This window comes from Pseudoalteromonas sp. MTN2-4, assembly GCF_042848605.1.
In the GTDB taxonomy this organism is placed as follows: domain Bacteria; phylum Pseudomonadota; class Gammaproteobacteria; order Enterobacterales; family Alteromonadaceae; genus Pseudoalteromonas.
In genome coordinates this window covers 57,672-173,014 of record NZ_BTGK01000007.1, presented here as the reverse complement: position 1 = coordinate 173,014, position 115,343 = coordinate 57,672, and the positions used below count along the sequence as shown (strand labels likewise).

The following is a 115,343-nucleotide window of genomic DNA, read 5'->3' as shown; positions in this document are numbered from 1 at the left end:
ATGTTCCCGTTTGTCGTTTACCGTTTGCTTTTAGGTCTAGGACTATTTGCTTTCTTAATATGGTAAAGGTTATTTAAGTTTTTTAGCATGACTATAATGACAGCGCTTCGGCGCTGTTTTTTATGTTGTCATAACCTTTGTATTGAAATAAAAGATATGAGGATATTTTCAATTGTAACTTTATTGAAAGTTCGACTGGTTTTTTCAGGTTATGGCTGGTATTTCATTGATTGTAAATTATAAAAAAGCGCCATTGAAATTAGACAATGGCGCTTACGGATTAACTTCGCTTAGAAGTTAAAATTAAAGCCCGCATGTAAGACGCGGCCTTGAATGCTGTATAAGCCAGCTTGGTAACGAGATTGAGTTTGTGGATCTTCAAATTCAGGCTTCTCGTCTGTGATATTACGTACACCGAAAGAAAGTGATAAATCTTGGCTGTATGTATAGTTGTAAGAGATATTGAACTCTGTATGAGAGTCAATATAGGTCGCAACGTTATCTGTATTGACAGCATCAGGATTGATTACGTAACACTTACAGTTTTTGTCATATTCATAGTCATTTAACTGTGAATCGATATATTGTGCTGTTAATGTTACTGAATGATCTTGAATTGCATAACCTAGGTTACTTGTCCAACGAGTTTGCGGACGACCTTTCAAGCCAATTAAATCAACAAGGTTGTTAATATCACCATTGTACGGTGTATTATATTCGAATATATGATTGTAAGATAATTGAGCTGTTAGTTTACCGTCAAGTACGTCAAATGTACCTTTCACAGTTAAATCAGCACCTGTTTGCTCCGTTTTACCATCATTAATATAGCTAACGAAGAAGCGCTCAGGTGAACCAGCAGCATTAAACTCTACACGATTTGGTGCAGGAGATTCTATGCCATCTTTCACATCATCCATAATACGGTAACGGCTATATAGAGATACTTCATTTTCAAGCTCGATTGAGTAGTAATCTAATGTGAATGACACACTATCAGTTACTTGACCAATGAAACCAATATTGAAAGTCTCAGATTCCTCAGCTTGAAGACCTGTGTAACCCGTTAAGTTTTGTTCGATCTGTGCCCAACCTTCACCATCAACGTAAGTCCATGGGAAGCCTTGAGACTTGGTGAATAGAGCATCAAAAGTTGGTGCTGCAAAGCCCTTACCCCAGCTAGAACGTACCGCATAACCGTCAGCAAAGTCATATTTAACACCGATTTGAGGAGATACCTTTGAACCAAAATCTGAATAGTGGTCATAGCGAGCTGCAACAGTTAATTCAATATCGTCGTGCACAGGTATGATAGATTCAACAGCTAATGCTTTTGTTGAGCGCTCACCAAAAGTAGAGCCGCCTGCAGAGCCGATAACAGCATTGGCATCGCTTAGAGGATCAGCAGAGCGTTTGAAATCCGTCTTAGAGTATTCAGAGTGAATATAAAGGCCAACATCACCAGCAGGTAGCTCAGCTATGCTATCAAAACCAATACCAGCATGAAAATTCGTATAATCAGATTTATTATCATTGATAATAGTATGCTGCATTAAAGCAATTGAAACAGGGTCTGTTAGCGTGCCTTCTTTAGCAAATTGCTCTGCAAACTTTCTATTTACATAACCCGAACCATGTTGATTAATTCGGTTTAAGTTTCTTTGGAAACCAACAGTCCAAGTTCCCCATTCAGTAATTGAATTAAGGCCAAGTTTAAAGTCAAGCATTAACTCTTCTGTGCGGCCATCACGGTTTCCATTATCAATGAAACGCCAGTTTGCATTTGCTGCAACAATTTCCTCACCATCGGCTAATTCAATACTCTCATTAGCCATCTGGGTATCTAATACGTTGAATTTACCTACAGTAGGAGCATAACGACCAAATGATGCTTTGCGTGTAGCCATAGCTGACATGCTTAATTCAATTTCATCATTTAATGAATAACGGGCGAACGTGTACATATTAGTACGTTCAACTTTTGCTGTTACACCAGAGAATTGAGTGTGATCAAAAGGGCAGACTGTTGAATTAGCATATTTCTCTCTACCGTCAGGCATGATGCCTACGAAACGGTCGTCACATAAGCTTTGGCCGTTTAGTTGAGCAGGACGGATTTCAGATCTGAATTTGCCATCAGCTTGCTTCACAGTGTACTCGATATTGCGACCACCTTGACTGATGCCTGTCGAATCTTGAAAATTATCTTTGATATTTGAAGCTAGATAATCTCTGTCGCGAGTATAGATAACATCTTTAAGATCATGCTCAACAGTCATGATGATATTACCTTTGTCTGTAGCTGCACCATAAGTGAAAGAAATAGATTCTTGATCACCACCCTCATTCGTTGGGCGTTGTAGTTGTCCAGTTACATTGAAACCTTCAAAGTCTTTGCGCAAGATAATATTAATTACGCCGCCAACAGCGTCAGATCCGTAAATAGCAGAAGCGCCATCAGTAAGAATATCCATGCGTTCAACTGCTGCAAAAGGGATAGTATTCAAATCCACAGTTGAGCCGCCTGAACCAGGAGAAGGTGCTAAACGCTTACCATCAATAAGAACTAAAGTACGTCCAGAACCCATACCACGAAGAGATACTGTAGCTGTACCTTGAGAGCCACCGCCAAAGCCAGATGACTCAGAAAAAGAACCAAACGAGTTAAAGTTGGTATCGCGAAGTACATCAGCAACAGATAACTCACCTGATGCATCGATATCAGCTCTAGAAAAAGATACAACAGGACTTGCACCTTCAATGTCTGTTCGCTTAATACGAGAGCCTGTTACTTGAATACGTTCAACTTGAGTTGCCTCAGTTTCAGTATTTGCCATTGCAGCTGTGCCAACGGCAGTACCAGCTAGTACAGCAGCCTGAATGCTTGCTGTTAATAGGTTTAACTTCTTCAACATATAACCTTTCTCTATTTGTTTTGAATCTCACATGCGTTGCATGTGCCATAGGTCAGGTGTTGTTTTTAGCATAAGTAATTGTTACTTAACTCTTTGGTTTGTTTGTGTTACTTGTTCTCTTTTTGTAAATTGTGTTTTTATTTTGGGGTTTAAATGTTTTTGTTATTTAATTACAGTGGTTTAGGGCTTATTTTTTTGTAATCTTAAATTTACAGTTGGAGGTGTTTGTTTGGTTTGTTAATGCTTGTTTTAACTCTTTGTTAGTGTGTGCAAACTTTCGTTAAAGCCATTGCTTTTTTTGTGTTCTTAAATGTAACTTTGTTGTTCTTTTTATTGTTAATTTAGCTGTTTTAATAGTGAGCAGTTGAAAAGTTAAATATAAAATATCAGGAACTCTAGAGGTGTTGAATAAAAAATCACCTCTAAATGTATGTAAAAAGAGCGAGCTGTTAACTGAGTGTTTTTTCTATTGCAGCAATTCGCGATGTTTGTAATCCAAGTTTAATCGCTGCACCTTGATATCCCAATGCAATGACTTGTTGTGCAGTAACCGCTTGAGATGCAATCGCACAATTTTGTAGCGTTTGTGTAATATCCTGCTGACACTGTGTATATTTTAGTATCTCTAGTAACAAGTTAAAGCGTTCAGGGCGACGCCAAAGATCTATGAGGTTAAAAAACGCTAAAATATTTTCAGGGCTAAAGTTTCTTTCATTTAAAAAGTTATTTAATAACTTAAAGTCTCTCAAGCTGTTTGCGAAGGTGCTGGGGATCTTTAACGTTTGTTCTATATGTTTAAGGTCATCTGGTGAGCAGGCTTCTAGACATAAACAAAAGTGACAAACTTGCAGTATGTCTGGTTCAACAGCTACTTCTTGTGTGGTCACACATTGATCAGCTCTTGTTACTTTTTGGGTTTCTAGATTGGACCAGCTTGGCAAAATAGGAAGGACATCAGGTAAAGCATTAATGCTATTTATTACTTCTAAGAATAAATGAAGGGTGTTGGTTTTTAGGCATTTTTCTATTTCTAACCAGATCCGCTCTTTGGTTAATGTTTTAAGTTCACCACTGGCAACCATATTTTTCATAAGTAAAAGCGTCTCTGGCGCAATGGTAAAATCTAAATGCTGATAACGAGCTGCAAACCTCGCAACACGTAAAACTCGAAGTGGGTCTTCACTAAAAGCAGGGCCGATATGCCTAAGTAAGCGGCTTTTTATATCTGCTTGGCCGTGGTAAGGGTCAACCCGCTGTCCATTTTCATCTTGTGCAATAGCGTTGATGGTTAAATCACGGCGATATAAGTCTTCTTCTAAGGTGACTGTCGGGTCGAAGTCACATATAAAGCCTGTATAACCCTGTCCGTTTTTGCGCTCTTTGCGCGCTAGGGCATATTCGTCTTTACTTTTTGGGTGTAAAAATACAGGGAAGTCTTTCCCGACTTGTTTATACCCCAAAGACTGCATTTCTTCAGGGGTGCTACCGACGACGACATAATCGTGTTCTACAACTGGGTAATTTAAAAGCGCGTCACGAACAGCGCCTCCAACTAAATAAACTTTCATATGTATTCCAATGTTTCAACGGGTGCACTTGGTTTCAAGGTTTTATCTTGCGCACTTTTTTGCCATTATAGGGCCTATCATAACAATAAAGAGTTTTATCGTGTATTTAAGCTATTTTGGGTTGAAAGAGAAGCCGTTCTCAATTGCACCTAATCCTGAGTATTTATATATGAGTGAGCGTCATAAAGAGGCGCTGTTACACTTAAATTATGGACTGGGTGACACAGGTGGGTTTGTATTATTGACGGGTGAAGTAGGAACAGGTAAAACCACCATAACGCGCTCAATGCTGAAATCATTGCCTGAAAATACCGAAGTGGCTTTTGTATTAAACCCAGCGCTTTCTGAGCTAGAACTACTCGCAAGTATCTGTGATGAATTATCAATATCGTATAATCCAGAAACCGCGACACTTAAAAGCTTAACCGACGCCTTAAAAGCACGCTTTACAGAGAATTACAAAGTGGGTGGGCACACTTTACTTGTGATTGATGAAGCTCAACATTTATCACCGAGTGTGCTTGAGCAACTGCGTTTATTGACCAACCTTGAAACAGACGATAAAAAGTTGGTGCAAATAGCGCTGATTGGTCAGCCAGAATTGCAAACCCTATTACAGCGCAATGAGCTTAGGCAATTAGCTCAGCGTATTACTTCTCGATATCACTTATTGGCACTGACAGAATCTCAAGTGTTTGCGTATATTCAGCATCGCTTGCAAACCGCGGGTTGTGATGCTGCTATATTCAGTCATGAGGCAGTTGCTCACATTTATAAACGAACTCAAGGTATACCGCGTTTAATCAATCTGCTGGCAGATAGATGTTTGCTTGGTGCTTTTTCTGCGCAGAAAAGAGTCATAGATAAAGCTGTGGTTGAACAGGCTGCAAAAGAAGCCCTACCTATGGTCAGCGTAAATAGTGAACCAGCCTCTGAAAGTAAGCTTAAGCAGTTTGCGCCTGTCATGTCTCTTATTGTAGCAAGCTATATTGTTGGCTTTGCTGCTGCTTATATTTTTTAAGAAGTTCAATTATGTCTATTATTGATGCCGCATTTAAACAATCACAAACTGCAAACAATACTGAGCAAGTGCACTTAGCCTATCAACAAACAAAACAGCTGGCTTTCTATAGAAAGCTATCGTTTGGTCTTGCGGGTGTTGGTTTGAGTGTCACTTTTGCATTGGCTGGTTTTTACAGCGCCCAATATCTTCAGAGTCAATCTCAATCAATTGAGACCTTACAAAATCAGCAAGTGCAAGTTGAAGAAGTAACTGAAACAGTAACGCCGCAAGAAATAAAGCAACAATACAATGTAGCGCGCTTGCAGCCAGCTCAGGCTAAGCCGACTTCAGAAACTTCTAATAATCAAGGGGCTGTACAATCCGGTGAGCAATATCAATGGATGTCAGTGCAAGTTGGGGTAAACGAGCAAGGGGCACCTATTTTCAAACAGCAATTGGTACCGCTTTCGGCTGTTGCTCAGGTCAATACTGTGCCAGCTGAGTCTTCTGTTGTCAGCAATAACGCTTTGCCAGCACAACCGGAAGAAGACCTAAGCCAGTATCGTGTATTAGGTAAACCACTGGATGAGACGCAGTTGAGTAGCCAAGTGGGTGTTTCTTCACAAACAGCATCACCGCAAGAAGATCTTAGTCAGTATCGCGTATTAGGAAAACCACTAGAATCAGAGCCTAAGACACAAACAGGGTTGTTAAATAACTACAACTCACAGAGCAATACAGATAATCAAAGACCAGAAAACACAGCTGATGAGGCAGCGGCAAGGTTGAAAGCGGCATTTGAGCTTGCGGTTGCAGAAACGGCAGATAAAGACTTCACTGAGGCAGAGCCTGCTGAAACTACGCCAGAAAAAGAGCGTTTATCTATTGAATTTCTACCAGCAAAAACACAGGCTGCAATAGGAAAGTTGACGTATCAAGCTCATATTTATGCCACCTCAGAGCACAAACGTTGGATAAAAATCAATGGCGTTGAACTGTATGAGGGTGACAAAATTAATGGTATGCGGTTACTGGAAATCGCGCCAGAGGCGAGTGTTTTTAGATTCCAAGGGTATGACTTTGCTGTGAAAGCTATGCAAGACTGGCAACCTTATTAATAACACTTGACCGTAATTTAGATATAAATTGAAGCCTAAACCACTTAAGTTGTTTAGGCTTTTTTATGTCAGCACCTATTAAGGCATGCGGAGGCGAATTTAATGAAAGCACCTTATGGTAAAACAGAGTGCTTGAAAAACTTAATCAAATCTAAGCCAAACTCTTCAGGTTTTATTGCTGCTTCTAATTCATCTGTACAGCGTTTTTCTGCCAAATCTATGTCTTCGACGGCGATGTGATACATTGATTTAGCACTGTAAAATACTTTAACAATGGGCTTTAAGGGCTGCTTTGGGTTTGAGCTTGCAACCATGCCTATTCTTTGAGACTTCAACTTTACCAAAGAGCCAACAGGGTATACCCCAATACAATTTATGAACTCATTCAGCAGTTTTTCATCAAAGTGCTGTGGACTGCTTTCTCTGAGCATTTTAAAAGCTTGAATTGGCATAAGTGCTTTTTTATAAACTCGTTCAGCAGTTAATGCATCAAATACATCAACAATAGAGGCCATTCTGACATAGTCTGATATTTCACCATTACTTAAACCTTGCGGGTAACCCGAGCCATCAAGTCGTTCATGGTGAAAGCCTGCAACTTCGCAGCTTATTTTAGATAAGCCAGCTTCAGTGACTATTTCATAACTGAATTGAGCATGTTGTTTCATTTGCTCGAATTCGCTGTCACTTAGTTTACCAGGCTTATTGAGGACCGCATCATCGACTTTTATTTTACCGATATCATGGAGTAGAGCGCCGGTAGCAAGTTCTTCGATAACCTCTCTGTCTAAACGTAAATGCTTAGCAAAAATAGTAATGAGTGTGGCAACATTAATAGAATGCTCAAGTAGATAAGCGTCTTTTTGTTTGATCATGGCGATGCAAGATAGGGCATCTTGATTACGGAAAATTGAATCTATAAAGCTCGTTGCTACCTCTTTAAAAGCCTCGACATCAATAGGGTTACCCGCTTTCAAATCTGCAAAGGCTTTGGCTTGAAGTGACTTGGCTTCTTCAACAAGTTTCACTGCCTGGTTTATTTCAGCGCTTATCGAAGTAGATTTATGCCAAGGGTCTTGTTCTTGCTCATGCGCATTTTGATTATCAGAGTCAGGCGCAGTAATACCGTGCTTGTTATTGTTTAAGTCGAGCATTTTATCTGGGTCAACTTCAACTCTTAAAATACCCGCAGAAGCGAGTTTGTCGATACTAGTTTGCGTCTTAACCCAGCCTTGTGTCTTGACTTGCACACTGCCAGTTTGTTCTAACACGCTTACAACAAACATGCCGGGTTGTAACTCTTCGATGCTTATGCTCTTCACAGTACTTTCTTTTTTAGTGCCAGTCATTTAAGCCTAGCAAAAGATAGGTAAAAAAACAGTTGAGAATTACCAATTTTATTAATTAATTGAACATTCTAGCTAGCTAAATAGTCCACTAACTTCTTCAAAAATTTCTCATATAGAATAACTATATACCGTAATTTTTTCCTCGTTATTTGACCATTTCCGGTAATCATTTATCTATACCAATAATTGGTCATCAATTTAATGCAATTGGTATAATTCATAAAAACAAAAAAAGCCTGTACTCGATTAAAAGTACAGGCTTTTTAAAATTAAAGAGTTGAGTCGATTATTCGTCGTCTTCAACCAATGTCATTAGCGATGTATTACCACCAGACGCCGTTGTATCGATACTGATGGTTTTTTCTGTCACGAGACGATTAAGTAGCGTGTCGTAGTACTCAGCACTGATCACTGGCAGGATAGCACCCTTACGTGCCGCTAGTTGCGTGCTGAAGTAACCTTTACGCGCACAGCCACTACCTACAACTGCTGCTGCTAGGTGATCATGAGCCAGTACCGCAGGAAGTTGGTTTAGCTTAGCAACCTGCATAACGCCTTCGGCTACGCCGCAGCTGATTAACTTATCTCTGAACGCTAATGCTTCTTCGTGGAATAAGTCAGAAACCACAGTGATCACTGTGTTACCTGCAGCTAGAGAAGTAATGATAGACATTACCCAGAAGTTGAATGAGGTGTCTTTATCAGCAAAACACACAACACAACCACGTGGCTCGTAACGAATCGTATTTGACTCACCTGTAGGACCAGGCAACTGTACAACCTTACTTAGACGCTTTTCAACACGAATGATCTGCTCACGTGCATCAGCTAAAGTGTGCGCTAGGTCATCCGCAAGCTGATCCATAATCTCAACCTTAGCAAGTTTTGCTAATAGCTGACGTACCACAGATACGCGGTTATTTAGCGGCATTGCACGCCAAACCTTTTCATCGCGCATTGAGTTTTGCATTAGCTGGCTAACTTGCTCTTGCGCACCCTGGAATGCCTGAAGCGCTTCAGCATCAACTTGTACGTTAGTAACTTGACGGTTATCCGGTGTCTTATTCTCTTTTACTAGGCGAGTTAAGTAGTTAGGTCCACCTGCTTTAGGGCCAGTACCAGAAAGACCACGACCACCGAACGGCTGAACACCTACTACCGCACCGATCATGTTACGGTTGATGTAGATGTTACCTGCGCGAGATTGTTTAGCTAGGTAGTTAGCACGCTCTTCAATACGCGAGTGAATACCCATAGTTAAGCCAAAGCCTGTGCTGTTTACTTGGTCGATTACCTTATCGATTTCAGTGCCTTTGAAGCGGATCACGTGTACACACGGACCGAATACTTCTTTCTTAAGCACAGATAAGTCTTTGATCTCATATAAACGAGGCGCGAAGAAGAAGTGGCCTGTGTCACCCATATCAGGAAGCGGACATTCAAAATGCAGTGTTGCATTGCCTTTTAAGTATTCTACGTGCTCAGTAAGGGCGCTATGTGCTTTTTGGTCGATTACCGGGCCAACATCTGTTGAAAGGTAAGCAGGGTCACCAACATGTAGCTCTTTCATTGCACCTTTGATCATGCTGATCACTTTGTCTGCAATTTCTTCTTGTACAAAAAGAACACGAAGTGCAGAACAACGTTGACCCGCTGACTGGAAACCTGAAGAGATCACATCGTCAACAACTTGCTCAGGAAGCGCCGTTGAGTCAACGATCATACAGTTTTGACCACCGGTTTCAGCAATCAGAGGTACTTGGTCGCCACCACGCTCAGCGAGGGTTTGTGAAATACGTGTACCTGTCTCAGTTGAACCTGTGAACATCACGGCTTGAATACGCTCATCAGGTACGATCACCTGACCAACTTTGCTACCGCGTGCAATAACAGGCTGAACCACGTTCTCTGGTAAACCAACTTGTTTCATTAGGTCGATAGTGCGAAGTGCAACCAGTGATGTTTGCTCAGCTGGTTTTGCAATAACTGTGTTACCAGTCACGATTGCCGCTGCCACTTGGCCTAAGAAAATCGCCAGTGGGAAGTTCCAAGGGCTGATACATAAAATCACACCACGTGGAGAGAAACGCTCGTCTAGCGCAAGCTCTTCTGCTTTTGCTGCGTAGTAACGACAGAAATCAACTGCTTCGCGTACTTCGTCGATACCATCTTGTGCAATTTTACCAGCTTCTTTGATACACAGTGCGATTAGCTCATCACGGTGATCTTCTAAGATATCACCAGTGCGACGAAGAATGTCAGCGCGCTCGTTGATTGGGACTTTTGACCAAACTTCGAATGCTTGTTCAGCATTAGTTACTAGCTGCTTCATTTCAGCTTCGTCTTGGTGACGAATTGAACCAAGCACTTCATCGTGGTTTGCAGGGTTAATTACCGCTTCATGACCTTCAGGTACATCGTTGTGCGTAATTAAGTTTTTCTCTACCCAAGCATTCAAATTGTCACGCATTGGCGTGATGTGATTAATATTGGTTAAGTCTAAACCTTTAGAGTTATTACGCTCTGCACCGAACATGTCGATAGGCATGGTGATTTGCGTATTACGCTTGTTGCGTAAGCGCTGAATCTTTTCTACAGGATCTTCTAATAGGCTTTCAACCGGCTTACTCTCATCAACAATCGCGTTAACGAATGAAGAGTTGGCGCCGTTTTCTAATAGGCGACGAACTAGGTAAGCTAGTAGGTCTTCGTGCTGTCCAACTGGCGCGTATACACGACACTGAACTTTGTCTTCAGTCACAACTTGGTTGTATAACGAATCACCCATGCCATGTAGACACTGGAATTCGAAGTTATTGTATTCGCCGTTTGCTAGCTCAAGAATTGTCGCAGCAGAGTAGGCGTTGTGCGTTGCGAACTGAGGGAAGATCACATCACGCGCGTTCATTAGTTTAATCGCACAGGCTTTGTAAGATACGTCAGTGCTTGCTTTTCGTGTGAATACCGGGAAGCCTTCAAGGCCATCAGCTTGAGTTAGTTTTACTTCAGTATCCCAGTAAGCGCCTTTAACAAGACGAACCATCATTTTACGGCCAACGCGACGACATAGGGCTTCTAACCAGTCAACAACCCAGATAGCGCGCTTTTGGTATGCTTGCATTGCAAGACCGAAACCGTTCCAGTCACCTAATGCTTCATCAGAGAATACCGCTTCGATGATGTCTAAAGAAATATCTAAACGGTCAGCTTCTTCTGCATCTACAGTGAAGTTGATGTCATATTGTTTAGCAGCAAGTGCAAGTTCTTTTAGTTTAGGAACCAGCTCTTCCATTACGCGTTCACGGTGAGTGAATTCATAGCGAGGGTGGATCGCAGATAGTTTAACTGAAATACCTGGGCTCTTAATTGGACCACGTCCATTTGCTGCTTTACCAATGACATGAATTGCAGTCATGTAGCTGTTGAAGTAACGCTCAGCATCGGCCATGGTGCGTGCACCTTCACCTAGCATGTCATAAGAATAGGCGTAGCCTTGTGCTTCTTTTTCTTTTGCTCGTTCAAGGGCTGCTTCAATGGTAGTGCCCATTACGAACTGCTGACCCATAATCTTCATTGCATATTGCACAGATTTACGGATAGCGGGCTCGCCAATGCGACCCATAGTACGTTTTAGCAGACCAAACTGTTCTTCTTTTGATTTGTCTGCATAGTCAACCATCTTGCCAGTTAGCAATAAGCCCCAGCTTGATGCATTAACAAATAGAGAGTCACTGTTACCTAAGTGAGAGCTCCAGTCACCTTGACTTAGCTTGTCACGAATTAGTTCGTCTTGTGTTTCTTTGTCTGGCACACGAAGCAAAGCTTCAGCTAAACACATTAACACCACGCCTTCTTCAGAAGATAAAGAATATTCTTCTAATAGCGCATCAACACCGCCTTTACCTTTTTGGTCTTTACGAATGTTTAATACCATTTGACGCGCGCGCTCCCAAGCACGGCTTCGAGCAGAAACACCAACTTCTGCTAAAGGCAAAATCTGATCGATGACTTGTTCTTCATCGATGCGATAAAAGTCTCTGATCTTTTGACGGATCGGACACTGGGTCGTTAAGTCGCCTTTAAATAGCATAATGTGAACCCTCTAAAATTATTAGGTGATAGAATTTTTGTGCATTGTATACAAATCGCAGCAGAATATGCTGGTTTAATTTGGCGATTTACGATAATTTACGGCTCAAATTCTAAATAATTCAGCATAAAATTCTGTATGACAACTTCAATCAAAACACGTGTGCTTGATCGCATTGATTTAGCTATTTTAGACGCTTTACACAAAAACGGCAGAATTTCGAACGTAAACCTCGCCAAGGCAGTAAATTTAAGCCCTAGCCCGTGTTTAGACAGGGTAAAAAAACTTGAAAGTGAAGGTTATATAGAAGGGTACAGTGCCAGATTAAACCCCGAAAAATTAGGGCAGCATTTGGTTGCCCATGTCGAAATACGATTAAAAAGTTCTACTGAATCGGTATTTGAAACCTTCAAACAGCATATTATTCGGATCCCTCATGTAGTGAGTTGTGACATGGTGGCCGGTGGGTTTGATTATTTAGTGAAAATTCGAGTACCTGATATGACGGTTTATCGTGAAGTGCTAGGGCAAATTGTAGAGATTCCAGGCGTTGGTACAAATCATACTTATATGGTGATTGAGCATGTAAAACCAGATTTAGGGGTGGGGGTGCTTTAGCACAAAGGTGTAGTCAATTAGATTTATCAAAAGCTTGTAATACATTCATGTACCTATAAGCTTTTACTCGCTTACTCGCTTACTCGCTTACTCGCTTACTCGCTTACTCGCTTACTCGCTTACTCGCTTACTCGCTTACTCGCTTACTCGCTTACTCGCTTACTCGCTTACTCGCTTACTCGCTTACTCGACAAATAAAAAAAGCCGTGCATAGCACGGCTTTAAGTTCAGTTTACTTTATAAATTAAGAACCACCAGTACCAGTTACTGGTACTGTGTTAACTTCACACTCTACAGGCAGGTTAACAACTTGTTCTGTTGTACTTGCAGCAAACTCAGCTGAGTCTACTAGAGCATTTGTATTTGGATCTAATGCCCTAACAGTATAGTTACCAGCAACAACATTTGTGAATGTTGTTGTACCGTCATTGTTAGTATAACGACGGCCTTGGTAAACGTTATCTGAATTGTACAGGTATACAAACGTAGATGTTGGAACTGGTGCAGGAGCTACGTCAAAGTCATCTGTATTGCTACATACAAACTGTGTCTTAACAGGTTGATCTACTGGCGGCTCTGGTGCATCAATAGTTAGTACTACAGTTTTACCATTCAATTCACATAGGTCATCAAGTTTAAGACGAGAAGCTTGCTCATCAACAGGGTTGTCAGTGAAAACTTTGTCAGTAGAGTTATCTGTGTTTAATACACCGTCAACAATGTTCGCTTTGTTTTGAAGAAGCTGCATGAATACAGAGAACGCTGGTGGGTAGTAGATACGAGATTCATTGAAGAATGTGCTCTCATAACCACGTTTTAGTTTACGGTAACCACCTGACTGTGATTCAACTAGAAGGTCAAACGCAGAAACGTTGTCAGTTGTGCCGTCAGCATAAACGATGTCAAAGCGTACGTTGTTTGAAGTGCCGCAGTTACCATTGTTAGCTTGACGCCAGTTGAAGAAATCAAGGTTCCAGTAAGATAAGTGAGTTACATTTACAACTACGTCGAATACATCAGCGTTGCTTTCATTTACTTGTGCAACACCATAGCTCTCGAATGACCACTCAGCTACGTCAGCATCATAGCTCCACACTGGAACAATATCACCAGCCTTAATTGTACGAGACTCGATTGCTGTTCCATCAGGAGAAATACATGCGCCTTTGCGGAAGTAAGCGCCATCAGTTTGCTTCGCTGAATCAGTAGCAAAACCTTCAACATCTTTTTGCTTCAATAAAGCAGCAATTTCGTCGTCTGTTAGGTCATCAGCTAAAACTGGTGTGTAGCTCATAGGACAGGTGTTTGCAGTTTTAACATCTACCTGCATTTTTACTTCGATGCTGTTTTTAATAGGGTTGCCATCTTCATCAACCTCACCTGAGTCACCAAATTCTTTTACTTTGTTACCATCTTCGTCAGTAAGTTCGATAGCAACAAAACCAGCTGTTGTGAATGAACCGTTTTGTGCAGTTTCTTCCGCATTATCAGTATCAGCAGCAGGCACTGAAACAGCTAGGTCTAAACCACCAGGGAAGAAGTCAAGAGAAGAAGTGTCACGAGTTTGCTCTTCAGCAGTAGCATCGTCAGCGTTAGCTGCAGCTGTTGTACTTGCTTCGTTGTTGAAGTAAGCAACAGCTAGTTTAGGCTTGCTTGTTAATGGAACTAACTCACCAGCTTCGTTTTTAGTGAGCATTTTAGAGCCGCTAGGGATAGTGATTGTTGCACCACCTTTGTCATCTTCTTCAGTAGCGTCTTCTTTTGTTACTTCTTGAGTTAAAGTAATTGGCTCATCACTAGTTAGCGTACCGTCTTCAGCCATGGTCACAGTTTCACCAAGCTCAACTTCTTCCGCCGCAATTGCAACGCCTTCAACTTCTGCGCGTGGTGTTAAGATTACAGTTGATGCTGCTTCAGTAATTTCACTAGAAAGAGTCACTACAGTACTGTTGTTGAAATAACCGTCTGCACTGAAGTTCACAGTGATGTTAGTACCTTCTTCAGTCACTTCACTAATTGACGCAGTAAATAAACCAAGCCCATTATTTAAGGTTAATTCAGTAGATGTAAGTGCTTCACCTTTAGGTGATACTACGTTATCCCCATTTTTTGTAATACGAACAGTTACAGGAGCCTCTGATGTACCAAGGTTTTCACCTGCAACATTTTTAACCGCGATAGTAAAAAAGCCTGCTTGCTTTTCAGTCGCTGTACCATCTGGGATCTCACCAACATCTACAGTATCTACAGGTGGTTTGACTTCAATGTTGTTGTCATTGTCACTGAAACAGCCTGAAAGACTTAGTGTAACACCCATTGCTAGGGCAAGCTTGGTTAAATTAAACTTTTTGTTTCCCATGATTTTTACCTTTTCCTTTAATTTCAAGTAAACTGAGAGTGCACTAATAATGTTGCAGATATAAGATAACCTTGCCCCGCAATGCAAATTAGTAAGTAGAGAATAATAGCTCATTATTTATTCGTCAAGCTGCTGAATGATACTTTATTAAAAGTTCATATACAAATTTAGACGCTTAATTTTTTTATTAAAATCAGTCCCTTTTTTTAGGGCTAGCATAAAGCGGTATAACAATTAATTTACTAAGTAAATTTGACGCTCTTAACTATTTTTTAGCAAGCAAAACTGTCGACAAAGTCGTCTAAGGCATCAATGTCTACTGGCTTTAATCCATCAGGGGTTCTGATTATCAGACCTTTATCGACTAATTCTGTTACAACTCGGCGATAAGCGCGCTCTGTGGTAGCGAATCGTTCTGCTTCAGCGTTTACTGTGTTGTAAGCTCTTAGAAGGGTTGGGTTGCTGTTTTCTGCGCGCATTAAGCAGTCTTTAGCAATGTTGTAGCTAAGCGGAAGTAACAGCTTATCTAAGTTCACTTTTTGGTTTTCAATGAACTTTGCCGCGATGGTTTGTGCGGTGTATAAGCTGAGCTCTGGTTGGTCGAGTAATAGTTGTCGCCAATGTTTAAGTTCAATAAGGTTGTATTGCACTTCATTTAAGCAGGTAACCGTGTATGTACAAGGGTGATTGTTGAGCGCTTCAATTTCGCCAATTAAGGTATTATTACAGTCAAGCTGACCGAGTAATAATCGTCTACCATTACCTACATCGTAACTAAAAGACACGGTGCCGCTTCTGACCAGAATTAATTTGCTTAATGGTTCATCTTGGTGAATCAGTACATCTTTCTTTGTGTGTACAAAAGTATTACCCGCAAATTGCAGTAATTGTTCAACGAGATTGGCAGAAAAGTGGTATTGGAACATCTAAAAGGCTCTTAGGACAATTGTCCTAGTTAATCACATGTTGCGAAGATAGCATGACTTATGCCTTATGCTAAGTGGTTATTGAGTTTTTACCTTAATTTTTGCAGCCGAGGCATTTCAATAAAATTTGATGTGGCACTTTTTGATTAAGAATGAAATTTGTTGGAGTGAACGATGAGTTGGGAATATTTAGGGTATTTGGCGTCGGTTTTTTTAGTTTTATCTTTAATGATGACCAACGTAACTAAATTACGTTGGTTAAATTTAACAGGGTGTATTTGCTTCACCATTTATGGAGTGATGATCCAAGCTTGGCCCGTGGCATTTACCAATGCTTTGTTAGCGATAGTGAATATTTATCATTTAATTAAGCTCCTTAGAGAGAGTAAGCAATAACTCCTATTGCAATACAGAGAAGCCTTAGCATCAACAAAGCATGCTAAGGCTATTAGAAGGATTATTAAAATACAGCGCTAATTACTTTTTCTCAAAACGCTTTTCACCTGCTATCCAAGTCTGTTCAACGGCTATCTTAAAAATTTCATTTTCAGGCACCGTAAAATAATCTCTGTCGATTAAAATAAAGTCTGCCCATTTGCCTTTTTCTAAACTCCCAAGCTTATATTCTTGAAATGCAGCATAAGCAGCATCCAGCGTGAACGAGGTTAATGCTTGCTCTCGTGATAGTTTTTCATCATTGCGCCAGCCATTTTCAGGTGTTTGTTGCTTCGACATCCGAGTTACAGCGGAATAAAGTCCGTCGAACGGGTTTGCAAGTTCAACTGGGAAGTCAGAACCTGAGGCAACTTTACTACCTTGCTTGAGGAAAGTTTGCCAAGCGTAAGCACCTTGTAATTGCTCGGAGCTTAGGCGCTTTTCTGCCATATGCATATCAGAGGTGGCATGCACAGGCTGCATAGATGGAATAATATCGAGTTGCTTAAAGCGAGGAATATCATCAGGGTGTACAATTTGTGCATGCTCAATACGGTTACGTAGCAACTTACCGCCGACAGTCTTAAACTGGCTTTCATAGCTGTCTAAAACAATGCGGTTTGCTCTGTCACCAATGGCATGGGTGTGCGCGCTATAACCATGTTTAAAGGTTTTGCTCATTAAGGCTTCGAGTTCAGGTTTATTTTCAAGCATAAGGCCTTTGTGGTTTTTTCTGTCTTTATAGTCTTTGATGAGTGCAGCACCGCGACTACCTAGAGCGCCATCCGCGTAAATTTTTACGCTACGAATACTTAAAAAATCATTTTGCTTTTTGATGACACCCGCATCTAGCATGTCATCAAGTTTTGGGCTGCTTGCCGAAAGCATGGCATAAATACGAAATGGCAGTTTGTTTTGCTCAGCTAAATCTTGATACAAGCGCCAAGTGTCGTAATCAATACCTGCATCGTGTGCTGAGGTAATACCTAAACTAAGTAGATGCTTTGATGCGGCAAATAAGGCGCGCTGTTTTTGTTCAATTGATTGTTTTGGAATATGTTTTAAAACTAAGTTTTCTGCTTTATCGATAAAAATACCTGAAGGCTTGCCTGCGATTTGAATTATTTCACCGCCTTCTGGTGATTGCGTAGCTTGGGTAATACCAGCAAGTTGCATTGCTTTACTGTTGACCCAAATAGCATGGCCATCAACGCGAGTGAGCACAACCGGTCTGTCGCTTACGAACTTGTCTAAATCGGCAGCAGTTGGAAAGGCTTTGTTATCCCATAAAGTTTGATCCCAGCCTCGGCCAACTAACCACTTATCTGGATTGTTTGTAGCATAAGCTTGCAGCTTTTTACCAGCCGCTTCTGCAGAAGGAATGCCTCTTAAATCTAGCCTTTGCAAGTTATTACCCAGACCTATTATATGACCATGAGCGTCAATCAATCCTGGTAGTAAGGTTTTGCCTTCTCCATCAATGGCCTTAGCTTGGGGAAATTGCTTGATTGTGTCTTTGTCACCATATTTAACGACTTTGCCATCTTTAAATACTAGGGTAGAAAAGCGTTCAATTTTACCATCAAGTGTTGGCGTGTAGCCGTTAACGTTATGAATTAAGGTTGTATGTGCTGTGCTGACAGCACTAAAGCACATACCAATGATGAGCGTGAGAGGTTTTATCATTATCTTTCTTCTTATTTGTTGATTTCTGTTTTTGAGTTATGGCAAGAATATTTAATTCCATCGTGTTCTTTATATCAAGAGTATTAAAGTCTTGCCTCATTATTGCGGTGAGCGGTTTCTCTTGTCACTATACCTATATATACATAGTTTTTAAGGAACGTAATGCATCTATTTATGGTTTATTTGGGGGGCCGAATAGCGGGCTGTCATATTGAAATGCACGATATACGCTTTGTGATAGGTGAAAATATAGAAGCGTGTTTTGATAAGTTAAAAGCACAGTGGGTTGGTGACAAAAGCAAAGTGCATATGGACAGTTATGTGGCTGTAAAATATGTCGATGGCTACGAAATTACGCTCAGTGAAACGCCGTCATTGCAAAGAGAAAAACTATTCTTTGTGAATATGGGCGCGTATCGAGTAGATAGTTTAGCTGAGCAACATGAGTTTATGCTGTGTGTGGCTGTAAGCCCAGAAGAGGCAAAGCAAAAAGCGAAGTCTAAGTTGTTGCAGGGCATGTCGCACCGACATAAGGATGACTTGTACGATGTTGATGATTGCTTTGCAGTTGATTTATTCGATACGGGTTACGATATTCATCTTACCCCAAGCGAGAAAACCCAACAGCTTGTACCTGATTGGTTTGGTTATCACGTTTTATAGCTCATGTTTTATAGATAACGAAAGAAGAGCAAGTAAACTCTACTTTATTGGTCTTGCTCTTTTTCCTCTGCTTTAAAAGCCATTTTGATGGCAACTATCACAACCGCAAACATCACAAAGGGCAGTGCCGCTAAACTGTATTCAATGATGTGGCTATCTTGATAGTTGGGTTGCAAAATAAAATGACCGCCAACACAAAGCAAAATGCTGATAAAAAGCAGTGGCAGCATCATTAGTTCTTTTTTATTTGAATGTTTCTTCATATCTACTCTTTCATTTGTATTCTATCGCTTTGCGCTATTTGGCTATTGTGCAAGTACTTAAAAAAGCCGCTTTGATCTTAAACATAAAGATTAAATAACCTGAGCTCTGGATAATAAATCTATCTCCAGCGGCTACTTTCAACGTTAACTGCGTTGAATTTACTTGTAATAGGCCTGCTATTGACGCTTAAATTCGCCTTGCCTATATGGATGTAGGTACCTTGGCGATAGCAGAACGCGTGAGCAGTGTTATCGCTAAAAGTCTCCGGCTGCAGATTTGAAAAAATGCTTATCATTGCAGCATCAATGCGTTAGCAAATCTCTTAACCAAAGCTCAGGTTAAATAAAAAGCGGTAAAAATCTACAGTATTTAAGCTGTGCGCATATTAACATTGACTCTGAAATGAATAAATTTAACTTGTGCAAAAAACTGGCTCTGATATAACCAAAAAGGTATTCATTGGGGGAGTTATGAACAAAAAACTGGTTGTGGTAAAGCTGGGAACAAGTGTGTTGACAGCAGGCAAGTTGCATTTAAATAAACCAAGAATGGTTGATATTGTGCGACAGTGTATTGAGCTAAGAGAAAACGGCTATAAAGTGGTTATCGTATCGAGCGGTGCCGTTGCCGCTGGGCGAAGCCAACTTCCCACACCCATAGGCAGCTCAGTCAGTGAAAAGCAAATGCTCGCTGCAATTGGTCAAGGTCAACTTATTAATCAGTGGCAGTCGCTGTTTGCTCTATATGATGTGCCCGTTGCACAAATGCTATTAACGCGCGCCGATGTTGAACACAGAGAACGATACCTGACCGCGAAAGATACCTTAACGCAGATTTTAAAGCATGCTGTCGTTCCTATTTTTAATGAGAACGATGCAGTGGCAACGGCAGAAATTAAAGTTGGCGATAACGATAATTTATCAGCGTTGGTGGCGATTTTAGCCAATGCCGACAAGCTTATTTTACTCACCGACCAAGTTGGGTTATTTACCGCAGATCCGCGCTCTAACCCAGACGCCGAGTTGATCACACAAATCAGTGAAATTGACGATAACGTCAAATCTTTAGCGGGTGACTCTGGTACCTCACTCGGTACTGGCGGTATGGCGACAAAGTTACAAGCCGCGCAAATTGCGCAGCGTGCAGGTATTGAGACCATTATTGCAAAAGGCTCGGAGACGAATATCTTAGTCGATGTGTTAAATGGCGAAGCGCCAAGCACGCGAGTATTAAAGTTCGATGCACCACTTGAAGGTCGTAAAAAATGGCTGCTCAGTGGTCCAAAGTCCACAGGTACGATTATTTGTGATTTAGGTGCGGTAGAGGCATTAACGTGCCAAGGGGCAAGTTTATTAGCCAAGGGAATTACTTCAATAAAAGGTGATTTTACTCGAGGTGATTTAGTCTCTCTAAGCGATGAGCATGGCAAGGTGTTTGCAAAAGGGTTATGTGCGTTCGATAACCAAGAGCTTGAGAAGATTAAAGGGCTGCACAGTCAAGATATTGCAGAGCAATTGGGTTTTGCACTGTCTAATGTTGTGATCCACAGAGATGACCTAGTGATTTTATAAATTTTTTTGGGTGTTTCTAGCTATGCAATCTACACTCTAAAAAAGCACCCAAATTCAATCTTTTCATGCAAACATCAAACTGCGGATATGGATTAGTAAAACAGCTAGTCTCTCAAAAAAATGAATCTGACTTAAACCTTTGCTTTAGTTTGCTCTTGCAAGAGTTGCTTAGCGATAGATTTGATGCTTATTTTTTTAGTAAAAAGTGTTGTCATGTTAAGGCGCAAATTGAATTTCAATTTACTGTCCATGCTTCAGGTGTGATCCGACAAGAAGAGTGCAACACACTACTAAATTTATTTAAGAGTGCGCTGCAAGATTTACCCGAGCACATCAAGTTATTAAAGCAGCCTTCAAGAACTTTCTTCTTCGCGAAAACTGACATTCAACCTTTAGGTGGGTTGATTGTTACCAATAAAGTCAATAATCCCGGTAGTGTTATTCTCTCTGATAAAGAGGAAGGGTTGATACTCCATTTGTTAGATGTGTACTTTTTGCAACTGAAGTTGCTTCATAATAGTGCGATAGATCCATTATCTCAATTACTTAACAGGCAGAGTTTTGAACAACAACTTACTGACATTATGCACAGTGAGAACTGTATGCAAACCAAGAAAACTGATCCTGAGAATAGTTGGTTTTTAGCCATGTCAGATATTGACCACTTTAAAAAGGTCAATGATACCTATGGGCATGTAATTGGAGATGAAGTGATTGTGTTGGTATCGCAATTACTCAAATCGCATTTTCGGTTTGATGATCTACTTTTCCGTTATGGCGGCGAAGAGTTCGCAATTTTATTTTCAACAGAACATGCCGAGTTAGCATGGAAAGTACTAGATAGAGCAAGAGAGCTAGTGGCAAATACTCGCTTTCCACAAGTGAGCCATGTCACCATGAGTGTTGGCTTTATTCAGGTAGGGGATGATTTTCAGTTATCTGAATTAGTGAATAAGGCCGACAAAGCACTTTATTATTCAAAAGAAAATGGTCGAAACCAAGTAACTGATTATCAACAGCTCAATTTGGAACCACAAGTGATTACTGACTGCGATATTGAATTGTTTTAATTTGTGATACACTCAGCGGAATTTTTAAGCGTTGGAGTTATTATGAAATTTGTCCGTTGGTTTTTAGGCTGTATCATTCTTCTTTTAAACTTTATTTTCACGCCTAGAAGTAAAAAACGTGAAGCACAGGTGCAGAAACAGCTTGATGCAAAAACGGAGAGCTTTAAGCTTTATCAATTTGAAGCATGTCCTTTCTGTGTAAAAGTACGCCGTGCTATCAAACGAGAAGGCTTAAAAGTGGAAACTCGCGATGCAAAAAATAACGAAACTTATCGTCAAGAGCTAGCTGAGCAGGGTGGTAAAGTTAAAGTGCCATGTTTGCGTATCGAAGAGCAAGGTAAGGTGACTTGGATGTATGAATCAAGTGACATAGTTGCGTTTTTGCAAGGCTTAGATAAAGCCGCTTAAAAAACTCAAAATACTAGGTAATTTTTTGTCGAATAATGGCGGGTGTGCTAGCATACCCGCCATTATTTTATTGTCTGATCAATTAAGAGAAATCACATGACTATCCGTACTCGTGTAGCTCCATCACCAACAGGTGATCCGCACTTAGGCACAGCTTATATTGCCCTTTTCAATTACTGTTTTGCTAAGCAACAAGGCGGTGAGTTTGTTCTTCGTATTGAAGATACAGACCAAGTGCGTAGCACGCCTGAATCAGAGCAAGCGATCATGGATAGCCTGCGTTGGTTAGGTCTTAACTGGGATCATGGCCCAGATGTGGGCGGTGAGTTTGGTCCATACCGCCAGTCAGAGCGCAGCGATTTATACAAGCAATTTGCACAGCAGTTAGTGGACGAAGGTAAAGCGTTTTACTGTTTCGCAACAGCCGAAGAGCTAGACGAAATGCGCGAGCAGCAAATGGCTGAAGGTCTTCGTCCTAAGTACGACGGTCGTGGTCTGTTGTTAAGCGAAGACGAAATCAAAGCAAACCTTGAAGCGGGTAAACCTTACGTTATCCGTATGAAGATCCCAACAGAAGGTAGCTTCAAGTTTAACGATTACCTACGTGGTGAGATTGAGATCCCGTGGGAAAACGTAGACATGCAAGTGCTTTTAAAAGCAGATGGTTTCCCAACGTATTTCTTAGCGAACGTTGTTGATGATCACCACATGCAGATCAGTCATATCTTCCGTGGCGAAGAGTGGATCAACTCAGCACCTAAGCTATTAAAGCTGTATGAAGATTTTGGTTGGGAAGCGCCTGTACTTGGTCACCTACCACTACTCCGTAACCCAGATAAATCTAAGCTATCTAAGCGTAAGAATCCGACGTCGATTAACTACTATAAAGAGATGGGTTTCTTGCCAGAAGCACTACTTAACTATTTAGGTCGTATGGGTTGGTCAATGCCTGATGAACGTGAAAAGTTCACCCTTGCTGAAATGATCGAACACTTCGACATGAAGCGTGTATCACTTGGTGGCCCAATTTTCGACATCGATAAACTAAATTGGTTAAACGGCCTTTGGATCCGCGAAAACCTATCTGATGAAGAACTGATTCAGCGCTTTGTTGATTGGAAGTTCAACGGCGATACATTATCTCGCATTTTACCTCAAGCTAAAACGCGTATTAACAAGCTGTCAGACTTAGTTGACTTAGCAGGTCACTTTGTGGGTGGTATTCCTGAATACGACCCTGCGCTATTAACTGCGGGTAAAGCAGACGAAGACGTTGTGCGTCAGGCATTACAGTTCTTTATCTGGGAACTTGAAACGCTACGTAGCTGGACAAAAGATGAGATCTTCGCGATTGCAAAAGCAGTAGCAACGCATCACGAATTAAAAATCAAAGATTTCTTAGAGCCAATCTTTGTTGCTATCACGGGTAAAACGTCTTCAACGTCGGTTGTAGATGCAATGGAAATTTTAGGTTCAGATCTGTCTCGTGCACGTTTACGTGTGGCACTTGAGCACATTGGTGTATCTAAGAAGCAAGCTAAGAAGTTAGAAAAAGCATATCGCGACTATCCAAAAGCGTAAGTGAGGGCGTGTTGACCTTTGCTGTGTGTTTTTGCAGCAGTGAGTTGGATGTTTAGGCAAGGCAAGAGGCTACGAAGCATAGTTGTTCTATGTAAGTTAGCCGATAACGCTGAATAAATGTCCAACTCGCGCTGCTCGAAGAGTTCAACCAAAGGCTTCCACTACTTTGTCACTCGCCACTTACATAACTAGTTATGCTGCGCAGCTCATTTCGCGTATTGAAAGCCTTTGATTTGAACAAAATTCATACCTCAAAGATAAACATGCCCTAGTATTCTGATTCATATCTACTTAAAGGCCACTTTATTTCAAAGTGGCTTTTTTATTGGTGCTTTTTTATCAATTTCACAACAGATACGACCTCTCTAACATTTTATTCTGCTACTATAGCCCGTCCTTAAAGTTGTGGAACTAGATGTATGTTAACGCCTTACTACCAACAAGATGCTGAATTTGTCACGATCACACGTGAGCAGGGTAGCCAATTCGCTAAAAAAGTAGCAGATGACTTTAACCCATTACATGATGCTGATGCGAAGAAGTTTTGTGTGCCAGGTGATCTATTATTTTCATTGGTATTATCGCGCTATGGTGTAAGTGAGAACATGTACTTCAAATTTGAAGGCATGGTTGACGAAACGTCACAACTTCAATTTCCTGAAGCGGCAGATGAGTTTGCTGTAACATCAAGCGAGAAAGTGATGTTATCGGTTAAACGTGATGGTGAAACACGCCAATGCCCAACTTTAATTGAAAGCTTAACGAAAAATTACGTGGCTTTTTCAGGCACAACTTTCCCGCATATGATAGTGCCTGTGATGGGTGAAAAAGAGGTGATGATTAACCCAGCTCGCCCTATGGTTATTTACGAGTCAATGGCGATCCATTTTGATGATATCAATGTAAAGTCGGTTGAATTAGAAACGGATACACCTGAGTTCGAATACGAAGGCAAGCGCGGCAAAATCATTCTTAAATTTAACTTCATCAGTGAAGGTAAAAAAGTCGGTCGTGGTGAAAAGCATATGCTAGTGTCGGGTATTAAAGCCTATGACCAACAGGCAATCGACGACTTGATTGCTTATTACAATGAGCGCAAAGCAACTCTCTAAGATAATAATATAATAAGATAATAAACAATATCACCATAAAGCGCGCCTCAGGCGCGTTTTTGTTATACTGCACACAGTTTATTTATTCGCAGTGTTACTTATGTCTTTCTCCTCCTTTTCTTTGGCACCGGCCATTCATTCTGCTCTTGAAACACTCGGGTTCGAAAAACCAACTGATATTCAATCGCAGACTATTCCACTTGCACTCACAGGCAAAGACATCATCGCGACTGCGCAGACTGGTACGGGTAAAACTGCGGCGTTTATGTTACCGATCCTGAATAACCTATTAAGTGATGAAAAAAAACAAGGCCAAGTTAGGGCGCTAGTACTTGCGCCAACGCGAGAGCTAGCGCAACAAGTTGCTGAGAATACTCAGCAATATGCAGCTAATACTGAATTGAAAGTGGTATGTCTTTATGGTGGTGCAAATATTGGCCCTCAAGAGAAACGTTTGAAGGCAGGCATTGATATTGTCATCGCAACGCCAGGGCGTTTACTCGATCATTTAATCAAAGGCACTTTGTCACTCAGTCAACTTGAACATTTGGTTTTTGATGAAGCAGATAGAATGTTAGATATGGGCTTTATTGGTGAGATAAAACGCATTATGCGTCATGTACCTGACTCACCACAAACCATGCTGTTTTCAGCAACTTTAGATGAAAGTGTTGAGAAGCTGGCTAGCCGTTGGTTATCCGATCCTAAGCGTGTAGGTATAGAGCAGCAAAACACCACCGTTGAGGCGATTGAGCAAACTTTCTATGCCATTGATGAAGAGAAGAAAGCTGCTGTCATTGCTTATTTAATTGGTAAAAACAACTGGCAGCAAGTATTGGTGTTTACTCGCACTAAAGCACAGGCTGATAGCCTTGTGAAAGAGCTAATCAAAGATGGTTTGCCGAGCAGTGCAATTCATGGCGATAAATCACAAGGCGCTCGAGATAAGGGGTTAACACAGTTTAAAGAAGGCAAAGTACGTGTGCTTGTTGCCACTGACGTTGCGGCGCGTGGTATAGACATCAGTACATTAGATCACGTGATTAACGCTCAGCTACCTTATGTGGCAGAAGACTATATTCACCGAATTGGTCGTACAGGTCGAGCAGGGCGCTCGGGTAAGGCTATTAGCTTAGTCAGCCAAGATGAGCAGTGGCTACTTGAAGAGCTTGAAGTGTTATTAGATGAGCGATTAACCCCACAGTGGCTAAGTGGTTTTGAACCTGACTTGACCCGAGAGGTCAAAGATAACCGTAAGAATACCAATAAAGCACGAAAAGACAGAGATAAAAAACGTGTACTGGGGCAGCGTCAACGCAGAAGAAGATAGCCTAGCTTTCAGGCTTGGTAAAACAGGAGTTTTTATGAATGTAGTGATTATAATTGGTAGTTTAGTTATCAGCTTATTGATTTTGATCCCACTGTTGGAGCGTTATCAGGAGAGCTTGGGGCTACACAAAATGCAAAAATATAGTAAGTATATTTTGCCTTTAGTGATGGTGTCTTTGGTGATTAAACTGCTTTATATGCTTTGGCATGGTAGTTAATCTGAACTTTGCTTAGTTAAAGCTAATCACAATAAAACAGCTACAAAAAAGCCCGCAGTTTAGAACTAGCGGGCTTTTTATATTCTGCAGGCTTACTCTGAGCGTTGCTTGATGAAGTCTTGCATGAACATCATCGCATCGGTGTAGTAATCGTCTAACCTGTCTCTAAAACTAATTAGCTCATCAATGTTTAATTCGCGGTCTTTACATGCCTGCTCGAATTGAATCGCGATTTCGGCCACTTGCATAGCACCCACGGTCTTTGAAATCGATTTGAGCTGGTGGCAGTCTGAGATGATCTTGTCTTGTTCGCGCGTCATGACATTGGCAAAAATATCACGGATCAACTCACTACTTTGTTCGAGGTACATTCTAAAGAAGCGCAGCTTTTTTGCTTCATCGTGATTGACGTATTTATCAAACATATCAATATCGACTACAGAGAGTGTTGATATATCGACTTGCGGCTCTTCAATACTTTCTTCAGCAGGTAAATCACTTTCGGTAGAAGCCTCAACTTCACTAAATTCTGGCTCTATAGGTTTTACTTCACTAGGAGTATCAATTTCTACTATATCTTCAACAAGCACTTTAATTTCAGGTGCAGTGTCTACTTGAGTGCTTGCTGGGTTAAGCGCATCTTGCGAAGTCCCCTCCGGTGCTAAACCAAAGCTTGGTGTTGGAATAGTATTATCTGAAGCCTGGGCTGCAGGTGTTGCTTCCCAAGTAGATTCTAAAGAAATAGCACTTAGAGAGCCGGTTAAAGCGCTTGCCTGAGAAGGAGCGAGAGGTCCAACCTGTCCATTTTCTTCAGTCTCTTCAGTTTCTTCAGTTAAAGTATCTGTTATCGCAGTTTCTGTTTTATCTTCAGAAGAGGCTGAATCAGTTTCATCAATATCATTAAGGTTTTGCCAATCAATATTGTCTTGACTGTCTACTTCAATATTATCGATATTTATTTCGTGTTCAAACTCATCTGCTTGTGCATTGCTGGCATCGTCTTTCCACTCTAAATCACTGTCACTCTCAGCAAATTGGCTAAGGTCTAAAGTCTCTTCAGAAGGAGTGTGTGAAGAAGGTGTAGATGATGTTTCGTCTTGCCATTCTAGATTATCGGCTTCGTGAGCCTGTAATGATAAATCAAAATCATAGCTATCTTCATAAGTAGTTGTCGATTTTGTCTCTTCTGTCTCAGGCTCTTGCCATGCTAAATGAGCGTTATCTGTTTCTGTTAAAGCATCGATATCTATAGTATGAACATCATCTTCTATTGCAGCTTGCGATAGTTTAGGTTGTTCTTCAGACCTGTTTAAATCAGAATCAAAAGCTGTACTTACATCAGGTGTATTTGTTTTAGATGTCTCAGCTTTTGGCTCATGATCAACTACGTTTTCAAATTGCGTGCTTTCACTCTTTGCTTGTTGAGCGCTAGAAATAGAAAGTTCGTCAGATGTTCCTGTATTTTCATCAGATAAAGTTGAGTCATCCGCGCTACTTTCTTGAGAAGCTGACATTTGAATATGTTTTTCAGGCTGCCATTTTGCAAGTGTTGCCTCTAAAACATTTAATTCAATCGGCTTGGTAATGTAGTCATTCATACCCGTTGCAATACAACGCTCTTTCTCACCCTTCAAAGCGTTGGCCGTTACCGCAATAATATAGGGTTGAGCTTTGATATCGTGGCTCTTTTCTGCTTCATCACGAATGGCTTTAACCATGTCATAACCTGACATTTTCGGCATATGTAAATCGGTCAGAATGATCGGATAGTGGTTTTTCTTCCACATTGCCAGCCCTTCTTCCCCATTTTCAGCGACTTCAACGCCATAGCCAAGTAAGTGAAGTTGGTCAGTCAATACTTGTTGGTTTAAGACATTATCTTCCGCTAATAGTACAAGCTTGTTCTCTGCGCGTGCTTTATCGACATTTAAGAAGTTATTAAAAGAGGTCGCTTTCTTTAATTGCTTAGGTTTGTGTAATCCAGCAGCAACCATTACTGATGTCATAAAGCTGCTCTTACATAATGGTGCCGCATTCAAATAGAAAATGTTAGCATGATTAAGTGCAGACTCGTCCATGGTGCTTAATACAATTACTTGCTGTTTATTTTGTTCTAGTGAATAAAGCAGAGAGCGTAACTGATCATTCACTGGGGCCATGCCATCTAAGCCATCAAGCACCCAAATTAAATTTGGTGTGTGCTGGAATTCTTCAGCTTCATCAATTGATTCAATGGCGTAAGTATTAGCACCCATAAATGAAAGGTAACGACACAGAATTGCTTTACGCGCTGGGTTATCAGTGAGCACAACAACTGGTTTTTGCGCTAGCACGGCTTTGTTAGCATATTCAACTTTGCCGTGGGTACTAAATGGTAATTCGACCACGAATTCACTGCCCATCCCCAAATCACTGGTGACATTAATTGAGCCCAGCATAAGCTCAATTAGGCTTTTACAAATGGAAAGGCCTAATCCGGTTCCACCATATTCACGGGTGATCGAGTTTTCAGCTTGAATAAACGGATTAAAAATCTCACGCAATTGCAGTTGCGTCATGCCTTTACCGTTATCTGTCACAGAAAACCGTAATGTGTAATGCTCAGAGGTATTTTGTGCAACTTCTACTGCGACTTTTACAAAGCCTTGTCGGTTTTCGTCTGTGGTTGTGAACTTTATGGCATTACTACACAGGTTATATAAAACCTGACGAACACGAATATTGTCGCCAATTAGGTTTTTAGGAATATCTGGGGCGATTGCCAGTTGTAAGTCGAGTTTACGTTTTTTAGCCACAGAAGATAAAACGCGTGCCACTTCTTCAATGGTATCAGTAACAGAAAAAGCGGTGTTATCTATTTGTAGCTTGCCGGCTTCAATTTTAGAGAAGTCTAGAATATCGTCCAAAATACCCAGCAAAGAGAAAGCTGAATCACGAATGATGGTACTGAGGCGATGTTGTGCGCCATCTAAATCTGTTTGGCGTAACAAATCAATTGTACCAATAACACCATTCATCGGTGTTCTGATCTCATGACTCATAGTCGCTAAGAAAGTCGTTTTGGCTTCATTGGCACGTTCGGCGTTCATAGTCGCCTTTTCAAGTGCCAGTGTTCTAGCTTGTACTTCTGTTTCTAAGCTAGTTTGAAGCTGCTTGAGCTCTTTTTCAGAAGTTTGATTATTGTCTATCGAAGTCTGCACTTGTTGTAGTACATCATTAATAGATTGAGCTACTTCGTCAAAACCAAATCCTAAGTTGCTATCAATTAACCTTTTATAATCTTGCTCTTCTGTCACCTTTTTAAGCTCTGATTTTAGCTTTTGCTTGTCAGTCGCAAGCTGTTGAGCGAGGCGGCGCTGTGCAAAAAGTGCGAAACCAAATGCCATCAATAAAGCCAGTGCAAATAAACCATATGCGATATTGCTTGTGTTACTGCTGGTTTTTACTTTGTGCTGTATAACCAATTCGCCAACATATTGTCCATCAAGTTTTAAAGGTTGATGAACAGTGAGCGTGTTGCCAACTTTAAATTGCTTCACTTGTGAAATTGGTGCAATTGCTGTTTCGTTACTTTGGAAGATGAGAGCGGGCTCTGCCATACCCGTCATACTATATAAATAATATTGGGTATTAGGATCGGCCTCTGAAATACCAGCCAGTAACTTCTTAACCTGACTGAACCCTTGTTTCATCATAGTATTTGCAAGTGGCTCAGAAAGCTGTTGTGCTTGATTGGCAAAATCAATTTGTGGTGCTTGTTGTGATTTAGGAAGAAAGTAAGCGGCTGCAGCACAAATAGAGCCAACAGTTAATATACTTGTTAGCACCAGAGGTAAAAAGCCTGATAGTTTTATATTCTCAGAGTTTGGCATTGATAAGGTCCGATTTAACTGCTCTAGAATGTCATTATTATTGGTCTATTAAGTATTCAATCGTAACACTCTCTGTTTATTAAAGCTCGACGTTTTTAGTTATTAAATCACTATATTTTGTAAATCAACATCTTCTATACTGTTGTTATTTTAAGCAAATAAGTTCTGTGCTGTTTAATGTTTAATTCGAATGGTTGAAAACTAGGCAAGTGAACGTGGCTTTTAAAAAAAGGGTTGACTTGCTGGGGTAAAACTCGTTTAATACGCCGCACGCCAAGATGGTTAGCAAGTTTAATTGTTTTGGTAACGTGTTTGCCCAGATAGCTCAGTCGGTAGAGCAGAGGATTGAAAATCCTCGTGTCGGTGGTTCGATTCCGCCTCTGGGCACCACTTATTTTTGGTGTTGCCGACTTAGCTCAGTTGGTAGAGCAACTGACTTGTAATCAGTAGGTCATCCGTTCGACTCGGATAGTCGGCACCATTTCTTTTGCTAGGAATTAAAATTAAGCAAATTGCCCAGATAGCTCAGTCGGTAGAGCAGAGGATTGAAAATCCTCGTGTCGGTGGTTCGATTCCGCCTCTGGGCACCACTTATTTTCGGTGTTGCCGACTTAGCTCAGTTGGTAGAGCAACTGACTTGTAATCAGTAGGTCATCCGTTCGACTCGGATAGTCGGCACCATTTCTTATGCTAGGAATTAAAACTAAGCAAATTGCCCAGATAGCTCAGTAAGTAGAGCTTTCGGGAATTGTATTGAAAATCCGTTAGGTTGTTAATACAAAAAATTTTTGCCCAGATAGCTCAGTCGGTAGAGCAGAGGATTGAAAATCCTCGTGTCGGTGGTTCGATTCCGCCTCTGGGCACCACTTATTTTTGGTGTTGCCGACTTAGCTCAGTTGGTAGAGCAACTGACTTGTAATCAGTAGGTCATCCGTTCGACTCGGATAGTCGGCACCATTTTCTCGCTAAGAAGTAAAACTAAGCCTAAATTCAATTAGAATTTTTTCCAGATAGCTCTTTAGGTTGAGCTTTCGGGAATAGAATTGAAAATTCCATAAAATTTTTAATACAAAACAAGATTTGCCCAGATAGCTCAGTCGGTAGAGCAGAGGATTGAAAATCCTCGTGTCGGTGGTTCGATTCCGCCTCTGGGCACCATCATTGAAAAGCCTCGCAATAGCGAGGCTTTTTCATTTCTAGCAAGATAAACCTCAGTCAACTCAAAACCATAGAAAGATGTTTTCTTTTTAGGCACTTGCAATGTGGCGCTGATCTGAATCAAATGGCATTCTTATTAAAATAAAATTTCTATTTTTTTGCTTGTGAAATCCAATTTTGCCCTCAATACTGTAGTTGAGGTAAACAAAAAAAGGATACCCTATGAAAATAAATCTTTCTGGTCATCACGTAGATGTAACCGACGCAGTAAAACAGCATGTCCAAGAAAAGTTTGCCAAAATCGCAACGCATTTTCCTTCATTGATAGCCTTAGACATCATCATTAGCAAAGAGCACAACCAGTTTTATACTGAAATTAGCACTAACTATGAAGGCGCACGCGTAGCGGTAAAAGGAGAAGGTGAAGTTATGTATCCGGCAATTGCAAATGCCGCAAAAAAACTAGATGCAGCCCTTAAGCATAGAAAAGGTCAGTTAAAAGCAGATAGGCATGAAAAACCAGTGAGTACCACACCACCTATCGCCCACGAAATTATTCAAGAGATGAACCTAAGTCAATAAGTTTATTGCAAATACAACGAAACAAGCCCGAATTACCGGGTTTGTTTCGTTTATAACTAATACCTTTTCTCAAAATTGACCACTTAATCAAGAAAGCTGGTAGAGAAATCAGTTTTTTGTATTGAATTAATATTGTTAGTTAAGAATATCGACTGGTGTTTTGGCGCTTTAACTTCGGCTATATTGTGAAAAAAATTATGGTCTTTATTTAGTGCTTGATTATCAAACTTTATTAGAAAAAACATGCCAGCATGTTGAGTCTTTTTCTCACCAGGGAGAAGTTGCGACCTATATTCCTGCGCTTGCCGAGCAAAAGAAAGGCCAGTTTGCTATTGCGCTGCAAACCACTGATGGCAAAGTATACTCGGCTGGAGATGTCAGTAATAAATTTACAGTGCAATCAGTGTCAAAGGCACTAACCTTAACCATGGCATTACAGCGTTATGGGGATGAGTTGTGGCAGCGTGTTGGCAAAGAGCCATCAGGAACAGCTTTTAACTCATTGACTCAGCTTGAGTTCGAGCAAGGTAAACCAAGAAACCCTTTTATTAATGCCGGTGCTATCGTTACAGCAGACGCACTTTATTCTCGTTTGAGTGCACCAATTCATGCTGTACTAGAGAAGTTTAGAGCTCAGTCGGGTAACAGTAATGTTGTGATAAATCGTACTGTGGCTAACTCTGAATATCAGCATAGGTATCGCAATGCTGCTATGGCTTATTTAATGAAGTCCTTTGGTAACTTTGATAATGACGTCGAAAAAGTGCTTTGGAGTTACTTTAATTACTGCGCCATAGAGGTGAACGTGGTTGAACTTGCTAAGACGTTTTCTTATTTGAGTAATAAAGGTGTTTGTTTGCAAAGTGGTGAGCAAGTGTTATCGGCAAAGCAAACGAAACAACTCAATTCTTTATTATTTACCAGTGGTCTTTATGACGCAGCCGGCGACTTTGCTTATCGTGTTGGTATGCCGGGGAAGTCAGGCGTGTCAGGTACTATTATCGCAGTGTTGCCGGGGCAGTTTACAGCCGCTGTGTGGTCTCCAGGTTTAGACAGTTATGGCAATTCGGTCGCGGGAATAGCCGCATTAGAATATCTTGCTGAACATATAAATCATTAAAACTTACTTAATCATAAATATGCAATCATAAATACAATAAAGCCGACTGATTAGTCGGCTTCATAAGTTTAATTTGTTTTAGTACAAATCTGCTTATTGTTCCCAATACGCTTGTTCTAATGAATCTTCACGTTCTGGTAAACCTCTCGATAAACGAGGAGAGTGCTGTACTAAAACTTCATAGCTTGCACGGTTTGCATACTTACTGATCTGAGCTAATGATGAGTAAGTAATAGCAGTGTGCTCGTGCTTTGCTGAATTTGGCACATTCATTTTATGGTATTCGTTGGCTGATAAGTCATGCAATACCGCAGCTAACGCACAGTCGCCCGCACCATTGGTATTTTTAATTGAATCAGGACCACCCATATAAGGCGCTGTATGTGCGTAAACTTTAATCGGGTTAACACATGCACCTTTACGCATAGATCGTGAAAATTCATACTGGTTGAATTCAGCAATGGCACCAGGCAGTAACGGGTATTCTGTTTCACGTTTGAATTCATCATCAACATAACCTGCCATAACGAGGCCTTTCGGGCCTGCGGTACAAATAACAAGGTCAACCCAATCGAGCGCTTTGTCAGCAGCCAATAACGGATCGCTGAAGCCTGTGATTGCTTCACCTTCTTCTTCGTTCATCGCTAAGATGTCGACATGTTTTTCGACAAACTCAGCCCACCACTTAGGATCTTGCTCGATTAAAAATTTGGTACCGAGTGATAAAACAACCGGAACGTTGGCTTCATTCGCGTATTTAACTGCTTGAAGTGTTGCCTCTGTCATCGTCTCATCACCAGATGTGCGCATTAGGTAGGCGCTAATCACCAGTGCTGAAGCATTTGCAATAAGTTGCTCTGGAATTGACTCAGGCTTTAAGTGATTCATTAAGCCAGGGCTGATCGCAAATGTACGTTCCCCTGTATCGTCAATTAATGTGAAGCAGCGACCAATAGGGCCGTCAACTGGTTGCAAATAATCCAGATCGACTCGGCTAGAGGTATTGCATAAAAACTTGTATGCGTAACTACCAATCTTTATGTTTTCACTCATTACACCAAGCAGTACTGAGCGATCGTCGGCTAACACCGAGTAATTGTGCATGGTATTACCTATGGTGCCACCTGCAAATTCATAATCGATCATATTTTCGCGTTTAAGACGGTCATATAACGCGTTCGTCACCTCACTTTCGATGACTTGTGACATACCTCGTTGTAGGCCAAATTCATCAAGAAATGCTTGATCAACTTTAGCTTCGATATCGACAACTATTTGGTCTATGCCGCAAATATAACTGCGCTTAAGCCCATCTTCACTACTGATCTGGTCTAGTAGTGGGTCTTTATCTTCCACCGGAAAATAATGTTTATGCCTGCGGCGTCCCGGAAATTTCATGTGTTACCCGTGTGTGTGTATACCCAAACTTACTCAAGCTCGCCTTCAGCCATATTTCTTCATCAAAGAACTTGAAAAGGACCAGTCATTACAAAGCGTCCTTTTCTTTGAACTGAAAATAGAACGCCATGCTCTGAGTCATTTATCTTGAGATTGTTCGGGTATAATAGCTCAAGAAATAAAAAAAGCGGCGAATTATAGCCTAAATGCGGGAGCTTGAGCCATGGCAAATCGACAAATATTGCAATTAAATGTGGTATATTTGCGCTTAAACTTCCTAAATAGTAGCAGTAACAGACACTAATGACAGAAATCGAGCAAGATCAATACTGGATGCAAAAGGCGCTAGAGTATGCTGATAAAGCTGAGCAACAGAATGAAATTCCTGTTGGGGCCGTGTTAGTGAAAGATGGTGAGCTCGTAGGCGCGGGTTGGAATCAGTCAATTTGTAACCATGATCCATCAGCCCATGCTGAGATGATGGCAGTGCGAGAAGCCGGTAAGAAAATCGAGAATTATCGCCTGATTGATTGCACTTTATATGTCACCCTTGAACCTTGTCCTATGTGCGCTGGTTTACTTGTTCACAGTCGAATTAAGCGCTTAGTATATGGCGCAGCTGATGCAAAAACGGGTTCTGCGGGTTCCATTATGAATATCGTTAGAGAGCCTAAGTTAAATCATCAGTTAGAGGTGACTTCGGGTGTGATGGCTGATCAGTGTGCAGAAAAATTATCAGCTTTTTTTCGTCGCCGCAGAAAAGAAATTAAAGAAGCGAAAAGGTTGGCAAAACAAGCAGCTCAAGAAGGTTGAGCTGCTGCTTCATTTTTTTCTGCCATTTCATCCATTTGCATGATGGCGAACGCTTTTCTTCGATTAAGCACCTTCTTGTGCGAATTTTTAGTCAAAACACGTCTACGATTTGGTGACGTATGAGAAGTGTTTCGTTTAAATTGGTGAGTACGACGTCTGTTAAGCATCGACACCTCCTAATTGTGAGAGATTAAACCATACCAATATCTTTGGTACATATATCAAACAACATAACTAGTTATTTAAGAAAATTGATTGATACTACGATTGGCAGAATTACAGGGAATGATTGCAAATATGTGACAACGCGACCGAAAGCGTCACTTTTGTCCGTTTTCTGAATTGAGCGCACCGTTTTCGTCTAACCAAACCAGCGCATCATAATATCGGCGGATGTTATCAACGTATTGAACTGCCACATCCCCACGTGCATATCCATATCGTGTTTTTCGATAGTAGCGCTTTTTAACCAACAGTGGTAGTCGTTTTTTCACATCGGCCCAGCGGCTTGGATCGCCACCTTGTTGCTCTGTAATTTTACGTGCGTCATTCACATGCCCCCAGCCTACATTGTAAGACGCCATCGCAAACCAAACATTGTCTGGATATTGTACGGACTTGGGAACACGTTTGATCAGTTTACTTAAATAAATTGCTCCCCCTCTAATGTTTTGCTCAGGTTTAAGGCGGTTTTTTACACCGACCTGTTTTGCCGTTGGTTGCGTGAGCATCATGATGCCACGTACCCCTGTGGGTGATTTTGCTCTCGGTTTCCACATGGATTCTTGGTAGCTTAATGCGGCTAATAATCGCCAATCTAATTTGTTTTGTTTTGAGTATTTTTCAAACCATGCTTGGTAATTAGGGAGTACTTCTTTCGTGGCTTCAACAAAGGCGAGGGTGTTTACATAGTTAAATGTTTCCACATGGCCAAAGTATTTTTCTTCAAGCTCTGCTAATTTTCCGTTTTGATTTACTTTGTCAAAAAATGGCATCAGTAGTGCGTAGAGCGAATCATCGGCGTCTTTACGCATTATCCAACTGATTGAATCTTGTTTTGTGATCGAAAAAGCAATACTGACTTCTGGGTGGTAACGGCGGAAAAGGGCAAGAGAGTGAGAATCAGCAATTGTATAGCTAATTTTTTCGTCAATGATGTTTTGTAGTAACTCTTCTTCATCCACATCATCAACAACGTGCATGTCTATATTGGGGTATGTTTTTTTCGCTTCTTGTAAGCTAATTAAGTGATTTGAGCCTGCTAACACAGTAATAGGGGCGTTGACCTCTTCAAAGCTTCTCGGTCGTCTTGGCCCCTGTTTATAAACTAGCTTTTGGCTAATGGCTCGGTAACTTGGACCAAAGCGATAATGTTCGCCACGTTGTGGGTGGTAACTGAGTCCGGCGGCAATAAAATCTAAATCGCCACTGTCTAAACGTTGGAAAAGCTCTGGCAAGCTATAAAACGGCACGATATTGAGTTTGACGTTAAGCGAGTTTGCAAACGCTTGTGTTAACTCATATTCGAAGCCTTGCTCGCTTTGCTGTGCCTGATAAAAATTTGCAGGCCCTGCCAGAGTGCCTACCTTTAATTCGCGCTTTTGTTGCACGCGCTCAAGCTGCGTCATAGGTGGTTTATCACATCCGACTAAAACCCACATAAAAATGATGAGTGTAAGCAATGGTTTTAACTGCATGAAGACAAAGCGTGAGGTTATTAATAAAACTAAACTATCAAAGTTCTGAGTAGATGCAAAATGAGAAATCTAACACCTTGAAGTAAAAGTGTTTTTTTATTCTAATAAAGAACCGAATACGATTTTTGGCAGTTTTATAATTTTACAGTTAAAACTAGCCATGAATTCGACTATAATAGCGGCCCTAAATATCGTTCAATCCTTAACCCCCGGATGAAATAACCTATGTTGATTTTACGTGGTGCGCCAGCACTTTCTGATTTCAAAGTTCAAAAAATCCTTAAAACCTGCTCTGACGCTAATTTACCAGTGACTGGTATCTATGCTGAGTTTATGCATTTTGCAGACTTAACTGCAGAGCTGAGCGAATCGGAATTAGATAAGCTAAATAAACTACTTAAGTACGGCCCAACTATCGCCGAACACGAGCCTCAAGGTGCACTTATTCTAGTAACACCACGTATTGGTACCATTTCTCCGTGGGCATCAAAAGCAACTGACATCGCTAACAACTGTGGCCTAGACAAGGTTCACCGTGTTGAGCGTGGTATTGCTTACTATGTTGAGGGTGAGCTAAGCGCTGAGCAACTAAATGACGTTGCTAAGCTAGTACACGACCGTATGACAGAGTCTGTTCACAACAGCCTTGAAGATGCAGGTCAGTTATTCCGCGTTGAAGAGCCGCGCCCAATGTCATCAGTAGACATTCTTGGCGGTGGCCGTGAAGCACTTGCTACAGCAAACGTTGAACAAGGTTTTGCATTAGCAGATGACGAAATTGACTACCTAGTAGAGAACTTCACAAAATTAGGTCGTAACCCGAACGACATCGAGCTATTCATGTTCGCACAGGCGAACTCTGAGCACTGTCGTCACAAGATTTTCAACGCCGATTGGACAATCGACGGTGAAGAGCAGCCTAAGTCGCTGTTCAAAATGATCAAAAATACATTCGAAACGCACCCGGAAAACGTACTGTCTGCTTATAAAGATAACGCGGCAGTAATGAAGGGTTCTAAAGCGGGTCGTTTCTTCCCAAATAAAGAAGGCGAGTACAGCTACAATCAAGAAAACATTGAAATCTTGATGAAGGTTGAAACGCACAACCACCCAACGGCGATTGCACCATTCTCTGGCGCTTCGACTGGTTCTGGTGGTGAAATTCGTGACGAAGGTGCAACTGGCCGTGGTTCTAAGCCAAAAGCAGGTCTAGTTGGTTTTACTGTATCTAACCTTCGTATTCCTGGTTTTGAGCAGCCGTGGGAAACAAACTTCGGCAAGCCTGGTCGTATCGTTGATGCACTAGACATCATGATCGATGGCCCGCTAGGTGGCGCAGCGTTCAACAACGAATTTGGTCGTCCTAACCTACTTGGTTACTTCCGTACGTACGAAGAAAAAGTTAACAGCCACAACGGTGAAGAGGTACGTGGTTACCACAAGCCAATTATGCTTGCAGGTGGTCTTGGTAACATCCGTACTGAGCACGTTCAAAAGGGTGAAATTCCAGTAGGCGCTAAGCTAGTAGCCCTTGGTGGCCCTGCGATGAACATTGGTCTTGGTGGTGGTGCTGCATCATCAATGGCATCAGGTCAGTCAAACGAAGACTTAGACTTTGCTTCTGTACAGCGTGAAAACCCAGAGATGGAACGTCGTTGTCAGGAAGTTATCGACAAATGTTGGCAGCTAGGTGATGAAAACCCAATCGCATTTATCCACGATGTGGGTGCAGGTGGTCTGTCAAACGCATTCCCTGAGCTAGTAGACGACGGTGGCCGTGGTGGTAAATTCCAACTACGTAACATCCCGAACGATGAGCCTGGTATGGCGCCACACGAAATTTGGTGTAACGAATCACAAGAGCGTTACGTATTGGCAGTAGCGGCAGAAGACTTCGCACGTTTTGAAGAAATCTGTAAGCGTGAGCGCGCACAATACGCAGTAATCGGTGAAGCAACTGAAGAGCGCCACCTAACAGTTGCAGATAGCCACTTTGATAACAACCCAGTAGATCTTCCACTTGAAGTACTACTTGGTAAAGCGCCTAAAATGCACCGTGACGTTGAGTCAAAGCAAGTATCTGGTGAAGCACTAAACACTGACAGCATCGATGTTGAAGAAGCGGCTAAGCGTTTACTTCGTCTACCGACGATTGCTGAGAAAACATTCCTTATCACCATTGGTGACCGTACGGTGACAGGTCTTGTAGCACGTGACCAAATGGTTGGCCCTTGGCAGGTACCAGTAGCAAACTGTGCTGTAACGGCAGCCGCGTTTGACACTTACCACGGTGAAGCCATGTCAATGGGTGAGCGCACACCTGCAGCACTTCTAAACTACGGTGCATCAGCACGTTTAGCAGTAGCAGAAGCGTTAACTAACATTGCAGGCGCAAATATTGGTGGCCTTGAGAACATCAAGCTGTCGGCAAACTGGATGGCAGCAGCAGGTCACCCTGGTGAAGACGCCGGTCTTTACGAAGCGGTTAAAGCTGTGGGTGAAGAGCTATGTCCAGCACTTGGCTTAACGATCCCTGTTGGTAAAGACTCAATGTCGATGAAGACAACATGGCAAGACGACGGTGAAGACAAAGCGGTTACAGCGCCTCTTTCTCTAGTAATCACTGCATTTGGCCGTGTAGAAGACATTCGCAAAACAGTAACACCTCAGCTTCGCACTGATAAAGGTGACTCAAGCCTAATTCTAGTTGACTTAGGTGCAGGTCAAAACCGACTGGGTGCATCAAGCCTTGCACAGGTTTACAAGCAACTTGGTGACAAGACGCCTGACGTTGATAGCCCAGAGCTATTAAAAGGCTTCTATGAAGCGATGCAAGCACTTGTGGCTGACGAGAAGCTACTTGCTTACCATGACCGTTCAGACGGTGGTTTATTCACAACGGTAGCTGAAATGGCATTCGCCGGTCGCACAGGTGTGACTGTAAACCTTGATAGCCTAACAGGTTCAGACATCGAAGCGCTTTATAACGAAGAGCTAGGTGCAGTGATTCAGGTTCGCAACGACGACCTTGCAGCAGTTGAAGCTGTGTTAGCTGATAACGGTCTTGCGGCAATCAGCCACACTATCGGTGCACTAAACACTGAAGACAAAGTAATCTTCAACCGTAGTGGCGAAGCAGTACTTGCAAACACTCGTACTGAACTACGTACTATTTGGGCTGAAACAACTTACAAGATGCAAGCACTTCGTGATAACCCAGAGTGTGCTAAACAAGAATTTGATGCTAAGTTTGACGAGAAAGATCCAGGTCTTAACGTAAACTTGAGCTTCGACCTTAACGAAGACGTAGCAGCACCTTATATCGCAACAGGTGCTAAGCCTAAGATGGCAATCCTTCGTGAGCAAGGCGTTAACTCACACGTTGAAATGGCAGCAGCATTTAACCGTGCAGGTTTTGCTGCGGTAGACGTGCACATGAGTGACATCCTTGAAGGTCGTCTAACGTTAGAAGAATTCAAAGGCCTTGTAGCATGTGGTGGTTTCTCTTACGGTGACGTACTAGGTGCTGGTGAAGGTTGGGCTAAGTCGATTCTTTTCAATGATATGGCACGCGACCAATTCCAAACATTCTTTGAGCGTCAAGACACGTTCAGTTTAGGTGTATGTAACGGCTGTCAGATGCTATCAACGTTGAAAGAGCTTATCCCAGGTACTGAGCACTGGCCACGTTTTGTAACTAACAAGTCAGAGCGTTTTGAAGCACGTTTCAGCCTTGTAGAAGTACAAGAAAGCCCGTCAGTATTCTTCCAAGGTATGGCTGGCTCTCGTATGCCAATCGCGGTATCTCACGGTGAAGGTCATGCTGAGTTTGCAAACGACGCGGCAGTAAAAGCAGCACTTGAGTCTGGCACAGTAGCAGTTCAGTACGTTGATAACTTTGGTAAGCCAACTACGCAATACCCGAACAACCCGAATGGTTCTCCTGAAGGTATCACCGGTATTACATCAACAGATGGTCGCGCAACAGTCATGATGCCACACCCAGAGCGTGTATTCCGTGCAGTAGCTAACTCTTGGCACCCAGATGAGTGGAAAGAAGATAGCCCATGGATGCGCATGTTCCGCAACGCTAGAAAGAACATCGGCTAATACTTAGCTGAAAAGAAAAGGTCGCGAAAGCGGCCTTTTTTGTTAGTTGAGCAAGCTAAATCTTGGCAGCGATACCCACAACAAGAGTGGAACGATGACAGCCCGTGGATGCGTATGTTCCGTAATGCTAGAAAGAACATCGGCTAATACTTAGCTGAAAAGAAAAGGTCGCGAAAGCGGCCTTTTTTGTTAGTTGAGCAAGCTAAATCTTGGCAGCGATACCCACAACAAGAGTGGAACGATGACAGCCCGTGGATGCGTATGTTCCGTAATGCTAGAAAGAACATCGGCTAATACTTAGCTGAAAAGAAAAGGTCGCGAAAGCGGCCTTTTTTGTTAATTGAGCAAGCTAAATCTTGGCAGCGATAGACACAACAAGAGTGGAACGATGACAGCCCGTGGATGCGCATGTTCCGCAATGCTAGAAAAATATCGGCTAATTGTTTAGTCTGTTTGTAAAAGGTCACTTCGGTGGCCTTTTTTGTTGCTTGAGAAAGCAAACTCTTGACAGCTATACCCACAACAAGAGTGAATCGATGACAGCCCATGGATGCGTATGTTCCGGAATGCTAGAAAGAACATTGGCTAATTTTTAACTGAAAAGAAAAGGCCACTTCGATGGCCTTTTTTGTTGTTAGATAAAAACTAACTCTTGGCAGCGATACCTCTGACAGGAGTGGAACGATGATAGCTCATTGATGCGCATGTACTGTAACACACATAAAATGTGCGTTAATTGAGAACTCTATAGTGTGAAAAAAAGGCCGCTTATGCGACCTTTTTGTTATTAAGCACTATGAAAACCTTGCACCGATTAATCGCTATTACGTAATGAATGAATTGCGGGTTGGTTTATAAACTGTCGCAGTGGCCAATAACAGGCGAACAGTGACAGCCCAGTAATGGCAACAAGGGTGATAATAAACATAGTGACAATATTAGATGCCAAGTAGGTCATGAACAGTTCATCGTAAGCTAAATAAATCGCAGTTAAAATAACAATACTGGCTGCGACCCCCATAATAACCACAGTGACATTGTCTTTAATGATAAGCCCAACCAAGTGTTTGCGCTTAGCACCAATGGCCATTCGAGTACCAAGTTCAAAGCGGCGCATGTGGGTGCCGTAACTCAAAATACCATAGAGGCCGACGCCAGCTAAAAAGAAGGTTAATACAGCAAGCGCTGCAGTTGTGACGGCTGTTGCATATTGAGTGAATAACTGCTCTTGCTCTATCTCTTCAAAGTATTCCAATCTGAACAGCGCATATAAGCTGTTTACTTCTTTAATGGTGTTGGCTGCTTGATCTCGTGATAAGCGCTGACCCGGTAACAAGTTAAGTGTAAAGTCATTATCATCACGTGATGTTGGGCCATACACTCTTGCTGGGATGTCCTTTTGGCCGGGTAGCTTTATACCTTTCACTACGCCAACAATTGTAAAGCTTGGCTGTTCAGGGTTATTAGAAAGCTGCATGCCAACGGCACTACCTGATGGATTAAGCTGTTTTGCAAACACATCATTAACGATGAGTTTTCTGGGGCGATCTTGAATATCTGCTTGGCTAAAGTTATCACCTTCAATCAGTTCCATGCCTAGCATATCAAAATAGATATCATCTATATCTTTGTTATATATAACATGTCGGCTATTATCTGTAACGGAGGTGAGTGCCCACAAACTATAGTCTCTTAATACAGAGCTAGATAAAGAGACTGACTCCACTTGAGGCAACTGAGCCAACTTTTCTTTAAGCTCATTGTTAAACGATATAATCTCTTCTCGTGGAGGGCGTGTTGCGGCTGAAAGAGATACAGACAGCTCAAGTTTGTCTGCGACTTTATAGCTTTTGGTTTCAGTGATGGTGCTATAGGCTTCTTTAAACAAACTGATATTGGCAAATACCAGCACAGTGGCGATGGCGACTTGGCTGACAATTAAAAATTGTCTGGTTTTTTTAGAAACTTGAATGCCAGTGCCTTTACCGCTTGACTGTAGCATAGAGTTAAGCGCTTTATAGTTGATTATGCGTCGACTCAATCCTGCAAACAGCAAGGCGAACAACAAGGCAAATAATACAGCAGCAGTCAAGGTGACCACATTGATTGCAAGCTCATCGACCCTAGGTAACACACTAGCCAAATAGGTTTGCATAATATAAAAGCCAGACATGGCAATAATAAGTGCAAAGAGTACCGACAACCCCATTAATACACCCGTTTCGGCAAGTAGCGTTTTAAAAAGTTGCGATTGTTTTGCCCCAAGCGCTGCAAAAATAGCTAACTGACGTTGCTGTTCGGCAGTCCGAGACATAAGTAAGTTAGCGATATTTGCAGTGGCAATAAGCACTAACCCCAGTACACCTGCTAACAGTAAATAAACGGTATTGCCACTGTCTCCTAAAATTTCATCATGGAAACTGGTTAGTACCATATTCACTCGCCAGCCTGCAAAAAAAGCGCTGCCGGCTATTTCTTGTTGCCATTTGTCATTGACTAAAGCAGTGAGCATTTGTGCGGCTTGAGAGTCGGTTAACTCGGTATTCTTTTTACCAACAAATGTAAGGGCGCCTAAAATATTACCCCAAGCGCCTTCATATTGTTTCCCTCGGTTGTAGTCAAAGGGAAACCACACCGAAGTGTTTTGTCCAACATTTGCAATTTGAGGTTCAATAAATGACTTATCTAAGACGCCAACGATGTTAAAGCTTACACCTCTGAAGTCGACTTTTTTATCTAAGATATTAGGATCGCCATCAAAAGTTTGCTGCCATAGCTGGTGGCTGATTATAGCGACCGGATTGTTGGTGTTTAGGGCTTCAGATTGCTCAAATTGACGGCCAAGGGCCATATTGGCATCAAGTAGTTCAAACCACTCAGGAGTAACATAGCCAGTCTCGAGACGGGGTGAGCTTGGTAAATTTGTTAGTACGTCTTGGCCGTAATAAATTAATGCGCTTTTTGAGAAGACGTCTTGGTTTTTATATAGGTGAATTAAACCAGGGTAAGTAAAAGCAGTGCCTTGTATTTTATCTTTGCTATCGTGAAAAATATGCTCAACCTTATATAAACTTTCATGCTCAGGGTAGGGCAAAGGTTTCACAAGTAGTAAATAACCTAAGGTCAATACACACAATAGGGCACCTAAAGTAACCCCCATAGTGGTAATAACGGTCGCGATAAAGCCTGGCTTTTTACTCAGCGATGCCCAAGCTTGTTTGCTTTGGTAAATTATCTGCTTCATGATACAGCCTTAATTTTAGGAGTGGTTAAAATCGCTCCATCTAATAATTTAAGTTGCTTTTTGGCCATGTCAGCATAGCGTGGGTCGTGAGTTACCATGCAAATGGTGGTGCCTTGTTCGTTAAGTTTTTCAAGTACATGCATTACTTGATCGCCACTTTTAGAATCTAAGTTACCTGTGGGTTCATCGACTAATAAAATTGCAGGGTTGGCAACTAAAGCGCGGGCAATAGCAACACGTTGTTGTTGACCACCTGAAAGTTGATTGGGTTTGTGCGCCATTCTGTGAGTCATATCAACCAGTGCCAGGCACTCTTGGACGCGTTGTTTTAATTCACTATCGCTGGGGGGCTTATCTTGGTAACGCAGTGGTAGGGCAACGTTATCAAATACGCTCAATTCATCAATTAAGTTAAAAGACTGAAATATAAAGCCTATTTTTGTATTTCTGATTTCAGCAGCTTGGTCAAGGCTCAGATCCGTGACATTTACCCCTTCAATGTAATACTCACCACCAGAGGGCATATCTAATAAGCCCAGTAGGGCTAAAAGCGTTGATTTACCACACCCAGAAGGCCCTGAGATAGATACATATTCACCGGCTTTGATCTCTAGATCTATACTTTTTAATGCATGGGTTTCTATGTCTTCAGTTTCAAATACTTTAGAGATCCCAGTCATTTTTATTTTTATGTCGCTCATGTGATGTCCTTTATTTTTTTAATGGCAGTGCCGAGTTATTCATGTAAATCAGGTGGTCAAAGCTCTTTTGACCACTTGGCTAAATTCGCGGTTATTGAATCGATATCTTTTTGTGAGTATGTAAATTACTTAAATCTGAAATGATAAATTGTGTGCCGACGTCAGCGCCGGAGCGCAATTGCATAAATTGTCCAGCTCGTACGCCAAATTGTACCGGCGTTAACTCAGCACTTTGAGTGCCGCTAAGGACGCGATATAAAGGCATAGTATCGTTGCTTTGAGTACCCGCAGGACGTTTGATATATAAAACATTTTTTAGAGAATCAGCAATGACTTTACCATCCACAGACGCTTGAGGACGGGCACTTGATGGCAAGTTACTAGGCAATGCTATCTCTATCTCAACCGTGTTATCTGAGACAATTGGATCGATGCGTTTAACTACGCCTGTGATCTTATCTCGACGTGTGTCGATTGTGGCTGCTTGGCCAATAGCCACTTGTTGAATTTGACTCTGAGGCACACGTATCAGCGCAATTAAATCAGTAATGCTACCAATCAGTGCAACTTCGCTACCAGCAGAGAGGCTTTGCCCTAATTCAACCGACAAGCGCTGTAATACCCCATCGAAGCCAGCGCGTACGGTCAGTTTTTCAAGTCTAGATTTTGCAATATTTAAGCGACCTTGTTGTTGCTTGATACGCTCTTGTTGAATATTCACGGCTTCCTCATGCACTAAGCTGAGCTGCGCATTACGCTCGGATAAAATTCTCATCCGTTCTTTGAGTTGCTTTTCATTTAATATGGTTTGTTGGAAATCAAGATCAGAAACAATGCCTTTCTCAGCCAATTGTTCTTCGGCGGCTCTGCGCAGTGATGCTGTTTCAAATTGTGCTTTGATTTCGGCCAGTGCCGCTGCTTCATTGAGTTTTTCTCTTTGATTATTGAGCTTTAGTTGGCGAAGGTTGGCTTGTAATTGTGTTAGCTCTTGCTCTGCGTCTTGAACTTGTTGTTCAAGCTCAGGGTTTTCGAGCTTAACAATGACGCTATTGGCTGTGACAGGTGCACCGGGTTTTAACACAATTTCTTTTACAGTCGCAGCCGAAAAAGTCGTGATTAATTGTTGCTTGTTAGAAGTTAGGACACCATAACCGTCGATCACCACGTCTAAATCACCCTGCTGAACGCTTGCCATAATAAGTTGGCTACGTTCAACAGCAATGCTGCTACCAGCTTGTTTGATTGCAATGGCACTGGCACATAAGACAATGATTGTGAAAATAGACAACCATTTATGCTTTGCTATTGTCCGTCGTAGAGTGTTGGTTTTTTTGTTTGTTTTTGCTACATCCATCATTGAATCCCTCTAGCTTGTTAAACTAGATAAGACAAAGAATATGCCAAGTAGTAAACTTGTTTTAAATCAATTGTTTATTTTTATATTCAAATATAGGATATTAAAAACCGTCCGGAATCGGACGGCTCAATTTCGATTCCGACCGGTGTTACTCTGCGGGGTTTGATAACGGTTTGTGGGGTAAAAAAATACTTACGGTCACGCCTTGCTGTGGGTTATTTTCGATATGAATCGTGCCTTTATGGTGTTCTATTATATTGCGGCAGAAAGTGAGTCCAATGCCCTGACCATTTGGCTTTGTGGTAAACAAAGGCACAAATAAATTATCAGTATTTAAAATACCGTGGCCGTCATCGGCGAGGGTGATCAAGACTTTACCAAGCTTTTCTCTGATACGGATACGTACTTGTTTTGCGTTTGCCTCATGGGCATTTTTCAGTAAGTTAATAAACACTTGTTCAATAAAGGTCTGATCTGCATGAATATGCTCGATACCTATTTGGGTGTTAAGTGCTAAATCAGGGGTCAGTGCTGATAGTTTTTGCCACATACTGTGCATATCAACTTGGGTCAATTGCAAGTTGAGGTTATGAGATAGCGAAGCATAGCGGCTAATAAAGTCTTGTAGCTGGTGGCAATGATCAGAAATAAGCTGTAATGCTTGTTGCTCGCGCGCGCCTTGCATTTTGCTTGAAAGGCTTTCTGCTAAGGAAGAAACAGGGGTTAGAGAGTTCCTTATTTCATGACCCATAACACGGATCATTTGCTGCCATGCATTGAGCTGACTAGCACGTATGGCACTGTCTATGTTTGTGAGTACAAATAAATAATGCGCTTCTCCATTATCAATGAAGGCGCTTTCGCTGATTTGCCACTGCTGCAAAGTTCTATTTAATCGCCAGCCAGTGCTTGTTTGTTCAAGGCCTAAGATTTTTGGAGAAGCATGGCGGTACATTTGCCAAGGTTCATCGTAGATGTTCATAAAAGCAGGGTTGGCATAACTTAGCTGATGCTTGCTGTTAAACACCATAATGGGGGTATCGAGTTGGTCAATCAATTGATACAGCAAAAAGGCATGCTGATCGTAGCGAGACTTATTTTTTTGTAAATGATGACTCAGATCTTTAAGGGCTAAGTGTAGACGTTGTGAACTGCCTTCCTTAAAATCTGAACGGGCAAACTGATTGTAATCCTCCATTTTTACTGCTTCTATGTGAAGTAATGCACGATCAAAAGCTACCACCACTTTTTGCTCAAAATGTGAAATAAACCAACACAGTACTAGAACTAAAAACAACTCAACAAGTATCAAGTTGAGTAAAGGCATACCCGCTAAATACATGATGATGGCCATCAGTAGACTGATCAGAATGCCAGCTCCAAGTGTGGTTATATATATATAATTTTCTATGGTCTTACTTTTCAATATCATCATATTTTTCCAAGCGACGATATAAAGAAGATTTGGTGATCCCTAATAAATTAGCTGCTTGGGTAATATTATGAGCAGTCGCATGGAGGGCTTTTTTGATCAGCATTCTTTCAGCTTGTTCTAATGTCATCATAGTTTGTAGTGAAGGTTCGCTGCCAGTATTACCAATGTGCAAACCTGAAGCGCTGATTTGGGTTGTTTGTGTCAGCAGCGTTGCGCGCTCGATAACATGACTCATTTCTCTTATGTTACCCGGCCAGTGATATGTTTTAAGCAGCTGCTGTGCTGATTTATCGAACCCCTCAACGGTTTTGCCATATTTTTTATTAAAACGCGCAAGTAAGTATTCAGCTAATGGCACAATATCATCAAAACGTGCCCTTAATGGTGGCAGCGAAAACTCAATGGTATTGAGGCGATAAAATAAATCCTCGCGAAACTTTTCTGAATGGATCAATTTCTTGCAGTCGGCATTGGTGGCACTAATGATCCTAACATTCGCAAATTGTGTTTTGCTATCACCAACGGCTTCAAATTGACCTGACTCTAGTACTCGCAGTAATTTGGCTTGATGTGCCAAGCTGATATTGGCTATTTCATCTAAAAATAATGTGCCTGACTGCGCCAGCTCAAAGCGACCAATGCGATCAGATTTAGCATCTGTAAAAGCCCCTTTTTTATGGCCAAACATTTCACTTTCAAATAAAGACTCTGAAATTGCACCCATGTTAACGCTGATAAGTGGGTGGTCATTACGAGCTGATCGTTGATGAATATATTCTGCTAACTGACTTTTACCAGTACCATTTTCACCGCTCAGTAAGATAGAGACATCTGCAAGCGCCACATTCTCAATTTGCTCCATCAGCTCAGTCATGCAAGCAGATTGCCATTGAAATTTCGGTGTATCGTTAGCAGGCTCTAGTCTTTGTGACAGCTTTTTATTGATGGCTTTTAGCCCTTTGAGCTCAAGCTGTTGACTTATAACACTTAATAAACGCTGGTTTTTCCAAGGTTTTTCAATGAAATCCCCGGCCCCCAATTGCATGGCTTTGACCGCCAACTCAACGTTTGACCAAGCTGTCATAGCAACCACTCGTGTATCAATTTCTTGTTTTTTCAACCAAGCTAAGAATGCTAAGCCTTCTTCTCCTGAAGTTGTATCTAGTGAAAAGTTCATGTCGAGTAATACTAAATCAATATAGTGCTCAGATAGTCGCTCTTTGGCATCAAAGGGGTTTTTAGCGAATAGCATCTGATACCCATTATCTTCGAGTAAAAACTGAAGGCTGGTAATGATTTCAGAACGATCATCAATGACAAGTATGGTTGGCGGTGACATATTTTTATTCGTTGTTTATATTTGGCATTTTTATAATACCCTGAGAAATCTACGAAGGTATACAGTTTACTTTACCAACATATCGTTTATTGAGTAGTTACTAATACAAGGCTAGTGATTGATTGACGGTTATGTTGCTTAACAATCTGATGAGATTGTTATAAATTTTATACTGGCATCAGCTTAAATGAAGGTATCAATGCGTTCAAAAAATCATCTCTATAAGAGCATTAAATGGCAATGTGAGATACATTAAAAATGTGATAGACAGTTTTGATTAAAGGCAAAATTCTACACCAAATGCATAGTTAAGCATGCCAAACAAGAAAAGTTACGTACTCTTTTGGTTTTTAAACAAGTGTTAACTTGGCACATTTCAATGTTTCCTTTAATGTGCCTTATGATGTTAACTGTCCATAAAATGGAAAATTGAATATTTAAAACTGATAGCCTAAATTAAATGAGAGTGTGCCCGTAGTATCGGTTTTACCATAATCTCCCCACCAACTACCTTTATCTTGACGCACGATGCCAATACCACCACCTAAACGCCAACCCGCATTACTTCTACCTTGAAAATAATGATTGTACTCAAGCATAACGAAGCCTTTTTCACTGGCGATCTGCTCAGAACCAACAGCAAAACTGATAGCGTTTTGTGCACTAAGTGCATATTCATAACCAACAGCGGCACCTACCAAACCGATAGATGCAAAAACACGACTGCTTTCGCCAGTATTCATCGCGTATTTCACACCAACAGCACCGCCATACTGAAAACCAATACCGGCTGCAACCTTGTTTTCATCAGCATTGGCTAAGCCAGATACAAGGAGTGTCGAAAGTATAAGTGTTTTTTTAAGCATGTTATTTAATCCTTTGCTCATTATTATTTAAATCAAAACTTTAGAAAATCGTAAATGAAATTCATTCCTATGTATAGAACCTGAATGGGGTAAAACTGTTAATAAATGTAAAGTCTGTATTATTTGTATCAGCTACAACTCATTACATTTTTGCTAATGCAAACGCATTTAAAACAGGTAAAATAACGACGTTTAATTGATAGAATTTAGGGTGATATGTTTAAGAAGGGATTGCTTTGGGTAACTGTATTTTTACTAGTTGCCTTTGTTTGTATCTATAGCTTTAGGAATGCGCTGGTTGTAAATATTGCAGGGCCTAAGTTGAAAGATGCAGATATTAAACTCTCTTGCCTTGATTGGTCACTGTCGAGTGTAGATACAATTAAGTTAAACAAAGCTTGTATTGAGCACCCCGCTGCCACAATTCAACTTATTGATGCCAACCTGTCTTTGGCTGATGTTGAGATCGGGCAGATGAAAATTGTTTTAAAAGAATCTAGCAAACCCTCATCAGAGCCCACATTTCAAAAGCTAAAACTGCCATTACCTATAAAGCGTCCATTGCTGACAATTAAGCAATTGGAGGTGTCGGGAAAACCTTTAAACACATCAATTTCTCTTAGTGTAAAAGAGATTGGGTTAAACCACTTTTCTATTTCTGGGGATTTAACAGCTCAGTTATCTGTATATACAGACAAAATAAGAATCGATGAGTTCGCTTCAGGCAACAAATTAATGGAGGTTTTTAAACCACAGCAGATAACGTCTTTAAGTGGGGCTGTGAATGCTGATTTTGATGGCACTCAACTGAGATTTAGCAGCAAACTTGCGTTATCAGCTCAGAGCGTACATAACGACTGTGCCGTGACAGCAAACATAAGTGGTACTTTGTCAGGTGAGCTTGATTTAACTCAGCAATCGGCTGAAGTTGATTTGAGTGGGCTGGAAAATAACATACATACAGAGGCCTGTAATTCGATTGTACAATCATACTTGCCAAAAAGTCTGTCTGCAGAAGACTTGCTTGCTGAGACTATATCGTTGCTGTTGCCTAATAAGCTTTATTTTAAAGATGGCCAGATCTCCACAAAACATGTCAAAGTAGTCAATGAGTATTTTAATCGCTTAGAACTCACTGATCTCAACCTAGGTATTAGTGCCGAAGCAGTTAAGTCGCAATTACAGTTTACTCATCAAAGTAAGGCACTTGGAAAATGGGATGTTTCTGGCGCGTTTGAACTTAAGCAAAAGCAGTTTAATACGAACTTAACATTAGAGGGTAAGCACGCAAATTTCCCCGAGCTATTAGCTAACCAATTTACAGCTCAACAAACACCATTGCCGATTGAGTTTGGCAAAGCCCGCTTTAATTCGACGCTGTCCGCTGCGGGTACAATTAACCAAGTCATTGAGTTTGAAGTAAATAACCAACTCGAGCTTTTAGAAGTCACAGGGGAAAGTGTCAGTTTACCACTGTTAACGATGCGTGCTGACATGACTGGTGAGTTTTCAGAACATTTAAAAGTCACAGGTAAAGGGGCACTTTCATTTGATTCTTTAAAGTATTCAATGAACCAATCACCATTACAAGGCAAAGGTTTTAAAGCACACTGGCAATCAGACTTAGTAGAAAATGATCTTCAATTAGAACTAGATTGGCAGTTGAAAGGCTTAAAACACGCAGACAATCAAATTCAAGGCTTGCAGCAAACTCTTCAGCTTAATGGCAAGCTGAATGAGCTAATTAATAGCGCTGTCTTAACAGCTAAAACACACTTAGATGCTGCTGCAAATTCGGCTTTATTAATTGAAGATATCAACATTGAGTCTCAAGGCGATTTTAAAAAGGCTATGAGTTTTGACCACGATATTAATTTGCTCGATATGAACCTGTCGTTTCGCCATGAAGTTTCTGACACTAAGATGCCATTTGAGTTAGTCATGATTGAGCAGGACTTAACGGTTTTACAGCCAATATTTGAGCAAATAGCGCCAAAATTAAAAATAGAAACGGGTAGCACCAACGTTGTTGCAAGTGGTGATTTAAAAACGCAAGACATTGATTTTGATTTGCAGTTTAACGCCTCTGCATTAATTGATACGCATTATATTAATGGTGCAGCAGGAAAAGTGTCGGGCCAACTCAATTCAGGTTTGATTAATATACCTAAAACTAAAGTCACTATTGGCGAGTTTCGTTCAGGTGCGGTTTTGACGAATATTGAAGCTAATTTACAAGCTGAAAGTGGCATTGCTTGGTTAAGCGATATGACCGCAGAGGCATTTGATGGTGAACTTAAAGCAGATAAAGTCAAGTTGACGACAGAACTACAACGCATTGAAGCAAAAGTTGAAAACTTAGATTTGGCAATTTTAGCTAAAGCGGGACGTGAAGCCGGCGTAACGCTTACAGGGCGTGTATCGGGCGAGTTGCCTATTGAAGTGCGCGATGGCAAAGTGAGTATCACAGAAGGTAAACTCTACAATTTAGGAGCGGGCTTGTTGAGTGTGTCAGAAAATGCATCAGTAAATGCACTCAAAGCGCAACAGCCGCAATTGAAGACGGTGATTGGTTTACTGGATAATTTAGATATAGATACGCTGCACAGTGATGTGGCATTAACAGAAGACGGTTGGTTAACATTGGGTGTGAATATTAAAGGTGAAAATAAGAGCCAAGCACAGCCAGTAAATTTTAATTACACGCATCATGAAAACATTTACACCTTATTTAAGGCGTTACGATTGAATGATGAAATCAGTCAACAAGTTGAAAAAGCTTTAACTCAATAGGGGAAGACCATGAAGTTGATCGCTGCATTATTCAGTGCATTAGTGCTAATGGGATGTACGCACAAAGTACAGGTAGAAACGAAAGAGCCAATCACCATTAATTTAAATGTAAAAGTGGATCATGAGATCCGTGTGAAAGTAGATAAAGAGCTAGATGACCTATTTAGCGACGATAGCGAGTTATTCTAAGGAGATAATTATGAAAAAGAGCGTATTTTTATTACCAGTTATGGCATTGAGTTTTGTCTTTTCAGCATTCGCTTTAGATCTTGGTACAGCTAAATCACAAGGCATTGTAGGTGAAACCGCTTCTGGTTATTTGGCTGCGGTAAAAAACACTGCTGAAGCAAAAAAAGTGGTAGATGCTATTAATGCAAAGCGCAAAGCAAAGTATCAGCAGTTAGCAAAAAAACATGGTATTTCTTTGGCACAGGTCGAAAAGCAGGCAGGTAAAAAAGCATTGCAAAAAACAGCCAAAGGCCACTTTGTAAAAGTAAATGGTAAGTGGGTAAAGAAGTAAGTTTCATAATTACTCAGTGGTTATTTTATAAAAGCACAGCGATGACGCTGTGCTTTTTTGTATAAACACGAAATATTTTCAAACTATATGTAAAGTTGCTGCGACTAACCTTTTAAACAGTGAAACAGAATTAACTCAACAGGACAAAGGTTAGTGTTATGAAAATTAAAGCCATTATTTCAATTATCAGCAGTGCCGTATTAACCGCTTGTGTGGCAGCGAATGCCACACCCGATAAAGTCAGTAACTCAGATTATCGAATTCAAGTATTTAAAGACTGTGAAATAGTTAAAGACATTGCTATGTCGCCGACTCAGGTGTCTGCATATAAAGCATTTCAAAATATAGAAAATAAAATGACGTTACTGGAGAAGCCAGTCAGAGATATGGATGAAGAATTGGCTGAATATCATGCCCAATTAGAGACTTTATCGAACGATTTTAAATACGAAGACGAAAATATCTTAAAGATTGATAAGCAAAAACTGCGTGAGCACAAAGAAGTAGCGCGTAAGATAGAGAAAATTGTACGCAGTCATGAAGCAGATATTCGTGCAATTGAGCAAGAAGCTAGAAGAATAGAATCCGCATCAAAGCGTTTTGAGCAAGCTATAAAGCCAAGCTTAGTCGGTCTTGAACATGACCAAGTTCAAATCATTAATCGTAAAACAGCCAAACCATTTAAATGTTATCAGCATAGTTAACAGAAGTGGTTTTTCAGTAATTAAATCTTAAAAAAGGCTTTGCTTTTTAGAAGCAAAGCCTTTGTTCGTTTCCAACAGTTAGAGCAGGGAGCTTATCTGTCTGCTTTTATATCGACACTTCTTGGATTAATAGTAAGCGGTGATAAAGTGATTTTGGCGTTGTTACTCGCGCCCATGTGATTACTGTACTTTTGCCCTTCAAAAAGGGTGTAGAATACATCAACATAGTCATCATCATTGCTGAACCAGTGGCTTGGCATTGCCTTAATAAGTTGGTTGGTCAACTGTGGAATGATGGCATAGCCTTGTACATTAGGATCAGGAATTGCACGCATCACCTGTGTAACAATATCTAAAAACGTCGTCGCTAATTCTTGATAGTTCGTGTTGTCATCCTGTTCCATCAATAATACATCAGCCGCCTGCCAACGGTAGCGTTCCCAATGAATTAGAATTTGATTAGGCGTGTAATCGGTACCGTCATAATCTAGGTAAGGCATATCCACAATGTCTAATACCGGCTCATCGCGTGAAGGGCTAACACCTGTTACAACCGCATAGACTTCCGCTTTTCCAGAGATCCAAGGCTCTTCATCATCATTCAAACGAATTCGATCGAGCTTTGATGTTGAGATAGCTGACGTTTGCACTGTTTGCTGCGCCATAAAGCCCGCAACATTGTGACTACGTGCTTGCTTAAAAATAGACTGCATAACAGCAAGGCCTTCTTTTTTAACTTGTTTGCTATCTAATTCTAAGATCAGAACAGGTTGAGAAGGCATTGTATGCGCATCTAAAAGATGTACATTGCCCTGAGCGTCAAATGCTTCAATGTATATCCAATCTTTATCATCGCCTTTAGGTGCAAATGCAATAAGCGGTTTTTGACCGTCTTTCCACTGCTCAAGCATTTCATCAGAGGCAAGTCTAAGTTGATATAGGTTAGAGCTTTGTTGCTCCAAACCTTTTAGAGAACGTGTGCGAGCATTGGCAGTTCTCATCAACTGCTGGTTATCTTGAGTTAAATGTAGAGTACTTAATTTTGCAGTGTGACTTTTATTAAGCATGTTTAACCAATGCTTATTTTGTGAGGTTAAGTCTTTCGCGACATTGCTTGCCAATACGCGTTTTATGTCAGTAACTTGCATTGCGCTATGATTGAACTGATCAATCATGTCGAGCTCAGGGTGTGGAGAGAGCGTATTAGTGGTTTTTACAAGATCAACTGAAAAACTGGAAAAGCTTGCTAATAATGAGCCCATTAAGGCTGTTTTAATTAAGTGATTCATAAGGTTTCCTTGAAATAATCCGTGTCTATGTTGTTTACAACACCCATCTAGGTGTAGCGATAAAATAGAGTAATCGCTTTATAACGTCAATTTTTTTATAACATTTATTTTACATTGGGGTGTTTTAGGCATAAGTATGTAGATGTAAAACTCAATAATATTAAGGTTTGTACGTCGATTTCGGCATTAAAGGAATAATTTTAAATGTAACGTAAGTGTTGTATTTTTATTTTGGGTTTATTTAAGGATAATAAATATGACAACACGAACTATATTTCAGTTACTAAGCGTAAGCCTTTCTATGGCCTGTGCTTTAAATTCAACCAACCTCAAGGCAAATGACTTTACTGCTTTAGATCAAGCATTGCCTGCTTCATATATTATCAATGGCACAGAGCCTATTTTCGATTTTGATGGTGATGGGTGTTTGCCAAGTGCAGGCATAAGTCGAACTGGACAGCAAAATGCAGGTTTGAAAACAACAGGTAGTTTGGGCGGTAACTGTCGAGAAATTTGGTTTCTAAATACCTCAAATACCGTACATCGTTATGCGTGTAAAGATACACAAAGTGGGCAGTACTGCGCGCATTTTTATGCACTTTACTTCAAAAAAGACCAGGTATTTCCATATTTTGGAGGAGGGCATCGCCACGATTGGGAGTATGCTGCGGTATGGACCAAAAATGGGTTAGTTACTCATGGTAGTTACAGTGCGCATGGCGATTTATTTACTAAGCCTGTATCGGAACTGCCAATGGAAAATGGCCATTTAAAAATTGTTTATCACAAAGATGGCATTTTGACTCATGCGCTTCGCTTTGCCAAAAGCAATGAAATTGCAGAAACGGCATACAATCGCTTTGTAACTCCCCCAATTGTTAGTTGGTACGAAATGCAGGGGGACGGGATTGATAATCAGGGACTTCGAGATAAGCTGAATCAGTATGACTATGGTTCAGCAACTTTGCCTGTAAAAGACAGTCGTTTTTTATATAACTTAAACCGTTTTAAACCTGAAGGTTATCCTATATTTACAGAACAAGATGCGTTGAATTCTAAATATAGGTAATTCGGTCATTATTAAGGGAAACCATAGGTTTCCCTTATAACTTAGTAATCAGGCATGCAGATTTCATTTATTGCCGAATAACAGTTTCGTCCAGTTGGACAACCCAAGAAAGCAGCGGTATCACAACCTAACGAGTAACAAGCGCCTTTTGTTGCAGTACCGCCCGCAACTTGAGGGGTTTGGTTATGCGCGATTGTTTTTGCATCTTTGCTTAGCTGTTTTATAGTTTTCTTTTGTAGCTTAATTTTCATCTTAGTCTCCTTGTATTAATCAAGCTTCTTTACTGCGGCACTAGGATAGTGAAATGCAAATAAAAAGTTAAAAAATAGTTTTTTTACTCTCCGAATGAGTGTGATGAGTATATATTATCGAGCGTGAATATTTGCTTTGAGTTGCTACCTTTTACTGTTGTAGTAATGGTTAAATTTTCATTTTGCGTTAAGCTATTCAGCAGTGATGTATGTATAGAAATGTCATGATCATAAGAGGTTAAGAATTTACCAATCACAACAATTTGCTCTATTTGGTTGTTGTTCAGATCATGACTTCGCTGTGGGGCTAGCATCGCACCGCTCAAAAACGTTTTTTGGTTATTACTCTTTATATATACTGAGCCTGTAATGTATTGAATCATTGCTTTTTGCTGAGACTTTATTTCTTTTAAGGAAAGTGCTTTGTCGCTGTTCTTATCAAAGTCAGTGAAAGCTGATATTGGCAAAGACAAAACTAAATACCCACCAGATTGATCGAAATTCAACGTGCCTTTGTTAGGTGCCATCAAATGAGCTTGGGTGTTATCACTAAAAGCGCCCAGTAAAATTCCAATGAGTGCAAAGCACAATCTGAGTTTCATAGTCATATTTAGCCTCTTTTATAGTTCGCCTTTTACACAGCGCTGAAAATATGGATACGAATCTGTGGCGTAGTAATGATAAATACCTTCAGGGAATTCAGGTGTCACACCAAAGCGGCCATTACATTCGTCTAGGTCACCTGAGCCTGCTACAAATTCCCAATCTTCCGAAAAGGTACCGAGTGGATAGATTTCAACGGATGGACGATTGATGCTGATATTTTCAATCAACTGATAGCTGCCTGTGATTATTTTTATTGGTGAGCTAGCGTTGTCAGCTTCACTAAAGCCATATCTTGCATAAATGGGAAAACCGTCAGCCGCCCAGCCAATTAAAGTCATGTTTGTGTTATTGCCGCCTCTAAGTGCTATAAACCCCTCTGGCATACCATGATAATGGTAAGCACCGCCAGGTTGCACATGTGCGTTGTTGTCGTCAGTGCCAAAGTTGAAACTGGTTTGTCCCAGCGCTTCAATATGCCAATCGCCTTCATTGCCAATTAGGCTGCAGTTATTACCCGAATCATCACAGGTGCCTGCAGTATTGGCGTCAATCTTGACGCCATTGAGAATATACCCGGTAGCCCCGTGAGGTCCACCTAAAGTGCTTGCCGTTGTGCTTTCATTGGGCGTAAGTGTGTAAGTTACAGAGACGTTTTGCTCGCTGATTTCATTGGGGTTATTAGCATTGGGGAATTGCCCGGTAGCATGATCCGGTAGGCCATTGGCCGTTAAGGTTCGATTACTGCCATCACATGACCACTGCGCGTTGCTGGTGGCTTGGACTGAGTCTGAATTGTTGTATCCGTTGTAATAATAATCACATAGTACGCCGTCGGTAGAGCCATTTATAGACGCAGTACCATTGTCTGTGTCGTTATTGGAAGAAGTGCTGTTATCAGAGCCTGTAGAGCTATTAGAGTCACCTTGTGTAGAGTTACTACTCGTGTCGTCACTAGCAGATGAGGTGTCAGCTATAATTTCATTATTGCTGTCAGAACTACCGCAACCAAACAGTGTGAAAGTAGTTGCGAATAGAAGAAGATACTTAGGTGTTATGAGATTGGTTAGTTTCATCACAATCACTCCTATAGGTAAAGTGTCGTTTCGATTATGAATTAACTGTAGGTCTCAATTGTGCAGTAAATGTGCACAAACTGTCAGTCTTTTGTAAAGCCACAGACTGACACAAGAATTTATATGCTAACCAAGCTTATCTTTTAATTGAGCGTATTGATAATATCCCCATTGCCCGAAGCGTCTGAGGCTTGGAAAGGGTAAATAAGGCAGCGGTGTTCGATACAAAGGTAAGTTTGGCACTGTGATTCCCGCGATTTGCTGCGCTAGTCGGTAAGCAGCTTGTGCACTAAAAGAGACGCCTGCACCGCAATACCCAAGCGTATAGCCAATATTGCCTTGCACAGTGACGTGAGGCATATCATCGAGCGCAGCTGCAATATAGCCATGCCAATAATAGTCGTGACTTATGTTGCTGAGGGTCGGGAAGCAATCAGCGAGGCCTTTCTTTAGGTTGTTTAAGTAGGTTGGTTTATTTTGATCTTTGGCAAAAATAGCGCCACGGCCGCCAAACAACAACCGGCTATCGGGCAATAAACGGTAATAGTATTTAAGCGTTCTAGTATCCATCGTCACTTGGTGGGTTTTTAACCCTGAGCTTTGAAGTTGGTCTTGAGTAAGTGGGTTTGTCACCATTATGCTACTGAGAATAGGTAGATAGCGGTTATTAATAACTGGCGAAGTGACCTTACTGTTATAGGCGTTCCCGGAGATCACCAACTTTTTGGCTTTAATATTAAAGCCATTGGCTTTAAGGGTCACATGGCTACCGGTGTCATTAATATCGCTTGCTAGTGTATTCTCATATATTTTAACGCCAGCTTCCATGGCCATTTTTTTATAACCCAGCACAAGCTTTAGTGGATGAATACCAAATCCATCGGGCAAACGCATTGCACCATAGGCTTGTTGGTTGTGCATATAGTTCGCTTCTAATTCATCAGTAGACAAAAATTCAGCATCACTCGAAAGGTGCTTTTGTAAAAACTCTGCTTGCGCCTTAAGGCCTGTAAAGGCCTGCTGATTATGCGCTATTTTTAGATAGCCTTTTGGTTGCGGGTCACACTTGATCTGTTGGCTTTGAATGAGATCTTCTACTCGTTGCACCGCTTCTGTAAATTCGCCATAAATCCCTTGGCAAACATCCATGCCCCATTTATTTGCCATTTGCGGGTAGCTCAAACGTCCTGAGCCTTTAAGCACAAACCCGGCATTACGCGCGCTGGCACCAAAACCTACTTGATTCGCTTCAAGCAATATACACTCTTTTTGATGTTCAGTTGCTAAGTAATAGGCGGTAAGTAAACCGCTAAAACCGCCGCCAATGATAACGACATCGCAATTTGTGTCAGACGTGATAGCTGGCAGTAATTCAGGCAATGATTGGGTACTGGCCCAATAACTTGGGGCGAAGGCTTGGTTTTGGCAGTATTGTGCGCTAATAGGGTCGTAATATTTACTCATGGTTTATTGTTATTTGAAGAATAAAAGCTCTGAGCAGTGTATTACTTGAAAGGAGAGAAGTAAAAGGCCACTAATGTGGCCTTTATAAGATGCTTAGTCTAGTGCTGCACCTAAATCTATATATACGTAATTACTAAATTTATCTTTTGTAAGGTGCTTACCTTGTGCAATTTCTTCAAGTAATCCATCTACACTTTTCTTATCAGTTGGGTTTCCTGCATAACCGTATAAAAAGATATCCAACTGTTCAAGAGTGGCATTTCCGTTAGGTTCTGGAAACACATCGCCAAAAGATAAATCAGGCACTTGACCTTCAATATAACCTCGGATACTCATATCAAAGCGAGTTTCAGCCACATCATCAACTAAAAAGCTGAAGTCAATATATACACTTGTCAGTCTGTTATCGACTGAGCTGAAGTCATAACTTAAGTCGCTGGCATTAGCAAACGATATAATATCAGCGCTTAGATCGGGTGATATGACAGGTAACTCAGTAAGTTCAAATGTGCCATCATTTTTTATTCTACTGCGAGCTTGGCTTCTCATGCGAACGTTTACATCGCCCACATAGCTATACTCATCAAAGTATTGTCGGTAGAAGTTATGCTCTGTTAATGTCGGGAAAATAAATACAGGTGTAAGTTGTTCGACTTGTCTAGATTGATAGAATTTAAATGCGTGTATTTCTTCGAAATATCCAGCAGTCGTAATGTACTCAGTTCCTGCGCTGACTTGATGGTCTACCCAGACACCTTGGTGGGTAAAATCAGCATCAGTGAGCTTGATTGTTTTTGTATCTGTTGGTAAGGCTGTGATCGTTGCCTTAGCTTCATTTAAATCGTTTGCGACAACAGAAAAGTAAATGTCTTCATCAGTACATACCTTTACAGTGTCTGGAGTAGGGCTAAAATAACCAGAGTAGAGTGAGTAACCTGATTGCACATACGAAAGTTCACTGGTGTCTAGTGTGTAAGTTTCACAGCCGCAATCATTTTGAGCACGATAGAAAGTAAACTTACCTAAATCAGTTCTATTTTCTATATCTAAAACGGTGCGAATTTTCTTATACTCACCATCAGTAATTTCAAATTCATCACCTAATACTGAAACGTGTTTCGTGTCTTTTGGTACTTCACCTGAAAACACACCTTCAGCATTTGTTTTGGCTGTGCCTACAGGCTTACCTGCTTCGTTATGAAAAACGATGTCGGTTGAATAAGGTGTCTCGGTTTGACAAGAGTAAGTGTAGGCTTCTAAAGATATTTTTTGTAGTGGTGCAGTCACGCCGCCGCTACCTGTGCCTTCAGAAGGAGTATCTTCACCAGATGAACCGCCGCCACATGCCGTTAAAGTGAGTGTTAATGCTGCAGCAAGAGGAGTGAGTAAATATTTTTTCATTATTTGTCTTTTATGTTGTTTTTACAAAATAAATTATCTCACATTTCAATTGTTGGGTGAAAGAATGTAAAGAATTTGGAATGTGATGAAATGTAAACAATGAGTGAAAAGGCTAAGTGTTGTGGAGGCTTATGCAGATAAGCAAAATAAGGTGCGGAGTAGAGACCTAGGCATACTGCACCTTATTAGATCGACACTGAAAAGTATTACTTGGATCAATAGGCGTTAACCAAGCTTTTGCAGAGCACTGCGTTAGCTTATTTGGTTGCGACCGTATCTAACCAAGCATGAAAGTCAGCGTCCATGCTGGTACCCCAATTTTTTACGATTTTTTGATAGCGCGGGTAATCGCCGCGACGCACATGAAATAGCATATCTTCGACTTTATCGCGTTGTTTTTCCATCATATAACGTACTGCTAAGTAGCCCCAGCGATAGATGCGATCGGTATTCCAGTTTGCGCTGTTGTTATAAAACAATTCGCTCAATTGATAGGTTTTCTCGCCGGCCAACGCAAGTGCACGCGGGTTATTGTTCATGTGAGCAACATATTCACCTAGCCCTTCGCCCCACCAAATTAAATAAGGTGGCTCAGCAGCGGGTTCTGGACAGTATTCAGGACCATAATGATTATCATGAGGCGGCGCGCAGTAATCACCATAAGTATTAAAACGACCATCTAAATAGTGCACGAACTCATGGTTTAAGTTCCATACAGTGCCTTTTTTCAAATACGCCACATACTCGGCACTGTTGTCTTCTAAATGCGGTAAGCCTTCGAGGTACATGCCGCCATTGTTAGACGGTACGTCAAAATGCTCTGTCACATACTGTACGTAATCATCACGACTGGCGTAAATATTGGCGCGCAACACATCATTGTTGTCATGCAGCAGCGGCTTGCCACGCGTATTGAATAGAGTGTGAAAACGCTTTTCTGTTTCTAGCAGTAATTTACAAGAATCTTCAATGTTTTGCTGCGACATGGCTTGGAAGCGTAAAACCAAGTTATCAGCGCAGAAATGCTGATTTGCAAGCACTTGGTTGATTTTCGCTTCATTGCGTTTCCAAGCTGGAATATAGACTTCACCTTCTTTAACGACATTGCCATATGCCAGCTTTACTTTACTGTAATCTACGACAGCGGCTGGTTGCTCTGTAGTTTGACAGCCTGCAAGCACGGCAAGCGATAGAACCGCGGTTATTATTTTTGCTTTCATTGCTTCAAGTATCCAAATGCTCAATGTGAATTTTGTATACATTATACTTATTTTGATTTTGAATACAGCAAAGAAAGTCGATTATTTAGTTTTTGTGCTAATTCACATATTTTTACTTATATTTTGAAACTACCTAAATCTTAAATTTTTTCCGGGAAAGCTCAGAAATAGACTTACACCCCATTAGGCGCATATCTCTAATGAGCTCTTCTTGCATGAGACCGAGTGCACGCTCAACACCTGGCTGACCAGCAGCTAGCGGGTATAAATACATACGACCAATGCCCACGGCTTTTGCGCCCAGAGAAAGCGCTTTTAAAACATGGGTGCCGTGTTGAATGCCGCTGTCGAAAAGTACATCAATTTTATCTCCGACGGCATCGACGATTTCAGCCAATTGATCGAATGAGCTGCGAGCGCCATCGAGTTGGCGACCGCCATGATTGGAGATCACAATACCCGTACAGCCAATATCAACAGCATGTTTTGCATCTTCAACAGTCATAATACCTTTTAGGCAGAACTGGCCATCCCAAAACTTCACCATTTCTGCTACGTCGTCCCAGTTCATGGTTGGGTCGAGCATATTTGTGAAGTAGTCACCAATTGAGCTGGTGCTACTACCCATATTTATGTGCGCATCAAGTTGCGGCAGGCTAAATTTTTCGTGGAATACGTAGTTCAACCCCCACATTGGTTTAATGGCAAACTGGATCAAGGCGGTCTAGATAAAACGGCGACAGCATTTAACATCGCGGCAAGAATTAACACTGTTGGCAAAGATGATTTACGTTTTCAGGTAACCAGCGGAGATGTTGGGCGTTATGTTGCTGCGGGCATTACTCCTGACATAGTCACCGCAGAGGGTAAGCAAGCAGCCGAAGTTTAAAGTACGGTGGCCTATGCGATTGCATATAGACACTTGTGGACGCCAAAGTTACGTTCATCGGTGTTTTACGGCAGTGCCTTAACAGATGTGCTTGAGCGCAAGCGCAGTCATTTTGGCGTGAACTTGATCACCAGCTACAACGAATACTTAGATTTAGGGGTTGAGCTAGGTAACTTTAGTGTTGACGATGAAGGCATGCAGAGCATTGATTCAAATTACTTACAATTCAGTGCTAAGCTAAAGTTCTAACTAAAGGTTTTAATTAAAAGTTTTCAGCGTAATTTCTAAGCGCAACTCTTAAGCGAGAGTTTTATAAATTTGTTTTAAATAAAAAGAGTATCTTTATTTAACAAAGATACTCTTTTTTTGCTAAATACGCGTCACGCAAATGCTCGACGAGCAGGTTAAGCTTTTTGTCTGGCTGGCGCGATTTTGGATAGACCGCATACACGCCAAGCTCTTTTGCCGTGTAATCGGCTAGCAAAGAAACCAACCTGCCTGACATTAAATCATCATGAACCAGTGCACGAGGTAAATAAGCAATACCAAAATTAGTTGCGGCAGCATCGCGAATGGCCGCAAGGCTATTGATATAAAAGCGACCTTGTACTTGCACGTTTGCCTCTACACCATCTTGTTGGAAGAGCCAGTTGTCAGGACCAACGCCTTCATATTTGTAAATCAAACATTCATGGTTCAGTAGGTCATTGGGTTTATGAGGAATACCATGCTGATTTAAGTAGCTGGGGCTGGCACATACAATCCACTGGGAATCTATAAGTCTTCTTGCGACCAAAGAAGAGTCTTCAAGAAAAGCGGTTCTGATGGCTAAATCAAAGCCTTCATCAAGAATATTGACCAATCGATTGCTGACATGCAGTTCAACTTCAACATCAGGGTGGAGTTGGCAAAATTCAGCAATGGCTTTACTGAGTAATAGATTGGCTGAGTCGGAGGGTACAGTTACGCGTATTTTACCGCGCACGGCATCACCATAGCCTGTAAAAGTGTCTTGTGCATCTTGCAATGCTTGTTTGGCCAAGCGCGCTTTACCGTAGAGTGCTTGCCCTGCATCGGTTAAGCTGAGTTTGCGCGTTGTACGATATAATAATTGTACATTTAAGGCTTTTTCTAAGCGGCTGATCCGCTTGCTTACCACAGAATTGGTCATCTCTAGTTTTTCAGCGAGTTTAGAAAACGAGCCTTCATCAACGACTTGAACAAACAAGAAAATATCATCAGATTTAACCATAAATACACCTAACAGCCTCTTTCAACAATATTGATTATGTCAAAAAAGGAAAAAAATATTCTCTTTAATGAATATATATTGATAGTTAACAGAGTTGTACATTTCTATAAATTTTGTTTACTCGATGCTTAATCAACCTGAGCTTTGGTTAAGTGCAAATAATTATATAAATCATCAATAAGCACGTTGTGGGTAAGTAAAACAATAAAAATTAGACAACAAGAGAAAGTAATATGAACGAATTAATACTCGGTGCATTGGCTTTATTGCCAATTGCATTAGCAGCTCTGCTGCTGGTGGGCCTAAGTTGGCCTGCGAAAAAAGCCATGCCTGTGGTGCTAGCAACGACAGCCGCACTGGCGCTCTTTGCATGGGATATGTCAACTAATCGCGTGTTAGCGTCAATTCTACAAGGTTTGGGGATCACCTTCTCTATCTTGTGGATAGTTTTTGGCGCAATTTTTTATTGAATATGCTAAAGCATACTGGGGCCATTGGCGTCATCCGTGAAGGCTTTATGCATGTCTCGCCCGATAGACGTGTTCAAGCAATTGTGATTGCATGGTGTTTCGGCACGTTTATAGAAGGCGCCTCTGGCTTTGGTACGCCTGCGGCAATTGCAGCGCCATTATTGGTTGCAATCGGCTTTCCTGCTCTAGTGGCTGTGTTAATGGGTATGATGATCCAAAGTACACCCATCTCTTTTGGCGCAGTGGGTACACCTATTATCATTGGTGTAAATAAAGGGTTAGATACCACAGCAATTTCTGCTCAGCTTGCGACTCAAGGCTGGACGTGGGAGCAATATCTGCAGCTCATTACCACCAATGTTTCAATTATTCATGCCATTGTCGGTACCGTCATGCCGCTGTTTATGGTGATGATGCTGACACGCTTTTTTGGTCAAAGCAAAAGCTGGAAAGAAGGCCTAGAGATTTTGCCATTTGCGATATTTGCAGGTTTAGCGTTTACCGTACCCTACGCATTAACGGGTATTTTTCTCGGCTCTGAATTTCCATCGCTGCTAGGTGGTTTAGTGAGTATTATCATTGTTGTAACAGCAGCTAAAATAGGGGTTTTAGTGCCTAAAACACAGTGGGATTTTGCGAATAAAGAGACTTGGCCTAAACAGTGGTTAGGCAACCTAGAGATTAAAGCTGAAAACATCAGCCCCAGCCGTTCAATGTCTATCGTTGTGGCTTGGGTGCCTTACTTAATCGTTGCGGCTCTATTAGTGTGTTCTCGTGTATTTGCAGAGTTTTAAGGTCTTTTAACTGGTTTGAGTATCAGCTGCAGTAATATTCTCGGTGAAACTGGGGTAAGCGCTTCTTTTGCCCCTTTATATTTGCCAGGTGGATTAATGGTGATTGCTGCTTTGGTTGCGCTCATTTTACAAGGTCAGTCGGGTCAAAAAGGTCAAATCGTGCGAAATGCATTTGGTGAATCGACGAAAACCGTGTTCAGTGCTGGCTTTGTTTTGATGTTTACCGTGCCAATGGTCCGCCTATTTATTAATTCAGGTGTGAACCTATCCGATTTACCTAGTATGCCAATGGCCAGTGCCCAGATGTTTGCCACTTGGTTTGGTGAGGCTTTCCCCCTTGTAAGTCCAACCATTGGTGCACTAGGTGCCTTTAATGCATTGTCTAATACCGTATCAAATATGATGTTTAGCCAATTTCAGTTTGAAGCGGCAATGAGTTTAGGGCTATCACCAGCACTAATTATCTCAGCACAAGCAGTGGGAGATGCAGCAGATAACATAACATGATTGCGATTCATAATGTGGTCGCGGCAAGTGCAACAGTTGGCTTATTGGGTCAAGAAGGGGCCACACTCAGACGCACAATTGTGCCAACCTTATATTATGTTTTGGCGTCAGGCGCCTTAGTGATGACAGCCTTATACGTTTTGAATATTGCAGGACCGTTAAGTCATTAAAATGGAGAAGACTATGAACAACCAGCAGCTATTGGCCGCTTTGATCAAAGTGTTAGGCAGCGAGAATATACAAACTCAAGCAAATAAAACTGAGCACTATAGAACGGGGTGGCGGTAGTGCGCTGGCTGTTCTATTTCCGCAAAACTTATTGGCATTTTGGCATTTTGGCATGCGTTAGAACTCTGTGTTGAAGCTGACTGCATAATGATAATGCAAGCGGCCAATACCGGTCTAACCGAAGGGTCAACGCCTTCGAGTGACGGCTATGATAGAGACATCGTGATCTTTAATACCTTGGCGATGAACGACTTAGTGGTTTTAGAGCAGGGTAAGCAAGTGTTGAGCTTTCCCGGCACTACGTTACATAAGTTAGAAAAAACTTTGAAACTTTTAGCAAGAGCGCCGCACTCGGTGATTGGCTCTTCTTGTTTAGGGGCATCGATTGTTGGCGGAGTGGCCAACAACTCAGGTGGGGCATTGGTAAAGCGTGGGCCAGCTTATACTGAGTTGTCACTCTTTGCCCGCGTAGATGAAAAAGGCCAATTGCATTTAGTGAATCACTTAGGTATTGGATTGGGTGACACCCCTGAAGAGATCTTAAAGAACCTGATGTCGGGTAACTTCGCTCATAACAACCTGGTTACCAATAAATCTGCCAGTGCGACAGACTATGAAGGTTTATTACGCGATGTAGATGCTGATACGCCAAGTCGTTTTAATGCCGATACCTCAAAACTTTATGAGGCCAGTGGCTGTGCAGGTAAAATAGCTGTATTTGCTGTACGTCTAGATACCTTTGAAGTACCAAATCAAGAACAGACATTCTATATTGGTACTAATGAACCTAAAACTTTAAGCGATTTAAGACGTCACATATTATCTGAATTTCAAAATTTGCCAGAGGTGGGGGAATACCTGCACCGCGAAATCTTCGATATCGCAGAAAAATATGGCAAAGATACTTTCTTAAGTATTCAGCACTTAGGTACCGATAGATTACCTAAGTTATTTGCCTTAAAAGGGCGATTAGATGCGACTTTTAAAAAGTGGCGCTTTATGCCAAGCAATTTCACCGACAAGGTGATGCAGTTGGCAAGCTACTTATTCCCTCAGCATTTACCCAAGCGCATGCTCGAATTTAGAGATAATTATGAGCATCACTTAATCTTAAAAATGAGTGATGGTGGTATTGCCGAAGCCAAACAATTTCTACAGTCATACTTTACTCAAAACCCGCAAACGGGAGGGTATTTTGAATGCACTACTGACGAGGCAAGCAAGGCGTATTTACAACGTTTTGCAGCGGCAGGTGCTGCTATTCGCTATCAAGCATTGCATGAAGATAAAGTTGGAGACATTTTAGCGCTCGATATTGCTCTACGAAGAAATGACTTTGATTGGGTTGAGCAGTTGCCAGAAGACATTGCTAGTCAGGTCGATAAGCGCCTTTATTATGGGCATTTCTTCTGCCATGTATTTCATCAAGACTATGTGCTGAAAAAAGGCGCGGATGCTAAGAAAGTGAAAGCGAAAATGTTGGCTCTACTTGATTCTCGAGGAGCTAAGTACCCTGCTGAGCACAATGTCGGTCATCTTTATGAAGCCGAAGAAGATGTAAAAGCATTTTATCGCTCATTAGACCCGACCAACCGCTTTAATCCTGGGGTGGGTAAGATGGAAAAGCATAAACGAAATTGCTCATGTTGCTGAACCTTTGAAACACATTATAGGCGTATAAATTTTACATGTTGTTCTCAATAAAAGATTTTTAACGAAGTTAGCGTCAGTTTTAGTCCCTCAAAATGATTAAGTATTAAAAAGGGTTGGTATCAAGGCAGTCTATCGCACTAGGCTGCCTTTTTTCTTGCTTGGCATTATCTGATAGTGGGTTGTCACTTTTCGCTAGTGTGTGGCGCGTTATGATTACCTAAACTAACCCTATCAACAAAGCACATAGATTTGGTAGGAGAACTAAAATGGCAAATATGCATAACACGGCACTAATTACAGGGGCTTCTAGTGGTATTGGATTGGAGCTAGCAAAGCTTCACGCTGAAAAAGGCGGTGATCTTGTTTTAGTGGCACGATCGGCTGATAAACTTGAACAACTGGCCGAACAATTACGCAATGAACATAAAGTGCAGGTTACAGTCTTACCAACGGATTTGTCTGAGCAGAATGCGGCAGAGCATGTTTTCAACCAAACTCAGCAGTTAGGCATTGAGGTTGATACACTGATTAATAATGCTGGTTTTGGCGGTCATGGTAAATTTGCAGAACGTGCATTGCATGCTGATCAAGCAATGATGCAAGTGAATATGAATGCATTGGTAGAACTCACTCACTATTTCACTCAAGGTATGATCCGCCGAAAGCAAGGTAAAATCTTGAATGTGTCGTCTACAGCTTCATTTATTCCAGGTCCGTTGCAAGCGATATATTATGCAACTAAAGCATTCGTGACATCTTTCTCACAGGCGATTTCGCAAGAGTTAGCTGAGCATAACATTACAGTGACAGCACTTTGCCCTGGACCTGTGGCGACTGAATTTGCATCGACAGGTGATTTAAATGGTGTTGAAGTATTTAATAACGCAAGATCGGCACGTTCAGTTGCTGAATGTGGCTATAATGCGATGCATCGCGGCGACTTACTGGCTTTTAATGAGGCTGGATTGAAGTTTTTATTAAATTGGGTGATCCCGTTTTTACCTCGAAAATTGGTATTAAAGTTATCTCGTCAATCCATGGAAAAAACAGCATAAAGAGGCTTGTATGAAGCGGGCAAAGCAATTTACTATTTCTCCTACTTGGCAAGTTTTACTCAAAGACATGCAGCTCGAACCGAGCATGGTGTTGGCTTTGGCTAAATTGCCCGCGGATCTATTTACCCGCCCAAATGCAACCTTGTCCGTTGAAGGGTATTTTAGTCTATGGCACGGTATTGAGCTGGCGGCAGGAGAGAGAAGTCTGCCGTTATTACTGGCTGAACATTTATCGGTTGAAGCTTTTGATGCGCCTCTTTTTGCAGCGGTTTGCAGTCCTAATCTGAATACTGCTCTAAAGCGTTTACAGCAGTACAAGCCTCTCATTGGCCCAATGATGATGGATATTAAAGAGACAGCAAAATGGACTGAATTGACGGTAAGTTGTTATGGCTATCCAAGTTCATTACCTAAAAGCGTCGGTTTATTAGAATTGGTGTTTTTTACTCAACTTGCACGCTTGACAACTCGCCACTTCATAGAGCCTTTGTTTGTTCAATTGCCTGAGTTACCTGAGAACTTAGCTGAATACCAAGCTTACTTTGGGTGTAAGTTAACTCAGGGCCCATCAGTGCAAATACATTTTAGTCATGAGGATACAAATAGACCCTTTTTAACTGCTAATGCGCCGATGTGGGCATTTTTTGCTGATGAGCTGCAACAAAAATTAAATGAGTTAGATGCGACAGCGACTATGGCTGAACGAGTCACCGCAGTATTGTTAGAGGCATTACCAGCAGGGCACAGTGCAATTGAATATGTTGCTGAAAAGCTAGCCATGAGCAAACGCACACTGCAACGTAAATTAAGCGCTGAGAAAAGTAATTTTAATGACCTTTTACAATCAATTCGAGCAGAGTTGGCGAGCCATTACCTACACGAATCTAAATTATCTTTAGGCGAAATAGCTTTTTTATTGGGGTATCAAGAGACTAACTCATTTATCAGAGCGTTTACCCAGTGGTTTGGTCAACCACCGGGTAGTTATAGGCAAGGTTAAACTCTAATTTAGAACTATTGAGTACCTTTAACAAGTGGAATGCCATTTGTGCCAACAGGAATATAAACGGTTGAATGATTTGGTGATTCAGCCATTTTTAACTGTGCGTTTATAGCTTCTAATTGTAGGTAATTAGGCGTTAAAGTTGCGTTAATTATTTTTTGTGCTTCAGCAATACCTTTTGCTTCTTCAATTCTAATTTCAGCATCTTTTTGCGCTATTGCTTTTTGGGTTTCTTTCTCGGCCAATAACTGTTGTGCTGCTAACTTTTTCTCAACGGCATTGGCAACAATCTCAGGGTAATTAATATTGCCAATAACTACTTGTTTCACGTCAAATGGGGTGTTATCCAAATATGCTTTTAATTTAGATGTCACTCGTTGCGCTATTTGTTCGCGTTTAGCCTTAAGCTCTCTGCTGTCGTATTGTTGCACAGCATCGCGTACAAAAGTTCTGAAAGTTTCTTTGACATACCTTTCATACCAATTGTCACTTCCAAAACTTTCTACAACATCTTTAACTGCGCCTGATTTTATTGAAATAACAACATGAAAGTCGAAGCTAATATTAAGGTCATCATTTGCCAAAATATTAAAGCGTTCAGTGTATGTATTTGGCCTCATATCGACATTCAGTACTTTATTTCTCAGCAAAGAAAAGCCGTAGTTACTGGGTCCAATCAAGCTGCCTTGATATCCGCCAGAACCAAAAAATCTTGGTTGCTCGTATACATAACCTTCATGGCCCGCGGGTGTACTTGGATTTGTACACGAGGTTGCGGCAAACAATAGAAAAACTCCTAAAGCTATAATAGAGCCAATGGTACTACCTACTTTTGACTTTTTTTGCATCATGCGTGTGTTTCCTTTTTTTAAACTAGGTAGATATGTTAAATAATTGATTCTATTAAAACAAATCTATTCTTTATACATTTGTATTACAAGTTCGTCGTCATTCTAAAAGTTTATATTTGATATAACTATCTTTTGAGGTTTCATTGAGTTCCATGAAGCCAGCAAAGGTGCCGCGCATCGTCATTTCTGCATTTATAGGTAGTACTTGCCCCGACACTTCGGTAAAGGTTAAAACCATCTTAAATTTTTCTATGTTTGTCATGGCCATAGGGCTGAACTCAGCTAAATTCGTGATGGTAATTTGCTTAAGTAATTGATTTTTTGGCGAGACGACTAATGTGCCTTTTAGCTTACCAATGGCGTCATCACCGAGTTTTGGAATGTTGACATCAAAACTTGCCGTGAGTGCCTCGTTTGCTGAATCGAGTAATTGTAATGAATCTAAAGTAATGAGCTGCTCAAGTTTAATGCTGAAGGTTTTCTTGTCTTTATTTCGTTGTTTTATAAAAGCGCGTTTTTGTTTGTCGGTCGCAGGCTTTTTATCTTTGGTGAGCAGCTGCCACTTTTGACCTTCGGGAAGTGCACCATTAAATGCAGCTGTATAGTCTGTGATTTCTCCTTCTTCGTTCTCAAAGCTGTGTAGCTCAAACGCCCACTTTGTTTTGTCGATGTCTTTAATTCTCTGGATCGCATTCTGAACGACAGACTTTAAGTGTGACGCTTCAAATTGTGCTGCATTGGTTTGATTGCTTAAAAATAATAACCAAATAAGTAGTAAAAGTTGAAAGATAGTTCGCATGGCTTTGCTCCTTAATTTTACTTGATGGTCGCAAGTCAGGTGTGAAAACAATGTGAAAGCAAAATAAGATTAAACTTAATGTCTGTGTAAGACGTAAAAATGAGTAATGAATGCAATAAGGTCGGCATATGAAGAATAATTTAGAGTCAAAACATATTTTGCGTGTATATGAGCATATTCAACAACATGGTGAGCCATACGAACAGGGCAAGCATTTAGAAGGGATCACGGCGTTCTCTGACATCGATGGCTATACCATCTATTTGCAGGGTAATGGGGTGCTGCTCCGTTTTGGGTTTCATAACAAATATGACCTTGAATACGAGCACAGTAAATTAAAAGAAGAATTTTTGAAAAAGCTGGATGTGATTGCTAAGCAGTTTCAGTAAAACCAAAAAAGGAACATTAAATTGATGAAACATTTTTTACTCATATTTGTATTAGTTCTATTAACTGGGTGTGCAGCCCAATACCCAAACCAAGATGTCACAGGAAAAGCTTTTCCTAGTGTTTCAGGTGGAAGCCTAGAAAAGGAGCGTATTAACCTACCTGATTTTGTTAAAGGTGAAGTTGCGATATTTTTGGTTGGCTACAAGCAGGACAGTCAGTTCGACATTGACCGTTGGTTGATTGGTCTGGATATGAAAGGCGCTGATATTAAAGCATATGAGTTACCAACCATTGCTGGCATGTTCCCGAGAATGTTTAGCACACAAATCGATGAGGGCATGCGTCGTGGAATTCCTAAAGAGCTATGGGGTGGGGTGATCACCATTTATGAAGACGGTGAAAAAATCCAAGCGTTTACAGGTAATGAAAATCCGAATAACGCCAGAGTGATGCTACTCGATAAAAACGGCAAAATTATCTACTTCTACGACAGAGGGTTTTCTGTTTCAGCATTAAATGAGGTGCTAGCGCTGGCCGAAGCACAATAAAAAAGTATAAAAACAGTGCAAAACGATAGCAGCCTGAACTTTAAAAGTTTTGAGGCTGCTTGCTGTTATATTAATGTAGTTTCATTTTAGGTCGCACAATACGCAGTAATTTTTCAGATAACCAAAGTGCAGCGGTTTTAACTGGACCGTGAATGGCATTTTGATGCATACGATAAAGTGATAAATACATCACCCGCGCTAAATTACCTTCGATAAACATGGTGTTGTTCGTCAGATTACCCATTAAGCTTCCTACTGCACTGAAGCGAGAAAGGTTCACCAGTGATCCGTGGTCTTTATAAACAAAAGCTTTTGGCGCTTTGCCTGTGAACTTCACTAAAATATTGTGCGCGACATTACTCGCCATCTGGTGTGCAGCTTGCGCGCGAGGTGGCACGAAGATGCCATCTTCTTGCTCACAGGCACAAGCATCACCCAATACATGGATGTGTGAAGTGCCTTTTGCTTGTAAATATTCGTCTACTATAATTTGATTGTTGCGAGTGAATTCAAAACAATCGAGGTTTTTAATAAAGTCAGCCACTTTTACGCCCGCCGCCCAGAGCATTAAATCGGCTTGGATCAAGGTATTGTCATCGGTGATAAAGCCCTCAGAAGTTGCTTTGCTAACTTTAGTGCCTTCTAAGATATTTACACCTAAATGACGCAACTCGTCTCGCGCAGAGTTACTTATTCTGCTGGGAAGGGCGGGTAGTATAGTTGGCCCGGCTTCGATTAAATGAATGGTGAGCTTGGTGCTGGTAAACGCACTCATACCATAGTGCTTTAGAAGTTGAGCGACATGAACAAGTTCGGCGCTAAGTTCAACACCGGTTGCCCCACCACCAACAATGGCGATAGAAAGACGGTTTTGTTCTTCAGGTAATTGGCTTGCTGCTTGGTGTACACGTGTGAAGCAGTTAAGTAGCGCATGTTGAAAGCGCTCGGCTTGCTGGTGAGAGTCTAAGAAATAGCAATGTTTGCTAACACCAGGCGTATTAAAGTCATTGCTGACACTCCCTATGGCGATGATTAACTCATCATAATGAACGGTACGTTGCGGCAAAATTAATTCACCGTCTGAATCATACTGCTCTTTAAGGTATATCGCTTGTTTTTCTGCGTCTAAGTTAATGAATTCACCGAGAATAAACTGAAATCCATGCCGAGCAGCATGGGCAGAATAAACGACACCATCTAAGCTTGTGTCGAGTGAGCCTGTCGCCACTTCATGTAAGAGCGGTTTCCAGATATGTGTACGGTTTTTATCGATTAAAGTAATATTTGCGCGACGAGACTTCCCGAGTTTATTCCCTAATTTACTTGCCAGTTCTAGGCCGCCAGCGCCGCCGCCGATGATGACAATATTGGGATGCGTGTTAATCATAGTTGTGCCCTTTAAAAAGTTATAAAGAGCTGAGCACAATCCTTTGTAAATATCAGATTTACTTACATGATGTTCAGGTCGTTATAACCTTGCACAACTTGAGATTATTGTACGCCTAACTGACTGCTAGCAATATGGAAAAAGTATTTCTAAATGTTTCAAATTGGGTATGAAAAAGGCTGCAAAAGCAGCCCTTTAATGCTCGTTAATCATTAAGCCAAATTTGGCAAGTAACGCTCATCGGGTAGATAGGTTTGCTCTAAAGCCACAGATGAAGCACTACCCTCGGTTAGGGAGAAAAACTCGACCGTTTGGTTCATCATTTGCGCTTGCTCTGCCATAGCTTCACCAGCGGCGGCTGCTTCCTCAACCAGTGCTGCATTTTGCTGTGTCATCTGATCCATCTGAGTAATCGCAGTATTTATTTGCATAATGCTTTCTGATTGGTGTCTTGCTGATTGGGCAATCTCTGCCATCATGACGCGTACCTTGCTGGTGGCTTCAACGATTTCACTTAAGGTATCGCCAGAGCGATTTACAAAGTCAGTGCCTTCTTCAACTTTAGATTGGCTGTCTCTGATCAGATCTTTGATTTCTTTTGCTGCATTTGATGAGCGCTGGGCTAGGTTACGTACTTCACCGGCAACCACAGCAAACCCTCGACCTTGTTCACCTGCTCGGGCTGCTTCTACTGCAGCGTTTAAGGCAAGTAAGTTAGTTTGGAATGCGATATCATCAATTACACTGATGATCTCGGTGATCTGTTTACTCGACTGATTGATTTCACGCATTGCGCTGACGGCTTGTTTTACGACTTCACCGCCATGACTGGCTTTGTCTTCTGCCGTCATTGAAAGCGCATTCGCATCTTCGGCTTTTTCAGAGCTCTGACGAACTATCTCGGTGACTTCATCCATACTTGCCGAGGTTTCCTCTAGGCTACTGGCTTGCTCTTCAGTACGTTGACTCAAATCTGCATTACCTTGAGCGATTTCATTCGCCCCTTGTGAAATACTGCCAGAGGCATGGGTGATGTTTTCGATGACTTCGGTCAGCTTATCAGCTGTGCTATTGGTATCTTGTTTTAGCTGACCAAAAGAGCCCTCGTAATCGTTGGTGATACGTTTACTTAGGTCGCCCTGAGCTAATGCACTTAGCACTTTTGTAACGTCATCAAGTGCAACTTCCACGGTAGACACTAGATCATTTAAACCAGTACTGAGTTTTTCAAAGAAGCCTGTCTTACCTTGTAAAGATAGTTTCTGACTTAAGTCACCCTGTGCGGCAGATTGCACTAAGTTGTCTATTTCTTTTTCAATATTTACTTCTGCGGTTCTGTCGGTCCACTCGAGTACAGTGCCAATACGTTCGTTATTTACGAAAATAGGGTTAGAAGTTACAGAGAAGACGCGTTCACCAATGTATTCAGTACTGTTGTGAGCATGAGACAAGTTATTAAACAAAACACGTTGTTGTTCAGGTTCTAAATAGAATTGATCAACAGGGAAGCCAATTAGGTTGTTGGCATCGAACTGGCCTATATGGGCTTGAATATCGCGCTCAGCACTTTCTATGGTGCTCTTAAGCGCTTGGTTTGCATAAATGATATCAAGGTTTTTGTCTGCAATCATGACATTGCCCGAGACGCTATCAAGGGCATATCTCACTCTGGCATTTTCGGCAGCGATACGTGTCTTTTCACGTTCTTGAGCTAACCAGTCAGTTCTATCTTGCCACTCTAATACAGTTCCAACACGCTCACCCTCAACACTTACCGGGCTCACGATTACTGTGAAGGTTCTACCAGAAGCCACAAACTCAGTTTCAATGCTTGCTTTTTGAGTTTTGAATTCTTCTACTTTATTGTTGAAATGTTCAAAAAACGTATCAACTCGATTACCAATCATGGCTTCTTGATTAAAGTGTGGAATGGCTTGTTTAATATCTTGGCTGGCAACTTTAAACATGTCATGAATGGCGCTATTCATGTAAATCACATTTAGGTCTTTGTCAGCAATCATCACCTGACCAGAAGAGCCATCTAAAGCATATTTTACACGCGCGTTTTCAGAGGCTATACGTGCTTTCTCCTGTGCCGCTGCAAGCTCTTCGGTTCTATCTTGCCACTCGAATACCGTACCAACACGTTGTGCTTCAACAATGACTGGGCTTGCAACTAATTTAAAAGTTCTTCCTGCAATTACAAATTGCTCTTCAAGGCTGGTGGTTAGACTTTCAATCTGTGCGAGGTGTTGCTCAAAGTAAGGCATTAAACCATTGATTTGCGCATTTAGAATATGATGTGCACTAAAGTCAGGCAACTCAGCCTGTAGCTGTGTTTCAACCTCTTCAAACATGTGTTGAATTGAACTATTCAGATAAATGATTTGATGATCAGTATTGGTGATCATGACATTAGAATTGGCGTTATCTAATGCACTTTTAATACGGGCATTAACCCTTGCCACGCGACGTTCTTGTTCTTCTTTTTCACGGATGAGTTTTAAGCTCTCTCGCATTTCTAGCATAGATTTGAAGACGCCTTGCGGTGCTCGTTCATCATATTCTTGGCCTAAGTCACCTTTTGAAATGGCGGTTGCAATATTATCTAGTTCACTTGGATCTTTACCGAGTTGTTTCATCACCATTCTAAGTAAGAAAAATACAATAGCAGCACTAATTACAAGCGCTGCCATGAACATAATGAAAATTTGCGATACGGCTTGTTCATTAGCGGACTTTAATTGAGGGCCCAGAATATCTTGGTCTGACTTAACTGAAGTGCTTAAATCTCTGACTAAAGCTGCAAAACGCGGACCTATGACATCTAATACATTGGTTACTTTGTCATTTCTATCAACAATAAGGTTTTGAACTTGAGTAAAGGCATTTGTGTAATCAAGAAACATACTATTGATGTTGTTTAGCCTAGTTTGATTTTCTGTACTCAAACTAAAAGTGCTCATATTTATGAGTTGGTCTTCGAAGCGAGTGAATTCTTGATTGACTCGTTCAGACGCTGAAAGTTGATTACTTTCTAGGTATTTCACAACATATAAGCGGCCCAGTAATAAGTTGCGCATCGCCTCACCAGCAACATAAGCCAGTTGCGTATCATTCGATTGTGCGGCGCTTTGCATAATTTGTGTGAGCTCACGCTCCATTCTAGGACCAATAACATCTAATTGGTTTAACACCAACTCATTGCGCTCAACCCGATACGCTTTGATGACTTCAAATGTTGCATTGTACTGCTCAATTTCTTGAATGAGTTTAGTCACCATCTGTGCTCGTTCGGGTTTATTAATTTCTTGTTTGGCGTCGAGAATGAGCTTATCAACTTGTTCAAAGTACTGGTTGTATTCGCGAAGGTCTTTCTCACTACCTGTGAGAAGAAAGTCTTTTACATTCATGCGTACCATCAACATATTCGATTGTAAGGTGCTCGCAAGGTTAGAGTCTCTTGCTAGCTCTCGATAGTTTTTGAATCCTTCATCTGCGGAAGTCAATGCCAAATAAGCGGTCAATCCTATTACCGCAAGAATGCATAAAATTAAAGTAAAAGCTGATATGAGTTTTGCTTTGAGTGTGCTGAAAATCCCAAAAGAAGGGGTTGCTGTGTCCATGCGTAGCTTCCTAAAAATGTACCAATAAAAGATGCAATACTTAGTGATAGTCTAGTATTTATACAAAATCAAAGTGTAAAATGTTCTAGATATAATTAAAATACATAGATTATTCCTATTTTGGAAATGGTCTGTTTTAGTAATGTGGTGGGGTATATTGATATTCCTGAAGTTACTCCTCTTGTTGATTTTAAATTTCTCCCTACTAATTTTTTATAAATAAAAAAATTTATTATTTTTTTTAAATTGTAACTATCCCTTTTATTTCAATATAAGACTTATTTAAATAAGAGGTTTAAGCCGCTTTATTTGATGTTTTTTAAAGTTATTTAAAATGATGTTTTTTAAATTGCTGTTTTATTTGTTTTTTTTATTATTTTTGTTGTGGTTTATATGTGTGCATTTTATGCAATAATATTTTTTAAATAAGTGGTTGCATGTTTTTTCATGGTCTTGACTGTGCATCTTTATATGCATATTTTATTTTTGTTAACAGGTGTGTATTGTTTCTGTTAATGGCCATCTTCCTCAGGGTGGGGTGTGCGCTTTATAAATACTATAAGTTAATATGGATGAAATAATGCAAAATAATAAAGTAGCTAAAGCAGTAAATTATGCGATTGCTTGTTCGGTGATCACTACAGGGCTGTCTACCGGTGTTGCTATCGCAAATGAAGATGGTGCAAATGAAGTTGAGCGAATAGCAGTTACGGGTTCGCGGATCAAAAGACATGATTTAGAAAATGCTTCACCTATTACGACAGTTGATGCTGAGCAAATAGAAATGGCTGGTGTTGACAATATTGCTGATTTAATTAATCAGTTGCCTGCTATAACGGGTATTACAAATACCACGAGAGCAGGTAGTCCAACATCAAGTATTAACCTTAGGGGATTACCAGATACATCAACCTTAGTATTAATTAATGGGCATAGGGCAGCAAATAATGCGTCAAGCGGTGATTCTGTCGACCTTAATGTCATTCCACCAGCAGCCATTGAGCGAATTGAGATTCTTAAAGATGGCGCATCATCAATCTATGGTTCTGATGCCATAGCGGGTGTAGTGAACATCATACTTAAGAAAAACTATGAAGGGTTAATGGTTGACTATACATATACAAAACCTTCAGAAGAGGGGGGGGAAAGAGGGAGCTTTAATTTATTAACAGGTATTTCTGGTGATAAAGGTTCAATAGTTTTTGGTGCAAACTTCTACGAGCAACAGGCAATTTTCTCTCGTAATCGTAATAGAACAAGTATTACACCAATTCCATCTTCAGCAATTCCTTCTGGTCGTGCAACAATCTCAGGTTATAAGGGTCTTGATGATGGCTCCATAGTTAAAACAGGTGTTGCTGATGATGCTGCCACAATAACAAGAGCAAATAGCGCTGCAGATTTGTCTGGTTATACAACAAACTGGGAGTCATATAACTATCAGCAAGTTACTTCAGAAATTCCTGATAATCAAAGATTCTCAATGTTTGCAAATGGACATTATGAGATTTCGGATACACTTTTGTTTAATGCTGAATTTCTTCACTCGGACACTCAAATTTTTGAGACTTGGGCATATGCACCAATATTTGCAGCTTTTGAGGTAGGAGACTTAACTTGGAGTAAAGATAATAAGTACAATATCTTTGATCAAGATATAAAAGATTGGCGTCGTAGGATGACTGACTCTGGAGCTCCTAGATTTTTTGATCATAATACTCAATTTGACCGATTAGTCTTAAAGCTTGACGGTGAGTTTAATGACAATTGGAGTTGGTCGGGTAAAGTATTAGGCTCACAGAGTCGATATAGTCAAACATATGTGAATGTGGTTAATAAAGAGCACTTAAAATTAGGTGTTGGTCCAGAAAGTATTTGTGCTCAGATTGAAGGGTGTGTTCAGATAAACCCTTTAGCTGAAGCAGGTCAGATGCCTGATGAACAATGGAATTACATGTTAACTGATGTTCAAATGAAAGGCCGTTCTCGTACTCATACATTTGCATTTGATGTAACAGGTGATTTATTTGAGCTAGATGCAGGTGCTGTTGCAGTGGCTGTTGGTGTGGAATATAGAAAAGAAAGCTTTTCTAAAGATCCTGATGGTCTTATTTCAGACTTCCAAACAATAGGTGGTGCAAACTTGCAAGCTACGGCAGGTGATAGAACCTCAAAAGAGGTTTATGCTGAAGCATTTGTACCTGTCGTTGATAAATTAAATATGACTTTTGCTCTTCGTTATTCTGATTTCAATGATTTTGGAACAGATGTAAACCCTAAAGTTGGTATTGAATTCGACCCTAGTGAGTCTTTGAAATTAAGGGCAACATATTCAACGGGCTTCAGAGCCCCTTCACTTCAAGAGTTGTATCAAGGTGCATCAGAGTCTTTCGACTTTTTGTCTGATCCATGTGCGGCTGAGGACGCAGGTAATACAGCTAGTACAGCAGGTTGTAGTGTGCAATCTGACCCTGCTTTATTCCAATTCCTTACGATCACCACGGGTAACTCGGTACAGTTAAGCGCTGAAGAATCAGAAAGCTTTACTGCAGGTGTAGTTTGGAGTCCAGAGTCGCTTGAAGGTTTAAACCTTCGTTTTGACTATTTTAATATTACTCAAGAAAACGCAATAGACAATCCCAAGCAGTACTTTATAGACAAAAACGCTGAAGGTGACCCTTTATTAGGGAATCGAGTGGTTAGGGATGCTAATGGCAACATTTCTCAGGTAGACGTTACTTATGTTAATTTGGCTGAGCGAGAAGTTGTAGGTGTTGATTTTGGCGCAGATTATGGTTTTGAGTCTGGTTATGGTTTTTGGAAGATAGGAACAGAGCTATCTTGGTATGACAAATTTAATGACCAAGCGCACCCTGAAGCTGAAGTGGTAAACCGCTCAGGCACTTATGATAACTCTTCAAATGCAGGCTTGATCCCAGAATATAAAATGTCTTACTTTATAAACTGGAGTTTTGAAGATTGGAGCCTTGAATTAAGAGGTCAATGGTTAGATGAAGTTAAAGATAAAGGTAATGATGATGAAGTTGTAGACTCATATTCTAGATTAGACCTTAACTCGGTCTATCAGTATAGTGATAACCTTTCTTTCTCATTTGGTATTGATAATTTAACTGATGAAGAGCCACCAGTAGTTGGAAGTGAGCCATCGGGTATTGAGGGAGCAACCTATGACCTTACAGGAAGAGCATATAGTTTTAAATTAAAATACGAGTTTTAATCGTTGTTTTTATTTTGAAATTATACAAATGGACTTCCATGATCCGTTTTATATTAGCGCTCAATTTGGGCGCTTTTTTGTGTTATCAATCCTGTCTTTACTGAGACTTATTTTGTTATATATTGCTGATGAAACTATTAAAATATAAACAAAAACCATGGTCACTAGCTTATGAAACCTAAACTCTTATTGTATCCGAACATTCAGGTTGAAAGTGTATTTACAAAAGAAACGGAAGTCTTAGGTCAATTGCAAAGAGGGGAGTTAAATGAAGCTTTGATTTTGTGGCAACCAGATAAGCCAACATTGGTTTTGCCGTCAGGTAATAAATGGCAAAGCTCAGAGGGGATGCATCTACAGCTTATTCAAATGGGGTGGCAGCTGTTTAGTCGCAAAACAGGTGGCGCACCGGTACCGCAAGTACCTGGAGTCATTAATGTTTCTCATATGTATGTGTGGGATGAGCAAATACCTTATTCGATACCAAGGGCCTATCAAGATTTTTGTGACAAACTATCTCGATTTTTTGCCCTATATAACGTGAAAGTAGATGTGCATGCCACTGAGTTTTCTTATTGTGATGGAGACTACAATCTTAATATCGCAGGCAAAAAAGTGGTGGGAACAGCGCAGCGAGTGGTACTTAAAAGTGGTGGTGGTAAGGTGGTACTTGCTCAGGCTTGTATATTAATCAATACGGATATTAGCACTATCATTAATCCCGTTAATACCTGCTATGAATACCATCAACAAACTGAGCGTGTGCGTTCAGAGGTCCATACCTGCTTGGTTCAGCATACGCATCAAAAAGACTCTGTTGAAGGCTACTTTCAAAGTTTAATAAAGGCCTTTTCATAGCTTCTATGACTTTTTGATAATTCAATCAAAGTGCTGACGAAATGGGATATCATTGAAATGCATATAAATACAGATGCCTTTGCCTTCAATGCTTTGTAATTCAATATGACCACCTAGGCGCTGGGTGACTAGGTTATACACGATACTTAGTCCTAATCCTGTTCCGCCTTCTCCTCGCTTTGTCGTCACGAAGGGTTCAAACACTTTTTCAAGAAGCTCTTCTTTTATGCCCGCGCCGTCATCGCTAAATCTAAAGTGGATTGCGCCACTGACAAACTTGCACGAAATTTCAATGTTGAGCAATCTATCTTCAACTTGACCATGGCGTAGGCTGTTTACGATAAAAATAGTAAATATTTGCCCAAAAGCCCCGAGGTAGCTTTTTATAATCATCCCTTTAGGCATATCAAGAGAAATACTTGCATCATGCTTATCAATTTCGTGCCTGAGGCTGATGACAAGATTGTCTAAAAATTCATGTATATCAAACTCGACAAGTTCATCATATTCCTGATGTGAAGCAACCTGCTTAAAGCTGCTTATGAGTTCTGCAGAGCGAGTTAAGTTACTTTCTATTAAATTAAGTGAGTCATCAAATTCCTGTAATAAAACTTGCAGGTTTGCTTTCGATATCTTGCCTTGTTTGAAGTCATTTTTAAGCTTGCCCACCTTCTCCCTAAGGAAAGATTCACTGGTTATGGCCACGCCTAAGGGGGTGTTTAATTCGTGCGCAAAGCCCTTTACAAGGCCACCTAAACTGGCCATTTTGGCGTCTTCGATAAGCCTACTTTGGGCTAGCGAGAGCCTTTCTATAAGTGTTTCAATATGGCTTAATAATATGCCTAGGTCATCACTAAATTGGGATAGTTCATCATTACCGCCAAGTTCTAATCGCTCACTAAAATCATCGTTTTTAGACAGTTTTCTGATAAATGCGGTGACAGCAATCAGTGAAAAAGTCACTCTGCGGTTAATCACAAATGAAACGGAAAGACTGATAATGGTGGTTGCTAAAATAAGTAAAAAAATCTTTCTAAGGTAATTTTGCGATGTAGCGGCTTGTTGCTCATTTAGGTGTTGGTATAGCGTATCAAAACGTTCTCCCAGCTCTACTGATAGTGTGTTATTTTTACCTTTTAAGCCTTGCGAAGCAAACTGTCCCTGAGTCTCTAAGTGATAAATATATTGACTGAATCCTTGAGCATATTCATTGAGCCTCAAATTTAAATCAGCGCTTTTTTCGGGGTAACGGATATTAATTAATCGCTGTGTCTGTGCAATAAGTTTAGTGTGTAGCGTCAGATATTTAGGATCCCAACGAAGTAGATAGTCTTTTTCTCTGCGTCTAAGTTCTAAAATTAGAATTTCAAACTCGGCATCTTCTAATTTTTCAGTGATGGTCTGTAACTCGTGCACAGCATGACGAAAAAAACCTCTTAACCCTCTGTCCTCATTGAACCCTAAGCGCCTTTGAAGTTTTATTTGTTCGAGTAAGTTTTTTTCAAATTCGCCAACCCCTACCTGAATTTGGTTAAGTAGTAGTAGAGCAATATCATCATCTTCAATGCGTTGTTTGAGAGACATTATGGCTAAAGCATAATTGTGTTTAAGTTTTTTTAATTCACTCTCAATGTCTTTTGAGCGATACAGACTAAATGCGGGTTGTAAGTAAAGAAAGCGGGTGAATGCGTTTTTATATTGGAGTAGGTGTTGGTCAGTCTGTTTACTAAGCTGTGACTGTTGATACAAAAAAAGCCCGCCAACGAGTGTTACGATTAAGCAGATAATAATGCTAGCTTGGGAAATGATAAATCCGGTCTTTAATTTCATAGCACCCTTAAAGAGTTTCCACAGCATATAATGATAGTTAGATATGCTTTAAGTGTAGAACATGGCAGTAAATGTGTAAAAAACTCAACAGTGTACGACGCACTTTTATTATTCGACTAAGGTTTCGGAACGAGTTTATGAAAAGCCTATATTAGTTTTATGACATCGTAGAAGCTATAAAAAATCTAAAGTTATTGTATTTAAAAGTTAAATAAAGAGAGAAAAATTTTTTAGAAAAATAATAAGACTAAAAACTGTGTGCTCACTATTGTTTGCTCAACAGCAAAACAGGTGTAAACGGAGCACACAATGGTTAAAAAGATCCTTTCAATAGTCATTGCTTTGAGTTGTACTCAAGCATTCGCAAAATCACAATCAGTATCATATTTCGAACCGCCTACAGCCAGTATTCCTGCCGGTAGCTTTATGGCAAAAGATCATGCAGGGGAAGGTCGATATAAAGTGTCTATGCAGCCTTTTCAAATGGCAAAGTATGAGCTCACGGTGGCAGAGTTTAGAAAATTCATTGAAGATACAGGTTATGAAGCACCAACAAATTGTATGCATGAAATTGGCCCTGGATGGTTTGGTGCGGGTGAGCGAGATGGTTCGTGGGATAACAATTTCTTCAATCTTTCTGAATATCACCCTGTAGTTTGTATTGGTACTAAAGGCGCTGAAGAGTATGCCAAATGGCTTTCTGATAAAACGGGTAAGCAGTATCGACTTATGTCAGAAGCGCAATGGTTATATGTGATGCGAACAGGTGGCTATGACGAATATATCTCTGAAAAGGGCAAAAAGCGTCATCAAGTATGTGAAATAGCTAACTTAGCTGATCAACACGCAAATGCGATGACTGGCAAAGTTTATCAGGCCCCTTATTCGTCATCGTATACCATTGAGGATTGTAACGACAAAGAGATACTTTCCTCTACTGTAGGCTTATATAAAGCTGATAAATATGGTGTGCATGACTTGCTCGGTAACATTCAAGAGGTAGTTGCTGATTGTTATGTTGATGGCAAGCAGCGATTTCCCCAAGGTGGTGCTCCTGTAACTCAAGCTAATTGTACTTCACGTATTGCTAAAGGCAGTAGTTGGCACTGGGAGGTACCAGATCTAGACCGAAGAGGTGAAATGGCTGATGATTTTATCGCGGCAATAGAAGGTTTTCGTTTGGTACTTGATACAAAAGGTAAAGCCCTCCCTGCACAGGCTGGCAGTGACCAATTTGTGACCGGGTTAGCAAAAGCACAAAAGCAAGCCAAAATAGTGCATGCGCAAATTGCGGATTACCCAAGTAAAGTATCTAAGCTTTCTTTAAAAGACAAAGGCCGAGGAGTGACTCTAACCTGGCAACATCAACAAGATATGGTTGGTATAACTTATAAAGTGACTCGTTTAGACTTGGTTTCAAATGAAGAGCAAGTGATTGCAGAAGGCGTCTCAGGACTAAAATATGTCGATACTAAGCTAAGTAAGCATAAGGCGAGATACAAAGTGATACCTCAAATTGGAGAGCGAGAGGGGCTTGCTTCAAATACAGCGGATTCAAATGCCATATATACCCATACCCTACCAGCTCGTATTCAAGCAGAGGCATTCAGTCAAGGTACTGAAGTGAATGTTCGAAATTCTTCTCAAGAGCCAAAACACGATTTGGTGTTTGCGAATATGCGTAATACCAGTGCAGATTACCAAATAAAGGTAAACAAAGCAGGTAAGTACACACTTGAGTCAAGGGTATTTCATAGTGGTGACAAACAAACATTTTCAGTGTTATTAAATGGCAAGTTGTTGAAAGACATAACTACAACAGGTGAAAACGGTTGGCAAACTGCCAGTGCAGTGCCAGTGACTTTACCTAAAGGCACGCACACACTCACAATTCAACCTGTTGGCGAGCGAACACGTCTTTCAATTAATTGGTTAGATGTAAAAAAGCTTTAGTCTTTCACAGTTTTATAAGCGATTGAAAACACCTTAGATTGAATTCGGCCCTGATTGTCGTACACTAAGCGGGGCCGTGTTTCGACACTGACAAAATAAAAGTACCACCTCAGGTAAGCGGGTTGGTATAAAAGCAAAGGTTGCGCGCAGTATGATCCAGTTTCTAGATTTTGAGTTTGATGAGAGTCAGTCTGTCTTATATAAAGCTGGAGAGGTTATTCCGCTTAATAGTACTCAATCTAATTTACTGGCCCTGTTTATTTCCAACCCTCAAAAAATATTCAGTAAAGAAGATATCCTCACGTCAATCTGGCATTCGAAAGTAGTGTCTGAGCAAGTTGTTTTTCAGAATATCAGTCAATTGCGCGCAATTTTAGGCGAAGAAGCAATCAAAACCTTTCCAAAAAAAGGCTATCAATGGCAGCTAGAGTTAATTGTAATTGATGCCTTATCCAAGGAACTAAAAACGACTAACCATTCTCAGATAGCAAATACCAATCAGCAAGTAGAGCAAAAATCAGAAAATAAAAAGTCAGTCCCTCAAAGTATTGTCGAGCCAACTAACTTAAAGAAAACAATTGACAAGCGTATTGTTATGGCTTGTTTGATGGTTGTTTTTTTTATTTCAGGCGCAGCTTACTATCATTCAGAGCATGGTATCTATACCAACAGCATAGGCTTGAAAGTACAAGAAGTGAGAGTTGAAAGTGACACCCAAGCCGAGCACAGTAACTTGCAGTTTATTCCTTTCACAGCCGATAGCCCGAGACACTTTGAAGATGAATTAGCAAGCCTACATGCTCAACTTGATTTTGCGCATGAGAACAAAGCGTTAGATACCAGAGATTTCATAAACTCACCATTTATGCAGTATCAAAAATTGAACGTTAATAATGCGCTGGTATTTACAGGGATCTTAAAAAATAATGGCGACTCAGCTACGAGTAAGCAGGCACCTTATTTACTTGAGTTACTAGTACAAGGCCCTGAGCGTAGTTGGAGTAGTTATTTGTATGGTCAGTCTATGTCTGATCTTGCGAAGCAGACTAATACACTTTTAGATAAGATAGCTAAAAGTGATTATTTTATTTTGAAAAGTGAGTCATTACTTTCGGCTGAGCTTTCTTTAATGAATGATTCCATGGAGGAGTCACTGCATGCTTTACCGTTATTAGCATATCAACTTATTCAAGCGGATAAATTTGATTCTGCTAGTGGGTATATCGAACTTTTATTGGCCGAGAGTGAGTTAAAACATCCGCTTTACTATGCCTATGGTAAGTGGCTAAAAGGGCAGCTTTACCAAGGCAAACGGGACCCAATTGGCGCACAAACATTCTATGAGCAAGCTGAGTTGCTTTTGTCTGATGCACATATTTATGATTTGCAGGCAGAAGTGAATAAATCGATGGCAGAACTTGCGCATTCAATTGCGCATACCAAAGAAGATTATGATGCGATACACCGTTATTTATACAAGGCTGCAAGCTTAGCTCGGTTAGGCAAAAAGCCAGTCGCCGAAATACGCGCTTACACCTTACTCTCCATTAAAGCCAGTAAATTTGGTATGAAAAAAGAACGTATGGATTACCTTATTCAAGCGAAAACTTTACTGGCTGAATATCAGTTAGATGGCTCTCATTATATGCTGCCTATGTATCACTTTGCCTTGTTTGCCCAAACCGAGGAAGAGCGCATTAAGTTTTACCATGAGGTGTTAGATAAGCCAGTGACACCTGAAAACTATTGGGTGTTTTTCTCTTCTGCAGATCAGTTATCAAAGTTATATTTAAAATTAGACAAACCTGAAGCAGCGCTTGAAGTGGTAGAAAAAATAACAGACCCTGCGCGTTCTGCGTTATTACATGCACAATATTATCGGGCACTGGATGATATTGATAATGCCATCACTTATGCTAAACGCTCATTCAATATTGGTCGTGGCCAGCATTTGAATTGGTTGAGCTTAAACAGTGCCTTATTGCTGTTAGAGCTTAAGCAAAGCCAAGGTGAGAGTCACGAATTAGCTGAATACCGAGAGTTTATTGCCAATCACGCTTCATATTGGTGGTTAAATTGGCGAAAAGAGCGATTAGCTAAAGTGGGCATTGATGCCGAAGCACAAATGGCGGGTTTGTAGCCAAACAGCCAGAAAAAGTAAGGTTACTTAACCTGAACTTTGGTTAAGAGATTTACTGACATAATAGCTACTGTTTTAATAAATTTTATTAAGTCAGCAGTCGGAAACGTTCAGGGATAACACCGCTCACGCGTCCTGCTATCGCTAAGGTACTTACTTCCCTGTAGGCAAGGCGAGTTCACGCGTCAATAGCTAGCCTATTGCAAGTGAATTCAACGCAGTTGGCTTTAACAGTAGTCACTGTAGATATATTTATTATCCAGCATCTAGGTTATTTGCCTTCTCGGTATTCTTATTATAAAACAGGCGCCGCCCAACTGCTTGGTGGTTTCTATTGTAATTTGGCCGCCAAGCCAACTGACAATTCGCTCGACTAATGCTAAGCCTACACCGTAGCCGCTAGTATCATCATTTGCTTGTTTGGCTAATCTCACAAAGGGTTTAAATACCTTTTCTTTGTCTGTATCAGCAATACCTTCGCCGTCATCGCTCACTGTGATGGTTGTGAAGTCCTTGTCTTGGGTGCTTTGAATTTCAATGTGTTGTCGAGCATGTTTTAAGGCATTATTGAGCAGGTTGCTCATTAACAAACTGAGATAGTGCTTATCTCCTTGGATAAAACATGGGCTTTGCTCCATGATTAATTTGCAGCGCGGATCATAAGCTTTTTCAACTTGTTGCTTTAATACTAAATTTAAATCAACTTCAGTTTTAGCTGTGTTATCAAGCGAGTTTTGCAATCTGGCAAAGTGCAGTAGGGCATGAATAAGTGCTTCCATATCATCTAAATTTTGATTAATACGGGTTTCGAACTTGGCTTTTTGCTCTGGGTTATCAGTTTCACAAAGTGTATCTAAGCCCATTCTCACACGCGCAAGGTGAGTTCTAAGTTCATGAGATAATCCGCCAGATAGCAATTTAATGTCTTGCATTAAACGGCCTAGTTTTTCGGCCATTTGATTAAATGCCATTTCAATATCTTTCAAATACCATAAAGAGCCGACCTTGAGTCGTTTATCTAACTGACCGTTGCCAATAGCGACGGCTGCAGTGCGTAACTTATATAAACGAAGTAAAAATGGTGCCAAAAATAGTAAGATTAAAACCAGCAGAGTTGAGTAAAAAATCAGAGTGAATAGCCAAGCTGTTTGCAGATTTTCAGGTTCAATATTGGTTTGAGTTACCAGCAATACTTGCTCTTGTGTGAGAATCGAATAAGCCGTTAAGCCTTCGTTTGACTCTAAAAATACCGCACCATCAACTAGTATTTTTTTGAGTAAACTGCTGGGCAGCGGGTAGTCTTTTAATGATTGTAACTTGTAGTTAAACCCTTCATTTTTAGAGTTAAGTTCAAGCCACTGATTGAGCGCGTGTGCTTTCATCCCTGAATCGAATGCAGAGCGAATAAGCTTTACTTGCGCAAGTAAGGTTTGTTGCTCTTGGCTAAACTGGCGCGCTTTATGTTGTGTTTGATTTTGTTCAAGTAAGGTATTAAATACCTGACCCAATATGATGCTACCTGCAAGCACTACCATGATCAGTGCAATTGCAAAGCGCCACATTATTGCCACACCTCAGCGGCAAGTAAGTAGCCTTTGCCCCAAATCGTTTTTACTTTGTAAGGTTCGCTGGCATCGTCAAAGAGTTTTCTTCTAAGTCTTGAAATGCGTAAATCTATGGTGCGGTCGAAACCATCGTATTCAAACCCTCTTAATTGTTGGCTAAACGATTCACGGCTGACGACTTGACCTGCTTGCTGGGCTAGAATCCACAACACATCAAATTCATTACTTGAGAGTTTAAGTGCTGTGCCATTGAGTGTGACTGCGCGAGTGGGCTTGCAGATCACTAAATTGCCTAAGGTAATGGTGTCTTGTTCAACTGTAGCAGCCGTTTTGGGTGTTACTCGACGTAACAAAGATTTTATGCGGGTTTCGAGAAGTCGTCCGCGCACAGGTTTTGTGAGGTAATCATCGGCGCCCATTTCAAGCCCTAAAATTTCATCAATTTCTTCATCGCGTGCGGTGAGCATAATAATTGGCACATCTGATTTTAATCGCAGTAATTTACACACTTCTAAGCCATCCATTGAGGGCAGCATACCATCTAAAATAATCAAATCAGGGGTTTTGACTGAGAGCGCTTGGTATGCGGTCAGGCCATCGTGATAGACCTCAACCGCATAATGTTTAGCGCTCAAATAGTCGCTGATCCACTCAGCCAGTTCTTTATCATCTTCAACGAGTGCGATTGAAATCATAAGATTAAAACATGCGCCAACGCATGGCCTTACTGTTATTCTTTTTATGAACCCAAGCATAGCGGATTGTTTGTGTGTGCAATACTTGTTTGTTCACGGTTTGTAGAGTGAGCACCAAATCGTTTCGCATGGTGATTTGTTTTTTTAACTCACCTTGCTTTTTGTTGTGCCAACATAGCAGTTTGTTTGCATTAGCAAACAGGCAGGCACTTTTTTCAGTACTGGTTCGCCATGCGACTTCTAGGTCTAGATAACAGGTTTCACCTTGTTTTAGTGTGGTGCATTGCTTTGGAGAGACAGTTAAAGCCTCGTGTTGAACGTCATCACTTTGCTCAGCCAAAGTCACTTTTGAACAAATTATTGCAGGTAGCAGTAGAGAAGTGCGAAGTATAAAGTTCATCATCTTCTCCTAAAATACGTAATGTAAAGACACGCTAATTCGACTGCCTTTATCACTGCGCCCTTCATTGAATTTCAGAATGTTTTGTGAATAAGGACTATCGACAATGCTATCAGCGTAATCGGTGTAACTTAAAAAACCTTCGACTAGCCAATTTTCGGAAATGGGTTTTTTTACTCCCATTTTATAAATAAAGTTGAAGCCTCCATCAGCATTAAAGGTTGGGTGATATTTGGCTGACTCTGGAACACCATAATAATAATCAAGTATTTCGTCATTACGGTACTGTAGTCCTACAGAGCTGAAAAAGTGCCAGTTTTGAACATTCCAACTTTTAGCAAGCCAAGCTGCCGCGTAATGCCCCCCGCTGAAATTACTTTTATTAGTATTAACGCCATAAGTGAACATAGCATCTAGCCCAGCAATGGTACCCATGGCTCTTAAGCCTATGTATGGGGTACTGTTTTTGTTAAAGCTGTCTTCACGATAATTGTAATTGAGTTCGCCATGGGCTGTAGAGAAGATGCTATCAAACTCCCAGTCGCCAACATTAGCGAGGTTATAACCTACAGCAAAGTTGCTCTCGAATTTATCTGAAAAGCCCGGTAACTCAAGGAAAAGGCCATTTTCGAAATAGTAGGCACCTCGCAGACTGAGCCTACTTTTAAAGCCTTCTGATTTATAAAGCCCTTGTTGGTGTTCTAGTACAAGGCCAGTTGAAAAGTAACCGCCGGGATCGCGCTTATTACTAAAAGCATCACTCAAATTGGTTGTGCTTGTTTGAACGTTTGCATAGCTAAAAGTACTGCACACAACTAAAGGTATGATAAATAACGTTTTCATTGCAATTTCTTATGTTTGTTAATTTGCATTCATGTTAAATCGTGGGAGCGGGATAATCCGTATCAGTTTATCCCAAAATGTATCAATGTGTATTAAAAAAAGCGAATAGCTAGCAAAGACTTAGGTTTTTTATGGTCGTTGATACATTTTGCTACAAACAGCTTAATGTCGTTACAACTCGCACGTTTTTGTTTGGTTAGTCTAACTGCAATCTTAATTTAGACAGGATAAAACAATGAAAACCAAACCGTATATTTTTAACTTAACTTGCGTGGCTGTGGCGCTTCTATTAACCGCATGTGGTTCAAGTAATAAAGCTGCTGAAAGTAATGTTCAATCAACACAACCTTTAGAGCAACAGTTTGATTATCAAGCTTTGCTCGATAAGACTGTTGAAGGCGAGATACCTGGGGTCGTACTGTATATTGACTCGCCAACGCTTAAATTTCATGGTGCTGCAGGCATTGCTGATATTAATGAGCAAACGCCTATGCAAGTTGATGCACGGATCCCAAATGGCAGTGCAGGTAAGAAACTGACCGCCTTATTGGCGTCCATGTTAGTTAACGACCAATTGCTCGATTTAGACAAACCCATTACCACTTACTTACCGACGGATATCACTTCACGCGTTGCTAATTCAGAAGCAATCACTACTAGGCAAATGCTGCAGCATACCGCGGGGATAATTGATTATTTAAATGAATCTGATGGTGCATTTTATGATGCTGTGCTGAAAGATCCTGATTCATTAAAAACAGATGCATTTGCTATGAGCTTTGTTTATGGCCAAGAGGCGAACTTTAAAGCGGGTAGTGATTGGGCTTATTCCAATACTGGTTATATTTTAACTGGACTTATCTTTGATGAGTTATTGGAAGAGCACCACTCCAGAGCAATGCGACAGCAAATTTTCGAACCATTTGGTCTTAATAGCATGAGTTATGGGGGGGTTGAGAAAGAGTATGCAAACATCAACTCAGGGTACTTTCTGTATGATGGTGAGCTAATAGATACTAAACCTTATTATAAAAATATTGGTGTGGCAGATGCGCCTGTTGTTGGGACTGCAAAAGATATGGCAGATCTACTAAGCATAATTGTGAGTGGTGAGTATCTAAATTCCGCATCTTATGATTTGTTGCTGGCAGAAAGCAGTTTCATAAATACTAATATAGATGGTTTGCAGTACAGTTATGGCCTATTTAAAGAAATGATTAATGGTAAAGAAGTCATCCACCATCATGGTTCAGAATTGGGGTATGCAACATATAACTTTCATATTAAAGAAACTGATACTACGGCTGCTTTCATAGTTAATTGTAACGGTTACACTCGTTGTGATAACGCTCACAACAAGCTTTATGAAGAAATATTGGTTGAATTAATAAATTAAATGACCAAAAAATGGGTGAACCACCTAAATGATTCACCCATTGACTCGCTAATAAAAGCTTCCTTGTCTGCACTCTCAAGGGAAAGTCAACAAGAAGGGAGATGAGAAACCCAAATATTGATACGTCTACGGCAAAAAATAGTTCAATCTAAGTTGTCTAAATCATCGAACAGGTAATCTAAGCCATGCTGGGATTCAATTTGTGCCAGTTCATGGGCGCTATCTAGATCTCTTTGCTTCTTTCTTAACCTACTGAGAATTTCGTCTTTGTCATGGTTGCCTAACTGTTTTAAGACTGAGATATCAAATTCATCATCATGCATCGCAATCACCTCTATGAGTAACATCACTTTTCAATGAAGCATAATTAGCCAAAAGGACTGGTATAAAATGACCTGGTTAAACTTTTAAGCCTTTCAGTAATTATTGAACGTTGCTTGTTCGAGTTCGGTTCAGTTTTCGGCAAGCACGATATAGAAATCAAAGTTGATCTGATCATGCTCAGAAACGTACTGATGTCTTTGTATAGGAGGGTGACAATGTTTGGTTTGTTTAAAAGAAATCCGAAAAAGAAAATGCGTAAAGAGTATGACGCTTTATTAGAAAAGGCGATGCATGCCCAGCGTAATGGCGACATTAGAAGTTATTCTATGTTAACTGCAGAGGCTGAAAGCTTATGGGCTGAAATAGAAAAACTACCAAATGAATAAAGCCTGCAGAGCAGGTTTATTCAAAAGAATTGTATAGTCTGAAGGTTTGGCTTTTTGTTCCTGGATTGAAAGCAACTTAACTATTTTAAGTCGATTTACAATCAAGCTTTATTCTGACTCCAGCTTGCTTGATAGCCCAGTTATCAAAGTGGCTATCAGATTAAATCATAAATTTGTTCTAAAAGATTTGTAAAACTAGGATGCTGTCCATTGTATGTCTGAATAGAATAAAAAAAACTAAAGTAGAATCTTCAAATTTCTTTATCTAGCTCTTGTCGTTACCTCTGGTTTTCCTGTTTATGTATTCGTTTACGTCTTGAACTGTAGCAAGCCAAAATTCATTTTTTGGATCTTTTATGTATTCAATTAATTGCTGAAGCGCCCCATGGTCAACGGTGTAGGCACCTTTATCGCCAACTTCATGCCCGGCGAGTACGATCCAAGCATTGTCAAATTTAGCTTGCTCAATAAGGGCCTTTAGTTGTTCAAAGGTTTTTCCGTCCATGCTAAATGCACGGATTTGTGCCGGGTCGTAATAGAAAGGGTCATTGGCTGTTTCATCATTCCAAGTTCGGCCATAATTGAATGTTTCGGCAATTAAAGGTACATAGCTCTTTACCTCAGTGCCTCGGCCGACAAAGGTTTGCCCACATGGATAAGCAAATCCTTTAGGGGTTGCACCAGTATGTGACTCAATATATTGCTGGGCTTGTTTAATATCATGTTTTAAAAAGCTTAAGCTGCTTTGTTCAAGTCCTTTATTTTGTTTTCTTAGCCAGCGAAAATTACCTGTGCATAGATGACTTGCTGTGTGGTTTGCGATTTCATGGCCCGCTTCGGCTGCTCGTTTCCATTGCTGTTCTTTGCCCTTCATGTGGTACGGCATAAGATAGAAAGTCGCTTTCACATCATGTTTGTTTAGGATCGGAATGCCTATATCAACTTGAGATTTCCTTGCATCATCAAAGCTGAGGCTTATAGCATATTTCGTTTTGTTGGGGTAAAAGGCGTGACTAACAAGAGAAGTGAACAAGCATAGCGCAACAGAGATTGGAAAAATATATTTCATTTTAACCTTAGTCCTTTCTAATAAATCAATGTTCAAGATATAGTCTTGGGAATAAAGCATCAACTCACTTCTATTTCTAATATGAATAAAACTCAACTTTAGGATTGTATCGATAAATTGGTGTGTTTGTTGTTATAAATGGAATAATCTTTCCTATACTTGAAAAGAACAAAATCTCAACAAAGAAGCGATAGTGAGTATACAAAGTCAGGATTTTTTTTCGATTGAGAAAAAAAAAGTCGCCATATTAAGTAGGGTCGCTTGGTATTGTCTCTATTTGCATGCCGCATTAGTCTTCTTTTTTGCTTACATCGAAGCTTATTGGTTATCGGGGTTAAACATTCTCAGCGTTGTTTGTTGGGCTGTTGGTTTGAATTTGTTATCAAATGGCAAAGTGGCAGGAGGATTACAACTTATTTGCCTTGAAGTGTTAGTGCATTCGGTTGCTGTAAGCCTCACCTTTGGTATTAAGTTGGGCTTTCATTACTATTTGTGGGCCATCGCATGTACTCTATTGGTTGAGCAGACCATCCCTATTTTTCGTTCAATCGCTTTTGCAGTCACAATGATGTTGACGTTTGCCATGTTAGTCACATTCGAATTTCCTAATATTAGCCACTTTCCTTACCCTAACCTATTACCTTACATTCATTTCTCAAATGTATTGATCAGCGGGTTACCGATGATTTTTGCACTTGCCTCGTTACGAGAGATGAGTATTCAGTCACGGGAAGAATTGACTCTAATGGCAAGTAAAGATGCCTTAACAGGATTGCATAATAGACGCTTTGCACAAAAGCATTTAAGTTGTCCCAACTGGTTTGAAAGCTATGGCAAAGACGCTGTGTTTGTTGTTATGGCAGATATTGATCACTTCAAGAGAATTAATGATAGGTTTGGCCATGAAAGAGGTGATGATGTTTTACGTATAGTCTCAGGCATACTTATTGACTGCTTTGAACAGCCGAACTTGGCGATCCGTTGGGGGGGAGAAGAGTTCTTACTAATCGTACATGAAAATGACAAGCATACAATTCAGCGCTTTTTAGATTTAATCACCGCACTCTTGCAGCAACATAAGGTCAGTCGTGAGCAATTAAAGGTGACCCTCAGCTTTGGTGTGGCTAAATGGCAAAAGGGTATGAACTTTGAAACCGCAGTGTCTCGGGCTGATCAAGCCCTTTATGAAAGTAAACGATTAGGCAGAGATAGAGTCACTTATTTTGATTGAGCAATTACGCAAACATTTTCTAACACTTCAAAACATCTCTCTCACAGAACCTAGATGTAATTGGTGTCATATTTAAACTCAGTTTAAAAGAGCGTTGGGTTATTTAGAACAAGGCGATAGACAAACAAAAGTTCTTCATAAACTTGTCTACTAGATAAAATTATTAGGTTCTATATTTTTAAAAAGGCAATAAACAGACTTGAGATGAAATGTTATTACAAAGTTGCCTACATGGGCTTAAATCAAGTTTTATAAATAAATTTAAGCTGTTAAACCAGCTTAGACATTAAGGCTAAATGTAATCGGTTAAAATAAATAACTCATAAATATGCTATTAATTTGAATTAAAAGATTGTTAATTTTTTTTCTACAATATAAAATTTGGATCCCTTTTGGGAAATAAAACTTAAAATAAGGATTTCACAATGTTAAAAGCAACTCTTTCTGCGGCTATTGTAGTTGGCGCATTTTTAGCAGCTCCAGCAAAAGCAAATCAAGTTAACCCTTGGGCTGATTGCGGCATTGGTGCAATGGTCTTCCCTGATAACGGCACTGCGGCTTCTATTTCAAACATAATTTGGGATTTAGGTACTACAGCGGTTTCTTCAAATGTTTCTTCGCAAGAATCTTGTAAAGGTGCAAACGTTAAGACTGCTCAGTTCATTCAGCAAACTTTCCCTGTTCTTGAGCAAGAAATTGCACAAGGTGAAGGTGAGTACGTAGCAGCTATGCTAAACGTACGTGGTTGTGAAGCTGCAGCGCATGCTGACATCGTTTCTGCAATCCGTAACGATTATGCAGACAAGCCTGCTGCTGATGCTCAAGCACTTTATAACATCGTAGAAAGCAAAGTAACTAGCCAGTTCGCTGCTAGCTGTTCTGCAATCTAATCGATTGAGTGGGCATAAATGCCCACTTTCCCTCTATGCTACGACGTATCTCAGCTTTTCTTATTTGTTCTGCTCTTTCATTTAATTCTTATTCTACAACTGATATTGAGCAACTCGCACAACACCCAACATGGTTAAAACTAGGTCACTATAAATCTGCTGGAGATCTTGAAAGCTATGTCATAAGTGATGACTTTTTCTTGTCACCTTCAGGCAAAGACGATCCTTATCTTGAACTTCAAGCGACTATCAACGCTTTTAATTCACGACCTGAAAAACAATGTCGATATCCTGCTAGATACCAATGGTTAAAACAGCAAGGTTTAAAGTTCAAACAACCCAGCAGTTCTTGTGCAGACTTGACACAGTGGCGAGAGAGCCAACCAATTCATTCGGTTAGTTTGGTTTTTGCGTCAGGCTATATGAGTAACCCCGCATCTCTCTATGGTCATATGTTATTGAAACTTAATAGGGCAACGGAATCACATAACAAATTACTTGATTACAGCATCAATTATGGTGCCATTGTGCCTGATAATGAAAATGGTCTTGTGTATATCAGCAAAGGATTATTTGGTGGCTATGTTGCAGGGTTTTCCGATCAGTTATTTTACCGTCATCAACACAATTATGGTGAAGTAGAGCTTAGAGATTTATGGGAATACGAGCTTAATTTAACTGCAGATGAAGTTCGCCTTATTAGTAACCATATTTGGGAGTTGATGGGCGCCAAATACACGTATTATTTTGCCGATGAAAACTGTGCGTTTCACATTGCAAAAGTGATTGAGTTGGTCGCAGGCGATAAACTAACAAATGAGCTGTCACCCTGGGTGATCCCTGCAACTATTTTTTCTAAGCTAGCTGAGGCAGAACATAACGACCAGCCCTTAGTGCGAGATATAAAATTTACGCCATCTCGAAGCAGTGCCTTTTATCAGTATCAACAACAATTAAACGATCAAGAGAATGCGTTCGCAAAACGTATTTTCAAAAATGCGAATTTATTAAAAGGCACAGAATTTAAATCACTGAATATTCAAGCTCAGAAAAAAATTATTGAAGTGCTATTTGAGTTTATTCAGCTTCAACAGTTAAAGCAGTATGAGCCTGAATATATATCTGCGCTGAAAAAAGCTTTAGTTAGAGCAAGGTTGAAGTTGCCTGTTGGTAATGAAATAAAAGTCGAAAATTATCAGCAAAGTGCGCCCCATAAAGCGCAAAAGCCATCAAACTATTCAGTTTCAGCACTTGATGTGGGCTCAAAAGCTCAATCCAACCTGGGCTTTCGCTTAAGTTATTTTGACTCACTCGCATCGGATATTGCGCGGGTACCTTATTCGAATTTAGAGATGCTAGATGTTGAAATCGCAGTTCGTGATTCGAATATGTATGTGGATAAACTTCACATTCTCGACTTAGAATCTTTCAATCCAGCGTATACAGACTGGGTAAATGAAGGTGGCTGGTCTTGGCAGCTTAATTTAGGGTTTGAGCGTGATAGAACAAATTGTCAAGGCTGCAAAAGCACGTTTGCAATGGGCGGCGCTGGTAAATCTATGCTATTTAATAATGACCATAGTTTAGTGTATGGCATGGTAAACGGATATTTTGGTGAGCTAGCAAGCACAGCACAGGTTATTGATGCATCTATTGAAATCGGTGTGATCAGTGATATTTACCAAGATATCAAAATGCGTGCTGCCATTGAACGTTTCCACCATAAGCAAATGGCTGAGCTGAGTAAAAATGTTGAGCTTGTGGTACCACTCAATCAGGACGCAGATATTCGTTTAATATATAAATCTTCAGAGCAAACACTTTGGCAGTTAAAGCTAAATTATTATTGGAATTAACTCGTATTTTTTAACCTATCTGCGCTTTCAACTGTGATTGAAAGCGCTTTTGATTATTTGCTTTTTCCTTATAAACAAAATACCCAAGCGAAGCTGCACTTAATAGTACCCCTAAAGCGCCAGTGATAATACTGAGCTCTCGTAAAAATACATTCCAATCCACTTGGGCAATCACAAGGCTTTGGTACACCATCACACCGACTGTGCCTAAATAGCCAAATGAGTCCGCTAAATAAGTTAAAAAACCAACGTTAGCAGGTCGATTAAATGTTGCAATCAAGCGTTCGAATAGAGTGGTCGAGAAAGGCACATAGGCGAGGTAGAGGCCAATGCCATTTAACACCATCCAATAAATAGGGCTCAACATTCCCTGTTGATAGGCGAGCGAGCTTAATAAGGTGATTGTGAATCCAGCAAAAATGAGTAAATGATTAACCACCATTGCAAGGTGGTTGTCTTTAATCAGTTTGAGCAGTGCCACAATGACTAGCACCACTAGTGCAATAGGTAACTCGGTAAGTGTAAAAAGTGCTGGGGCGCCATCAAGGCCAGTTGCTAGCCATACATCGGCAGCGAAACTATCGCGTAAATCTCTTAGTACGGTGAGTAGCACATATCCTATGATCAATAACGTGAGGCCAAAACCAAGTAACTGAAGTAACTCTTTGCGGCTTTCTTTGGTCATGGGCACACGGGCGCAGCGTTGGTCGATATCAGCTTGATTAGGAGGAGGGAGTTGATCAAGCATCCATACAGACAATGCCAACAGAGGTATAAAAAGACTGGCTGTGGCAAATGGCATCCATAACTCAGTCACGCCGTAGTCCATCATTAAGTAGCTACCTACGGTTTTTACCAACCCTGAGGCAACAATAAAGCTTGTGCATAGCCCTGCTGCTAATATTTCCGTGACTCTTCGCCCTTCTAAATAACTAAATACGATACCCCATACCATGCCAAGCGGTAGGCCATTTAAGAGCATAAAAGCTGCGTTGTAAGGCTTTGGGATAAGCGCAAAACCGAGCAGAGCAAGCCAAGCGATAACCACTAAAGTGATGATGGCTTTGGCTCTACCGTGACTTTGTAATTCAGAGATGACTTTAATGCCAATGAATTTAGAGAGCGCATAACCAAAAATTTGTGCCGTTAAATAAAGCGTTTTAAGTGATAGGCCTAACAGTGAGGTGTCGGCATATAAACCAACAGCGACAGGTTTGCGAAAACCATACATAAACGCATAGGTGCTACAGGCTGCAATAATGGCGTAGATGCAAAACAACAGGGTATTACTGCTGAGTTTATGTTTTATCTTGCCGCTAAGCTCAAAGAGCATATGACACACCTTCTAAAAATGCGCCAGTTTGGTACGAACCAAACTGGCTTGGGTAGATGCTCAGTGTAGAGGCTTTATATTGCAGTAGTTTTACAATCTTTTTGTCGCGTTGAACAAATCGAGTGTACTAACTCAGGGTAATTAAAATTGAAGTTTGGCTTTGTTTTCAATCATTAAGGCATCATGACGCCAAAATTCTCGATCGAACTCAAAGGCCGTGCCTTGTTGATCTCTAACGATACGAGTGACTTTTAAACCCAGAGCACCGTCGTAGGTGTCTAAGTGCTGTGCAATAGGATTGAACAAGCAGCAAGATTCCACCGAGATATCGTAAAGCACCTTGTGATGTTGGTAGGTGTTTTTAAGTAACATGCTGATAGACAATGATAAATCATGCTTGTCGATGTCGGGTAAATGCTTGTTACTGAAGTTTAGATCTTCGACAACCACAGCGCGACCATCCACAGAGCGGACACGTAAAATGCTAGTTAGGCTGGCTCTACCATCGAGTTCAAGTGCGGTGGCGATTTCTTTACAGGGCTTTTGTTTTTTCTGCTCAAGTAGCACGGTACTAGGCTGAAACCCTTGCGCTGTGGTGTATTGTAAGAATGAGGCATGCTGCATGGGGTCGTATTTTAATTTTCTTGGGCAGACATACCAGCCACTGCGGTTTTTACGGTAAATAAGCCCCATATTCTCAAGTTGCCCGAGCGCCTGTCTAAGTGTTGAACGGGCAATATCAAACGTTGCACAGAGTTCTCTTTCTGAGGGCAAGCTGCCCGTTAATTGCTGCTCTGTTATTTGTTTGGTTAGCACTTCACGCACTTGGGCGTAGGCAAAACTTTGGGTACTCATTTAGGGTTTTAATTCGCACATTCACTTGGTTTATTTATTGGTATCACATCAGTTAAATCTGAACAAGCGCTTATCTAAAAATAGATTTTTTGGTCCGTACCAATTTTTTAAATAATACATATTTCTGTCAAGTCTCTGTAATAGTTCACCGATAGTATTTTCGCCGTTCGTTACTTTGGTATGTACCAATTACTTTCAGGAATCATAATGAAAACTTTATACTCTACTGGCATCACTAAACCATCTTTACTGGCGCTTGCCGTTGCAAGCGCGTTATCTGCACCTGTTTACGCAGAAGATGACAAAGCAAAGAAAGACCAAGAAATTGAAGAAATCACAGTTGTTGGCAAAAGCGTGTCATACGCTAACAACGCGACATCAGACGAAATGTTCAAACAACAATCGGCAATGACCAGTGCGATGGCGATGATTGATAACCTACCGGGTGTTTTAATCAATGAAGGCGATACATTTGGCTCTGACGATTGGTCAACAACAGTATCAATTCGTGGCTTCCAATTAAGTTTAGATGAGCAGCAAGTAGGTATTACCATTGACGGTATTGCCAACGGTAACTCAAACTATGGCGGTGGTGCTAAAGCAAACCGTTATATTGATACTGAAAACTTAATGGCCGTCGAAGTATCTCAAGGTACTGCTGACGTGGCATCTCGCTCAAATGAAGCGCTAGGCGGTACGCTGAATTTCACCACAATTGACCCTGGCACTGAAAAAGCGGTCATTGCGAGCTTGTCATTAGGTAACTTCGATGCGCAAAAATATTACATGCGTCTTGAAACGGGTGAAATATTAGATGACACATACAGTTGGTTCAGCTACTCAAATTCAAGTAACAGTGACTGGATCACAGGCACCGCAGAAAACAAACGTGACCACTTCGCTGCTAAGTTCGTTAAAGGCATGGACAGCAATTTAGAAATTACCGCTTACCTTTCTTACGACGATGTTCACGAAGATAACTATCAGCGTGTGTCATTAGAGAGCTTCAAACAAAACCCAGAATCAGACGGCCTATTAGGTGAATGGACGGGCGTACCTTATATTGACCAAGTTTACCGCCAAGGTTGGTCAACACTGCGTGAAAACCTATTTGGTTATATCGAGGTGGATACTATATTCGGCGAAGTTGAAGTAAAAGCAAACGCTTACTTCCATAAAAACGAAGGTCGTGGTGACTGGGTGCCACCTTACCTTGTTGATGTTACAAATGATGGCTCAAAAGGCCACAGTGAACTGGTTTCGGGCAATACGGCACAAGGTGGCAGCTCGCTAGGTAAAATCTATTTTGTTGATGCTGATGGTAAGTCACTTTCGCCTATTGCAGGTTGTGAAAGCTCAATCGGCTTCCCTTACGGTGGTGCGGGTGCAGAATACGATCCTAATTGTTATGAAGACGGCGCTCGCCCTGTAGGGTCTTACCGTAACACGCACTATCAAAAAGATAGATTTGGTATTAACGCAGATCTGACTTGGGAAAAACAGATTGGTAATAACACCAATGTGGTTCGTGCAGGTATTTGGTATGAAGACTATGAGCGCTCAGAATACCGTGATTGGCACAAAATCATTGATTCAAAAAGCAGCTATGAGTTTGACCATACACCTTATTGGATCCAGTACGACCGCACTTACCCTGTAGAAACCACCATGCTTTATCTTGAAGATTCATTTGAGATGGAAAGTATCACAGTGCGTGCAGGTCTTAAAAAGTATCTTGTTGATTTAGATAGTAAAGACACTTACACAGGTACCACAAAAGCGGTGAACTCAGATTCTGATGTTTTATTGTCAGCAGGTGCGGTGTGGTACACCCCAGTAGATGGCTTAGAAGTATTCGCAGGCTATGCTGAAAACTTTGCGGCGATTAAAGACCAAGTGTTAGAAGCAGATGCATCAGCACTAGATAACGTTGAAGCTGAAACGGCTGAAAACATGGACTTTGGTATGCGTTACGACAATCAAGACTTCAATGCCAGCATCACTCTTTACAGTATCGACTTCCAAAATCGCTTAACCTTTATTGCACCAGGTTCAGAGTCGGGCAATGACTATCTAGTAGGTACAAACGGTAGCTACATCAATACCGGTGGTATCGAGTCATCGGGTGTTGAAGCATCATTAACTTATTACCCAAGTCAAGATTTCTCTATTTATGTGTCTTACACAAGTAATGATTCAAAGTATACATCTGGTTCCCTCACAGAAAAAAATGAAGAGTACATTAATGTTTTCGGTAACACAGTGTTCGGTTCGGTTGAAGACATGGCGGTAGTATCAGTTGATTGGCAGTCAGAAGTATATTCTGCAGGTGTTTCTACGAAGTGGATAGGCGAGCGTTGGATGGATGCACAAAATACTCAACGTATAGATGGCTATGCAGTCAGTGATCTATATGTCGGTGTGAACTTAGATAATTTTGCCAGTGCACTTAAAGGTGCATCAATCCGCTTTACGGTGAATAACCTATTCGATAAAAGCTATATGGGTGGTGTTGCAGGCGGTTGGGGCGGTTGGATTGGCGCGCCACGTACAGCAGCGCTGAACTTCCAAACACGCTTTTAATCTCCAAACTGAGTAGTACAGGGAGTGCTACGCAGTTTTTTAAATAACAAAAATTAGTTAACAACACAGAGCCTTATTTCATTTACTGATGTGATATAGGCTCTTTTTGCTTCAAAACATGCGAGTTACTCAATGAAACTGAGAACATTTTTAACAGCAAGCCTTATATCGATAGGTGGACTAGTCACTCAAGTTCACGCAGCTGATCAAGTTGATAAAATCTTATTTGGCTCTTGCAGTCACCAAGATAAAGATATTCCAATCTTCAATGCCATAAACAAAGAGCAAGCCGACCTATTCGTATTTCTTGGTGACAACGTTTACGGTGACACTGAAAACATGACGGTGCTTAAGTCAAAGTATCATAAGTTGGGCATTAAACCGGCTTTTGCTCAGCTACGCGCAAATACGCCTGTGATAGCGATGTGGGATGATCATGATTACGGCGAAAACGATGCGGGTAAAGAGTACCCGTTTAAAGAAGCATCTCGAAAAATTATGTTAGATTTTTGGCAAGAGCCGAAAGACAGCCCGCGCCGAACCAGAGACTCAGGTATTTATACGTCGTATATGTATGGTGAAGAATCACAGCGTGTACAGGTGATCATGCCAGACCTGCGCTGGAATCGTCCTGCGCTCAGCTCAATTGGCGAATTTCGTTATTGGTTAAATAGCTTCTTTAACAATGTCGGGCCATATCGTCCTGTTGATGGCGCTACTTCTATGTTGGGCGAAGAACAGTGGCAATGGCTAGAGCAAGAGCTATTAAAGCCTGCGAAAGTGAAAGTGATTGCCTCAAGCCTTCAACTTATTCCTGACTTTACAGGTTGGGAAAGTTGGGCGAACTTTCCTGCAGACAGACAACGACTATTCGATTTTATTGAAAAGCATAAAATTGGTGGTGTGATCATGATAAGTGGCGACACTCACTGGGGTGAGCTGTCAAAGTACCAAGCAAAGCAAAACTATCCATTGTGGGAAGTAACCAGTTCAGGACTTACACAAAAATGGAAAGATGTGAGCCCCAATAAACACAGGGTGGGAGAATCCACATCGGATGTGAATTATGGTTTTATTGAAATTGATTGGCAGCAAGCAGATCCGAAAATTGAGTTTGGGTTAAAAGACATCAACGGCGATGTGACTCACAAACAAAGCATGCCGATGTCAGCGTTACAGTTTAAATAACACCAAGGAAAACGGTGATATGTTAGTTAGAAGACCAGTTTGGGCACTGAGCTGTGCCCTAATATTCATCTCAAATTTATCTGCATGTTCGATGCTAAAAACCTCAGAAAATACAGCCCTGCCAGATATAAATAATCCATCAAAAATTAAAAATATTATTTTGATGATTGGTGATGGTATGGGGCCGCAACAAGTGGGTTTGTTAGAAGAGTATGCGACTCGCGCACCGAACTCTATTTACCAAGGTTACAATAGCGCCATTGCTAAGTTGGCAAACTTAGGTGTCACCGGGCTCTCACTGCATGGGCCTGCAGATAAGCTGGTGGTAGATTCTGCTTGTTCCGCAACCCAGTTAGCAACAGGCGTTGCCGCGGGCAGTGAAATGATAGGCCTGAATCGTGCGGGGCATAAAGTGCCGACGATTCTAGAAAAAGCCAAAGGGCTGGGGAAGTCGACGGGGCTAGTCTCTGATACCCGTTTAACCCATGCAACGCCTGCTGCATTCGCGGCACACCTTATTCATCGTTCAATGGAAAACGAGATTGCTGAGCAGATGATCCAATCTGGGGTGGTTGATGTCATGTTATCGGGCGGTTTGCGTCATTTTGTGCCAAAAAATTATTCTCTGCCTGACAACCTCGAGGGCTTTGAAGCCAAGCTAAAAGCCAGTGAACTTTCGCTTAAATCAAAACGTCGAGGCGATAAAAACTTATTGGCTGAAGCAAGCAGTAAAGGCTATGAACTTGCGTTTAATAAGTCGCAACTACAGCAAACGAAAACCACAAAGCTATTGGGTTTATTTGCCAATAGTGCGATGGCCAATGGTGTCGATACTTCTTATGGTCGTGTAAAGGATCAGCCAAGTTTGAGTGATATGACACAAACTGCTATCAATACCTTGTCGAAAAACGACAAAGGGTTTTTCTTAATGGTCGAAGGAGGTCAGATTGATTGGGCTGGACATAACAATGATGCAGGCACATTACTGCACGAAATGATTAAGTTCGATAACGCAGTCAATGCTGTGCTGGAATGGGCAAAAGACCGAGACGACACTTTAGTTATCGTCACCGCAGATCACGAAACTGGTGGTTTTGGTTTTAGCTATAGCGGTGTAGACTTACCAAAAGCCGAGCAGCTAAATAATCATCAAAAGGATATTTATAAGCCAAACTTTAATTTCGGCGAGTTGAGTATTTTAGATAAGTTATATGCTCAGCAAAAAAGCTATGGTGATATTTGGTATGAAGCTAAAGGTAGTGGGTTCAAACCCAAACCAGAAAAGCTCGTAAAAACAGTGAATAAGTATAGTGAGTTTGAAATTAACAAAGATGACGCTATACAAATTTTAGCTGAGCAAAAGAACGCATTTTACCAACGGGGTCATAAGTCACTGGGTTTGAAAACAGCCAGTAAAATAAATGACTTTGCGCCGTTTTATGTGTATTTGACTGAGCGCCCGCTCAACTTAATTGGCAGAGCACTGTCGAGTAAGCAAAATATCGTCTGGTCAACGGGCACACACACACATACGCCGGTAGGTGTGTTTGTTTTCGGACCTGAAGCTCAAGCTAAACAGTTCAATGGTCTGCATACGCATGTTGAACTTGGCAAAAAAATGCAGCGCCTTTTGCTGCAGTAAAGACAAGAAATATTCTTTAACAAGAGCAGCAAGGCTCTTTCGAGCAAAGTGAGATGGTTTAACCCGTAAAACCATCCCACTTTTATAACTTGACCTGCTAACGAGTAAGCGTGCTTTTACTGAAAAAGTTACGCAGTCGGTATCGGGTACTCTGTTTTTATTGTTTATGTTGATTTAGTAAAGAATTGATTATTTTTGACTAAAACAAAAAAATCACTCTATGTTACAATTTTTTGTAGTTAAAGTAGGTAAAAAGAATATATGCATTGTTGAGTGAATTAAAAGCAAACTTGCGCCGAAGGGCTAAATTTGATGTTGTTGTAGTACTCATAGTGGTATTGCTTGGTTTTATTATTTCCCACCAGTTTGATTTTTTGGAATGGATTTACCAGTATTCAAGGCAATACGAGCACTATGAACTAGATGAGATAGTCCCTACTCTGCTTTTTGGGGTATTGGCCTTTGCCTATTTCAGTTATCGTCGTTGGCACGATATAAAACTTTTAAGTAAGTATCTTGAAGAGCAGTCTTTGACTGAGCCTGTTACACATATCGCTAATCGTCGAGCCCTTTTTGCGGTGCTTGAGCAGATTGCGCAGGAAGATAAACCACAACATGGTTTTATTCTAATATCGGTATTTGGGCTTGATGAAATTCGCAACAAGTTGGGCTTTATCACCGTAGAGCATATTGTGATCGAACTCTTGTACCTTTTAAATCAAGAGCTTGAAGACGACCAATTAATTATAGCTTGGCATACAGGTCAATTTATTGTGCACGCACCAAATTATAACCAAGCCAAAGCCCATTTATTGGCTGAGCGTTTAGAACAAGCTAATAAGACTGCAACACAAGCGATTTTAAGAAAGCTCCATATTCAATCTGCAAGCACCATTGTAACTCGTAAAACCAGTGAAGCTGAGCTGTTAGAGCGTTTAGAAGATAACTTGCTTGATTAGTTTGACTAGCAGAGCGTTTACTCACAAAGATAAAAAGAAAACCCAAGCTAATTTGCTTGGGCTTTTCTTGTTTTATAACTTAACTGATTCACCCTCATTCAACACATGCAGTGGAATGTTTGAACTCATCTTCTTATACATGTGCATTAAACGAAATAGTGCCGAGTGCGATGTTTTATCACCCATTTGCCATGAAGAATTACCATAACCCCATGGGATCATCACTTTACAATTTAAGTCGGCAGCTGCGATAAGTGCATCTTCTGGTGTGGTGTGTACTTTTCGATACCATTTAGGGTGCTCTTCACTATGATAAGAGGCAATAGGTATTAAACACACATCCATATTCCCGTATTTATTAGCAATGTCTTTGAAGTGCGGTGAGTAACCAGTATCTCCGGCAAAAAATAACTTCTTACCTTGGTGCTCTAACACCCAACCGCCCCAGAGTGTGGCGTCGTGATCTTCATGAATAAAAGGCACCATAATACGGCTGCTGAAGTGATTAGCTGGAACAAAGTGAACATTCACTTCACCTACTTGCTTACTCGAATACCAAGCCATTTCAGTGATTTTATAACCGTTATTCGGAAAGTGTTCAGCGAATCCAAGCGGCGTTAAAAATTCACTATTTTGACCTATGTGTGAGAGGTCGTCTTTTTTAAAATGATCATAATGAATATGCGAATACATGATGGCGTCAGTTTCATTTAGTTCACTTTGCGTGAGTGTTGCATTGGGTGTACGACTAATATCAGAAACTAGGCTAAACGCCCAATTGACGGGCCAGTCAAAGTCATCAGAAACAGGATCGAATAAAAACTGCTGACCATTTGATGTGTTAATTTTGAAGCTAGCATGACCGAGCCACTGTACTGAGAAGCCAGCATTAATAGCTATTGTGGGATTGCTGCCAGTGAAAGCGCAATTTTGCATTTCAGCACTGCATTCAATAATCGGGCTCGGCGGGTAACAATCTTTATCACAGGTGACGGGATACTCTTTAAAATCATCGTAAATATTTTTAAAGCGATCGGTATAGCCTTCAGTGGTCTTATTTTTGACTACCGCGTTTTCTGGAATGAGGGTTTCAACCTGGTTGCTGACCGAACAGCCTGCTAATGTCGCTAAAGAGAAGAGTAATGTAAACTTCTTCATTAGATTTCCTTATTATCATTTTTGCGAGATTTTAACAGGTTTAACAAAACACTCTATGGTTTTAATGTAAGCAAACATAACGGGTTAGGGGGAGTCTGTGTGTTTGATATGTAAATGCAATCTGAATGCTGACTTAGGTCGTATTGAAAGTTATATTTAATAAAGTGCGAATTGTTATGTGTTTTAAACCTGTGTTGTTCGGAGTAATTTTAATGGCGTCGTCTTCAGTATTGGCAGACACTAAACTGACTCTACTTGATTGGTTTGTGGTTAATGACACCGTCATGGGTGGCCTTTCTGAAAGTCGTTTAGTTGTTGGTGCACACTCTGTAGAATTTAAAGGCGATGTGTCTTTGCGCAATAATGGCGGTTTTGCTTCTGTTCGTACGCCATTTAATTTAGAAAATAAAAACGCGGAACAGTTAAGTGTTGTTGTAAAAGGTGATGGAAAGCAATATCAGCTTAGGCTAAGAGTTGACCAATATCTCGATGGACCTGCCTTTGTTTATAAATTTCAAACCTCAGCAAATAAAACACAAACGCTCGTTGTCACAGAAGACGACTTTACGCTCATGTACCGTGGTCGTACTTTTTACGCTGATTATAAACTCAATTTCGATGATGTCAGATCCCTAGGTTTTATGATCAGTGAAAAGCAAGTCGGTGAGTTTTCCTTAGAGGTGAAGACGATAGCTCTGCTAGGAAAAGTTTAAGGTATTTATATTGGCTTTGTTATCTCCTTCAAAATACCTTTTACAAATGGGGACTTTGCCTTGCCGTAGTCATCTTGCACAGTCAGCCCATCAGCAATAACCTGCTGTTTTGTCGCCTCGTACTGGGCGCGTGCACCTGGGTTGTTGAGCATGTGCGTTTTAAAGTTAACTTGCTTTGTATGTTCTTCGCTGCCTAATTCAATAACATGTGCATGAACTTGAAAGGTTTCATTTTTAAAAATAACAGCAATATCTTTACGAGGACGGTTTTCTGGAAAGGGTTTATTACTGTGTTGGTCGCTAAATCCTATACTTTTTAAATGCTCGACCGCTTCAGTTAGCTGACCTGCTTTATACAATATTGAAATATCAATAACTCCTTTACCTGCCACTTTAAAAGAGCTTGACCCAAAGTGTAAAAACTTAAAATCAGGGTGCGCGAGCTCTGCCATTACAGTTTGTGCAACCTCTAAAAATATGTCTCGCCAAGGGTTAAAGCTTGCAGGAACTAGCTGATAGGGAATAAATTTAATTTTTGACATGTTTTGCTCAGTTGCTTTTAGTTTGTTGTTTTATCTGTTGCTTACCAAGGTAGTTTAACAGCATGGATGGACTATCTACCCCAAGATAAACTTTTGATTTTCTACCAATTGGGTTTCTCAGTTTTATCTCAATATTAGGCACGCCTGAGAAATTATACCTGTTAACCTCATTGCTTCTTGGCACAAATTCATGATGCGGCGATACGGTTTCAATATTATCCAGCGGAATATAAAGCGGGTTATAGATTCCGTATCTAACGATTAAGTGAGTTTGAGTGAGTGAAATTGGACGGCGTGAAATAGCACGATACTCGCCAATAAACAGTACTAATCCAAAAATTGATAATAACGAGATAACATTGGCAGCCAAGGGGGACCATACAAAATGCAGAACCAGGTGTGCAATCGGGATCTCGAACGTCATCAAAAAGATAAACCCAAGTGCATTGCTTTTCGCGTCATCTTTGTTGGCATACCAAAAGTGTTGATCGCCAATATAGTTTTCACTTTTTATTTTATGGGCGTATAAGCAAAACACCCACATTCGCATATCAAATTGCATTAAGTTTAATACAGGGCCTGACTTTAACCAGCGTTTTAAAGGGGTTATCAGGCTCTCATCAGGGTCAGCGTGAGTATTTAAATTCGTTTTAATTGCAGCTATCACAGATGCAATCACAATAAGTTCAACGAAGAGGACTAAGGCTAATACCAGATAACGCGCTTGCTCTAAGTAGTGCCAAATAAACTTTTGCTGAGCAGGTATGAAGTAAGCACCAAAGAGAATGAGTAATGCGCAATAGGCTAGTGCTTTAATTGTTGCTTGTTTTTTATCTGTTAAGAAAACATAGCAAATCAAAGGGAGAGTAATGCATGCATCAACGAGTAACGGCCATTCAGGCTTGTAGCTACCATATTCATTAAGAAAAGAGGATGAATTATAAAACCAACTATAAGCCGCAACTAGGCAGAGGAGAAATAAAAAAGGTAAACGGTCAACAGAGATGTTACGCACAGATACTTCCTTTTAGGTTAAATTGACAGCCTAATATAGGTACTAATCTTATCGCCTTCTTAATTTGGGCTCAATAAAGTTTATACAGAGAAGGGCTCTAATAATGCGATAAGGTCTTCTTTGATCAGTGGCTTACTAATATATTCATCCATGCCCGCGTCAAAACACTTTTCTTTGTCGCCGTTCATAGCGTTAGCTGTCATGGCGATGATTGGAATATATTGATTATTCTCACCTGCCTCGCGTTTTCTAATTCTTCGCGTTGCCTCGTAGCCATCCATCACGGGCATTAAGCAGTCCATCAAGACTAACTCATAGTAGTTATCTTCATGCTCTTTTAATTTAGTAAGCGCTTCTAGACCATTATTTGCAAAATCAAGTTGTTCAACGGCACCGTTAAGCATCTGTGTAACGACGATTTGGTTAATTGGCATATCTTCCACTACGAGGACATGCTTGAACAGGGTTGTTTGATCTTTAGTTTGAGTTGTCGAGCTGTGAGTAACATGGCTATCCTCGGCTTGCGCTAGCCTATGCACGATATCGAGTAGAGTGCATGGGGTTTTACAGTATTTAACTTGTTGCACATCAGCTTGTTTAAAGTGCCTATCAATCGAGGTATTAAAAGGCAATAAGGTGACGGTATTAGCAATGTGTGAAGAGACAAATCTATCTATATCGTTGTTATCTTCTGTTGACCAGTTTATTACATAAAAGTGTGAAGATAATTGCTCCTCATTGAGCTTTTTAATGTACTCTTCAAGCAAAGTAATATTTTTATGTTTATGCATGGCAATATCAAACTTACTAAAAGTTCGTTCACACGCATTTAAGAAGCCCGGATGAATGTCCACAAAGTGGAAATGTTTTGCTGTGAAATCATAGAATATAGAGTGCTGTAACTGTTGATTTTCTGTGTGTTTACTTGGGATTGGCAAGGTAACGATAAACGTACTGCCTAACCCTAGTTTACTTTTTACGGCTATTTCACCGCCTAATAACTCGCAAAGCTTACTGACAATACTGAGTCCTAACCCTGTTCCACCAAATTGTCTTGTTGTGGATGTATCTGCTTGTGAAAAGTGCTCGAAAATTAAGTCACATTTATCCTCGGGTATGCCTATCCCTGTATCTGATACTTGGAGTTTCATTTCGGGGGCGTGATGAACTTTCGAGTATGCATACTGAGCTTTGACAATAATTTCACCAGACTCTGTAAATTTGACAGCATTCCCGATTAAATTAGTGAGTATTTGCTTTATTCTGACAGAATCAGAAGTGATGATCGGTAGAGTGATTTCATCAATATCTAAAATAAGTGCGATATTTTTTTCATGGGTTTGCTTGGAAAACGAAGTTGCAGTCTCTTTGATTAATTTCACGACATCAAATTCATTGATATCAATTTCTAATTTACCAGATTCAATTTTTGAAAAGTCTAAGATATCGTTAATAATGCGCATTAACGATAGCGCACTACGACTGGCGATATCAACTTGTTCGTTTTGCTCTTTATCTAAAGGGGTGCTTTTTAAAGAATCTAACATACCAAGTACGCCGTTCATAGGCGTTCTTATTTCATGACTCATGATCGCTAAAAAATCAGCTTTGGCTTTTGATGCGTTCTCGGCTTGTTCTTTGGCTTCTTCAAGTGCCCAGTTATTAAACTCCATATCTGAGGCGTATTTAGCTAATTGCTCTTCTGAGTTTTTGAGCTCAGTGACATCTTCAATACAGGCAAATATCCCCTCAACATCTCCGTTAAGTGCAAAATCAGGAGTGTAGGTAGTGATCAGATACTTTCTTACGCCGCCTATTGTGACATCAATTTCAAATGCAGTTTCATTACCTTTTAAAGCATTAAATAGATGATCTTGAATTCTGTCATAAATATCAACGGGTAGAACAGATTTGACGGTGTTTCCTACGATGTCGTGTTCATTCAACTTAAATAGCTGGCAGTAGAGTTTATTTGCAAAACGGTATTTCTCTTCATTATCTACATAAGTTAGAAGTACAGGTACATGCTGCGTGATCCCATCAATATAGTGCCGCGTTTTTTCTAATTGCTCAGCTCTTTCTTGCGATTGCTTAATGGCTTTATTATAAGAAGTTGCAACCCTCGCAATGACATCTCCACTTTGCCGTTTGATGATACCTTTAGGGATTGGTAGACCTTTTCGAATGGTAGCACCAATTTTAGTGAGGGGGCTGGTTACAAAGTAATTGAGTAGCCAAAATGACAGGCCAACCATAATAGAAATAATGATTAAAAAGTTATACGTGAAGCTGCCTAATTGTTGGTTCAGCTTTTCTTCATGTTGAGTGGAATCTATATGTATCCAAAAGTAATAAGCGCGTAATCTCCTTATTTCGGGGTCAACGAGGTATAACCAAGACAATGCATACCAGTTTTCATCATGGTGATAAATCACCCTAACTTTGTCACTTAACTGTGACTTATAATGCAATAACTCGTCTAGTTCTTTTTTTCCTAGTGTTTCTGAGTCAAGTAAGCTTCTTTTTTGAATAAAAAGCTTTTTAGATGCCACAATATCAAGAGACTCAGGGGCAATGATCATAATATCTTGAATGGCGCTATTGCTCGATAATGCGGCAAGCACGCGCTGTAAATTTTCTCTAGAGGCGTCGACTTCTGCAGAGATACTAATGCTGGTGATCACGTTATCCACCAAAGAATCAATAAAGCGCTCGTGTTGTAATCGATATTCGTCAGCAATAAAGCGTGTGAAAAGCAAAAAGGAGCTTATACCAAGCAAAAGCAAAGGTATGGTCGATTTAAGATAAAGCGAGTTTTTTATCATTTACTTTGTTCTAGTGGCATATGAAACATACTTGGCACAAAACCACATGGCTTATCGATTGATTTAATGCGCCATAAAGTCTCGCAGACTTGCTCAGTGACACTTTTAAGAAAGCTATTAGAAATTAATTCTGCTTGTGTATCACCTGTTTGCATCTCAAGGTTGTTGAAAGCATCAGAGAAATCAGCAACCTCTAAACCTTCTAATTTAGCCATTTTTGTCATAGCTTCATCTGGGTGAGTTTGAATAAATTCATAAGATAATTGCCAAACTTGCCAAAGCTTCTCTAATGTTTTTGGGTGCTGTTTTAGGTAACTTTGTGAGATGCTGACAATATCAACCACTTCTTTTGGGATCTCGCTACTGTCAAAAATGACATGGTAATTGGGATTCTTTAATAACTCCGTTGAGATGGGAGGGTAGGTAACGAACGCCGAGATATCGCCTTTGTTCATCTCCTTTATGCCAGACATTTGCTCAACATTTTTAATTGTTACGTCATCTAAGCTTAGGTGATGTTTTTGTAGGCCTCTTTGAAGTACATAAATACCGAGTGAAGAGACTTCAGTACCGATGGTTTTGCCTTTTAAGTCTTTAATTCCAGTAACTGATTTGTGAGCAATAATTGCGTCCCCGCCTAACGAGTAATCAGTAATTAACGCAATGGTAAGCGGCCTTACTGCAAAGGATTGAATCTGAATGGCTTCTATTAAGGTGCTGGTGAGGCCATCTACCTTGTTATTCAAATAAACTCTTTGCGTATCAGCTAATGAGGCAACTCTAACAAGCTCAATATTAAGCCCTACTTGTTCAAAAAAACCTTTTTCTTTTGCTAGATGAAGTACTTCATAACCCGGCCAAGGGTTGATGGCGATATGTAACGTTTGTGGTGGGTCGTTTTTGCAAGATATGAGAAACAAAAGAGAAGCAAAGAGGATTATCTTTTTTGAGAGTAGCCACATAACTTTGGGTCGAATAGCGCAATAGTATTCTTAAGTATTGACCAATTTCTGGCTCTGGCAAGGCGAACGGATTGACTTTTAGTTTGGAGCGAAGATTTTCAGGCGAAACAAGCCGTTAATAGTAACGGCTTGTTTCGCCTGAAAATCTTCGTTCAAATTGTGAAAAGTGTTCAATTAAAAAAGATTTAATAGCTATGATTTTGGCGGCTTCTTTCAAATCATAGTGATAAAGCAGCCATAAACTCCAAATGGATGGAGGTGAGGTGATATTGAGCCTTCTCAAATTCCTGTATTTAGGTTGGTCAGCTAAACCACAGGGTAATTTTGCAATACCTAGTCCTTGATCTGTCGCGCTAATTAAAGCGGCTAAATTATCAAATCGAGCGACGATTTGGGTTTTTTTAAAGTGGCTTTGATACCAACCTTTATCAAATTCTAGCTGCCATAGTAATAGGTAATCGACTTCTTTTGACTGCTTTAAGTAGCTTTCGCTGGCATAGACGCCCCAATTAGATGCGAACAGTTTTTTGCCAACCAAGTCCGATTGTGTCGGTTCAGGTGTAAACCTGAGCGCGATATCGGCTTCTCTGGCATTGAGATCTTTTTGACTGGTGCCCATCATTAAATTGAGTTGAATATGTGGAAAGCTCTGATAAAACTCATCAAGTAGCGGGAGAAAGTAATCATGCGCCAGTTCAGGGGTCAAGGCGATGTTTACCTCTCCTTGTAAACTTTGGTTTTGACCATCGAGTCGTCGCTCAATATGACCTTGCAAGCTTTTCAAATTTTCAATGTCAGGTAGCACTTCTCTGCCAATTTTAGTTAACTGGTAACCTTTTGGGACACGCTCAAATAAGGTGACATTGAAACGGGTTTCAAATGCTTGAATTCGCCTGGCAACCGTTGTGTGTGTCACATTGAGCTGCTTAGCTGCGGCTGACAAACTGCCGAGAGTAGCCAGTGCAAGAATATATTGATAATCGTCATCTAAGTTCATCTGTGCATTTTTGCACAAAAGATATGCAAGAAGTAGTAATTTTTTTCCTCAAAAAAAGTCGTAAATTAATCCTAAATAAA

Annotated in this window: 89 protein-coding genes, 7 tRNA genes and 3 pseudogenes (1 of these 99 only partly in view); 52 read left to right on the top strand and 47 right to left on the bottom strand. The window is 40.7% G+C overall.

Going from position 1 to position 115,343, the window contains the following annotated elements:
- Positions 1-66, top strand: the end of a protein-coding gene (locus ACGHEH_RS16230; protein ID WP_390447327.1) for an undecaprenyl-diphosphate phosphatase. The gene continues 741 nt to the left of window position 1, outside the view; only the last 66 of its 807 coding nucleotides appear in the window; its start codon lies beyond the left edge, outside the window; the stop codon is at positions 64-66.
- Between the two features lie 224 nt (positions 67-290).
- Here the strand turns inward: ACGHEH_RS16230 and ACGHEH_RS16225 are convergent, their stop codons facing one another.
- Positions 291-2,915 carry a TonB-dependent receptor plug domain-containing protein gene (locus tag ACGHEH_RS16225; RefSeq protein WP_390447324.1) on the bottom strand — a complete coding sequence of 875 codons (2,625 nt, stop codon included), beginning with the start codon at positions 2,913-2,915 and terminating at the stop codon, positions 291-293.
- A 449-nt stretch (positions 2,916-3,364) separates the two neighbouring features.
- Positions 3,365-4,483 (bottom strand): tRNA nucleotidyltransferase, encoded by a 1,119-nt coding sequence (locus tag ACGHEH_RS16220; protein WP_390447322.1) that lies wholly within the window; start codon positions 4,481-4,483, stop codon positions 3,365-3,367.
- Between the two features lie 100 nt (positions 4,484-4,583).
- Between ACGHEH_RS16220 and ACGHEH_RS16215 the strand changes: the two genes are divergently transcribed.
- Together ACGHEH_RS16215 and ACGHEH_RS16210 are read left to right on the top strand one after the other, a co-directional pair.
- On the top strand, positions 4,584-5,504 hold the full coding sequence (locus ACGHEH_RS16215; protein WP_390447319.1) for an ExeA family protein: 921 nt from the start codon (positions 4,584-4,586) through the stop codon (positions 5,502-5,504).
- Positions 5,505-5,515: 11 nt separating this feature from the next.
- Positions 5,516-6,604 (top strand): general secretion pathway protein GspB, encoded by a 1,089-nt coding sequence (locus tag ACGHEH_RS16210; RefSeq protein ID WP_390447316.1) that lies wholly within the window; start codon positions 5,516-5,518, stop codon positions 6,602-6,604.
- A gap of 113 nt (positions 6,605-6,717) precedes the next feature.
- Here ACGHEH_RS16210 and ACGHEH_RS16205 read toward each other — a convergent pair whose 3' ends face one another.
- Together ACGHEH_RS16205 and putA are read right to left on the bottom strand one after the other, a co-directional pair.
- Positions 6,718-7,926, bottom strand: coding sequence for an HD-GYP domain-containing protein (locus tag ACGHEH_RS16205; RefSeq protein WP_390447314.1), 1,209 nt, complete (start codon positions 7,924-7,926; stop codon positions 6,718-6,720).
- 313 nt (positions 7,927-8,239) lie between these two features.
- A complete protein-coding gene (gene putA, locus ACGHEH_RS16200) occupies positions 8,240-12,043 on the bottom strand; it encodes a bifunctional proline dehydrogenase/L-glutamate gamma-semialdehyde dehydrogenase PutA (protein WP_390447313.1) in 3,804 nt (1,267 codons plus the stop codon).
- Positions 12,044-12,181: 138 nt separating this feature from the next.
- Here putA and ACGHEH_RS16195 point away from each other — a divergent pair, with 138 nt between their 5' ends.
- Positions 12,182-12,661, top strand: coding sequence for a winged helix-turn-helix transcriptional regulator (locus tag ACGHEH_RS16195; protein ID WP_058029014.1), 480 nt, complete (start codon positions 12,182-12,184; stop codon positions 12,659-12,661).
- A 244-nt stretch (positions 12,662-12,905) separates the two neighbouring features.
- Here ACGHEH_RS16195 and ACGHEH_RS16190 read toward each other — a convergent pair whose 3' ends face one another.
- Both ACGHEH_RS16190 and ACGHEH_RS16185 read right to left on the bottom strand, forming a co-directional pair.
- Entirely contained in the window at positions 12,906-15,020 is a 2,115-nt protein-coding gene (locus ACGHEH_RS16190) for a hypothetical protein (RefSeq protein WP_390447310.1), read from the bottom strand.
- A 272-nt stretch (positions 15,021-15,292) separates the two neighbouring features.
- On the bottom strand, positions 15,293-15,946 hold the full coding sequence (locus ACGHEH_RS16185) for a Crp/Fnr family transcriptional regulator (RefSeq protein WP_390447307.1): 654 nt from the start codon (positions 15,944-15,946) through the stop codon (positions 15,293-15,295).
- 174 nt (positions 15,947-16,120) lie between these two features.
- Here ACGHEH_RS16185 and ACGHEH_RS16180 point away from each other — a divergent pair, with 174 nt between their 5' ends.
- Complete coding sequence (locus tag ACGHEH_RS16180; RefSeq protein ID WP_390447304.1) at positions 16,121-16,342, top strand: YgjV family protein; 222 nt, start codon at positions 16,121-16,123, stop codon at positions 16,340-16,342.
- Positions 16,343-16,423: 81 nt separating this feature from the next.
- On the opposite strand, the gene ACGHEH_RS16175 is transcribed toward ACGHEH_RS16180, so the two are convergent.
- Positions 16,424-18,067 (bottom strand): amidohydrolase, encoded by a 1,644-nt coding sequence (locus tag ACGHEH_RS16175; protein ID WP_390447301.1) that lies wholly within the window; start codon positions 18,065-18,067, stop codon positions 16,424-16,426.
- A 162-nt stretch (positions 18,068-18,229) separates the two neighbouring features.
- Here ACGHEH_RS16175 and ACGHEH_RS16170 point away from each other — a divergent pair, with 162 nt between their 5' ends.
- Positions 18,230-18,730: a DUF1543 domain-containing protein gene (locus ACGHEH_RS16170; protein ID WP_390447298.1), complete on the top strand. Its 501-nt coding sequence runs from the start codon at positions 18,230-18,232 to the stop codon at positions 18,728-18,730.
- Positions 18,731-18,774: 44 nt separating this feature from the next.
- On the opposite strand, the gene ACGHEH_RS16165 is transcribed toward ACGHEH_RS16170, so the two are convergent.
- Complete coding sequence (locus ACGHEH_RS16165; protein WP_390447295.1) at positions 18,775-18,993, bottom strand: hypothetical protein; 219 nt, start codon at positions 18,991-18,993, stop codon at positions 18,775-18,777.
- Positions 18,994-19,464: 471 nt separating this feature from the next.
- Between ACGHEH_RS16165 and proB the strand changes: the two genes are divergently transcribed.
- The 7 genes from proB to ACGHEH_RS16130 all read left to right on the top strand — a co-directional run bounded on the left by proB (position 19,465) and on the right by ACGHEH_RS16130 (position 26,283).
- Positions 19,465-20,565, top strand: coding sequence for a glutamate 5-kinase (gene proB / locus ACGHEH_RS16160; RefSeq protein ID WP_390447292.1), 1,101 nt, complete (start codon positions 19,465-19,467; stop codon positions 20,563-20,565).
- Between the two features lie 65 nt (positions 20,566-20,630).
- On the top strand, positions 20,631-21,635 hold the full coding sequence (locus ACGHEH_RS16155; protein WP_390447289.1) for a GGDEF domain-containing protein: 1,005 nt from the start codon (positions 20,631-20,633) through the stop codon (positions 21,633-21,635).
- 42 nt (positions 21,636-21,677) lie between these two features.
- Positions 21,678-22,043 (top strand): glutaredoxin family protein, encoded by a 366-nt coding sequence (locus tag ACGHEH_RS16150; RefSeq protein WP_390447286.1) that lies wholly within the window; start codon positions 21,678-21,680, stop codon positions 22,041-22,043.
- 96 nt (positions 22,044-22,139) lie between these two features.
- Positions 22,140-23,624, top strand: a complete 1,485-nt coding sequence (gene gltX, locus ACGHEH_RS16145) for a glutamate--tRNA ligase (RefSeq protein ID WP_390447283.1) — start codon at positions 22,140-22,142, stop codon at positions 23,622-23,624.
- 419 nt (positions 23,625-24,043) lie between these two features.
- The gene (locus ACGHEH_RS16140; protein ID WP_390447280.1) at positions 24,044-24,736 is read left to right on the top strand and encodes a DUF3581 family protein; all 693 of its coding nucleotides are present in this window, start codon (positions 24,044-24,046) and stop codon (positions 24,734-24,736) included.
- Between the two features lie 100 nt (positions 24,737-24,836).
- The gene (locus tag ACGHEH_RS16135; protein WP_390447277.1) at positions 24,837-26,066 is read left to right on the top strand and encodes a DEAD/DEAH box helicase; all 1,230 of its coding nucleotides are present in this window, start codon (positions 24,837-24,839) and stop codon (positions 26,064-26,066) included.
- A 34-nt stretch (positions 26,067-26,100) separates the two neighbouring features.
- Positions 26,101-26,283 (top strand): hypothetical protein, encoded by a 183-nt coding sequence (locus ACGHEH_RS16130; RefSeq protein WP_138567147.1) that lies wholly within the window; start codon positions 26,101-26,103, stop codon positions 26,281-26,283.
- A gap of 92 nt (positions 26,284-26,375) precedes the next feature.
- Here the strand turns inward: ACGHEH_RS16130 and ACGHEH_RS16125 are convergent.
- A pseudogene (locus ACGHEH_RS16125) lies at positions 26,376-26,651 on the bottom strand (Hpt domain-containing protein); the annotation flags it as partial.
- Between the two features lie 1,155 nt (positions 26,652-27,806).
- A pseudogene (locus tag ACGHEH_RS16120) lies at positions 27,807-30,155 on the bottom strand (ATP-binding protein); the annotation flags it as partial.
- Positions 30,156-30,469: 314 nt separating this feature from the next.
- On the opposite strand from ACGHEH_RS16120, the gene ACGHEH_RS16115 reads away from it, so the two are divergent.
- The 9 genes from ACGHEH_RS16115 to glsB all read left to right on the top strand — a co-directional run bounded on the left by ACGHEH_RS16115 (position 30,470) and on the right by glsB (position 33,015).
- A tRNA-Phe gene (locus ACGHEH_RS16115) sits at positions 30,470-30,545 on the top strand.
- A 15-nt stretch (positions 30,546-30,560) separates the two neighbouring features.
- Positions 30,561-30,636, top strand: a tRNA-Thr gene (locus ACGHEH_RS16110).
- Between the two features lie 33 nt (positions 30,637-30,669).
- Positions 30,670-30,745 (top strand) — tRNA-Phe (locus ACGHEH_RS16105).
- Positions 30,746-30,760: 15 nt separating this feature from the next.
- A tRNA-Thr gene (locus ACGHEH_RS16100) sits at positions 30,761-30,836 on the top strand.
- A gap of 109 nt (positions 30,837-30,945) precedes the next feature.
- Positions 30,946-31,021, top strand: a tRNA-Phe gene (locus ACGHEH_RS16095).
- A 15-nt stretch (positions 31,022-31,036) separates the two neighbouring features.
- Positions 31,037-31,112: transfer RNA gene (locus ACGHEH_RS16090), tRNA-Thr, on the top strand.
- Positions 31,113-31,237: 125 nt separating this feature from the next.
- Positions 31,238-31,313: transfer RNA gene (locus tag ACGHEH_RS16085), tRNA-Phe, on the top strand.
- Positions 31,314-31,535: 222 nt separating this feature from the next.
- The gene (gene hpf / locus ACGHEH_RS16080) at positions 31,536-31,895 is read left to right on the top strand and encodes a ribosome hibernation-promoting factor, HPF/YfiA family (protein ID WP_058029027.1); all 360 of its coding nucleotides are present in this window, start codon (positions 31,536-31,538) and stop codon (positions 31,893-31,895) included.
- A gap of 211 nt (positions 31,896-32,106) precedes the next feature.
- Positions 32,107-33,015, top strand: a complete 909-nt coding sequence (gene glsB / locus ACGHEH_RS16075; RefSeq protein ID WP_390447274.1) for a glutaminase B — start codon at positions 32,107-32,109, stop codon at positions 33,013-33,015.
- 93 nt (positions 33,016-33,108) lie between these two features.
- Here glsB and ACGHEH_RS16070 read toward each other — a convergent pair whose 3' ends face one another.
- Positions 33,109-34,413 (bottom strand): inosine/guanosine kinase, encoded by a 1,305-nt coding sequence (locus tag ACGHEH_RS16070; RefSeq protein ID WP_390447272.1) that lies wholly within the window; start codon positions 34,411-34,413, stop codon positions 33,109-33,111.
- Between the two features lie 303 nt (positions 34,414-34,716).
- On the opposite strand from ACGHEH_RS16070, the gene tadA reads away from it, so the two are divergent.
- Positions 34,717-35,226 (top strand): tRNA adenosine(34) deaminase TadA, encoded by a 510-nt coding sequence (gene tadA, locus ACGHEH_RS16065; protein ID WP_138483573.1) that lies wholly within the window; start codon positions 34,717-34,719, stop codon positions 35,224-35,226.
- On the opposite strand, the gene ACGHEH_RS16060 is transcribed toward tadA, so the two are convergent.
- Both ACGHEH_RS16060 and mltF read right to left on the bottom strand, forming a co-directional pair.
- Positions 35,214-35,393 (bottom strand): hypothetical protein, encoded by a 180-nt coding sequence (locus ACGHEH_RS16060; protein WP_390447269.1) that lies wholly within the window; start codon positions 35,391-35,393, stop codon positions 35,214-35,216. The genes tadA and ACGHEH_RS16060 overlap by 13 nt on opposite strands.
- A 153-nt stretch (positions 35,394-35,546) precedes the next feature.
- Positions 35,547-36,923, bottom strand: a complete 1,377-nt coding sequence (gene mltF, locus ACGHEH_RS16055; RefSeq protein WP_390447266.1) for a membrane-bound lytic murein transglycosylase MltF — start codon at positions 36,921-36,923, stop codon at positions 35,547-35,549.
- 225 nt (positions 36,924-37,148) lie between these two features.
- Here mltF and purL point away from each other — a divergent pair, with 225 nt between their 5' ends.
- The gene (gene purL / locus ACGHEH_RS16050; RefSeq protein WP_390447264.1) at positions 37,149-41,033 is read left to right on the top strand and encodes a phosphoribosylformylglycinamidine synthase; all 3,885 of its coding nucleotides are present in this window, start codon (positions 37,149-37,151) and stop codon (positions 41,031-41,033) included.
- An 814-nt stretch (positions 41,034-41,847) separates the two neighbouring features.
- Here the strand turns inward: purL and ACGHEH_RS16045 are convergent.
- From ACGHEH_RS16045 to ACGHEH_RS16020, 6 genes are all read right to left on the bottom strand, one after another.
- The gene (locus ACGHEH_RS16045) at positions 41,848-44,277 is read right to left on the bottom strand and encodes an ABC transporter permease (protein ID WP_390447262.1); all 2,430 of its coding nucleotides are present in this window, start codon (positions 44,275-44,277) and stop codon (positions 41,848-41,850) included.
- Positions 44,274-44,978, bottom strand: coding sequence for an ABC transporter ATP-binding protein (locus tag ACGHEH_RS16040; protein WP_390447259.1), 705 nt, complete (start codon positions 44,976-44,978; stop codon positions 44,274-44,276). The genes ACGHEH_RS16045 and ACGHEH_RS16040 overlap by 4 nt, the downstream gene beginning before the upstream one ends.
- Positions 44,979-45,069: 91 nt before the next feature.
- On the bottom strand, positions 45,070-46,335 hold the full coding sequence (locus tag ACGHEH_RS16035) for an efflux RND transporter periplasmic adaptor subunit (protein WP_390447256.1): 1,266 nt from the start codon (positions 46,333-46,335) through the stop codon (positions 45,070-45,072).
- Positions 46,336-46,483: 148 nt separating this feature from the next.
- Entirely contained in the window at positions 46,484-47,770 is a 1,287-nt protein-coding gene (locus tag ACGHEH_RS16030) for a PAS domain-containing sensor histidine kinase (protein WP_138629112.1), read from the bottom strand.
- Complete coding sequence (locus ACGHEH_RS16025; protein WP_390447252.1) at positions 47,751-49,109, bottom strand: sigma-54-dependent transcriptional regulator; 1,359 nt, start codon at positions 49,107-49,109, stop codon at positions 47,751-47,753. Before ACGHEH_RS16025 ends, ACGHEH_RS16030 begins: the two co-directional genes overlap by 20 nt.
- Before the next feature lie 437 nt (positions 49,110-49,546).
- Complete coding sequence (locus ACGHEH_RS16020) at positions 49,547-49,975, bottom strand: hypothetical protein (RefSeq protein WP_390447249.1); 429 nt, start codon at positions 49,973-49,975, stop codon at positions 49,547-49,549.
- A 216-nt stretch (positions 49,976-50,191) separates the two neighbouring features.
- On the opposite strand from ACGHEH_RS16020, the gene ACGHEH_RS16015 reads away from it, so the two are divergent.
- From ACGHEH_RS16015 to ACGHEH_RS16000, 4 genes are all read left to right on the top strand, one after another.
- Positions 50,192-52,768: a YdbH domain-containing protein gene (locus ACGHEH_RS16015; protein WP_390447246.1), complete on the top strand. Its 2,577-nt coding sequence runs from the start codon at positions 50,192-50,194 to the stop codon at positions 52,766-52,768.
- Positions 52,769-52,777: 9 nt separating this feature from the next.
- The gene (locus tag ACGHEH_RS16010; RefSeq protein ID WP_130257290.1) at positions 52,778-52,957 is read left to right on the top strand and encodes a YnbE family lipoprotein; all 180 of its coding nucleotides are present in this window, start codon (positions 52,778-52,780) and stop codon (positions 52,955-52,957) included.
- A gap of 10 nt (positions 52,958-52,967) precedes the next feature.
- Entirely contained in the window at positions 52,968-53,288 is a 321-nt protein-coding gene (locus ACGHEH_RS16005; RefSeq protein ID WP_390447242.1) for a YdbL family protein, read from the top strand.
- Between the two features lie 158 nt (positions 53,289-53,446).
- The gene (locus ACGHEH_RS16000; protein ID WP_390447235.1) at positions 53,447-53,992 is read left to right on the top strand and encodes a hypothetical protein; all 546 of its coding nucleotides are present in this window, start codon (positions 53,447-53,449) and stop codon (positions 53,990-53,992) included.
- 92 nt (positions 53,993-54,084) lie between these two features.
- Here the strand turns inward: ACGHEH_RS16000 and ACGHEH_RS15995 are convergent, their stop codons facing one another.
- Positions 54,085-55,281, bottom strand: coding sequence for a DUF3103 family protein (locus ACGHEH_RS15995; protein WP_390447232.1), 1,197 nt, complete (start codon positions 55,279-55,281; stop codon positions 54,085-54,087).
- Positions 55,282-55,537: 256 nt separating this feature from the next.
- Here ACGHEH_RS15995 and ACGHEH_RS15990 point away from each other — a divergent pair, with 256 nt between their 5' ends.
- Positions 55,538-56,350, top strand: a complete 813-nt coding sequence (locus ACGHEH_RS15990) for an NPP1 family protein (RefSeq protein WP_390447229.1) — start codon at positions 55,538-55,540, stop codon at positions 56,348-56,350.
- 41 nt (positions 56,351-56,391) lie between these two features.
- On the opposite strand, the gene ACGHEH_RS15985 is transcribed toward ACGHEH_RS15990, so the two are convergent.
- The 7 genes from ACGHEH_RS15985 to ACGHEH_RS15955 all read right to left on the bottom strand — a co-directional run bounded on the left by ACGHEH_RS15985 (position 56,392) and on the right by ACGHEH_RS15955 (position 63,059).
- On the bottom strand, positions 56,392-56,601 hold the full coding sequence (locus ACGHEH_RS15985) for a hypothetical protein (protein WP_390447227.1): 210 nt from the start codon (positions 56,599-56,601) through the stop codon (positions 56,392-56,394).
- Positions 56,602-56,684: 83 nt separating this feature from the next.
- Positions 56,685-57,209 (bottom strand): hypothetical protein, encoded by a 525-nt coding sequence (locus tag ACGHEH_RS15980; RefSeq protein WP_390447225.1) that lies wholly within the window; start codon positions 57,207-57,209, stop codon positions 56,685-56,687.
- A gap of 12 nt (positions 57,210-57,221) precedes the next feature.
- A complete protein-coding gene (locus ACGHEH_RS15975) occupies positions 57,222-58,280 on the bottom strand; it encodes a YHYH protein (RefSeq protein ID WP_390447417.1) in 1,059 nt (352 codons plus the stop codon).
- Positions 58,281-58,406: 126 nt separating this feature from the next.
- Entirely contained in the window at positions 58,407-59,744 is a 1,338-nt protein-coding gene (locus ACGHEH_RS15970; protein ID WP_390447223.1) for an NAD(P)/FAD-dependent oxidoreductase, read from the bottom strand.
- A 93-nt stretch (positions 59,745-59,837) separates the two neighbouring features.
- Positions 59,838-61,145, bottom strand: a complete 1,308-nt coding sequence (locus ACGHEH_RS15965) for a hypothetical protein (RefSeq protein WP_390447221.1) — start codon at positions 61,143-61,145, stop codon at positions 59,838-59,840.
- A gap of 257 nt (positions 61,146-61,402) precedes the next feature.
- Positions 61,403-62,365: a collagenase gene (locus tag ACGHEH_RS15960; RefSeq protein WP_390447218.1), complete on the bottom strand. Its 963-nt coding sequence runs from the start codon at positions 62,363-62,365 to the stop codon at positions 61,403-61,405.
- A gap of 133 nt (positions 62,366-62,498) precedes the next feature.
- Positions 62,499-63,059, bottom strand: a complete 561-nt coding sequence (locus ACGHEH_RS15955; protein WP_390447215.1) for an alpha-hydroxy acid oxidase — start codon at positions 63,057-63,059, stop codon at positions 62,499-62,501.
- Here ACGHEH_RS15955 and ACGHEH_RS15950 point away from each other — a divergent pair.
- Together ACGHEH_RS15950 and ACGHEH_RS15945 are read left to right on the top strand one after the other, a co-directional pair.
- Entirely contained in the window at positions 63,033-63,254 is a 222-nt protein-coding gene (locus ACGHEH_RS15950) for a hypothetical protein (protein ID WP_390447212.1), read from the top strand. The genes ACGHEH_RS15955 and ACGHEH_RS15950 overlap by 27 nt on opposite strands.
- Positions 63,255-63,260: 6 nt before the next feature.
- Positions 63,261-63,503, top strand: a complete 243-nt coding sequence (locus ACGHEH_RS15945) for a hypothetical protein (protein WP_390447209.1) — start codon at positions 63,261-63,263, stop codon at positions 63,501-63,503.
- 97 nt (positions 63,504-63,600) lie between these two features.
- Here ACGHEH_RS15945 and ACGHEH_RS15940 read toward each other — a convergent pair whose 3' ends face one another.
- Positions 63,601-64,506: a LysR family transcriptional regulator gene (locus ACGHEH_RS15940; protein WP_390447206.1), complete on the bottom strand. Its 906-nt coding sequence runs from the start codon at positions 64,504-64,506 to the stop codon at positions 63,601-63,603.
- 233 nt (positions 64,507-64,739) lie between these two features.
- Between ACGHEH_RS15940 and ACGHEH_RS15935 the strand changes: the two are divergent.
- The 5 genes and pseudogenes from ACGHEH_RS15935 to ACGHEH_RS15915 all read left to right on the top strand — a co-directional run bounded on the left by ACGHEH_RS15935 (position 64,740) and on the right by ACGHEH_RS15915 (position 70,213).
- A pseudogene (locus ACGHEH_RS15935) lies at positions 64,740-66,277 on the top strand (L-lactate permease).
- Positions 66,274-66,447, top strand: a complete 174-nt coding sequence (locus ACGHEH_RS15930; RefSeq protein WP_390447203.1) for an L-lactate permease — start codon at positions 66,274-66,276, stop codon at positions 66,445-66,447. The pseudogene ACGHEH_RS15935 and the gene ACGHEH_RS15930 overlap by 4 nt, the downstream one beginning before the upstream one ends.
- Positions 66,448-66,604: 157 nt before the next feature.
- Entirely contained in the window at positions 66,605-68,158 is a 1,554-nt protein-coding gene (gene dld / locus ACGHEH_RS15925; protein ID WP_390447200.1) for a D-lactate dehydrogenase, read from the top strand.
- A 266-nt stretch (positions 68,159-68,424) separates the two neighbouring features.
- Positions 68,425-69,213: an SDR family NAD(P)-dependent oxidoreductase gene (locus tag ACGHEH_RS15920; RefSeq protein WP_390447197.1), complete on the top strand. Its 789-nt coding sequence runs from the start codon at positions 68,425-68,427 to the stop codon at positions 69,211-69,213.
- 10 nt (positions 69,214-69,223) lie between these two features.
- Entirely contained in the window at positions 69,224-70,213 is a 990-nt protein-coding gene (locus ACGHEH_RS15915) for an AraC family transcriptional regulator ligand-binding domain-containing protein (protein WP_390447194.1), read from the top strand.
- Positions 70,214-70,227: 14 nt separating this feature from the next.
- Here the strand turns inward: ACGHEH_RS15915 and ACGHEH_RS15910 are convergent, their stop codons facing one another.
- Positions 70,228-71,067 carry an SPFH domain-containing protein gene (locus ACGHEH_RS15910; RefSeq protein WP_058029050.1) on the bottom strand — a complete coding sequence of 280 codons (840 nt, stop codon included), beginning with the start codon at positions 71,065-71,067 and terminating at the stop codon, positions 70,228-70,230.
- A 97-nt stretch (positions 71,068-71,164) separates the two neighbouring features.
- Positions 71,165-71,866, bottom strand: coding sequence for a hypothetical protein (locus tag ACGHEH_RS15905; protein ID WP_390447191.1), 702 nt, complete (start codon positions 71,864-71,866; stop codon positions 71,165-71,167).
- 128 nt (positions 71,867-71,994) lie between these two features.
- On the opposite strand from ACGHEH_RS15905, the gene ACGHEH_RS15900 reads away from it, so the two are divergent.
- Positions 71,995-72,255, top strand: coding sequence for a DUF3081 domain-containing protein (locus ACGHEH_RS15900; protein ID WP_058029052.1), 261 nt, complete (start codon positions 71,995-71,997; stop codon positions 72,253-72,255).
- A gap of 21 nt (positions 72,256-72,276) precedes the next feature.
- On the top strand, positions 72,277-72,804 hold the full coding sequence (locus ACGHEH_RS15895; protein ID WP_390447187.1) for a hypothetical protein: 528 nt from the start codon (positions 72,277-72,279) through the stop codon (positions 72,802-72,804).
- Positions 72,805-72,874: 70 nt separating this feature from the next.
- On the opposite strand, the gene ACGHEH_RS15890 is transcribed toward ACGHEH_RS15895, so the two are convergent.
- Positions 72,875-74,191, bottom strand: coding sequence for an NAD(P)/FAD-dependent oxidoreductase (locus ACGHEH_RS15890; protein WP_390447184.1), 1,317 nt, complete (start codon positions 74,189-74,191; stop codon positions 72,875-72,877).
- A gap of 212 nt (positions 74,192-74,403) precedes the next feature.
- Positions 74,404-77,817: a methyl-accepting chemotaxis protein gene (locus ACGHEH_RS15885; protein ID WP_390447181.1), complete on the bottom strand. Its 3,414-nt coding sequence runs from the start codon at positions 77,815-77,817 to the stop codon at positions 74,404-74,406.
- A gap of 580 nt (positions 77,818-78,397) precedes the next feature.
- Here ACGHEH_RS15885 and ACGHEH_RS15880 point away from each other — a divergent pair.
- A complete protein-coding gene (locus tag ACGHEH_RS15880; protein ID WP_390447178.1) occupies positions 78,398-81,055 on the top strand; it encodes a TonB-dependent receptor in 2,658 nt (885 codons plus the stop codon).
- A gap of 171 nt (positions 81,056-81,226) precedes the next feature.
- Positions 81,227-81,913: a biotin/lipoate A/B protein ligase family protein gene (locus ACGHEH_RS15875; protein WP_390447175.1), complete on the top strand. Its 687-nt coding sequence runs from the start codon at positions 81,227-81,229 to the stop codon at positions 81,911-81,913.
- Positions 81,914-81,934: 21 nt separating this feature from the next.
- Here ACGHEH_RS15875 and ACGHEH_RS15870 read toward each other — a convergent pair whose 3' ends face one another.
- Positions 81,935-83,743 (bottom strand): sensor histidine kinase, encoded by a 1,809-nt coding sequence (locus ACGHEH_RS15870; protein ID WP_390447172.1) that lies wholly within the window; start codon positions 83,741-83,743, stop codon positions 81,935-81,937.
- A 309-nt stretch (positions 83,744-84,052) separates the two neighbouring features.
- Here ACGHEH_RS15870 and ACGHEH_RS15865 point away from each other — a divergent pair, with 309 nt between their 5' ends.
- Both ACGHEH_RS15865 and ACGHEH_RS15860 read left to right on the top strand, forming a co-directional pair.
- Positions 84,053-85,696: an SUMF1/EgtB/PvdO family nonheme iron enzyme gene (locus ACGHEH_RS15865; RefSeq protein ID WP_390447168.1), complete on the top strand. Its 1,644-nt coding sequence runs from the start codon at positions 84,053-84,055 to the stop codon at positions 85,694-85,696.
- 151 nt (positions 85,697-85,847) lie between these two features.
- Positions 85,848-87,836: a winged helix-turn-helix domain-containing protein gene (locus ACGHEH_RS15860; protein WP_390447165.1), complete on the top strand. Its 1,989-nt coding sequence runs from the start codon at positions 85,848-85,850 to the stop codon at positions 87,834-87,836.
- Between the two features lie 266 nt (positions 87,837-88,102).
- On the opposite strand, the gene ACGHEH_RS15855 is transcribed toward ACGHEH_RS15860, so the two are convergent.
- From ACGHEH_RS15855 to ACGHEH_RS15840, 4 genes are read right to left on the bottom strand one after another with little or no spacing between them, the layout of a single operon-like run.
- The gene (locus ACGHEH_RS15855) at positions 88,103-89,398 is read right to left on the bottom strand and encodes an ATP-binding protein (protein WP_390447162.1); all 1,296 of its coding nucleotides are present in this window, start codon (positions 89,396-89,398) and stop codon (positions 88,103-88,105) included.
- Positions 89,398-90,096 carry a response regulator gene (locus ACGHEH_RS15850; protein ID WP_390447160.1) on the bottom strand — a complete coding sequence of 233 codons (699 nt, stop codon included), beginning with the start codon at positions 90,094-90,096 and terminating at the stop codon, positions 89,398-89,400. Before ACGHEH_RS15850 ends, ACGHEH_RS15855 begins: the two co-directional genes overlap by 1 nt.
- Positions 90,097-90,100: 4 nt before the next feature.
- On the bottom strand, positions 90,101-90,499 hold the full coding sequence (locus ACGHEH_RS15845; RefSeq protein ID WP_390447156.1) for a DUF3019 domain-containing protein: 399 nt from the start codon (positions 90,497-90,499) through the stop codon (positions 90,101-90,103).
- A 6-nt stretch (positions 90,500-90,505) separates the two neighbouring features.
- Positions 90,506-91,339 carry a MipA/OmpV family protein gene (locus tag ACGHEH_RS15840; protein ID WP_390447153.1) on the bottom strand — a complete coding sequence of 278 codons (834 nt, stop codon included), beginning with the start codon at positions 91,337-91,339 and terminating at the stop codon, positions 90,506-90,508.
- 235 nt (positions 91,340-91,574) lie between these two features.
- Here ACGHEH_RS15840 and ACGHEH_RS15835 point away from each other — a divergent pair, with 235 nt between their 5' ends.
- On the top strand, positions 91,575-92,735 hold the full coding sequence (locus ACGHEH_RS15835; RefSeq protein WP_390447150.1) for a serine hydrolase domain-containing protein: 1,161 nt from the start codon (positions 91,575-91,577) through the stop codon (positions 92,733-92,735).
- Positions 92,736-92,878: 143 nt separating this feature from the next.
- On the opposite strand, the gene ACGHEH_RS15830 is transcribed toward ACGHEH_RS15835, so the two are convergent.
- Positions 92,879-93,058 carry a hypothetical protein gene (locus ACGHEH_RS15830; RefSeq protein WP_390447147.1) on the bottom strand — a complete coding sequence of 60 codons (180 nt, stop codon included), beginning with the start codon at positions 93,056-93,058 and terminating at the stop codon, positions 92,879-92,881.
- Positions 93,059-93,274: 216 nt separating this feature from the next.
- Here ACGHEH_RS15830 and ACGHEH_RS15825 point away from each other — a divergent pair, with 216 nt between their 5' ends.
- On the top strand, positions 93,275-93,445 hold the full coding sequence (locus ACGHEH_RS15825; protein ID WP_390447143.1) for a DUF6435 family protein: 171 nt from the start codon (positions 93,275-93,277) through the stop codon (positions 93,443-93,445).
- Between the two features lie 265 nt (positions 93,446-93,710).
- On the opposite strand, the gene ACGHEH_RS15820 is transcribed toward ACGHEH_RS15825, so the two are convergent.
- Positions 93,711-94,514 (bottom strand): polysaccharide deacetylase family protein, encoded by an 804-nt coding sequence (locus ACGHEH_RS15820; protein WP_390447141.1) that lies wholly within the window; start codon positions 94,512-94,514, stop codon positions 93,711-93,713.
- 193 nt (positions 94,515-94,707) lie between these two features.
- On the opposite strand from ACGHEH_RS15820, the gene ACGHEH_RS15815 reads away from it, so the two are divergent.
- The 3 genes from ACGHEH_RS15815 to ACGHEH_RS15805 all read left to right on the top strand — a co-directional run bounded on the left by ACGHEH_RS15815 (position 94,708) and on the right by ACGHEH_RS15805 (position 98,491).
- Entirely contained in the window at positions 94,708-95,745 is a 1,038-nt protein-coding gene (locus ACGHEH_RS15815; protein WP_390447138.1) for a GGDEF domain-containing protein, read from the top strand.
- 425 nt (positions 95,746-96,170) lie between these two features.
- Positions 96,171-96,635, top strand: a complete 465-nt coding sequence (locus ACGHEH_RS15810; RefSeq protein WP_390447135.1) for a DUF3015 family protein — start codon at positions 96,171-96,173, stop codon at positions 96,633-96,635.
- 35 nt (positions 96,636-96,670) lie between these two features.
- The gene (locus ACGHEH_RS15805) at positions 96,671-98,491 is read left to right on the top strand and encodes a DUF4105 domain-containing protein (RefSeq protein WP_390447132.1); all 1,821 of its coding nucleotides are present in this window, start codon (positions 96,671-96,673) and stop codon (positions 98,489-98,491) included.
- A gap of 10 nt (positions 98,492-98,501) precedes the next feature.
- Here ACGHEH_RS15805 and ACGHEH_RS15800 read toward each other — a convergent pair whose 3' ends face one another.
- Entirely contained in the window at positions 98,502-99,824 is a 1,323-nt protein-coding gene (locus ACGHEH_RS15800) for a DUF5690 family protein (protein ID WP_390447129.1), read from the bottom strand.
- A gap of 141 nt (positions 99,825-99,965) precedes the next feature.
- A complete protein-coding gene (locus ACGHEH_RS15795; RefSeq protein WP_390447127.1) occupies positions 99,966-100,679 on the bottom strand; it encodes a UTRA domain-containing protein in 714 nt (237 codons plus the stop codon).
- A gap of 207 nt (positions 100,680-100,886) precedes the next feature.
- Here ACGHEH_RS15795 and ACGHEH_RS15790 point away from each other — a divergent pair, with 207 nt between their 5' ends.
- The 4 genes from ACGHEH_RS15790 to ACGHEH_RS15775 all read left to right on the top strand — a co-directional run bounded on the left by ACGHEH_RS15790 (position 100,887) and on the right by ACGHEH_RS15775 (position 107,051).
- Complete coding sequence (locus tag ACGHEH_RS15790) at positions 100,887-103,262, top strand: TonB-dependent receptor (RefSeq protein WP_390447124.1); 2,376 nt, start codon at positions 100,887-100,889, stop codon at positions 103,260-103,262.
- 132 nt (positions 103,263-103,394) lie between these two features.
- Positions 103,395-104,450: an alkaline phosphatase D family protein gene (locus ACGHEH_RS15785; protein ID WP_390447121.1), complete on the top strand. Its 1,056-nt coding sequence runs from the start codon at positions 103,395-103,397 to the stop codon at positions 104,448-104,450.
- A 19-nt stretch (positions 104,451-104,469) separates the two neighbouring features.
- Complete coding sequence (locus ACGHEH_RS15780; protein ID WP_390447118.1) at positions 104,470-106,092, top strand: alkaline phosphatase; 1,623 nt, start codon at positions 104,470-104,472, stop codon at positions 106,090-106,092.
- A 266-nt stretch (positions 106,093-106,358) separates the two neighbouring features.
- Positions 106,359-107,051, top strand: a complete 693-nt coding sequence (locus ACGHEH_RS15775) for a diguanylate cyclase domain-containing protein (RefSeq protein ID WP_390447116.1) — start codon at positions 106,359-106,361, stop codon at positions 107,049-107,051.
- A 72-nt stretch (positions 107,052-107,123) separates the two neighbouring features.
- On the opposite strand, the gene ACGHEH_RS15770 is transcribed toward ACGHEH_RS15775, so the two are convergent.
- On the bottom strand, positions 107,124-108,209 hold the full coding sequence (locus ACGHEH_RS15770; RefSeq protein ID WP_390447113.1) for an MBL fold metallo-hydrolase: 1,086 nt from the start codon (positions 108,207-108,209) through the stop codon (positions 107,124-107,126).
- A gap of 212 nt (positions 108,210-108,421) precedes the next feature.
- Between ACGHEH_RS15770 and ACGHEH_RS15765 the strand changes: the two genes are divergently transcribed.
- Positions 108,422-108,922: a CIA30 family protein gene (locus ACGHEH_RS15765; protein ID WP_390447110.1), complete on the top strand. Its 501-nt coding sequence runs from the start codon at positions 108,422-108,424 to the stop codon at positions 108,920-108,922.
- A 5-nt stretch (positions 108,923-108,927) separates the two neighbouring features.
- Here the strand turns inward: ACGHEH_RS15765 and ACGHEH_RS15760 are convergent, their stop codons facing one another.
- The 5 genes from ACGHEH_RS15760 to ACGHEH_RS15740 all read right to left on the bottom strand — a co-directional run bounded on the left by ACGHEH_RS15760 (position 108,928) and on the right by ACGHEH_RS15740 (position 115,263).
- Entirely contained in the window at positions 108,928-109,464 is a 537-nt protein-coding gene (locus ACGHEH_RS15760; RefSeq protein WP_390447107.1) for a GrpB family protein, read from the bottom strand.
- Between the two features lie 7 nt (positions 109,465-109,471).
- A complete protein-coding gene (locus ACGHEH_RS15755) occupies positions 109,472-110,479 on the bottom strand; it encodes a hypothetical protein (RefSeq protein ID WP_390447104.1) in 1,008 nt (335 codons plus the stop codon).
- A gap of 80 nt (positions 110,480-110,559) precedes the next feature.
- Positions 110,560-113,238 (bottom strand): ATP-binding protein, encoded by a 2,679-nt coding sequence (locus ACGHEH_RS15750; RefSeq protein ID WP_390447102.1) that lies wholly within the window; start codon positions 113,236-113,238, stop codon positions 110,560-110,562.
- Between the two features lie 62 nt (positions 113,239-113,300).
- Positions 113,301-114,224 (bottom strand): ABC transporter substrate-binding protein, encoded by a 924-nt coding sequence (locus ACGHEH_RS15745; protein WP_390447099.1) that lies wholly within the window; start codon positions 114,222-114,224, stop codon positions 113,301-113,303.
- Between the two features lie 157 nt (positions 114,225-114,381).
- Entirely contained in the window at positions 114,382-115,263 is an 882-nt protein-coding gene (locus ACGHEH_RS15740; RefSeq protein ID WP_390447096.1) for a LysR family transcriptional regulator, read from the bottom strand.
- Positions 115,264-115,343: the final 80 nt, after the last annotated feature.

Bases quoted from the DNA above. Each gene is read 5' to 3' on its own strand.
- ACGHEH_RS16225 (WP_390447324.1), bottom strand. From the start codon at position 2,915: ATGTTGAAGAAGTTAAACCTATTAACAGCAAGCATTCAGGCTGCTGTA.
- ACGHEH_RS16220 (WP_390447322.1), bottom strand. From the start codon at position 4,483: ATGAAAGTTTATTTAGTTGGAGGCGCTGTTCGTGACGCGCTTTTAAAT.
- ACGHEH_RS16210 (WP_390447316.1), top strand. From the start codon at position 5,516: ATGTCTATTATTGATGCCGCATTTAAACAATCACAAACTGCAAACAAT.
- putA (WP_390447313.1), bottom strand. From the start codon at position 12,043: ATGCTATTTAAAGGCGACTTAACGACCCAGTGTCCGATCCGTCAAAAG.
- ACGHEH_RS16195 (WP_058029014.1), top strand. From the start codon at position 12,182: ATGACAACTTCAATCAAAACACGTGTGCTTGATCGCATTGATTTAGCT.
- ACGHEH_RS16190 (WP_390447310.1), bottom strand. From the start codon at position 15,020: ATGGGAAACAAAAAGTTTAATTTAACCAAGCTTGCCCTAGCAATGGGT.
- ACGHEH_RS16185 (WP_390447307.1), bottom strand. From the start codon at position 15,946: ATGTTCCAATACCACTTTTCTGCCAATCTCGTTGAACAATTACTGCAA.
- ACGHEH_RS16180 (WP_390447304.1), top strand. From the start codon at position 16,121: ATGAGTTGGGAATATTTAGGGTATTTGGCGTCGGTTTTTTTAGTTTTA.
- ACGHEH_RS16175 (WP_390447301.1), bottom strand. From the start codon at position 18,067: ATGATAAAACCTCTCACGCTCATCATTGGTATGTGCTTTAGTGCTGTC.
- ACGHEH_RS16170 (WP_390447298.1), top strand. From the start codon at position 18,230: ATGCATCTATTTATGGTTTATTTGGGGGGCCGAATAGCGGGCTGTCAT.
- ACGHEH_RS16165 (WP_390447295.1), bottom strand. From the start codon at position 18,993: ATGAAGAAACATTCAAATAAAAAAGAACTAATGATGCTGCCACTGCTT.
- proB (WP_390447292.1), top strand. From the start codon at position 19,465: ATGAACAAAAAACTGGTTGTGGTAAAGCTGGGAACAAGTGTGTTGACA.
- ACGHEH_RS16155 (WP_390447289.1), top strand. From the start codon at position 20,631: ATGCAAACATCAAACTGCGGATATGGATTAGTAAAACAGCTAGTCTCT.
- ACGHEH_RS16150 (WP_390447286.1), top strand. From the start codon at position 21,678: ATGAAATTTGTCCGTTGGTTTTTAGGCTGTATCATTCTTCTTTTAAAC.
- gltX (WP_390447283.1), top strand. From the start codon at position 22,140: ATGACTATCCGTACTCGTGTAGCTCCATCACCAACAGGTGATCCGCAC.
- ACGHEH_RS16140 (WP_390447280.1), top strand. From the start codon at position 24,044: ATGTTAACGCCTTACTACCAACAAGATGCTGAATTTGTCACGATCACA.
- ACGHEH_RS16135 (WP_390447277.1), top strand. From the start codon at position 24,837: ATGTCTTTCTCCTCCTTTTCTTTGGCACCGGCCATTCATTCTGCTCTT.
- ACGHEH_RS16130 (WP_138567147.1), top strand. From the start codon at position 26,101: ATGAATGTAGTGATTATAATTGGTAGTTTAGTTATCAGCTTATTGATT.
- hpf (WP_058029027.1), top strand. From the start codon at position 31,536: ATGAAAATAAATCTTTCTGGTCATCACGTAGATGTAACCGACGCAGTA.
- ACGHEH_RS16070 (WP_390447272.1), bottom strand. From the start codon at position 34,413: ATGAAATTTCCGGGACGCCGCAGGCATAAACATTATTTTCCGGTGGAA.
- tadA (WP_138483573.1), top strand. From the start codon at position 34,717: ATGACAGAAATCGAGCAAGATCAATACTGGATGCAAAAGGCGCTAGAG.
- ACGHEH_RS16060 (WP_390447269.1), bottom strand. From the start codon at position 35,393: ATGCTTAACAGACGTCGTACTCACCAATTTAAACGAAACACTTCTCAT.
- mltF (WP_390447266.1), bottom strand. From the start codon at position 36,923: ATGCAGTTAAAACCATTGCTTACACTCATCATTTTTATGTGGGTTTTA.
- purL (WP_390447264.1), top strand. From the start codon at position 37,149: ATGTTGATTTTACGTGGTGCGCCAGCACTTTCTGATTTCAAAGTTCAA.
- ACGHEH_RS16045 (WP_390447262.1), bottom strand. From the start codon at position 44,277: ATGAAGCAGATAATTTACCAAAGCAAACAAGCTTGGGCATCGCTGAGT.
- ACGHEH_RS16040 (WP_390447259.1), bottom strand. From the start codon at position 44,978: ATGAGCGACATAAAAATAAAAATGACTGGGATCTCTAAAGTATTTGAA.
- ACGHEH_RS16035 (WP_390447256.1), bottom strand. From the start codon at position 46,335: ATGATGGATGTAGCAAAAACAAACAAAAAAACCAACACTCTACGACGG.
- ACGHEH_RS16030 (WP_138629112.1), bottom strand. From the start codon at position 47,770: ATGATGATATTGAAAAGTAAGACCATAGAAAATTATATATATATAACC.
- ACGHEH_RS16025 (WP_390447252.1), bottom strand. From the start codon at position 49,109: ATGTCACCGCCAACCATACTTGTCATTGATGATCGTTCTGAAATCATT.
- ACGHEH_RS16020 (WP_390447249.1), bottom strand. From the start codon at position 49,975: ATGCTTAAAAAAACACTTATACTTTCGACACTCCTTGTATCTGGCTTA.
- ACGHEH_RS16015 (WP_390447246.1), top strand. From the start codon at position 50,192: ATGTTTAAGAAGGGATTGCTTTGGGTAACTGTATTTTTACTAGTTGCC.
- ACGHEH_RS16010 (WP_130257290.1), top strand. From the start codon at position 52,778: ATGAAGTTGATCGCTGCATTATTCAGTGCATTAGTGCTAATGGGATGT.
- ACGHEH_RS16005 (WP_390447242.1), top strand. From the start codon at position 52,968: ATGAAAAAGAGCGTATTTTTATTACCAGTTATGGCATTGAGTTTTGTC.
- ACGHEH_RS16000 (WP_390447235.1), top strand. From the start codon at position 53,447: ATGAAAATTAAAGCCATTATTTCAATTATCAGCAGTGCCGTATTAACC.
- ACGHEH_RS15995 (WP_390447232.1), bottom strand. From the start codon at position 55,281: ATGAATCACTTAATTAAAACAGCCTTAATGGGCTCATTATTAGCAAGC.
- ACGHEH_RS15990 (WP_390447229.1), top strand. From the start codon at position 55,538: ATGACAACACGAACTATATTTCAGTTACTAAGCGTAAGCCTTTCTATG.
- ACGHEH_RS15985 (WP_390447227.1), bottom strand. From the start codon at position 56,601: ATGAAAATTAAGCTACAAAAGAAAACTATAAAACAGCTAAGCAAAGAT.
- ACGHEH_RS15980 (WP_390447225.1), bottom strand. From the start codon at position 57,209: ATGACTATGAAACTCAGATTGTGCTTTGCACTCATTGGAATTTTACTG.
- ACGHEH_RS15975 (WP_390447417.1), bottom strand. From the start codon at position 58,280: ATGAAACTAACCAATCTCATAACACCTAAGTATCTTCTTCTATTCGCA.
- ACGHEH_RS15970 (WP_390447223.1), bottom strand. From the start codon at position 59,744: ATGAGTAAATATTACGACCCTATTAGCGCACAATACTGCCAAAACCAA.
- ACGHEH_RS15965 (WP_390447221.1), bottom strand. From the start codon at position 61,145: ATGAAAAAATATTTACTCACTCCTCTTGCTGCAGCATTAACACTCACT.
- ACGHEH_RS15960 (WP_390447218.1), bottom strand. From the start codon at position 62,365: ATGAAAGCAAAAATAATAACCGCGGTTCTATCGCTTGCCGTGCTTGCA.
- ACGHEH_RS15955 (WP_390447215.1), bottom strand. From the start codon at position 63,059: ATGTGGGGGTTGAACTACGTATTCCACGAAAAATTTAGCCTGCCGCAA.
- ACGHEH_RS15940 (WP_390447206.1), bottom strand. From the start codon at position 64,506: ATGGTTAAATCTGATGATATTTTCTTGTTTGTTCAAGTCGTTGATGAA.
- ACGHEH_RS15930 (WP_390447203.1), top strand. From the start codon at position 66,274: ATGATTGCGATTCATAATGTGGTCGCGGCAAGTGCAACAGTTGGCTTA.
- ACGHEH_RS15920 (WP_390447197.1), top strand. From the start codon at position 68,425: ATGGCAAATATGCATAACACGGCACTAATTACAGGGGCTTCTAGTGGT.
- ACGHEH_RS15915 (WP_390447194.1), top strand. From the start codon at position 69,224: ATGAAGCGGGCAAAGCAATTTACTATTTCTCCTACTTGGCAAGTTTTA.
- ACGHEH_RS15910 (WP_058029050.1), bottom strand. From the start codon at position 71,067: ATGATGCAAAAAAAGTCAAAAGTAGGTAGTACCATTGGCTCTATTATA.
- ACGHEH_RS15905 (WP_390447191.1), bottom strand. From the start codon at position 71,866: ATGCGAACTATCTTTCAACTTTTACTACTTATTTGGTTATTATTTTTA.
- ACGHEH_RS15900 (WP_058029052.1), top strand. From the start codon at position 71,995: ATGAAGAATAATTTAGAGTCAAAACATATTTTGCGTGTATATGAGCAT.
- ACGHEH_RS15890 (WP_390447184.1), bottom strand. From the start codon at position 74,191: ATGATTAACACGCATCCCAATATTGTCATCATCGGCGGCGGCGCTGGC.
- ACGHEH_RS15885 (WP_390447181.1), bottom strand. From the start codon at position 77,817: ATGGACACAGCAACCCCTTCTTTTGGGATTTTCAGCACACTCAAAGCA.
- ACGHEH_RS15880 (WP_390447178.1), top strand. From the start codon at position 78,398: ATGCAAAATAATAAAGTAGCTAAAGCAGTAAATTATGCGATTGCTTGT.
- ACGHEH_RS15875 (WP_390447175.1), top strand. From the start codon at position 81,227: ATGAAACCTAAACTCTTATTGTATCCGAACATTCAGGTTGAAAGTGTA.
- ACGHEH_RS15870 (WP_390447172.1), bottom strand. From the start codon at position 83,743: ATGAAATTAAAGACCGGATTTATCATTTCCCAAGCTAGCATTATTATC.
- ACGHEH_RS15865 (WP_390447168.1), top strand. From the start codon at position 84,053: ATGGTTAAAAAGATCCTTTCAATAGTCATTGCTTTGAGTTGTACTCAA.
- ACGHEH_RS15860 (WP_390447165.1), top strand. From the start codon at position 85,848: ATGATCCAGTTTCTAGATTTTGAGTTTGATGAGAGTCAGTCTGTCTTA.
- ACGHEH_RS15855 (WP_390447162.1), bottom strand. From the start codon at position 89,398: ATGTGGCGCTTTGCAATTGCACTGATCATGGTAGTGCTTGCAGGTAGC.
- ACGHEH_RS15850 (WP_390447160.1), bottom strand. From the start codon at position 90,096: ATGATTTCAATCGCACTCGTTGAAGATGATAAAGAACTGGCTGAGTGG.
- ACGHEH_RS15845 (WP_390447156.1), bottom strand. From the start codon at position 90,499: ATGATGAACTTTATACTTCGCACTTCTCTACTGCTACCTGCAATAATT.
- ACGHEH_RS15840 (WP_390447153.1), bottom strand. From the start codon at position 91,339: ATGAAAACGTTATTTATCATACCTTTAGTTGTGTGCAGTACTTTTAGC.
- ACGHEH_RS15835 (WP_390447150.1), top strand. From the start codon at position 91,575: ATGAAAACCAAACCGTATATTTTTAACTTAACTTGCGTGGCTGTGGCG.
- ACGHEH_RS15830 (WP_390447147.1), bottom strand. From the start codon at position 93,058: ATGCATGATGATGAATTTGATATCTCAGTCTTAAAACAGTTAGGCAAC.
- ACGHEH_RS15825 (WP_390447143.1), top strand. From the start codon at position 93,275: ATGTTTGGTTTGTTTAAAAGAAATCCGAAAAAGAAAATGCGTAAAGAG.
- ACGHEH_RS15820 (WP_390447141.1), bottom strand. From the start codon at position 94,514: ATGAAATATATTTTTCCAATCTCTGTTGCGCTATGCTTGTTCACTTCT.
- ACGHEH_RS15810 (WP_390447135.1), top strand. From the start codon at position 96,171: ATGTTAAAAGCAACTCTTTCTGCGGCTATTGTAGTTGGCGCATTTTTA.
- ACGHEH_RS15805 (WP_390447132.1), top strand. From the start codon at position 96,671: ATGCTACGACGTATCTCAGCTTTTCTTATTTGTTCTGCTCTTTCATTT.
- ACGHEH_RS15800 (WP_390447129.1), bottom strand. From the start codon at position 99,824: ATGCTCTTTGAGCTTAGCGGCAAGATAAAACATAAACTCAGCAGTAAT.
- ACGHEH_RS15795 (WP_390447127.1), bottom strand. From the start codon at position 100,679: ATGAGTACCCAAAGTTTTGCCTACGCCCAAGTGCGTGAAGTGCTAACC.
- ACGHEH_RS15790 (WP_390447124.1), top strand. From the start codon at position 100,887: ATGAAAACTTTATACTCTACTGGCATCACTAAACCATCTTTACTGGCG.
- ACGHEH_RS15785 (WP_390447121.1), top strand. From the start codon at position 103,395: ATGAAACTGAGAACATTTTTAACAGCAAGCCTTATATCGATAGGTGGA.
- ACGHEH_RS15780 (WP_390447118.1), top strand. From the start codon at position 104,470: ATGTTAGTTAGAAGACCAGTTTGGGCACTGAGCTGTGCCCTAATATTC.
- ACGHEH_RS15770 (WP_390447113.1), bottom strand. From the start codon at position 108,209: ATGAAGAAGTTTACATTACTCTTCTCTTTAGCGACATTAGCAGGCTGT.
- ACGHEH_RS15765 (WP_390447110.1), top strand. From the start codon at position 108,422: ATGGCGTCGTCTTCAGTATTGGCAGACACTAAACTGACTCTACTTGAT.
- ACGHEH_RS15760 (WP_390447107.1), bottom strand. From the start codon at position 109,464: ATGTCAAAAATTAAATTTATTCCCTATCAGCTAGTTCCTGCAAGCTTT.
- ACGHEH_RS15740 (WP_390447096.1), bottom strand. From the start codon at position 115,263: ATGAACTTAGATGACGATTATCAATATATTCTTGCACTGGCTACTCTC.